At 45.3% G+C, this 115,343-nt stretch carries 106 protein-coding genes, 1 tRNA gene and 1 riboswitch; of the genes, 35 read left to right on the top strand and 72 right to left on the bottom strand.

Translation table 11 applies throughout. The features are described 5' to 3' along the window. Positions 1-191 precede the first annotated feature (191 nt). Both A8140_RS06075 and A8140_RS06070 read right to left on the bottom strand, forming a co-directional pair. Positions 192-3,353 carry an efflux RND transporter permease subunit gene (locus tag A8140_RS06075; protein ID WP_005528898.1) on the bottom strand — a complete coding sequence of 1,054 codons (3,162 nt, stop codon included), beginning with the start codon at positions 3,351-3,353 and terminating at the stop codon, positions 192-194. 2 nt (positions 3,354-3,355) lie between these two features. Next, a complete protein-coding gene (locus tag A8140_RS06070) occupies positions 3,356-4,492 on the bottom strand; it encodes an efflux RND transporter periplasmic adaptor subunit (protein WP_005528900.1) in 1,137 nt (378 codons plus the stop codon). A 767-nt stretch (positions 4,493-5,259) separates the two neighbouring features. Between A8140_RS06070 and A8140_RS06065 the strand changes: the two genes are divergently transcribed. Then, positions 5,260-5,946, top strand: a complete 687-nt coding sequence (locus tag A8140_RS06065; RefSeq protein ID WP_005528902.1) for a Crp/Fnr family transcriptional regulator — start codon at positions 5,260-5,262, stop codon at positions 5,944-5,946. 76 nt (positions 5,947-6,022) lie between these two features. Here A8140_RS06065 and A8140_RS06060 read toward each other — a convergent pair whose 3' ends face one another. Further along, a complete protein-coding gene (locus tag A8140_RS06060; protein WP_005426222.1) occupies positions 6,023-6,358 on the bottom strand; it encodes a zinc ribbon domain-containing protein YjdM in 336 nt (111 codons plus the stop codon). Positions 6,359-7,061: 703 nt separating this feature from the next. Between A8140_RS06060 and A8140_RS06055 the strand changes: the two genes are divergently transcribed. From A8140_RS06055 to A8140_RS06045, 3 genes are all read left to right on the top strand, one after another. Further along, positions 7,062-8,180 carry a hypothetical protein gene (locus A8140_RS06055; RefSeq protein ID WP_005528906.1) on the top strand — a complete coding sequence of 373 codons (1,119 nt, stop codon included), beginning with the start codon at positions 7,062-7,064 and terminating at the stop codon, positions 8,178-8,180. Between the two features lie 66 nt (positions 8,181-8,246). Further along, positions 8,247-11,939, top strand: a complete 3,693-nt coding sequence (locus tag A8140_RS06050) for an RHS repeat domain-containing protein (protein WP_005528908.1) — start codon at positions 8,247-8,249, stop codon at positions 11,937-11,939. Next, the gene (locus A8140_RS06045; RefSeq protein WP_005528914.1) at positions 11,929-13,059 is read left to right on the top strand and encodes an RHS repeat-associated core domain-containing protein; all 1,131 of its coding nucleotides are present in this window, start codon (positions 11,929-11,931) and stop codon (positions 13,057-13,059) included. The genes A8140_RS06050 and A8140_RS06045 overlap by 11 nt, the downstream gene beginning before the upstream one ends. Positions 13,060-13,132: 73 nt before the next feature. Here the strand turns inward: A8140_RS06045 and A8140_RS06040 are convergent, their stop codons facing one another. Continuing rightward, on the bottom strand, positions 13,133-13,885 hold the full coding sequence (locus tag A8140_RS06040; protein ID WP_005528916.1) for a carbon-nitrogen hydrolase family protein: 753 nt from the start codon (positions 13,883-13,885) through the stop codon (positions 13,133-13,135). A gap of 232 nt (positions 13,886-14,117) precedes the next feature. Here A8140_RS06040 and A8140_RS06035 point away from each other — a divergent pair, with 232 nt between their 5' ends. Both A8140_RS06035 and A8140_RS06030 read left to right on the top strand, forming a co-directional pair. After that, positions 14,118-14,915, top strand: coding sequence for a class I SAM-dependent methyltransferase (locus A8140_RS06035; RefSeq protein ID WP_005528918.1), 798 nt, complete (start codon positions 14,118-14,120; stop codon positions 14,913-14,915). Positions 14,916-15,032: 117 nt separating this feature from the next. Then, on the top strand, positions 15,033-15,404 hold the full coding sequence (locus A8140_RS06030; RefSeq protein WP_005528920.1) for a zf-TFIIB domain-containing protein: 372 nt from the start codon (positions 15,033-15,035) through the stop codon (positions 15,402-15,404). A 63-nt stretch (positions 15,405-15,467) separates the two neighbouring features. Here the strand turns inward: A8140_RS06030 and vopD are convergent, their stop codons facing one another. The 12 genes from vopD to sctW are packed head-to-tail and all read right to left on the bottom strand — an operon-like array spanning position 15,468 to position 25,122. Continuing rightward, positions 15,468-16,472, bottom strand: coding sequence for a type III secretion system translocon subunit VopD (gene vopD / locus A8140_RS06025; RefSeq protein ID WP_005528922.1), 1,005 nt, complete (start codon positions 16,470-16,472; stop codon positions 15,468-15,470). A gap of 9 nt (positions 16,473-16,481) precedes the next feature. Continuing rightward, positions 16,482-17,681, bottom strand: a complete 1,200-nt coding sequence (sctE, locus tag A8140_RS06020; protein ID WP_005528924.1) for a type III secretion system translocon subunit SseC family protein — start codon at positions 17,679-17,681, stop codon at positions 16,482-16,484. 3 nt (positions 17,682-17,684) lie between these two features. Continuing rightward, a complete protein-coding gene (gene vcrH / locus A8140_RS06015) occupies positions 17,685-18,176 on the bottom strand; it encodes a SycD/LcrH family type III secretion system chaperone VcrH (RefSeq protein ID WP_005528925.1) in 492 nt (163 codons plus the stop codon). A gap of 12 nt (positions 18,177-18,188) precedes the next feature. Beyond that, entirely contained in the window at positions 18,189-20,000 is a 1,812-nt protein-coding gene (locus A8140_RS06010; RefSeq protein ID WP_005528927.1) for a virulence-associated V antigen, read from the bottom strand. Between the two features lie 10 nt (positions 20,001-20,010). After that, entirely contained in the window at positions 20,011-20,301 is a 291-nt protein-coding gene (locus A8140_RS06005; protein ID WP_005528929.1) for an LcrG family type III secretion system chaperone, read from the bottom strand. Between the two features lie 60 nt (positions 20,302-20,361). After that, positions 20,362-20,775 carry an LcrR family type III secretion system chaperone gene (locus tag A8140_RS06000; RefSeq protein ID WP_005528931.1) on the bottom strand — a complete coding sequence of 138 codons (414 nt, stop codon included), beginning with the start codon at positions 20,773-20,775 and terminating at the stop codon, positions 20,362-20,364. Further along, positions 20,775-22,901 (bottom strand): SctV family type III secretion system export apparatus subunit VcrD, encoded by a 2,127-nt coding sequence (gene vcrD / locus A8140_RS05995; RefSeq protein WP_086011845.1) that lies wholly within the window; start codon positions 22,899-22,901, stop codon positions 20,775-20,777. The genes A8140_RS06000 and vcrD overlap by 1 nt, the downstream gene beginning before the upstream one ends. Further along, the gene (gene vscY / locus A8140_RS05990; protein WP_005426237.1) at positions 22,885-23,223 is read right to left on the bottom strand and encodes a type III secretion system chaperone VscY; all 339 of its coding nucleotides are present in this window, start codon (positions 23,221-23,223) and stop codon (positions 22,885-22,887) included. The genes vcrD and vscY overlap by 17 nt, the downstream gene beginning before the upstream one ends. Positions 23,224-23,228: 5 nt before the next feature. Then, entirely contained in the window at positions 23,229-23,606 is a 378-nt protein-coding gene (gene vscX, locus A8140_RS05985; RefSeq protein WP_005528934.1) for a type III secretion system protein VscX, read from the bottom strand. After that, on the bottom strand, positions 23,603-23,977 hold the full coding sequence (gene sycN, locus A8140_RS05980) for a type III secretion chaperone SycN (RefSeq protein WP_005426085.1): 375 nt from the start codon (positions 23,975-23,977) through the stop codon (positions 23,603-23,605). The genes vscX and sycN overlap by 4 nt, the downstream gene beginning before the upstream one ends. After that, positions 23,964-24,248: a TyeA family type III secretion system gatekeeper subunit gene (locus A8140_RS05975; RefSeq protein ID WP_005426113.1), complete on the bottom strand. Its 285-nt coding sequence runs from the start codon at positions 24,246-24,248 to the stop codon at positions 23,964-23,966. Before A8140_RS05975 ends, sycN begins: the two co-directional genes overlap by 14 nt. Further along, positions 24,229-25,122, bottom strand: coding sequence for a type III secretion system gatekeeper subunit SctW (gene sctW, locus A8140_RS05970; protein ID WP_005528936.1), 894 nt, complete (start codon positions 25,120-25,122; stop codon positions 24,229-24,231). The genes A8140_RS05975 and sctW overlap by 20 nt, the downstream gene beginning before the upstream one ends. A 186-nt stretch (positions 25,123-25,308) precedes the next feature. Here sctW and vscN point away from each other — a divergent pair, with 186 nt between their 5' ends. Genes vscN through sctU form a run of 8 tightly spaced genes read left to right on the top strand, consistent with a single transcriptional unit; the run spans position 25,309 to position 32,145 of the window. After that, the gene (gene vscN / locus A8140_RS05965; protein ID WP_005528939.1) at positions 25,309-26,631 is read left to right on the top strand and encodes a SctN family type III secretion system ATPase VscN; all 1,323 of its coding nucleotides are present in this window, start codon (positions 25,309-25,311) and stop codon (positions 26,629-26,631) included. Then, positions 26,628-27,089, top strand: a complete 462-nt coding sequence (gene sctO / locus A8140_RS05960) for a type III secretion system stalk subunit SctO (RefSeq protein WP_005528941.1) — start codon at positions 26,628-26,630, stop codon at positions 27,087-27,089. Before vscN ends, sctO begins: the two co-directional genes overlap by 4 nt. A 9-nt stretch (positions 27,090-27,098) precedes the next feature. Further along, entirely contained in the window at positions 27,099-28,406 is a 1,308-nt protein-coding gene (locus A8140_RS05955) for a type III secretion system needle length determinant (protein ID WP_005528943.1), read from the top strand. Continuing rightward, positions 28,406-29,371 (top strand): type III secretion system cytoplasmic ring protein SctQ, encoded by a 966-nt coding sequence (gene sctQ / locus A8140_RS05950; RefSeq protein ID WP_005426297.1) that lies wholly within the window; start codon positions 28,406-28,408, stop codon positions 29,369-29,371. The genes A8140_RS05955 and sctQ overlap by 1 nt, the downstream gene beginning before the upstream one ends. After that, positions 29,368-30,018 carry a SctR family type III secretion system export apparatus subunit VscR gene (vscR, locus tag A8140_RS05945; RefSeq protein WP_005426130.1) on the top strand — a complete coding sequence of 217 codons (651 nt, stop codon included), beginning with the start codon at positions 29,368-29,370 and terminating at the stop codon, positions 30,016-30,018. Before sctQ ends, vscR begins: the two co-directional genes overlap by 4 nt. 13 nt (positions 30,019-30,031) lie before the next feature. After that, the gene (gene vscS, locus A8140_RS05940) at positions 30,032-30,298 is read left to right on the top strand and encodes a SctS family type III secretion system export apparatus subunit VscS (RefSeq protein WP_005426136.1); all 267 of its coding nucleotides are present in this window, start codon (positions 30,032-30,034) and stop codon (positions 30,296-30,298) included. Continuing rightward, positions 30,295-31,077, top strand: coding sequence for a type III secretion system export apparatus subunit SctT (sctT, locus tag A8140_RS05935; RefSeq protein ID WP_032999902.1), 783 nt, complete (start codon positions 30,295-30,297; stop codon positions 31,075-31,077). The genes vscS and sctT overlap by 4 nt, the downstream gene beginning before the upstream one ends. A gap of 18 nt (positions 31,078-31,095) precedes the next feature. After that, complete coding sequence (gene sctU / locus A8140_RS05930) at positions 31,096-32,145, top strand: type III secretion system export apparatus subunit SctU (protein ID WP_005426254.1); 1,050 nt, start codon at positions 31,096-31,098, stop codon at positions 32,143-32,145. A 117-nt stretch (positions 32,146-32,262) separates the two neighbouring features. Here sctU and A8140_RS05925 read toward each other — a convergent pair whose 3' ends face one another. After that, the gene (locus tag A8140_RS05925; protein ID WP_005528948.1) at positions 32,263-33,180 is read right to left on the bottom strand and encodes a LysR family transcriptional regulator; all 918 of its coding nucleotides are present in this window, start codon (positions 33,178-33,180) and stop codon (positions 32,263-32,265) included. A gap of 110 nt (positions 33,181-33,290) precedes the next feature. Between A8140_RS05925 and A8140_RS05920 the strand changes: the two genes are divergently transcribed. Next, positions 33,291-34,217 (top strand): alpha/beta hydrolase, encoded by a 927-nt coding sequence (locus A8140_RS05920; RefSeq protein WP_005528950.1) that lies wholly within the window; start codon positions 33,291-33,293, stop codon positions 34,215-34,217. An 87-nt stretch (positions 34,218-34,304) separates the two neighbouring features. Here the strand turns inward: A8140_RS05920 and A8140_RS05915 are convergent, their stop codons facing one another. The 18 genes from A8140_RS05915 to A8140_RS05830 form a co-directional block, all read right to left on the bottom strand. Then, complete coding sequence (locus tag A8140_RS05915) at positions 34,305-35,468, bottom strand: VopS family T3SS effector adenosine monophosphate-protein transferase (protein ID WP_005528952.1); 1,164 nt, start codon at positions 35,466-35,468, stop codon at positions 34,305-34,307. Between the two features lie 3 nt (positions 35,469-35,471). After that, positions 35,472-35,909, bottom strand: a complete 438-nt coding sequence (locus A8140_RS05910) for a CesT family type III secretion system chaperone (RefSeq protein WP_005528954.1) — start codon at positions 35,907-35,909, stop codon at positions 35,472-35,474. 283 nt (positions 35,910-36,192) lie between these two features. Then, on the bottom strand, positions 36,193-39,096 hold the full coding sequence (locus A8140_RS05905; protein ID WP_005528956.1) for an ADP-ribosyltransferase: 2,904 nt from the start codon (positions 39,094-39,096) through the stop codon (positions 36,193-36,195). Positions 39,097-39,099: 3 nt separating this feature from the next. Further along, a complete protein-coding gene (locus A8140_RS05900; RefSeq protein ID WP_005426189.1) occupies positions 39,100-39,495 on the bottom strand; it encodes a hypothetical protein in 396 nt (131 codons plus the stop codon). Between the two features lie 226 nt (positions 39,496-39,721). Next, positions 39,722-40,357: an HrpE/YscL family type III secretion apparatus protein gene (locus A8140_RS05895; RefSeq protein ID WP_005426171.1), complete on the bottom strand. Its 636-nt coding sequence runs from the start codon at positions 40,355-40,357 to the stop codon at positions 39,722-39,724. Continuing rightward, positions 40,336-41,001: a SctK family type III secretion system sorting platform protein VscK gene (gene vscK / locus A8140_RS05890; RefSeq protein WP_005528958.1), complete on the bottom strand. Its 666-nt coding sequence runs from the start codon at positions 40,999-41,001 to the stop codon at positions 40,336-40,338. Before vscK ends, A8140_RS05895 begins: the two co-directional genes overlap by 22 nt. Continuing rightward, positions 40,994-41,725, bottom strand: coding sequence for a type III secretion system inner membrane ring lipoprotein SctJ (gene sctJ, locus A8140_RS05885; protein ID WP_005528960.1), 732 nt, complete (start codon positions 41,723-41,725; stop codon positions 40,994-40,996). Before sctJ ends, vscK begins: the two co-directional genes overlap by 8 nt. A gap of 32 nt (positions 41,726-41,757) precedes the next feature. After that, a complete protein-coding gene (gene sctI / locus A8140_RS05880; RefSeq protein ID WP_005426285.1) occupies positions 41,758-42,102 on the bottom strand; it encodes a type III secretion system inner rod subunit SctI in 345 nt (114 codons plus the stop codon). An 8-nt stretch (positions 42,103-42,110) separates the two neighbouring features. After that, positions 42,111-42,773 (bottom strand): YopR family T3SS polymerization control protein, encoded by a 663-nt coding sequence (locus A8140_RS05875; RefSeq protein WP_005528962.1) that lies wholly within the window; start codon positions 42,771-42,773, stop codon positions 42,111-42,113. Beyond that, the gene (locus A8140_RS05870; RefSeq protein ID WP_005426289.1) at positions 42,773-43,129 is read right to left on the bottom strand and encodes a YscG family type III secretion system chaperone; all 357 of its coding nucleotides are present in this window, start codon (positions 43,127-43,129) and stop codon (positions 42,773-42,775) included. The genes A8140_RS05875 and A8140_RS05870 overlap by 1 nt, the downstream gene beginning before the upstream one ends. A 3-nt stretch (positions 43,130-43,132) precedes the next feature. After that, complete coding sequence (sctF, locus tag A8140_RS05865) at positions 43,133-43,381, bottom strand: type III secretion system needle filament subunit SctF (protein ID WP_005528964.1); 249 nt, start codon at positions 43,379-43,381, stop codon at positions 43,133-43,135. Positions 43,382-43,397: 16 nt separating this feature from the next. Beyond that, on the bottom strand, positions 43,398-43,604 hold the full coding sequence (locus A8140_RS05860) for an EscE/YscE/SsaE family type III secretion system needle protein co-chaperone (RefSeq protein WP_005426287.1): 207 nt from the start codon (positions 43,602-43,604) through the stop codon (positions 43,398-43,400). Beyond that, the gene (gene sctD / locus A8140_RS05855) at positions 43,591-44,892 is read right to left on the bottom strand and encodes a type III secretion system inner membrane ring subunit SctD (protein ID WP_005528966.1); all 1,302 of its coding nucleotides are present in this window, start codon (positions 44,890-44,892) and stop codon (positions 43,591-43,593) included. The genes A8140_RS05860 and sctD overlap by 14 nt, the downstream gene beginning before the upstream one ends. Before the next feature lie 5 nt (positions 44,893-44,897). After that, positions 44,898-46,769 (bottom strand): type III secretion system outer membrane ring subunit SctC, encoded by a 1,872-nt coding sequence (gene sctC, locus A8140_RS05850; RefSeq protein ID WP_005528968.1) that lies wholly within the window; start codon positions 46,767-46,769, stop codon positions 44,898-44,900. Then, positions 46,769-47,197 carry a YscB family type III secretion system chaperone gene (locus A8140_RS05845; RefSeq protein WP_005528970.1) on the bottom strand — a complete coding sequence of 143 codons (429 nt, stop codon included), beginning with the start codon at positions 47,195-47,197 and terminating at the stop codon, positions 46,769-46,771. Before A8140_RS05845 ends, sctC begins: the two co-directional genes overlap by 1 nt. A gap of 12 nt (positions 47,198-47,209) precedes the next feature. Next, on the bottom strand, positions 47,210-48,190 hold the full coding sequence (locus A8140_RS05840) for a T3SS regulon anti-activator ExsD domain-containing protein (protein WP_032999905.1): 981 nt from the start codon (positions 48,188-48,190) through the stop codon (positions 47,210-47,212). 143 nt (positions 48,191-48,333) lie between these two features. Next, entirely contained in the window at positions 48,334-49,194 is an 861-nt protein-coding gene (locus A8140_RS05835; protein WP_005528973.1) for an AraC family transcriptional regulator, read from the bottom strand. A gap of 598 nt (positions 49,195-49,792) precedes the next feature. Then, on the bottom strand, positions 49,793-50,200 hold the full coding sequence (locus A8140_RS05830) for a YscW family type III secretion system pilotin (RefSeq protein ID WP_005537109.1): 408 nt from the start codon (positions 50,198-50,200) through the stop codon (positions 49,793-49,795). Positions 50,201-50,556: 356 nt separating this feature from the next. On the opposite strand from A8140_RS05830, the gene A8140_RS05825 reads away from it, so the two are divergent. After that, entirely contained in the window at positions 50,557-51,003 is a 447-nt protein-coding gene (locus A8140_RS05825) for a CesT family type III secretion system chaperone (protein WP_005537110.1), read from the top strand. A gap of 7 nt (positions 51,004-51,010) precedes the next feature. Continuing rightward, a complete protein-coding gene (exsE2, locus tag A8140_RS05820) occupies positions 51,011-51,310 on the top strand; it encodes a T3SS regulon translocated regulator ExsE2 (protein ID WP_005537111.1) in 300 nt (99 codons plus the stop codon). Positions 51,311-51,365: 55 nt separating this feature from the next. On the opposite strand, the gene A8140_RS25085 is transcribed toward exsE2, so the two are convergent. Beyond that, positions 51,366-51,524 carry a hypothetical protein gene (locus tag A8140_RS25085; RefSeq protein WP_157722005.1) on the bottom strand — a complete coding sequence of 53 codons (159 nt, stop codon included), beginning with the start codon at positions 51,522-51,524 and terminating at the stop codon, positions 51,366-51,368. A 385-nt stretch (positions 51,525-51,909) separates the two neighbouring features. Between A8140_RS25085 and A8140_RS05810 the strand changes: the two genes are divergently transcribed. After that, complete coding sequence (locus tag A8140_RS05810) at positions 51,910-52,872, top strand: DUF3987 domain-containing protein (protein ID WP_038862816.1); 963 nt, start codon at positions 51,910-51,912, stop codon at positions 52,870-52,872. A gap of 130 nt (positions 52,873-53,002) precedes the next feature. On the opposite strand, the gene A8140_RS05805 is transcribed toward A8140_RS05810, so the two are convergent. Both A8140_RS05805 and A8140_RS05800 read right to left on the bottom strand, forming a co-directional pair. Continuing rightward, positions 53,003-54,688, bottom strand: coding sequence for a UvrD-helicase domain-containing protein (locus A8140_RS05805; protein ID WP_005534677.1), 1,686 nt, complete (start codon positions 54,686-54,688; stop codon positions 53,003-53,005). Continuing rightward, positions 54,688-56,745: an ATP-dependent nuclease gene (locus A8140_RS05800; protein WP_005534678.1), complete on the bottom strand. Its 2,058-nt coding sequence runs from the start codon at positions 56,743-56,745 to the stop codon at positions 54,688-54,690. Before A8140_RS05800 ends, A8140_RS05805 begins: the two co-directional genes overlap by 1 nt. Before the next feature lie 288 nt (positions 56,746-57,033). On the opposite strand from A8140_RS05800, the gene A8140_RS05795 reads away from it, so the two are divergent. From A8140_RS05795 to A8140_RS05785, 3 genes are all read left to right on the top strand, one after another. Beyond that, on the top strand, positions 57,034-57,255 hold the full coding sequence (locus A8140_RS05795) for a hypothetical protein (RefSeq protein ID WP_005534679.1): 222 nt from the start codon (positions 57,034-57,036) through the stop codon (positions 57,253-57,255). 115 nt (positions 57,256-57,370) lie between these two features. Then, entirely contained in the window at positions 57,371-57,844 is a 474-nt protein-coding gene (locus A8140_RS05790) for a hypothetical protein (RefSeq protein ID WP_005534680.1), read from the top strand. A gap of 399 nt (positions 57,845-58,243) precedes the next feature. Next, positions 58,244-61,096, top strand: a complete 2,853-nt coding sequence (locus tag A8140_RS05785; RefSeq protein ID WP_005534681.1) for an NACHT N-terminal Helical domain 1-containing protein — start codon at positions 58,244-58,246, stop codon at positions 61,094-61,096. A 791-nt stretch (positions 61,097-61,887) separates the two neighbouring features. Here A8140_RS05785 and A8140_RS05775 read toward each other — a convergent pair. The 3 genes from A8140_RS05775 to A8140_RS05765 form a co-directional block, all read right to left on the bottom strand. Continuing rightward, positions 61,888-61,975, bottom strand: a tRNA-Ser gene (locus tag A8140_RS05775). A gap of 144 nt (positions 61,976-62,119) precedes the next feature. After that, positions 62,120-62,569 (bottom strand): L-alanine exporter AlaE, encoded by a 450-nt coding sequence (locus A8140_RS05770; protein ID WP_005534684.1) that lies wholly within the window; start codon positions 62,567-62,569, stop codon positions 62,120-62,122. A 438-nt stretch (positions 62,570-63,007) separates the two neighbouring features. After that, positions 63,008-65,428 carry a hybrid sensor histidine kinase/response regulator gene (locus A8140_RS05765; RefSeq protein ID WP_005534686.1) on the bottom strand — a complete coding sequence of 807 codons (2,421 nt, stop codon included), beginning with the start codon at positions 65,426-65,428 and terminating at the stop codon, positions 63,008-63,010. A gap of 53 nt (positions 65,429-65,481) precedes the next feature. Between A8140_RS05765 and A8140_RS05760 the strand changes: the two genes are divergently transcribed. Then, complete coding sequence (locus A8140_RS05760; protein ID WP_005534688.1) at positions 65,482-66,093, top strand: YecA/YgfB family protein; 612 nt, start codon at positions 65,482-65,484, stop codon at positions 66,091-66,093. Between the two features lie 67 nt (positions 66,094-66,160). On the opposite strand, the gene A8140_RS05755 is transcribed toward A8140_RS05760, so the two are convergent. From A8140_RS05755 to aspS, 21 genes are all read right to left on the bottom strand, one after another. Further along, complete coding sequence (locus A8140_RS05755) at positions 66,161-67,327, bottom strand: glutathionylspermidine synthase family protein (RefSeq protein ID WP_005534690.1); 1,167 nt, start codon at positions 67,325-67,327, stop codon at positions 66,161-66,163. Positions 67,328-67,332: 5 nt separating this feature from the next. Continuing rightward, positions 67,333-67,902 carry a DUF1190 domain-containing protein gene (locus tag A8140_RS05750; protein WP_005534692.1) on the bottom strand — a complete coding sequence of 190 codons (570 nt, stop codon included), beginning with the start codon at positions 67,900-67,902 and terminating at the stop codon, positions 67,333-67,335. 8 nt (positions 67,903-67,910) lie between these two features. Beyond that, complete coding sequence (locus A8140_RS05745; RefSeq protein WP_005534694.1) at positions 67,911-68,327, bottom strand: DUF350 domain-containing protein; 417 nt, start codon at positions 68,325-68,327, stop codon at positions 67,911-67,913. After that, entirely contained in the window at positions 68,327-69,370 is a 1,044-nt protein-coding gene (locus A8140_RS05740) for a potassium channel family protein (RefSeq protein WP_005534696.1), read from the bottom strand. Before A8140_RS05740 ends, A8140_RS05745 begins: the two co-directional genes overlap by 1 nt. Positions 69,371-69,514: 144 nt before the next feature. Beyond that, on the bottom strand, positions 69,515-70,558 hold the full coding sequence (gene nadA, locus A8140_RS05735) for a quinolinate synthase NadA (protein WP_005534698.1): 1,044 nt from the start codon (positions 70,556-70,558) through the stop codon (positions 69,515-69,517). Between the two features lie 314 nt (positions 70,559-70,872). Then, positions 70,873-71,628: a tol-pal system protein YbgF gene (gene ybgF / locus A8140_RS05730; protein ID WP_005534699.1), complete on the bottom strand. Its 756-nt coding sequence runs from the start codon at positions 71,626-71,628 to the stop codon at positions 70,873-70,875. A 15-nt stretch (positions 71,629-71,643) separates the two neighbouring features. After that, positions 71,644-72,165 (bottom strand): peptidoglycan-associated lipoprotein Pal, encoded by a 522-nt coding sequence (pal, locus tag A8140_RS05725; protein ID WP_005426291.1) that lies wholly within the window; start codon positions 72,163-72,165, stop codon positions 71,644-71,646. Between the two features lie 31 nt (positions 72,166-72,196). Further along, positions 72,197-73,549, bottom strand: a complete 1,353-nt coding sequence (gene tolB, locus A8140_RS05720; RefSeq protein WP_005534701.1) for a Tol-Pal system beta propeller repeat protein TolB — start codon at positions 73,547-73,549, stop codon at positions 72,197-72,199. A 10-nt stretch (positions 73,550-73,559) separates the two neighbouring features. After that, positions 73,560-74,588: a cell envelope integrity protein TolA gene (gene tolA / locus A8140_RS05715; RefSeq protein WP_005534703.1), complete on the bottom strand. Its 1,029-nt coding sequence runs from the start codon at positions 74,586-74,588 to the stop codon at positions 73,560-73,562. Positions 74,589-74,601: 13 nt separating this feature from the next. Further along, positions 74,602-75,045 (bottom strand): ExbD/TolR family protein, encoded by a 444-nt coding sequence (locus tag A8140_RS05710; protein WP_005534704.1) that lies wholly within the window; start codon positions 75,043-75,045, stop codon positions 74,602-74,604. Positions 75,046-75,048: 3 nt separating this feature from the next. Then, the gene (tolQ, locus tag A8140_RS05705; RefSeq protein ID WP_005534706.1) at positions 75,049-75,747 is read right to left on the bottom strand and encodes a protein TolQ; all 699 of its coding nucleotides are present in this window, start codon (positions 75,745-75,747) and stop codon (positions 75,049-75,051) included. After that, positions 75,737-76,156: a tol-pal system-associated acyl-CoA thioesterase gene (gene ybgC / locus A8140_RS05700; protein ID WP_005426200.1), complete on the bottom strand. Its 420-nt coding sequence runs from the start codon at positions 76,154-76,156 to the stop codon at positions 75,737-75,739. The genes tolQ and ybgC overlap by 11 nt, the downstream gene beginning before the upstream one ends. Positions 76,157-76,327: 171 nt before the next feature. Beyond that, on the bottom strand, positions 76,328-76,630 hold the full coding sequence (gene ybgE / locus A8140_RS05695) for a cyd operon protein YbgE (protein ID WP_005426209.1): 303 nt from the start codon (positions 76,628-76,630) through the stop codon (positions 76,328-76,330). Beyond that, the gene (gene cydX, locus A8140_RS05690) at positions 76,623-76,730 is read right to left on the bottom strand and encodes a cytochrome bd-I oxidase subunit CydX (protein ID WP_000270284.1); all 108 of its coding nucleotides are present in this window, start codon (positions 76,728-76,730) and stop codon (positions 76,623-76,625) included. Before cydX ends, ybgE begins: the two co-directional genes overlap by 8 nt. 12 nt (positions 76,731-76,742) lie before the next feature. Continuing rightward, positions 76,743-77,879 carry a cytochrome d ubiquinol oxidase subunit II gene (gene cydB, locus A8140_RS05685; protein WP_005532768.1) on the bottom strand — a complete coding sequence of 379 codons (1,137 nt, stop codon included), beginning with the start codon at positions 77,877-77,879 and terminating at the stop codon, positions 76,743-76,745. Positions 77,880-77,895: 16 nt separating this feature from the next. Next, complete coding sequence (gene cydA, locus A8140_RS05680) at positions 77,896-79,482, bottom strand: cytochrome ubiquinol oxidase subunit I (protein WP_005532771.1); 1,587 nt, start codon at positions 79,480-79,482, stop codon at positions 77,896-77,898. 461 nt (positions 79,483-79,943) lie between these two features. Further along, positions 79,944-80,948, bottom strand: coding sequence for a Holliday junction branch migration DNA helicase RuvB (gene ruvB, locus A8140_RS05675; RefSeq protein WP_005426235.1), 1,005 nt, complete (start codon positions 80,946-80,948; stop codon positions 79,944-79,946). A gap of 21 nt (positions 80,949-80,969) precedes the next feature. Further along, positions 80,970-81,584 (bottom strand): Holliday junction branch migration protein RuvA, encoded by a 615-nt coding sequence (gene ruvA / locus A8140_RS05670; protein ID WP_005532773.1) that lies wholly within the window; start codon positions 81,582-81,584, stop codon positions 80,970-80,972. 78 nt (positions 81,585-81,662) lie between these two features. Next, entirely contained in the window at positions 81,663-83,114 is a 1,452-nt protein-coding gene (locus A8140_RS05665; RefSeq protein ID WP_005532775.1) for a methyl-accepting chemotaxis protein, read from the bottom strand. Between the two features lie 122 nt (positions 83,115-83,236). Next, positions 83,237-83,758 carry a crossover junction endodeoxyribonuclease RuvC gene (gene ruvC, locus A8140_RS05660; protein ID WP_005426231.1) on the bottom strand — a complete coding sequence of 174 codons (522 nt, stop codon included), beginning with the start codon at positions 83,756-83,758 and terminating at the stop codon, positions 83,237-83,239. A gap of 100 nt (positions 83,759-83,858) precedes the next feature. Next, on the bottom strand, positions 83,859-85,637 hold the full coding sequence (gene aspS / locus A8140_RS05655) for an aspartate--tRNA ligase (RefSeq protein ID WP_005426152.1): 1,779 nt from the start codon (positions 85,635-85,637) through the stop codon (positions 83,859-83,861). A 272-nt stretch (positions 85,638-85,909) separates the two neighbouring features. Here aspS and A8140_RS05650 point away from each other — a divergent pair, with 272 nt between their 5' ends. From A8140_RS05650 to A8140_RS05620, 6 genes are all read left to right on the top strand, one after another. Then, positions 85,910-86,776 (top strand): DUF72 domain-containing protein, encoded by an 867-nt coding sequence (locus A8140_RS05650; RefSeq protein ID WP_033000240.1) that lies wholly within the window; start codon positions 85,910-85,912, stop codon positions 86,774-86,776. A 104-nt stretch (positions 86,777-86,880) separates the two neighbouring features. After that, the gene (gene cmoA, locus A8140_RS05645; protein WP_005426299.1) at positions 86,881-87,618 is read left to right on the top strand and encodes a carboxy-S-adenosyl-L-methionine synthase CmoA; all 738 of its coding nucleotides are present in this window, start codon (positions 86,881-86,883) and stop codon (positions 87,616-87,618) included. A gap of 185 nt (positions 87,619-87,803) precedes the next feature. Further along, on the top strand, positions 87,804-88,775 hold the full coding sequence (gene cmoB, locus A8140_RS05640) for a tRNA 5-methoxyuridine(34)/uridine 5-oxyacetic acid(34) synthase CmoB (RefSeq protein ID WP_005426262.1): 972 nt from the start codon (positions 87,804-87,806) through the stop codon (positions 88,773-88,775). Between the two features lie 221 nt (positions 88,776-88,996). Continuing rightward, positions 88,997-89,743 (top strand): ATP-dependent zinc protease family protein, encoded by a 747-nt coding sequence (locus A8140_RS05630; RefSeq protein ID WP_005532781.1) that lies wholly within the window; start codon positions 88,997-88,999, stop codon positions 89,741-89,743. An 11-nt stretch (positions 89,744-89,754) separates the two neighbouring features. After that, the gene (locus A8140_RS05625) at positions 89,755-91,260 is read left to right on the top strand and encodes an inactive transglutaminase family protein (protein ID WP_005532783.1); all 1,506 of its coding nucleotides are present in this window, start codon (positions 89,755-89,757) and stop codon (positions 91,258-91,260) included. Between the two features lie 3 nt (positions 91,261-91,263). Continuing rightward, a complete protein-coding gene (locus tag A8140_RS05620) occupies positions 91,264-92,232 on the top strand; it encodes an alpha-L-glutamate ligase-like protein (protein WP_005532786.1) in 969 nt (322 codons plus the stop codon). Between the two features lie 146 nt (positions 92,233-92,378). Here A8140_RS05620 and A8140_RS05615 read toward each other — a convergent pair whose 3' ends face one another. The 5 genes from A8140_RS05615 to cmoM all read right to left on the bottom strand — a co-directional run bounded on the left by A8140_RS05615 (position 92,379) and on the right by cmoM (position 101,498). Beyond that, positions 92,379-93,665: a sphingomyelin phosphodiesterase gene (locus A8140_RS05615; RefSeq protein WP_087490647.1), complete on the bottom strand. Its 1,287-nt coding sequence runs from the start codon at positions 93,663-93,665 to the stop codon at positions 92,379-92,381. Positions 93,666-94,194: 529 nt separating this feature from the next. Further along, positions 94,195-98,658 (bottom strand): chromosome partition protein MukB, encoded by a 4,464-nt coding sequence (mukB, locus tag A8140_RS05610; RefSeq protein WP_005532793.1) that lies wholly within the window; start codon positions 98,656-98,658, stop codon positions 94,195-94,197. 2 nt (positions 98,659-98,660) lie between these two features. Next, positions 98,661-99,386, bottom strand: a complete 726-nt coding sequence (mukE, locus tag A8140_RS05605; RefSeq protein WP_005532796.1) for a chromosome partition protein MukE — start codon at positions 99,384-99,386, stop codon at positions 98,661-98,663. Continuing rightward, positions 99,367-100,704, bottom strand: coding sequence for a chromosome partition protein MukF (gene mukF / locus A8140_RS05600; protein ID WP_005532798.1), 1,338 nt, complete (start codon positions 100,702-100,704; stop codon positions 99,367-99,369). Before mukF ends, mukE begins: the two co-directional genes overlap by 20 nt. A gap of 2 nt (positions 100,705-100,706) precedes the next feature. Continuing rightward, the gene (gene cmoM / locus A8140_RS05595) at positions 100,707-101,498 is read right to left on the bottom strand and encodes a tRNA uridine 5-oxyacetic acid(34) methyltransferase CmoM (protein ID WP_005532800.1); all 792 of its coding nucleotides are present in this window, start codon (positions 101,496-101,498) and stop codon (positions 100,707-100,709) included. A gap of 114 nt (positions 101,499-101,612) precedes the next feature. Here cmoM and elyC point away from each other — a divergent pair, with 114 nt between their 5' ends. Continuing rightward, positions 101,613-102,419, top strand: coding sequence for an envelope biogenesis factor ElyC (elyC, locus tag A8140_RS05590; protein WP_005532802.1), 807 nt, complete (start codon positions 101,613-101,615; stop codon positions 102,417-102,419). A 106-nt stretch (positions 102,420-102,525) separates the two neighbouring features. Here the strand turns inward: elyC and torR are convergent, their stop codons facing one another. Then, positions 102,526-103,239, bottom strand: coding sequence for a two-component system response regulator TorR (torR, locus tag A8140_RS05585; protein ID WP_005426192.1), 714 nt, complete (start codon positions 103,237-103,239; stop codon positions 102,526-102,528). 233 nt (positions 103,240-103,472) lie between these two features. On the opposite strand from torR, the gene torD reads away from it, so the two are divergent. The 5 genes from torD to A8140_RS05560 all read left to right on the top strand — a co-directional run bounded on the left by torD (position 103,473) and on the right by A8140_RS05560 (position 107,771). Beyond that, complete coding sequence (gene torD / locus A8140_RS05580; protein ID WP_005532804.1) at positions 103,473-104,120, top strand: molecular chaperone TorD; 648 nt, start codon at positions 103,473-103,475, stop codon at positions 104,118-104,120. Positions 104,121-104,563: 443 nt separating this feature from the next. Then, entirely contained in the window at positions 104,564-105,568 is a 1,005-nt protein-coding gene (purR, locus tag A8140_RS05575) for an HTH-type transcriptional repressor PurR (RefSeq protein ID WP_005532805.1), read from the top strand. Between the two features lie 279 nt (positions 105,569-105,847). Continuing rightward, a riboswitch (cyclic di-GMP riboswitch) is annotated at positions 105,848-105,937 on the top strand. Positions 105,938-106,053: 116 nt separating this feature from the next. Further along, entirely contained in the window at positions 106,054-106,644 is a 591-nt protein-coding gene (locus A8140_RS05570; protein WP_005532808.1) for a TfoX/Sxy family DNA transformation protein, read from the top strand. A 120-nt stretch (positions 106,645-106,764) separates the two neighbouring features. Then, positions 106,765-107,454, top strand: a complete 690-nt coding sequence (locus A8140_RS05565; RefSeq protein ID WP_005532811.1) for a TVP38/TMEM64 family protein — start codon at positions 106,765-106,767, stop codon at positions 107,452-107,454. Beyond that, positions 107,454-107,771, top strand: coding sequence for a putative signal transducing protein (locus A8140_RS05560; RefSeq protein ID WP_005532814.1), 318 nt, complete (start codon positions 107,454-107,456; stop codon positions 107,769-107,771). Before A8140_RS05565 ends, A8140_RS05560 begins: the two co-directional genes overlap by 1 nt. 37 nt (positions 107,772-107,808) lie before the next feature. Here the strand turns inward: A8140_RS05560 and A8140_RS05555 are convergent, their stop codons facing one another. The 4 genes from A8140_RS05555 to topA form a co-directional block, all read right to left on the bottom strand. Then, on the bottom strand, positions 107,809-108,612 hold the full coding sequence (locus A8140_RS05555; RefSeq protein WP_005532816.1) for an alpha/beta fold hydrolase: 804 nt from the start codon (positions 108,610-108,612) through the stop codon (positions 107,809-107,811). A gap of 123 nt (positions 108,613-108,735) precedes the next feature. Next, on the bottom strand, positions 108,736-110,193 hold the full coding sequence (glgA, locus tag A8140_RS05550; RefSeq protein ID WP_005532817.1) for a glycogen synthase GlgA: 1,458 nt from the start codon (positions 110,191-110,193) through the stop codon (positions 108,736-108,738). Beyond that, positions 110,183-111,400: a glucose-1-phosphate adenylyltransferase gene (gene glgC / locus A8140_RS05545; protein WP_005532819.1), complete on the bottom strand. Its 1,218-nt coding sequence runs from the start codon at positions 111,398-111,400 to the stop codon at positions 110,183-110,185. Before glgC ends, glgA begins: the two co-directional genes overlap by 11 nt. Before the next feature lie 534 nt (positions 111,401-111,934). Further along, positions 111,935-114,565: a type I DNA topoisomerase gene (topA, locus tag A8140_RS05540; RefSeq protein ID WP_038863258.1), complete on the bottom strand. Its 2,631-nt coding sequence runs from the start codon at positions 114,563-114,565 to the stop codon at positions 111,935-111,937. Positions 114,566-115,049: 484 nt separating this feature from the next. Here topA and A8140_RS05535 point away from each other — a divergent pair, with 484 nt between their 5' ends. Beyond that, positions 115,050-115,298 carry a YciN family protein gene (locus A8140_RS05535; RefSeq protein ID WP_005426324.1) on the top strand — a complete coding sequence of 83 codons (249 nt, stop codon included), beginning with the start codon at positions 115,050-115,052 and terminating at the stop codon, positions 115,296-115,298. The last annotated feature ends 45 nt before the right edge of the window (positions 115,299-115,343 follow it).

Raw genomic sequence — 115,343 nt, 5'->3', positions numbered from 1 at the left:
TAACCGAGAAAGCAACACCCCGTCATTCCGACGAGCCTAGGCGAGATCAGGAATCAAATTGCCACACGCTCTAGGCTAAATATTTCACCTCAAACACAAACTATCCAATTGAATCCAAAAATAAAGGACGCCGAAGCGCCCTTTTCTTGTACTTATTAGTAATAGTATAACTTAGTCTTTAGCGCTATGTCCTACTCTTGGCTTGCCGTTGGTTGTGAAGTAGATTCCACTTGCTCTTTTTGAGCCTCTTTTCTTGCGCGGCGGTCGAACAAACGCTCAACCACAACGAAGAACACAGGCACAAAGAAGATACCAAGCAAGGTCGCACTTACCATACCGCCAAGTACGCCCGTACCTACCGCGTTCTGACCCGCAGAGCCTACACCCGCACTGATCGCTAGCGGCACTACACCCAGACCAAACGCAAGCGAGGTCATGATGATAGGACGAAGACGAACACGTACCGCGTGCAGCGTTGCTTCAATCAAGCCCGCGCCTTTCTCGTAGTATTCCTTCGCAAATTCGACGATAAGGATCGCGTTCTTCGTTGCCAGACCAACAGTGGTCAACAAACTAACTTGGAAGAATACGTCGTTATCCATACCGCGAGTCATTACTGCAAGTACCGCACCTAATAAACCTAAAGGCACTACAAGCACGACCGCAAGTGGTACTGACCAGCTCTCGTATAGTGCCGCTAGTACAAGGAAGACAACCAGAATCGATAGAGCGTAAAGCATTGGCGCTTGGTTACCAGACAAACGTTCCTCATAAGAGATGCCGTTCCAGGTCACCTTAAAGCCAGGAGGCAGTTTTTCTGCCATAGCTTCGATTTCTGCCATTGCTTCACCGGTGCTGACGCCAGGAGCCGCGCCACCTTGGATGTTCATCGCAGGTAGACCGTTAAAGCGTTGCAATAGTGGAGAGCCGTAAGTCCACTCACCCGTTGCGAATACCGAGAATGGCACCATTTCACCTTGTGAGTTACGCACGTACCATGAGTCGAAATCTTTCGGCTGCATACGGTGTTCTGCGTCACCCTGCACCATTACCCTCTTCACGCGTCCGCGGTCAATGTAATCGTTAACATATGCCCCACCCCATGCCGAAGCTAGGATTTGATTTACATCGTTAATGCTCACACCAAGCGCACGCAATTTCACGTGATCGATATGAACTTGGTACATCGGTGCATCTGCCTGTCCGTTTGGACGCACGCCCACCAGTTTCGGGTTTTGTGCTGCCATACCTAGGATTTGGTATTGAGCCGCTACAAGCGCTTCATGACCGTTTCCGGTAGAGTCTTGAAGGTAGAAGTTAAAGCCGGTCACGTTGCCCAACTCTTGAATCGCGGGTGGTGTAAACGCAAGCACCATTGCTTCTTTAATCGTTGAGAAGTAACCCATCGCACGACCTGCTAGCGAAGCCGCATCCGAACCTGGAGCTTCACGTTCTGACCAATCTTTCAGACCGATAAACGCCATACCCATGTTCTGACCTTGACCCGCGAAGCTGAAGCCCGCAACCGAGAACACTGACGCGACGTTGTCTTTCTCTTCTTCTAGGAAGTAGTTACGGACTTTTTCTAGGGTCTTTTCAGTTTGCTCTTGAGTCGAGTTCGGTGGCAAAGTTGCCATTGAGACCACAGTACCTTGATCTTCATCCGGTAGGAAAGACGTTGGTAGGTTTATAAACAACCAACCTGCGCCCACGCTCATTGTAACGAACACTAACAGCATACGACCAGTGCGTTTGAGTATTTTCGCTACGCTCTCTTCGTAACTCGCCGTCGCCGCATCAAACTTACGGTTGAACCAGCCAAAGAAGCCTTTCTTATCCGAAAATTCCGCATCGCCCTTTTTTAGCAAGCTCGCACAAAGTGCCGGAGTAAGAATGATTGCCACCAATACCGATAGCGCCATCGCCGCTACGATAGTGATAGAGAACTGACGGTAAATAACGCCAGTTGAGCCAGACATAAACGCCATTGGTACGAATACCGCAGACAGCGTCAAACCAACCCCCGCTAGCGCACCAGTGATCTGTCCCATCGACTTCTTCGTCGCTTCTTTTGGATCAAGACCGTCTTCGTGCATTACGCGTTCGACGTTCTCTACCACAACGATCGCATCGTCCACCAGCAAACCAATTGCCAGAACCATCGCAAACATGGTTAAGGTGTTAACACTAAAGCCAGTCGCGTAAAGAATCGCGAACGTACCTAGCAATACCACAGGAACCGCAATCGTTGGGATGATCGTCGCACGGAAGTTCTGCAAAAACAGGTACATTATCAAGAATACCAACACGATAGCTTCAAGCAATGTCTTGATTACTTCTTTGATCGACGCGTCTACGAATGGCGTGGTCTCAAACGGGTAAGCGATCTTCAAACCGTCTGGGAAAGTCGTACTCAGCAGACCAAGACGCTCTTTTACTGCTTCTGCCGTTTCTAACGCGTTCGCACCAGCACCCAACGAGATACCAAGGCCCGCCGCCGGGAAGCCGTTGTACTGAACTTTGACATCATAGCTTTCTGCACCGCGCTCAACACGCGCCACGTCTTTCAGGTAAACGTTCGAACCATTCGCTTCTGATTTCAAAATGATGTTTCTGAATTCAGCCACGCTGGTTAAGCGGCTTGCAGAAGAAATGGTCGCGTTAAGCAATTGGCCTTTCTGCGCAGGCGCTCCCCCCAACTGACCAGAAGAAACCTGTGCGTTTTGTTCACGAATAGCGTTCGCGACGTCGATTGCTGTTAGGTTGAACTGAGTCAGTTTTAATGGGTCCAGCCAAACACGCATTGCATATTGAGAACCAAACGCTTGCACTTGACCTACGCCCGTTACACGGCTGATCGGATCTTGAATATTGGTAACAACAAAGTCACCGATGTCGTTTTCTGAGAAGTCTGGGTCTTCAGAGTAAACCGCCACCACCATAAAGAATGCGCTGTTGGATTTGTTGACGATGATACCTTGGCTTTGTACTTCCATTGGAAGCGACGTCATCGCCAATTGCAGTTTGTTCTGCACCTGAACTTGTGCGATATCTGGATCCGCTTCGCTATCAAACGTCAGCGTAATGGTCGCGTTACCAAACGCATCACTACTTGAGTTTAAATAACGTAGGTAATCCAGCCCCGTCATTTTTTGCTCGATAACCTGAGTCACTGAGTCTTCTACGGTTTTCGCAGAAGCACCAGGGTAACGGGCATTGATTGAGATCGTAGTCGGTGAAATCGTCGGGTATTGAGAAACCGGCAAGTTGAACAGGGACATCACGCCTGCCAACATGGTCAGAATCGCAAGTACCCATGCAAATACCGGACGATCGATAAAGAATCGTGCCATGATTATACCTGCTCACCCGATTGAATGGTCACTGAGTTACCCGGTTGGATCATCTGTAAGCCAGTCGTGATGACTTTATCACCCACTTTTAAGCCTTCTGTGATGCGCCATTGGTTACCGATAGACTCAGCCGTCGCCACTGGAGTAATAGACACCTTATTGTCTGCACCAACAGTCATGACTGAAGCTTTGCCTGTTGCGTCACGCGTTACTATGTTTTGTGGTATAAGGATCGCCACAGGATCCACACCGACTGTTACCGTTGCACGCACAAACATACCCGGCAGCAATAAGCCATCTGGGTTCGCGAATTCTGCACGTAGTGTTACGCTTCCCGTGCTTTCATTTACTTTAACCTCAGTAAACTTCATTGTACCTTTGTAAGCATAAGTCGAGCCATCTTCCAGTGTTAGCGTTACTTGAGCGGACTCGTCTTTTTGCAAGTGGCCTTGTGACATCGCGGCTTTTAAACGAAGTAGCTGAGCAGAAGATTGCACGATATCAACATTGATTGGGTCTAGCTGCTGGATGGTCGTTAGCGTCGCCGCTTGGTTTGCCGTTACCAGCGCACCTGCCGTTACGTTAGATTTGCTGATCACACCGCTGATTGGCGCTTTAACTTGTGCGTAAGACAGATTGATCTTGGCCGTGTTGAGCCTCGCTTTCGCTACCAACACTTGCGCTTTCGCTTCTTTGTAAGCCGCTTCTGCTTCATCGAGATCTTGTTGACTGATCGATTTCTTAGTGATCAACGCACGATAACGACGAACTGTTGAGTACGTTGACTCTTCAGATGCTTGAGCGCGGATCAGTTCCGCTTCTGCGCTTAGTAGGTCTGCTTGGAACGTAGAATCGTCGATCTGGTAAAGCGATTGACCTTGCTCAACCACACCACCCTCTTCAAAATTACGTTCAGAAATAATACCCGTTACCTGAGGGCGAACTTCTGCTTCTTTAAACGCTCGGCTGCGACCTGGCAGTTCTACTGTTAGCGCTTGGCGAACAGGTTTAACCGTCATTACTGTCACTTCAGGTGTCGGCGCTGGACCACCTTGCGCTTGTCCTTCTTGGCTCTGTTCACACCCGACCAATAATAGGCTCGACGCTATCAAGAGCGATAGCGTGGTTCTAAGTGTCATGAAAATTCTCTCTTCCTATCTAAAAACTTGTCTTAATAAAAGTAGGCATCGATGCTGGCTTAATAGTTGCTGCCTAACAGTTGTTTACTATCAGGCTGCCTCTTCGAACAGCACTGGTAATTATAAATGCAACATGAATAGCCCAAATAACAGACAGAATCTGAGAGGAAAACTGTTAAGTTAGAGCAAATTAATTTTGATTCAATAGAACTAATTATGTTGACTCTAATCCTCTTTGTATCGGAGGCTTTAAGTTCAAACTAATTAAGTAGCCCATAAAAACCGATGATCAGTTCATGGGTTTGAGCCACAAAGCCTACTTTTATCTTTGTCTTTTATGTTTCGCGCATTCTAAAAAGAACAAACACTGAATACCTGACTGATATTGCTAATTAGCTATGAACCATGAGTTTTTGCTAAAAAATGAATGTTGGCTAGTGAATAACAGCCAGTGAATATGGACCTAATAGTTAAGATGCAATCTAATTACACTTTAGTTAACTAGAAAGTAAGAGACTGTTGTTCGGGTAAGGGTAAGAGTAAGCTTTTAGAAATAATGACTCTTAAGCAAAAATGGCGACGGAAACAAAAAGAACGACCAGACCGAGCAAGGCAATCCATCTAAATACGTGGCTAATACCGTCCATAACTATTCTCCTTTATCAGGTTGGATAAGTTGGCACTTCACTCAATAATGATTATCATTTGTATCTTATACCCCAAGTCCGTATTTGCTGCTTGATAATTATCAAGCTAAGGAAAACAGCGTGCCCGCCTCTATAATTTCACTCCTTAACGAAGACGAAAGAACGCAACTATTTTCAAAACGCTCTCCTTTACATTGTGATGTTGGGTATCCACTGTTTGAGCGCGGGGAACCTGCAGAAAATATGTATCTAGTAGAGAGAGGAAAAGTTTCACTATTCCGTTTGATGCCAAACGGCGACGAAAAGCTGTTTCGGGTTTTTACCGCAGGGGAAATGATTGCGGAAATGGCGATGTTTATGTCCCCAAGAACCTATCCAATGAATGCTCGCGTCGATCAGGATACGGAGTTGTCTGTGTTCCACTACCAAGATGTGCTGACGGTGTTTACGCGATCTCCGCAAACTTCATTAAAAGTGATGAACTACATGACCAATCGTATCCACCAGCTGATGGATACCGTGAATATTTTGACGCAAGTAAACGCAAACCAAAGACTGGTGATGAAGCTAGCTGACTTCCATCGTGCTCAATCGAGAAGAGAAGGGAAAATCACGTTACCCGTGACAAAAAAGCTGCTTGCAACACAGTTAGGTATGACGCCAGAGACGCTTTCTAGAGCGTTCAAAAAACTGAAAAACGATGGTTTTATTACTGAGTGTGAAAGTCATATTATATTCCTAGACATACCTGCTATGTGTAAAGCGGCGGAGTTAGCATCAGCAATATTTCAGCGAGATTTAACTTAAACGCTATGAAATAAAAAACAGCTCCTAGGTAGCTGTTTTTTTTATTATTTCTATAAGCGATATTAACGCTCAGGTCTTATGCTTTCTTCACAAATTGCGCCGTCACCATCATCTCGCCAGCGCCATCAACTTTACAATCTAACTGATGATCTTTGCCGTCTTTAATGCGACGAATCACCGCTTTGGTGCCGATCTTAAGTACCAGTGAACTGCCTTTTACTTTTAAGTCTTTCGCTAACGTGACCTTATCACCTTCTTGCAGCAACGTGCCGTTGGCATCTTTCACATTTACGGCATCTTCGTCTGCCGCCTGAGTAGGATTCCACTCGTAAGCACACTCCGGGCAAACAAGATGGTCTTGGTCTGGGTAAACGTATTCTGAGTTACAATTTGGGCAAGGAGGTAGAGACATAAGTAATTACGAGCTAATGAATTTGCCGTTATGGTAAAGGGAATTGCTCACCTTATCGAGTAGATTTGTCAAAAAACGCCAGCCCAGCTTATTCTCGATATCCCCGTACTGGAATGGTTAATCTTTTCCAATAACTTAGCACACACCTTGCTCTTCCGCTGTTCGCACTTGCTGCTTTTTTTATCTAATTAGCACAGCAAAAGTTTTTGCTCTCGTAACTTTCGTCAAAATACTATTTCTCTGTTCAACAATCCGCTGTCCAAAAAATAAAAACACTCATAAACACGGGGGCGTTACGCTCACATATCAAACAAATTAAATGATATTTAAATCACTAAAAATACATTAAATTTCGGCTGACAACAAATATCCAAACGCAAATTTATAAAAAGAGCTGAATTTAATTACATTGATATCAAAAAACGATGAATAAGTTTTGAATAAATATAAATAAAAGCAAAACTAAAAGCTCAAGATGTTGATTTTTAAGGAATTTTTTACCAAGACGCATCTTAAAGCTTACCCAAACCAACCTTTTTGCAAACGCTTCCCCCTCCCCCTATTCTGAGCCCGACGTTGTGCTAACAAGAGAGTCAAACCTCTAATTAAGTTAGAACTAAAGTCAAAAAATAAATAACAAAAAAATCAATAAAACCAAAAGTGGAATCTAAAAATTAAGGTTCCAAACCATGAGGGAATATTTATGGGCAACTTAAAGCAGAAGGCACTTATCACACTGCCATTAACACTACTTTCCGCATCAACATTCGCAGCAATTAATAGCAGCTATGAGGTTTCGTCGATCACACTCAGCGCTGACCACAATGAAAGCCTTGGTGCGCCAATGCCTTTTTATGCGAATGGGAAAATGCAATCGAAGCTGAATGTCACCGTTGCATTCGCTGACCGATACGGTCAACCGGTGACGGTTAGCAACGACGAAGTAAAGAATTCGATTTCGTTTTACCTAAAGAGCAATGATGTTCAACTAGGCAGAGACAAAGACTGTCGCTATGGCCGTGACTGTTGGGGCTACACATACAACGAGAATGACTACGCACACCAAATTAGTGGCATGTATCGCGGTGCTGAAAGCCTTCCTAACTCGCGCGTTCTTTCAACGGCATCAAACAAGCTGACAGCTTGGGTATACGGCAACGAAATCGCTCAATATCGCCAAGTTTGTGCACAAATCGAGTTCGAGGGTGGCAACGTCTACGACAGCTGTACCTACCCATACGATGAAAGTGCTCTCTACCAAGGTTTGCAACCTATAGAGTACAGCGCTTCTAAGTTTGAAGACATTGGTACGGGTGAAAGAGTTTGGCAAGACGACGGTGACGGCTTCTACTTTGAAAAGGCAGAAATTCGAAACTTCTATATCACACCAACAGACACTTCCATCACCATGACCAAAGTAGCCGTGGATAACTGGGAAGAGTCGAGCAACGACAAGGTCTTTTTACGAGACGAATGGCTTGGCTGTTATGACGATTGTCCAAACGGATTCCGCTCAGTAAAAGGCTACATCTTTGAGCCAGGCCGAGAGCGCACAGTCTCAGACGAATACGTATGGAACAGCGCAGCTGGCCAAAGTCGCACAGCAACGTGGCGCGTTAACCAAAAGCTGCGTTCTGTGACGCTAAGTCAGCTGCTTTTCTCTGGTAACACATCAATCAATGACTCTCAAAAAGAATACCGCTTCACCGCTTATGACCAGTACGGAAACAAAGCGCGTCTTAAACTGACTTACCCTCAAAGCCAATTTAGCGGCGGTGGTCAGAAGTGGGATTACACCAAATGGAACCTAGTTAACCAATAATTTCTCGGCCTTAGAAAAATGTTAGCCCACACTCGCTGGGCTAACTTTCGCCTTAAAGGAGGCACTATGTCTAATTGGACTTCAAATGCGTTTAACTTTGATAGTTTTTGTTCAGGGGGCGTAGACCAAAGAACAAGAAGCTACTCCTATCAAATTCTTCTCGGTTCCTTAGTCGGCAACTGGCTAAAAGGCCCTAACCTTGATATCGCTCTGCAATTTTCTCCCTACTCGACAGATAACTTAGGCTTCGGCAAAGGTTGGAAGTTAAACATTCCAAGATACGATCTAAAAAATAAGCAACTGCATCTTGCGAATGGACAGTCTTACCGAGCTGAATTAGGTGCAAACTACAAACTTGATCTCCGCTACAAGAAGCTGCTCGATTTCTCCGTAAAAGGCGATGCCAGCGGTTATGAAATTACTTATCGAAATGGTCGTAAAGACATCTTAGATGACCACGGTAACCTAATTAAAATCATTCAAAGTGATGGGCATGCTTTGCATTTTTCTTGGTTAAACATCGGCTCAGAAAAACGCCTAAACAAAGTCTGGGATGACCGTACATCTGAGAGCCAACCACTTTTGCTTATCGTCCACGTGAATCCGGGCAGAGTGAATATTTTCACCAACATTGGCAGTGCACACGAAGCGTATTTCAGCCTTATTTTGAACAATAATAACCTTGTTCAATGTAACCTATCTGAAAATGCGGGTAGCTATGACTTTGGCTACAAAACGATAGGGGCTTATAACCTGATTCAGAGTGTCACCCACCCTTGTGGGATGCTTGAGCAACTTGCTTATGAAGCAAATGGGATCAGAGTCAACATCAACACTTACCTCCCAGCGGTGACTTCTCATCGTGTACTGACTCGAAACTCTCCCATTATTACGACGGAGTATGACCGCGTAAATTCCGATAGCCGCAACTTTATGGGCTACGGCGTTCAGGGCGGCAGTTTAGGTGAAGGTATCGATAACCTTCTTGAACGTGGGTTCGAATACGCATACCAAGTACAAAAAGTGGAAGGTGGGACGATTAAGACCATTCAAACCTACAACCAATTCCACTTGCTGGTTAAAGAAGAACGTCTGGTAAACAATGAACTTGTTCATCTCAAGACGCTTGGCTATCCAGCGCGTAACAATGAGAATTTTGCCAACCAGCCAGCTCAGTATGCCTTAATCAACAAAGAAGAGCAGAAGTGGTCATCGGGTGAAGATAGCCACCTACAAACTCGTCATTGGGATTACGATCAATGCGGCAACATGTTGTCTTTCAAAGATGAAAACAACATCACTGAGTTTTATGAATATTACTCGTCAAAAGGGGAGTCTGGCTGCCCTGCTTCGCCTTCTGGCATGGTGAACTTTGTGAAGTCTCGCACCCTAAGTAATGGTTCTGAAGAACGTAAGATCTCCTATGAGTACGGTGAAACGACTGGTTTCAACAACCAAAAGGATGTCGTACTGCGCTTAGAAAATGCTCATGACCGCTACCAAAGCCATTACAGCTACCACGAGGATAAAAACAAGGCGTTTTCTCTAGGTCGTTTAGCATCAATCAAGAACGATATCATGCATGCAGATGGTACCTTCTCAAAAACCTCAAGCTATCAGTACACCTTAGGCAATGAGACGGTCGAAGAGCATGAAGAACTGGTTTGCCACGACAACACCAAAACTAACGTCGTTGTCGGCCATTATTTTGATATCGGCGAAATAGCTCATCACGTGGACGCAGATGGTGTTCGCTGTAGCTTTGAATATGACTCGCTACGTCGTACTAAAACCGAACGTATTGATGGTAGTGCAGCACGCTCATACCAATATCTTGTCGACACAACTCAAGCTAGACAAACTTTGGTGCTGACAGACTGTAAAGGCAACTTATGCGAACAGAGTTGGGATGGCCAAGGCAGAGAGTTAGAAGCGAAACTAGGCAACACAACCACTTGGAAGAAAGAGTACGACGCGCTCGGTCGCCTAGAAAGCAAGAGCTCATTTGATGATCTTCCCGATAAAAATGCACGCTCGATTTCTGTCACTCAAACCGAAAGGTATGAATACGACGATTGGGGTCAGGTTAAAGCCACTACGCTGCCGAATGGCAATCGTCAAATTGCGTTTAACAACCTTGCAAGCCGTCAAAAAACACAAGGCATTGAGGGCTTAGCGTTAACAGTAAGCAATTTAAACAGTTGGGGATTGGAAGATAGGAAGCAACAGGGTGATCGTGTTTGGCATTATGAATACGACGCTTGGGGTCGACTGAAAAAAGAAACCGATCCTGCGAGTCAATCGAAAAGCTATCAATACGATAAGTTTGATCGTGCGATTCATATTACTCAAGCTAACAATGTGGCTCAGCAGATCACCTACGCAGCGCATACTGATCAAACACAAGTCACCAAACTAGAGATCGGTTCGCAGATCGTTGGTCAGCGTGACGTCGACGGGTTGGGACGACCTCTTGAGCTTCGTCGAGGGGCGAGCAATCGAGCTTCTTTAGCTTGGACGTACGCAGATAGCAGTAATATTCCAGAAACGGAAACCAGCTTGTCTGCGCCAACAAGACGCTTTACTCGTGATGATCAATTAGGCGTTCTCAACGAGAAAGAATCCGGCGATCAGTTAACGACATACCAATACGATCCCGTTTCTGGCCTACCAACGGGCAGCCAAGATAACAACGGCAGTCGCAGCACGATCACGTATTCCTCAACAGGCCTTCCTGAGTTTGAACAGCATGATGGAAGTATCCGCCAATATGCTTACTCAAAAGGCGGCGTGATTTCTTCCATTCAAGGTGCTCGTGATAGCCGTCAGTTTGGCTACGATGAGCTTGGTCGATTGGTCAAACTAAGTACGGATAATGCCACTGTCGAATACGAATACGATCAGTTTGATCGCGTTACTGAAGAGCGTTTGACGTCCGGCAATCAAACACAAATCACCGAGATTGAATGGGATGAATACAGTCGCGAAATCAATCGCGCGGTGGCACTCAACGATGTTTATATCTTTGAGCAGTCTCAAGACTATAACGAACTTGGTTTGCTTCGCTCTCGCGAAAAAGAATGTGCGACGCAGGGCAAGGTAACGGAGACGTACACCTATGATTCACTCTCGCAGCTAAAGCGCGTCGATTTCTCAGGTAATGGTCCGCTCAGTGATTGGGGGCAGCCTATCGTATTCCTTGAATGGAGCCACGATGACCTAGGCAATATGTTGACTCAACGCTGCGCAACCAGCGAGTCCCAAGACTTCGCGAATTATTACTACGAAGCGGATGATCCAACACAGTTAACACGTATCACTCACACGCACCCTCAACTTCCTAGTCAAACCGTACTGAAATATGACCAGAACGGAAACATGATTCAGGATGCCGAAGGTCGAGAGCTTCGTTACGACCACTTCGACAAACTCACTAGCGTGCTGTCCGGCAATACAGAATGGCAATACTCATACGACAGTAATGATCGCCTAATCCGACAACATTCTGGCTCCGAAAGTCGTCAGTTTGAGTATTTGTGGAGTGACCTCGCGTCTATCGAAGAAAATGGCAGCGTCACTCACTACATCTACGATGATGGCGTGCCGAAATGGTCAGAGCAAGGTTCTGTTGTCTCTATGCTAGCAACCGATCAAAACGGTTCTGTCATCGCTTCCAACACAGCTGGTCAAACTGGCTCGATGTACCGCTACTCTCCATATGGACAACGCGAACAGGTGGGAAATACCAATGAGCAATAAAGATTCTGTATTCATTACTCCGCTTAATCGACGTGAGTTTCTGATTAAAATCGGCCAAACCAGTGCAGTGGCTGGTGGCATTTCATTACTGCCAACGTCTGTACGTCTTGCAATGGCACAATCGATGACTGTCTCCTCTTCGCACTTGGGCTTTAACGGCGAATGGTTGGATCCAGTACTTGAGGGTTATCACCTAGGTCAAGGTTATCGTGTCTATCAGCCGAAGTTGATGCGCTTTAACGCTCCAGACAGTCTGGCGCCATTTAGCGAGGGCGTGCACAACGCTTACGTATACTGTCACAACGACCCAATTAACTTTACTGACCCAAGTGGCCACTTGAACATCAGTAAAATCTTGTTTGGTGCGTTCGGTATCATTGCGGGGATTGTCGGGATTGCGCTTGCGGCCCCAACCGGAGGCTCAAGCTTGGTTCTTGCTGCTGGTATCATCGGCGGCATTGCAGGCATGACCAGTGGTGCGCTCCAGCTTGCGTCAGGCATCATTGATGACGGCGACATCTCACGTAAGCTGGATATCGCCACCATTCCATTTGACATTATTGGCGTGGTCAGTGGCGGCTATTCGGCTTTCAAATCAGTTCAAAATATTCGTTGGATAAGGGCTGGTGGAGCATTCGATGATCTAACTCAGCCAGGGCTTGGTTCTCGACTATGGAATAAGATTCGCCCATCCGGCGAGTACAACCTTGAATGGGCTCGAAAAGCGAACCCTGCAATGAGAATCGGTAGTTCAGAAGGTCAAGTTATTGCAACAAAAATGGTACAAGGCGGCAAAACCATGACTTATACGCCGCCCCCGATTCACGGCGGCTTTACTAAGGTTCTTCTTGGTCAAGTAAAAGTTGGGGCTCATGGCTACACCATCTACCAAGGCATCATGACCGCTCGTTCTATCGGCAGTCTTGGTTGGTCAGTGGTAAAAACCATTCCGGGAAGATTAGATAGCGGGAAGTCATCAGCAGAGAGTATGGTGACGGAAGGAAGAAGTGCAAACCCTGAAGCAAGAAAGACCCAGTTGTATTCTCTGGAGGAAACTCGCCAACGCGTCAAATACGGGAATGACGTGCAAAGAATGATTCGTCAATTACCTTTGTCGTAACGTACGATATGAAAAGCCAGTGTGAAAACTCTGGCTTTTTCTTCTTAATAAGCTTTCTCAAAGTTGAATAAGCCTAATTGCATGGCGTCAGTTCGTCAGTGCCTGCCGTTCCTTTGTTCAAATCCAAGATACAGACTGACTCTTTATCATAGGGCATTGTGTATATACATTGGCCGGAATCATCATAAATTTGACTCCCTCCCATTCCTCTTGAATATGGGTCATTCAAGGCATGAGGCCAATTGCATTGCACGACGAAGGCGCCCGCTTCTTTTGCAATAAGAGATGCTCGCTCGTAGTAGCCCTGCGTTTGCTGCTCTTGTGATTTTTTACCAATGTAACTAGGCCAAAGGATCAAACTGGCTTGTTCTTGTACCTCAGATAAAAACCATTCGATGTCATCAACCTCTCGACAAATGACACTCGTTATTGATAATTGCGCCAAGTTAAGCAGTTCACGTCTTTCGCCTCTTCCAAAGAACTTGGTCTCACTTTCCGTTAGCCCTACTTTATTCCGTTGCGCCACGACGTCACCATTAACATCGATACATAGGTAGCTGTTAAATATACGCTCGCCTTCCGTTAACGGAGCACCAATAAAAAGCGTGGTCTTGTAATCGAAAGCAAGCTTGCATAGCGCCTGAATCGCGTGACAAATAGTTTGTGGTTCCGATTCCTGTTTGATGTTGCGGTGGAAGCCGCTAAAGCTCAGTTCAGGGAAAACCAGAGCATCTAACGCCCTCATATTCTCAACATGAGACACGATTGTTTTTAGATTTTCTCGGACCGTCCAACCCATCCTCATCTGAACTACACCAATCTTCACTCTTAGCCACCTCCTTGACCTTTCACATTTATAGGATTGTGCGGTTATCGTCTCACTTAGACGTGCCAACCCTTTCAATTCAAATAACTTTTTAATACCTTTTAACACACTAAAATAAGCAACAAGTTGCTAAACAAATTAATTTACTCAAAAGCGTGACATACGGCAAAGATGGAACTGTTCTCGAGCGAATTCGAAAACAAGTTGATATCTTGTTAAGGACTTAATATTTATGGATGAACTGATTGCTCAATATACTGGAGCAGATGAAAACTCTCGACTTACCCGTCAGAATATTACGAAGATAGAGTTTGATACCACAATGCACCTACTCGCCCCCTATTTAAAGTCAGGTGCCGATGTCTGTGAACTTGGAGCAGCAACAGGTCGCTATTCTCTTAGCTTTGCAAAGATGGGTTGTAGCGTGACCTCGGTAGAACTGGTTCCAGACCAAGTCGAGATCTTGAAAAAGAATGCAGAAAGAAAAGACTTAACCATAGATATCCATCTAGGCAGTGCTTGTCATGTCCCTTTCATTGAATCCGGTTCACAAGATATTTGCGTAATACTTGGTCCTCTGTATCATTTGAAAACCAAGAGTGAACGCGATCAAGCAATAAGTGAAGCAAAGCGCATCCTAAAACCAAATGGAATCTTAGCGGTAGCCTATATTTCTAGATTTTTCGTCGCTGGACTATTCGCACAAAAGTTTCCTCACCTCGTAACTCCATCGATTTTATCTGAGCTTTATACAAATGGCACAGTCACAGCCTCTGAGGCAGATCGTTTTTTCAGAGTTGGCTACTTTGCCTCTCCTGAAGAAATTGAACATTTGTTGCGCTCGCACACTTTCAACATACTCGACCATGCCGCTACCGATGGGTTTGGTCGCTATATCTCAGAAGGCATTAATAGCTTTACGCTTTCGCAATATCAAACATGGTTGGAATACCACTTAAATACATGCCGACAAAGTAGCTTATTAGGCTCAAGCAATCATGGACTCGTCATTGCTAAAAAAACAATCTAAACAACTAAAAAAGATTCAAAACGTATGGCACGAGAGATGTCGTATTTTGATTTGTCGTCAAAGAGAGCTGGGAGTACTCGGCTCACTTCTCTTCAGAAAATAAAAAGGAAAAACAAAATGCAATGCCCAAAATGCAATTCTGACTTTGAACAACTGCAAACTCCGCTAGGCGATGTTGAACGCTGCACTGAATGTAAAGGCTTATGGATCGATGCCTACGAAGTGGAAGCGATGAAGCCGTTAGCTGATGTGATTGATTCAGGTGACGAAGAAATCGGAAAAGCCTTCAATGCGATTGATCGTATCGATTGCCCTGTATGCCCAAACAATCAACTGCTTCGATTGGTCGATCCAAAACAGCCTCATATCTGGTTTGAAAGCTGTCCTACGTGTAAAGGTCGCTTCTATGACGCTGGTGAATTTAAAGATCTAGCGACACTCGACCTATCCGATTTTTTCAAGAAATTTGGCTTGGTTGAGCGCGTGTAATTTATTTCTTCTTTCCATAAAAAAGGCGCTGTATTCCCAGCGCCTTGATGATTAATTGCAAATCTACACAGTCGGAGCGGACGCACGCCACGCTTGAGTTTGACTATCAGCGATAGAGCGGAAAAGCTCACGTAGCTCTTTTAACAAGCCCTCTTGGAAACCAATGTATTCGTCTGCCCTTTGTTTATCTGATTGGGCACGAGCTGCTAATACTTCATCCTCTTTGCTTCGAGCTTGAGCTTCCGTTTGCTCTACGCTTGCTGCTGAGTTCCCCATTTGACCTAGAGCTTGAAGTACAGCGTTTCTCGCTTGATTGGACCCCGCCATCTTTTCAAATTTACGTCCAGTACTGGTTAAAGAGATCGACGTATCAGAGATATTTTCTTTAGCGGCTGCATATGCTTTTCTCACTTGATCCTGATATTTCGTCGACATATTACCACTAGCCATTAGCTCTTCAGCTTGCTCAAAGCCTGCTTTTTGAGTCTGCAAAACCTTGTTATGAGCGACTTCAGAACTAAGTTCTCGACCTGTTCTATAAGAACCAATCGCACCAACGATTGCTGTTGCTCCTGCAAGAACACCTGATACGATAGCCATTGCGAGCATAGCCTTTGCCGCACTATTTAATTCTTCAGCTTGGCTCTTGATACTAGCTACATTTGCCTCGACCGCAATTTCACGTTGCTGTACTTGCTGGTCACGGGTTAATTTGGATACTTCATACAGCAAAGCGATAAGGGACAGTGACTGAGAAATAGCCTCTGACGAGGACTTAGCTACGTCTTTGCCTGCCAACGCGTTTTCTGTTATTTGCATTAACAGGTTTGTTGTTGAGGCCAACTCATCCATCAATTTTGCTACCGCGATAGCTTGGTCTCCAATAGCTGGCGCTTTTGGGCCATCCAATTGGTAGTGTTTCGCATTCGCCACGTTGCTTTCAGCACTAGCGCGGATTGCAGCTGCTTCGACTTTGGTTTCAGGGGTTTTCTCAGTATGACTGGTTCTGTTAAGTTCGCCCAAACCATGAAGAGCTGCGTGTCCAGTATTACTAATATTTTCTATCATAATTATTCCTTAAACATTTGTAGGGCGGTTCGTCAGCGTTTTCATTGTTTCGCCTTTAGCTAGGACCATTTGCATGATGACGTTCATTAGTTCTTGGAAACCTTCCATCAACTTGGAAATTTCTTGTTTCAGTTTGTCAAGCACCGCTTGGCTCAGTGTCATCTCAGCCCTTAACTCTGTAATGTCCGCCTGAATGTTGGTCAAACGCGCGTTGTTTGTCCCGTGAACACTATCCGTGGCAGCTTTACCGACATTGACAGTGATGTCGGCACCCTCAGCACCAAAACGGATCGCTTTTGCAGTTGTCGTTGCCGCTTTCGACCCCCAATCAGCAAACTTTGTGATACTGGTGGATGCTTTTGTGGCGATATCAGTGACTTTCTGTGCAATTTGACTTGCACTCTTAGCAGCCAACTTGGCAACCCCCGCCGCGGCAGTGCCACCAAATGTGACAACAGCACCGATGACAGCAGTCGCAATCTCAAACGCCATGACGACTTTACTCAGCACATCGACATTAATTCCGGCCTCTTTCATCGCCTCCTGTACAGCGGGCTCTTGCAAAGTCATGTTGACAGCACCCAATACACCGCCCGCGATCATTAACGCGCCAGCAACAGCACCGATCCCAGTTGCGACCATAATTGAGCCAACAACAATAGAGGCTACAGCGCTGACCCAGCCGAAAATCTTAGAAGCTAAGCCCGACTTTTGTGCTTCTTTCGCCGCGGCCTCAGATTCTTTGATCTTCTCCTGGTTTTCTGCCATCTCAAGTTTATGTTTTTCTTGAGCTACTTTGACTTCCTGCATTTTAAGCTTGTTTTGAGCACTCTTAATTTTGTCTGCGATAGCAGCCAGCTCAATCTCGAAGTCGTCCACTGAGCCTGCGATTATTCTCACGGCTAGTGATCCAGTGCTGTCAGCAACAGCATGTAAGCCACCAGCTATCGAGTCTACAATTTTTTGTAGCTGTGCAATGGCCTTCAACGTCAGGTCATTCACCTTATCGCTGACAGCGGCATTCGGTGCATCAAGCTGAACTTTTACCTTACCGGTGTTCAATGCTTCAGCACCTTTACCTTGTACGTTTTCAAAGGTTACTGACGGCGATGCGTGAGCAGCGGTCTTGCCAACCTTGTTTAACGTAGTTTCGTCAGAATCAAGCGTAAATACCTGATTCTGAATGCGGTCAAGTGCAATAGAACTCATATTCTAGTTACTCCTTTTGTTTCTCACCGCTTCTAACATGATGCCTGCTCGTTGATGCAAGTCTGCATACTCTGATTTACCAGCAGACATCTCCTTCGCGCTGTAAAACCCACTCTCTGCTTCCGTCAGTTGCTCAAGTTTGAGATGACATTCTGCAGAGTGGAAAGGTGGGCGTGGATCATTAATGTCCATAAGCGCAGCGTAGCTGTAGGCATCAAGCGCCTGCAGGTACTCACCTAGTTCCTGACGAGCCGCACCCAAACCAATGAAAAATCGCGCTTGATAGTGATCAAGCATGCTAAGCAGCTGAAATACCTTTGCGGCCTGCTCTATTTTGCCTGACTGGAAAAAGTTGTACCCAACCGCGTAAATGTGCTCAATGGTATCTGCCGATACATCGTGCAGCATTTTTAGCGTGCCTCCCTCTTCCAGAAATGAAAGGAGTTCTTCTGCTCGCATTTGAGATAGGTCAGTTGGCGCGTTTTGTGTAGTCATGGTTATTTATCCTTAAAGGGCTCGTAGGATTTCTTGTAAAATACTGTGGTACTTCTGAACAAATTTGTTCATCGCCTCAACGGTTGCATTGTATTGAGAGCTGATATCACTGAGCTCGGTCGTTTTTAGTTGAACTGTATCGTTTTTAACCTTGGACTGATCACTTACTGAATTAGAAAAACTTGCCAATTGATCGCCCTCAAAACTATCTGCTGCTACTGATACGCCCTGCTTTGTCAGAAAGTCTTTGTGGTTTTCGAACTTATTATTTGTCAGATATGCATACTCAGGTGAGGCCTTAAAAGATGCTTCACTGTCGTAGCCAAAGTCACTTGCTTGGAAACTCGTATTCCCTGGTTCATATTTTTCTTTTGCACTTTGTTTTGAGTGTATCTTCGACTGTATGGCACCAAAAATTCTTAACTCCATCGTTAAGTTTTCCAGTTCACCTTTCAGAATGTTACGCTTCTCAAGACGGTCGACTCGGCGCTCGTTTAGAGCAAACAAGACGCGTTCATCAAAGCGGTCACCGATACTCGATTCAATCACCGACAGTAGATCACGAGCGGTCAATGCGTGCTCAGCATTCACTTCTTTACTGCTAATTTCCTCTGGTGTGATTTTGCCCAAGCGATCATTGAGTTTTTCTAGGTTCTCCATCATTTTTTGATGACGTGCAATGAAATCCGTCCCGATGTCTTGGCCTGCGACTATTTTGTCGAAAAGGAGTCGGATATCTTGTGCGGTGTTTTGTTTAATCCGCTCAAGTTGCTCCGGTGTTGTTTGAGTGACCTGAACATCAAGCAAGCCGTTATAGAACGCATCGATCTGAGTGTTGATAAGCGCAATGGCTATATTGGAGAACAAACTCGATAATGTGATCGCACTAGGATCCGATTTTATTCTCGCGATCTCGGCATCAAGGATGGTTTGCAGTTGAGTAACACCACCTGCGCCGTAAGCATTTTCAAACTGTCCTTTTACTTGTGTCGCTAAGCTATTTAGCGCATCAGTAAGTTCCTGCTTAGACATGCCTGGAATCCAAGCAATCTTGTTCGCCAAGGCCTGTGCATCAGCGGTGCTGATGGTGATCCCAATGCTATTGAAAGAGGCAACAAGTTGAGCGGTAACAGCAGCTCTAAAGCTTTCTTCTGTTAAGAAGTAGTCTGAATTCTTAATCTCATTAAGGTTGACCGAACCAAGATTAGTAACGGCATTTCGCAAGAACGGAATAGCACTCTCACGTACCTCACTTGTACTCATCTGCACTGCCAATGCATTTACAAACGAGCTAATCTCCACCGTTGCTGCTTTAAGAGCGCTCGTATCTAAAGCTTCAATCTGCAGTGCTTGGTTACTCTGGCCCCCTAAGCGGAAATTAGCGACAAAGTCGGTCGGAAGCGAGCTGTCGACCCTATCTTTTAGCAGTGTACTAAACCAAGATTGGAATTGATGCGCGAGCGTAGTATTAACGCCCGTTTCCACTTCTTTGGGTGCGATCTGACCATTCAACGCTTGGTTTTGCAGTGACCGCATCCAATGCGCAGTGGTCTCAGTGGCAGCAGTCCCAGTAAAGGCATCTTGCTTCTTTAAAAGTGTACCCAATGAATCTGCATAAAGATCCAAGCTTTCTTGTTCCGTACGCCCAACGACCATGGGTAATTGGCGAATCAATGACTCTAATTGATTCGGGTCGATATGGGCATCGCTTAGAATGGGAGAAAGGGTCTTAACCAAACTCTGCTGGAATGCGATCTGAGAATCACGATTGGCTGTTGTATTGAGAACTCCGGTGATGGAGTTCATGGTTGTCATATCCGTCATGTAAAAACCTCTAGATCACCATGCCACGCATCATGGTCGGTCGCTTGCGCCTAGTGCCTTTGGTGCTCGCGGCTTGTGGCTGATGCTGTTGTTGTCTGCGGCGTTGTACTTCTTCAAGCAGCTCATGCTCTGCTTGTTTCATCAATTGAGGCGAAGCATTTAACCCATCGAGCAGAATGTTGCCTGCTACCGGACCAACGCCTAATCCTTCGAGTAGTTCATTGAATACGTCAGTCCTGTCTTCTGCATTACGAATAGCAAGTTCCGCATTTTCAATGGTTTCAGTAAAGGGTTGCTTCATCTTGGGTCCTATCTTAAAGCGAAGCATCTCTGGGATGCTGTCAGTAACAGTCGAGAGTTTTTACTTTTTTCTCTTTTTAAGTGGGCGGTAATCACTGAGGCGCAAGAAGTACCAATCTTCTTGTTCACCGTGGCTCGCACCGCAGGCTCGTAAGTAGAATTGTGCTAACCGCTGGCTGCTCATGTTGCTACCTCGCAATACATCAACGTTGCCACGAATAGCCCAGTCGGGCGGGTACAAGCGGATGGCATGTTCTGCGAGCATAAATAGCGCGGAGAAAGGGTTGCTTAGGCCTTGGTTTGGGCTGATTCTTCGCAGTAATACGATGATGATTTCGCCCTCTTCGACACGGAAGACCAGCTCCATCCCATCACATTCATAACGATGACCAAGTAAGATAGTACTTTTCTGCCAAAAGTAGGGCGTCACTTCGATACCTGACGCCACTAGAGACTGAATGAGAAGGCATTCCATCACATACCTACCCTGCCAAGCGGTTGAATATTGATTTGTTGCGTCAGCTCTTGGAACGACAACACCGGCAACTCGTAGTATTCAGATTCAATCAGTTTGCGTACGTAACGACGCACGTCCATCGACACCACCAGCACAGGCTTATTTGGCATGCGGCTTAAATCACCAATGGTTTGCTTAACGTCGCTGACAAATTGCTGAGTGACAGAAGGGTCAAGCGCCAAGTAACTGCCCGCAGAAGTCTGACGAATGCCGTTACGGATCGTATCCTCCAAACTCTGATCCAACAGATAGGCTGGCAGCATGTTTTGACCGCTGGCGTACTTGTAACAGATATAGCGTTTCAAGCTTGAACGGATATATTCCGTCAGCTGTACCACGTCTTTCTCTTTCTGGCCCCACTCAACCATGGCTTCTAAAATCACTCGTAAATTACGAATAGAAATGTCTTCAGAAACCAAACGCTGCAGGATTTCCGTCATCTTTTGCAAAGGCACAATACGTTGCGCTTCTTTTACTAGCTCGGAATAACTGCCTTCCATTTGCTCAAGCAGATAGCGGGTCTCTTGAATACCGATGAAGTCTTGCGCGTACTCTTTCAAAACGTGAGACAAGTGATAAGTCAGAATGCGATCGGGGGTTAAAAAGCCCACGTGACTGTTTTGCAGTTTTTCGTGATGACTTTGATCGACCCAAATGCTCGTAATACCCGGCAGAAAGTCGTCGTCTTTTTCGTAAGGTACGCCCAGTAAATCAATCTGTTCATTACCTTCGGTCACCAACAGTTTTTCGCTTTCAATTCGTCCGCGAGCTACTGGCACTTCTTGCAATTGAATCAAGTACTCGCCGTTACTCATTCCTTCGTTGAAGCGTAAGTGAATACCGGGGAACGGCACACCGAGATCGAGATAAAGCGCGCGTCTGACTCGTGCAAGCTCATCGTTCAGAGCCACGGCTTCTAAACTCTCTTGTAAGCGAGAATCTAAGTCGATGAGCAGCGGTACTGTCATAGCAAACTCTTCTTGCTCACCCAGCTTGCCTTTGCTGTTGCGAGATGGCGTCGGTTTATTAGGCTTAGCCGCTGGCGAACCAGCTCCTTGGGCGACGAAGCTAGGCAAGTCAGAACTGTCGGATTCGCTTTGTTTTTTCTGTTGGTAAAACAAGAAGAAGCCGCCACCGCCAACAATCGCGGCAAGAATCAGGAAGGTAACCTTCGGGAAGCCCGGAATAAGAGCAAACAAGATAAGCAGAACGCCACCAACCAACAAAGCTCTTGGCTGAGCAGTCACCTGACCACCAATATCTGAGCCTAAGTCAGAAGAGTCCTCGTTTGAAACACGGGTAACGATGATGCCGGCCGTGATAGCGATAAACAGTGCTGGGATCTGCGAAACCAGACCATCTCCGACGGTCAGGATCGCAAACAGCTCAAGTGCCTCAGAGGCAGACATGCCCTTCTGAGTCACACCGATGGTGACACCACCGAGAATGTTTACCACGATGATAATCAGGCCCGCGATTGAGTCGCCTTTCACGAACTTCATCGCACCATCCATCGAGCCATACATTTGGCTTTCTTTTTCTATCAATGAACGGCGGTGACGCGCCTCATGAACATCAATAACTCCAGCGCGCATATCGCCGTCGATACTCATCTGCTTACCCGGCATCGCATCAAGAGAGAATCGAGCGCTGACTTCCGCAACCCTTTCAGAGCCTTTGGTGATCACCATAAATTGAACAATGGTGATGATCAGGAAAACAACAATACCGACCACCAAGTTACCGCCGACCACGAAGTTACCAAAGGTGTATACGATCTGACCTGCGTCGCCTTGCAGCAGGATAAGGCGCGTTGTCGTAATAGAAAGTGACAAGCGAAACAAAGTAGTGATCAAAAGCACGGCAGGGAATGCAGAGAATTCTAGCGGTGTGGTGATGTAGATAGCCAACATCAATAAGACGACCGCAATACTCATGTTGGTACCGATCAAAACGTCCACTAGTGCCGTAGGTAGAGGCAAGATCATCATAAAGACGATCGCAAGTAGCATCACGGCAAGCATGATGTCTTTACGCTGTCCGGCTTTGTTTAGAATATCGATCAACTTATTCATTTGATTCACTATTTAGAGATTGTAGATAACGTCGATGTGCGTGGCGGGCACCTTCAACATCCTGTTGTTTCCAGCGAGCTTGGCTTAGGCAAAACCACAAACCGGCTTTATTTGAATGTTCGGTTTTCAATAAGCTTTCACACAGCTCGATTGAACGTGTGTATCGACCTGAATTCAGGCATGCTACTGCTAATGTTTGACGAGCTTCTTGATGCTGAGGTTCGATTTCTAGCAGTGCATCAAGCAAGGTAATCGCTTGTTCCGGCTTTTGATATTGAACTTGGAGTGCAGCGTGGATAAGCAACAGCTCCACGTCTTTCGTTTGCAACATGGGGCTTAAACCTGAATCAGTAGATTCAACGCCATGGTGAGATAACGTTGGTCTAATTGGGTGCTTTGCAGTGTTTCCAGTGCCTGATTGAGCGCATGCGAACCATTTTTCTGCGCCAATTCCTGAAGCCGCTGCTGAGTGGTATCAAACTGTTGACGGTATTTGTCTGGGCGAAGTAGCTCCGAATGCGTCAACTTTGGCTTGGCCAGTGACATCAAGTACTGCTCAGAGGGACGAAGCTCGTACAGCTTCTCTAGGTGCGTCGCGACGGCTTGACCATCAGGCAACAGTTGAAAACGCTGTGGGAAGTCGTTTTCAACTTGCTCAAGCGAAACGTGAGTAAAGCCTTCAATACCAACGTTTAACGTACTAATACGACTCATGAATCCGCCACATCTTTATGTAAACGAACCAGTAGAGCGAACGCTTGCTCGATGGTTGGCAAGGTCACTTCATCCCCTTCAATTTGTGCAGAGAAGACCAGTGTCTGTTCATCCAGTAACCCGGTCTTAATAAGGAATGGCCAACCTTGACCTGCATGGCAAAAACTCAACGCCTTTTTAATCGGCTCATTCGACTGGTGCCAAGGCAGCGGTTTCGCCAGCATAAGAAACAGGCAGTCCTGATGCTTCTCGATATGCAGAGTGCCGCTTTGTTCAAAGCTCAGTTGAACGCGTCCTGCGGACGAGAAGTCCACCGCTTCAAGCCCCATCCCTCGGCAAAAATCATCCACTGACGCATCAATCCAGTTCATCGTCCCACATTTCCTCTTCTTCTAAATCAATCGCTTCATCAAGCGCTTTTTGCACAGCTTGTATTAGGTTTTGTCGCTGTTCTTCATCGTTAAATACATCAATTGGAATATGGCGAATCAGTTTGTGCAGTTCCCTAAAAAAGCTGATTTTGCGCTCCGTGGACGCCAACTCCATGGCGTTCACTAGGTTCCATATCTCGGCACTTCCCACCCAACGCTGCTCAACCAAAGCGATGACGTCTGACATCAAATCAGTAACTTGATAAGCCATAGTTTGCCTGCTGAGGTTTGAACATATGGTAGAGGTTGCTAACTTGGTCTTGAAGCGTATTCAACGTCTTAAGTTTTTGCATATCGGACATCAGAAGCTGAAGCTTAACGGAGTCAATATTGCTACCTTGAACGCTCAAATCTGCGCTCATGCCCTGCAACATAAAGTCGACCGCCGTGGAGACCTCTTTTGCACCAAAACGCTCAACCACATCCTTGTATGCTGAGCCTAATCCTTGGTAGCTGTGTACCGTGTCGCGATAGAAACCACGTAATTGGTGCAAACTGCTAAAGCCCTGCTCTTGGCTGAATTCATCCGCGAAGCTTGAAACTCGAATTTCAGTATCAATCTGAGCCCAAGAGTCCGGGTTCTGCTCAAAGGTCAGAATGGCTTGGTCTATCAGCGCCAATAAGTTCTTACTTTCTGGATTGGCTCCGAGGAACTTTTTCACTGCTTGTAGCGCGAGGTACTGATGGCTCTTCTCTTCAGAGAATCCGTTGAGGTACGCCTGTAACTGAGCAATCGTTGATAAGTTGCCGCTTGCCATTTTAGTAGCAAGGTCTTTGATCTTTTGGTTCTTCTCAAGATCAGGCACTTTTCTTAGGTAATCAGAAACCAGCTCATGCGCTTCATTCACGCGAATACTGCCGTCTTTCACTTTGCGTTTAGTGAGATCTTTTTCTGCTTTTTCTGAACCTAATGCCGTCAGCTCTTCCATTGCATCAAACAACGACTGAGTTGCATTGTGTACGCGGACAGTTTCACCCCGATAATTACCATTGACTGAGGCTCCCGTGCGGGAAGACTCAAGGTTACTTCCAATTGGCGCGTCAAATTTGTTGCCCGTTAAAATTTGGCTATTGATAGTGCTCATTGATTTGCACTCCTTCCTACAATATGAGCGAATTATAGGAATTGCATTTTTAATCGGCTGTCAAAATCAGACGTGTTTTTTTAGGGCGTTTTAAGTTTTCTAAAAACTCCCGACCAATAGTCACTATAAATACGGCGCCATCCTTTCTATTCTCCCAGCATCAGTTATTGCGCATGTTTTCTTAAATTGAACGACTTCTCATACATCACCGAAACTCAACAATCGGCCATCAAGCAAACACGTTTGATCCAAATCCGCGGTCGCGTGACTCAAGTGACTGGCACCATCATCAAAGCCGTTGTGCCTGGTGTTCGTGTCGGCGAGCTTTGTGAGCTACGAAATCCCGATCAAACTTTGTCGCTGCTTGCGGAAGTGGTGGGTTTTCAGCAACACCATGCGTTGCTTACCCCACTTGGCAACATGTTTGGTATTTCCTCCAATACCGAAGTGAGCCCGCTTGGAAAAATGCACGAAGTCGGCGTTGGCGATCATCTTTTAGGGAAAATTCTCGATGGCCTGGGCCGCCCATTCGATGGCTCTCAGAGCACTGAACCGAGCGCTTGGTATCCGGTTTATCGTGATGCGCCGCCACCAATGCAGAGAAAACTGATTGAAAAGCCGATTTCGATGGGTGTGCGTTCTATCGACGGATTGCTCACCTGTGGTGAAGGACAAAGGATGGGTATTTTTGCTGCGGCTGGCGGTGGTAAAAGTACCCTACTCGCCAAGCTTATTCGCTCTGCCGATGTCGATGTAACCGTGCTTGCCCTCATCGGTGAAAGGGGCCGTGAAGTAAGAGAATTTATCGAACACGACCTTGGCGAAGAAGGCATGGCAAGGTCAGTACTTGTTGTCGCAACCTCAGACCGACCAGCAATGGAACGTGCCAAAGCGGCGTTCGTCGCGACTTCCATCGCGGAGTACTTCCGCGACCAAGGTAAGCGTGTTCTGCTGCTGATGGATTCGGTGACGCGTTTTGCCCGAGCTCAACGTGAAATCGGCTTGGCAGCTGGCGAGCCACCAACACGACGAGGCTATCCGCCTTCTGTTTTTTCCGCACTACCAAAACTGATGGAACGTGCAGGTCAATCAGACAAAGGCTCCATCACCGCGCTGTATACCGTACTTGTGGAAGGTGACGATATGACTGAGCCAGTGGCCGATGAGACCCGTTCGATACTCGATGGTCACATCATTCTTTCTCGCAAACTGGCGGCGATGAACCACTATCCAGCCATTGATGTGCTTCGTTCAGCCAGTCGTGTGATGAACCAAATCGTCGATAAAACTCATCAAGCGTCCGCGGCTCACATGCGTGAAATGCTGGCCAAATATGAAGAAGTCGAACTGCTGATAAAAATTGGTGAGTACCAACACGGCGCCGACAGTCGCGCGGATATGGCCATCGCACAGGGAGATGATATCCGAGCGTTCTTACGCCAAGGCACGCACGAGCCGAGTGAACTCGAAGAGACCGTCACACAGCTGCGTGGGCTTGCAGGCTTATGATCGAGCAATTGCTAGAGATAAAAAAAATTCGTGCCGACCGTGCCGATCGCGCGGTTCAGCAACAAGAGTATCGAGTCAATAACGCACGAGCCTCACTCCGAAAGGCGGAACAGTCTGTCGTTGATTATCGTCAATGGCGCGAAGAGGAAGAAGAACGGCGCTTTGCAAAAGCCAAACAGAAAACCGTCGTTCTAAAAGAACTTGAAATATTGCGGCAAGAAATCGCGCTGTTAAGGGAAAGAGAAGCCGATTTAAAACAACGAGCCGCAGAAGAAAAAAAGGCATTAGAACAAGAGAACCAGCGACTCAAGGAAAGAAAGCAAGAAGCTCTGGCCGCCCATAAAACCAAAGAAAAATTCATTCAATTAAACGAACAAGAAATCGCTGAGCAAGCACGCCAAGTGCAGTATCAAGAAGAGCTCGAACAAGAAGAGTTCCGCAGCGTTGTTGTTTCATAGAAGGTAAAGATGCGAGTCAAAAACGATCATCCAAACACAACTGAACGTCCGCAACAGGTTCAACAGAGGCCGGTCAACCAAGTCTCAGAAGAGCTTGAATCTCGCTTTAATAATGCGCTTAAGCCAACGCAAGCAGAAAGCGAACATGAGTCAGAGACCTCTCGTTTATTCGCTGCTGTATTGAACGCAGACAAGCTCGATGGCATGAAGCACAAAGGCAAGGTCAGCAGTGCTATTCCTGAGGCGGGGAAAGAGCAGCTCGAAGGTGGCCAAGAGCACCCAGAAAAGCCAAGTCACGATCTCTCAGAAAGAGAGCCCCTGCAGGTATTGGACAACAAAGATAAAAACGAAGAGAGCCATAGCGAGACGTCAGAGCGCGCTGCGAAAGAGCCACATTCAGATACCGCTAAACCCCTCAAGCCTCACTCTCTAATCGAGCAGTCGGTAGGAAGTAAAGAAACGGATAAATCACAGCCGTTGGGTTCTAACTCTGCGGCAGAAAAAGACTCGAACAATAAGCAAGTCAGCACGGCACCATTAGATAATGGTTCGTCTCGTGATCCTAAAATACCGATGACCAGCTTGCCTAACGCTCTAAAGGATCAGGTATTACCGATTCAGACTGACCAAGCCAATCTGCATAACAAAACCAATCTACGGAACAAAACTGAGCCATCAACCGTGCAGAGTGTGCTGCAAGGCCAACTACATAAGTTAGATGCAGCAGCTCATAAACTCGACCCTGCGGCAAAAGACGCAGCTACTATTGTGGACTCGAAAATTGTCGACTCGAAAGCCGCATTGTCCGCGCTTGAAGAGAAGGTTAAAGCAGTGAAACACATCGAACCGCGTCATCCGAGTTCAGAGTCGGACGCTAAGCTTCACCCGACGGCCAACCTAAGCCAATCAACAGCGCAAGGCGACATCATACTGAGAAATGTAGAGACACACGCGCCCCAGAACAGAGCTCAAGACGTAAACGAATTGATTAATAAGTTAGTCGACAAGATCTACGTGTCTCTTCCTTCAGCAAACGAGAAAGAAGTTCGCCTGCTTCTGAATGAAGGCCAATTAAAAGGTGGCGAGATCTCCATCAAGCAAGACAGTTCTGGCTACAGCGTGCTGATTAAGCAAGAGCACGCTCTTTCGCTGATCAACCAAACGGCTAAGCAAGAGTTGACCGAGCGTCTGCAACGTTTAGGCATCGACCAACCGATTCGAATTGCAGTCAGCGAACAGATGAACCAACAACAAGACCAACAACGCTCGCGACAACAACGCAGCATTTACGATGAATGGAAGCCTGAGGACGAATGATGATATTAGATTTCCCAAAGGTCGAGCCTTCAAGCATCGCGCTCAGTAATCAACTGTGCGCAAAACAGTGTCACTTTCAAGATAGTCAGAGCAATAGCTTATCGGTCACGCTTGGCCAAAAGCCGGAGTTTTCTGGCTATCGTTTAACGCTACTCATTGGCGGACAAACCATTCAAATCGATTTCAGCGGTGCGCAATTACAGCAATGGTTGCACGGCATTCTTGACTCGACGGCATTTGAATCACTGCCAAACTCTTTGCAATTGGCGTTGCTCAGTAGCCAAATTGAGCCCTACACCGACATGATTAAGCGCTTATTTGGACAACTTCCGGTATTGAGCAAGCTGCAAGTTCATGAGCAGCCCGCATCAGAAGAAAACGTGTTGATGCTCACCATCAATCGTGATGATGTCTCTCTTAGCCTGTGGGTCCACGAAGGTCGGGATGTGTTGATTGACACTCTGCCACAAGCGCCCTCTTACCTGAGCCAAAACATCGCACTGCCCTTCTGGTTGAGCTTTGGCAAAACACGTTTGGCACTCAGTCAATTTGAGCAACTTGAACTTGGCGATGTGGTGTTTTTCGACGATTGCTACATCGCGCAACACCAAGTGCTGCTTCAGGTCTCCAATCACAACCTTTGGCGATGCCAACTCGACAATACGACACTCCATATCCAAGAAAAAGAAACCAATATGAACGATATCAACAGCTCTGAAGCACTGACCGACCACCAGCAATTGCCAATTGAACTGACTTTCGATGTTGGTCAGCAAACCATTACTTTAGAACAGCTTAACGCGCTGCAACCGGGTTTTACCTTTGAGCTTAACCAGCCAATTTCTAACCCAGTCACTATGCGAGCAAACGGCAAAATCATTGGTGAATGCGAACTAGTGAACATTAATGAACGCTTGGGTGTCCGCGTTCTCGAACTGTTTGGCGGCAGTCAGGAGCCAGCATGATCCAGTTACCTGATGAACTGAACCTCATCGTTACACTCGCCCTTCTTGCTTTGATTCCTTTCATTGCAATGATGGCGACCTCCTTCGTTAAACTGGCCGTGGTTTTCTCTCTGCTAAGAAACGCATTAGGTGTACAGCAGATTCCACCCAATATGGCCTTGTACGGATTGGCGATCATTCTGTCGATCTTCATCATGGCACCAGTGGGTTTTGAAACCTATGACTACGTGACGCAGCATGAAATATCCCTAGAAGATTCCGAGAGTATCGAAGGACTGATTGAGAGCGGATTGCAGCCGTATCGTGAGTTCTTGAAAAAGCACATCCGTGAAACTGAATCGGTGTTTTTTACCGATGCAGCAAGAACCTTGTGGCCACAAAAGTACGTCGACCGTTTGGAGTCAGACAGCTTATTGCTGTTGCTCCCCGCCTTTACCGTGAGTGAGCTAACGAGAGCGTTTGAGATTGGCTTCCTGTTGTACCTGCCATTCATCGCTATCGATCTGATCGTATCCAACATCTTGCTGGCCATGGGCATGATGATGGTCTCGCCAATGACCATCTCACTGCCATTCAAACTACTGCTCTTTGTGTTGCTAGACGGTTGGACTAAGTTGACCCATGGCCTAGTGCTCAGCTACGGATAATGAGGAGAGAAGCATGAATCCGGCTGAAATCATCCACTTTACCACTCAGGCTCTAACGCTTGTTCTGTTCTTGTCGCTGCCGCCGATCTTGGTTGCGGCACTGGTCGGTACCTTGGTCTCTCTCGTCCAAGCGCTAACACAAGTACAGGAGCAGACGTTAGGCTTTGTCGTCAAACTGATCGCCGTCATCATAACCTTATTTGTTACCACTCAATGGCTGGGCGCCGAACTGCATTCATTTGCTACCTTGACCTTGGATAAAATCCCGCAAATACGATGAGTTACGATGATTTGCACCAGGCCCTGTTCCTATACAGCTTGACGCTCCCTAGGTTAATGGCTTGCTTTATATTTTTGCCGATTTTAAATAAACAAACGCTCGGTGGCACCTTGGTAAGAAATGGTGTTTTGTGTTCGCTTGCGCTGTTTATCTTCCCAATGATTAACCAACAAGACCTGCCTGCAGAAACGGACGGGATTTGGTTGATGGTCATCTTAGGCAAAGAGGTACTATTGGGTATGCTGATTGGCTTTGTTGCAGCAATCCCTTTTTGGGCTATTGAGGCGGCAGGGTTTCTAGTGGATAACCAACGTGGTGCTGCGATGGCAAGTATGTTTAACCCCACTCTCGGCTCCCAGTCAACGCCAACGGCTGTGCTATTGACTCAAACCCTGATCACCTTGTTCTTCTCCGGTGGTGGCTTTGTCGCTTTTATTTATGCGCTGTTTAACAGCTATTCGTCGTGGCCTGTGATTAGTTTTTTCCCAACCGTCACTGAGGAATGGGGGCGCTTTTTCTACGCTCAGTTCGAGCAACTTATGTGGCTTGGCGTTTTGATGTCTGCGCCTTTGGTTTTAGCCATGTTCCTTGCCGAGTTTGGACTCGCGCTGATTAGCCGATTCGCCCCACAGCTGAACGTTTTCTCTTTAGCTATGCCGATCAAAAGTGCCATTGCCAGCGTGCTATTGATTGTTTATTTGGCATTGATGATGGACCACTTTCAAGCCCTTTTCTCTGACATCGTACTGTTCAGAGAACAGCTCAATACCATTTGGTAATAACAGACAGGAAGAGCAATGAGCGGAGAAAAAACAGAACTCCCCACCCCGAAAAAACTTCGGGATGCCCGGCAAAAAGGGCAAGTCGCCAAAAGTCAGGAAGTCGTCTCATCGGCGTTAATCCTAGCCCTAATTGCCGTCTTATTTGCCTTTGCTGACTACTATATGTCGCACATCTCTGCCCTACTTTTGTTGCCGAGTGAGTTGGCTTATCAAGGGTTTCAGGATGCGTTGCTTGACGTAGCCATCGCCATCGCCAAAGAAATGGTTTACTTGCTGGCACCGATCCTGATCGTGGCGGCATTGATCGCCATCATGTCGAACATGGGGCAATTCGGCTTGCTGTTTAGTGGTGAATCCGTCAAACCAGATATCAAAAAGATCAACCCTGTCGAAGGGGCAAAACGAATTTTCTCGCTAAAGAGCATCATTGAGTTTATTAAGTCGATTCTTAAAGTGTCGCTCCTTTCCTGCATTATTTGGGTCACGCTGCGGGGCAACTTAAACACGCTACTGCAAATCCCGACATGCGGATTAGAGTGTGTACCGACCATCACCGGCGTATTGGTGAAACAACTCATGATCATCTCTTCCGTCGGCTTTATTGTGATTGCAGCTGCCGATTACGCGTACCAAAAGTTCGACCACACCAAGCAACTGAAGATGACTAAAGACGAGGTCAAACGCGAATATAAAGAGATGGAAGGCAGCCCGGAAATCAAGAGTAAGCGTCGTCAGTTGCACCAAGAGCTGCAAGCTTCGAACCAAAGAGATAACGTTAAACGTTCGAATGTGTTGGTCACGAACCCAACCCACATCGCGATTGGTTTGTACTACAAAAAGGGCGAAACGCCGCTGCCTGTGATAACCCTCAAAGAAACCGATGCAATGGCAAAACGTATGATCGCGATAGCCCACGAAGAAGGCATCCCTGTGATGCAAAAAGTACCACTCGCACGTGCTCTTTATGCCGATGGTCAGTTAAACCAGTACATTCCAGGCGATCTTATTGAAGCCACCGCTGAGATCCTGCGTTGGGTTGCGTCTCTTGAGCAGTCAGAGGAATAGCGAGTATAACTCGCTCACAATCATGTGAGTCATACTCAGAGAGCACACAGTACAAAAAAGAACTGTGTGCAAACAAAGTAGAATGGAATCGATAGATCTAAGCGGTTCAGAAAGCGATTAGGCATCTTCTGAAGAGTTAAGATTTCTAAGCTGTCGTTCAATGAAATCGGTACACATTTTGACATTGAGCGGAGGCGTTTTTGCGTAATTATGAACAGCATAAATAGGAATTTTGGGAAGCGTATACCCAGGGAAAATGTTCTCTAATTCTCCTTTGCGTCTGAGGCTTTCGAACATAAATTCAGGAATTAATGCCATACCGGCTCCCGCTTTGACCATAGAGATAACCGAATGGACCGAATCATTAAAGCGATTCGCTTCCAGCGACACTTCTATTCGCTCACTACTGGACGAGTGTTGTAAAGTATATCGAATAGATTTCCCCTCCCAGATATTCGCCACATAATCGCAGGCGAGCAAATGAGACGGATCCTTAATAAGTTTCGCGATGCTGAGATCATGATTCTGAATATATGAAGGGCTTGCACAAAGCACTTTCTTTAAACTACCTATCCTTCTTTGTCTGTACTCACTTGATGGCAGCTCACCGACATGAATCGCGAGATCAGCCGCCGTTTCAAATAAGTCCACGCTGCCGTCATTGGCTAGAATCGTAGGAACCAATTCAGAGTAGATACTGACTAAATGCCCCACTGCCGGTGATACCACTGGCTCGATCAATGCGTGGGGTGAACTAATCTTAACCATTCCTTTTGGCTCAACTTGGCTGATCCTTGCAATATCCCATGCCTCATCAACAAGCTCGCTAATCTTTTTACACCGTTCAAAAAACTCTATTCCCATAGGCGTAAGCAATTGTTGGCGAGTGGAGCGTTTGAGTAACAAAACACCTAACGCCTCCTCCAAAGCTCTCAAATGTTGACTAACAACGGATTTACCCACCTCTAATTCGCGTGCAGCCGCAGTAATAGATCCCGTCTCCACAACTCTCGTGAAGATGATCATATGACGCATATACTTGTTCATAGTTTATAAAAATTAAACAGTCCGTACTAAATTACCCATCTTTTTCACCCTAATGAAATCATTAATAATGTCCTAAAGCAACCAAAGAGGACGAAATAATGAACAAAACAAGCACAAGCTCAATTGCACAATACTTCTCACGAGAGATAGCAGATGAACAATACAATCCGACGTTATGGACCAATAGATTACCCACGGATGATTTGTTACCGAAACACATAGAATTTACCAGCCAACAAAGTGATCGTTATCGAACAAACCTGGAAACAGGACTTACCGAAATGGCATATGGAGAAGGCGAGTTTTCTGGAAAAATAGATATCTATAAGCCAAAGGGGATTGCCAAAGATGCGCCTATGGTTATCTACATTCATGGCGGGTGGTGGCAATGGTTTTCAAAAGAACAATTTGGGTTTATCGCGAAGCCTTTCAATCAAAATGGCTTTACGGTTTACATGCCAAGTTACCGAATGGCTCAAGACTGGACAAACGGTGCGCCAATGGAGTCCATCCTTAAGCAGATGCAGCTTGCCGTTAAAGAAATCTTATCACTCGCAGTCGAAAATAATTCTCCCGCAGTCTACCTCGTGGGCCACTCGGCTGGCGGCCAACTTGTATCCATGCTCCATAAAACAGATTGGGAACAATTTGGAGTAGAAGCAGAAGGCAAACAGAAACTCAAAGATGTTTTTTCAATCGCTGGCCTTTTTGATATTCGACCACTTGTGAACAGCTTCGTGAACGATAACATTCAGATGACCAATGAATCATCGGAGAAGGTGAGTCCACTGCTTAATGATTTTCCTTCAGAAGAGAAACTGGCGCCGTTGCACTTGATTGTTCCAGAGCTGGACACGCCTGAGTTCTTCCGACAAACAAAGGAATACCACGCCAACGTGCTTGATGCTAAGCAAGAGTGTCGCATTTACCTCGCTCGAAAAAGAGACCACCTTGATGTAATCGAGAACCTCATTAACGACAACGATGACGTACTCAACTATATGCTTGAGAATATGAAAAACTAAAGGTCGCTAATTTACTCAGTTTCCAATAAAGGCCGACAGGCTTATAAAAAAGAGCGACGAAAGTCGCTCTTTTTATTTTTGGGATACTTACTTAATACCGTGTAAGTTGTTTTCAGCAGTCGTGGCAAGAGGGGTAAATGAATCATTCCTTAATTCAGCGATGGCATATAAAGTACGGCCCATACGTCCATTACCATCAGTAAAGCCATGGTAACCAATAACACTTGCAAACAGGTTTTTGCCTAAATCTTTATCTGCTACTGGGTTCTCTTTCAAGAATACTTCAACGTGTTGCTTAAGCATGCTCTCACCGCCGATACTTGAAGGTAACGTGCTCTCTGAAATACTTGGTCCTCGATAATCTCTATCAATATTTGGAACCAATCTAGCATGAAGTTCTTTTAGATTTTCCATGTTTAACAGATCTTTACCATTCGTTGCATACTCCTTCAAAAGTGCAGCCATATTCTCAGCATCATTCCCTTCCGAGTTCGACGCGTTAACGATCCACGCCGTTGCACGTTCGACATTATCTGTTGTACCGGTTTTATTAAATTTCGTTTCCGCTAAAGCTTCAGAAAAGATATCAGCACTCAAGTCCTTGTTTGCCAGAGCTTCTATATGCGTTTGCGCCGCTTTTAAGTTCTTAACTTCAGCGGCAAGAATAATATCCAGTCCAGAAGCAACCTTCGGATTATTCTTTACTCCCATAGCACCACCACCGAAAGCTTTCACGACACGACTAGCTAACGCTTTCGTCGCATCCTCACCAATTTGTGTATTTAAGCTTTTGGCAGGCTCCGTATCAAGTAGTAACTCAGACATAGCAAGATCAGCTAATTTGTTAAGCTCGCCACCATAAGATTGAATAGTTTGAGCATCTAGTCGACTAAAAGCATTCAATACATCGACTGGCGTTTTTAAACTAGCATCTTTAAAAAACATCTGGCCATGCTCTACTGAAGAGCTAGATTTCAAACGTTCAGCTTGTCCAAGCGCATTGTCGAATACCGATTTTGTCATAGCTTTCGCTACTGAGTCTGTGTTGCCTCCTTCTCTAAGTAGCTTACCCGTTGCTTCAAAGAATCGAGCGACTGCACTATTGCTTGGGTTTGAACGAACAAACTGCTGAGTATCTGCATCGATCTTATACTCCTTGCCACCAACATTGAGTTTGCCTTCTTTGAGAATATCATTTCGCACTTCCGGAAGTGCTGCTTGAAGTGCGCTTACGTTTCCAAAACTAATCATTATTTATACCCTTAATGTGGCAAATTGAGCCGCATCTATTGTCTGTGTTTGTCTCTGTTCTTGCGCCGCTTGCTCCTGCGGGCTTGCTGACAGCTTTAACCAATCAACAAATTGAGCAATCGACGTTTCAAAATATGTCTCGGTTAACATCGTTTGATGAATGTGAATAAAACCAATGTAGCCAGCATCTTCATCCCAACATACATAGGGTTCATCTTTTGTTAATGCTGCTTTCATGTGTTTAAAATAAACATCCGGATGTGGTTTCTCACCGGAAATTAAGCCAATAAGCGTTAGCTTCTCTTCATTTGAGCGAAGTGTAATCGCTACTTCGTTATCAATAATTAATTGGCAACAGCCCTCTTCATCAAATTCCAGCGTTTCTATTTGGCAACGCTTTGCAAAGTCATTTAGAAGCGTCGATATAAATCCGTTGACCATCTGATTTACATTCCTATTTTGTATTTATTAGTAATTCCACCTCTGCGGTTTAAATAAGCGCAGAGTGTTGGCTGATGGAGTTATTATGCTGAATACAGATGGGGGAATATGCTAGATATAGTCGGTTTTTTTTCATTTTAAGCCGCTTATGATAAGACACATGATGAGAATAGAAAAAAGCTCAGCATGGTATGCTGAGCTTTACTGTTTCAGTCTAAAGTAAGCTAAAGCTGATGAGAGACCTCGAGTTGAATAAACTTACTTAAATGTTTGATCTTCTTGGCTAAACAAAGCCACCAGAGTACATTGGTTTAAAGGCTTCTGTTGCCGCTTTATCCGCATTCGCGGTATTGACGCTTGGTGCACTGGACTCTCGGCGCAGTACCACAACCTTGGTTTGCTCTTCCATGTTCGAGGGATTTTTCTTGATATGCTCAATCAAGTCAGCAAGTTCTGCCTCTCCTTTTGGATCGCTTTGACCACTTAAGCCCGCTTTCTCCATCTCTGGCGTCGTTACGCGTGTGGTTACATGGGGTTGACGGCGCCTCGTAGCCACTTCTGCATCGTAAATTCGCTTTTTCATCGCCGTATTAGCTGAAGGCGGGTAACCTGTCTCCAAGTGTAAGGTATAGCTTTGTTCCACAGTAAAAGACGTCCCTGCAGGAACCAAGACTTCTCTTTCACCTTCTGCATTACTGATGGGTTCAATATTTACCCCAATTTCTGGCGCCGGGTTGATAACCAAAAGCGCACCTTTCGCCATGTAACTTTGTGCCACGTCTGGTGCACGCGTTGTACTCATAAAGCCAGGAAACTGAAAACCGGTTCCCTTCTCTAACGCCGCATCGGCAACACTGGTGTGACAGCCATGCCAGACTTTACCGGAGTATCGTTCAAACATTGGAGAGTCTATCGCAGCCTGTAACATATCCACGTTCTGGCGATACTCTTTCTTCGCCTGCGCTCGTTCAGCGGAACTGGTGTATTGATTACGTTTTAGGAACGATTGAAGACGCATCTCCATTTCACTCTCGTTCTTTGGTGGAGCAAAATCGCCGTAGCCTGGGTTGATAATATTTGCGCCATTCCCTGTATAGAATCGAGTCGTCGCCAGCAGCATCGCGTTAATCAGCGTCGCTTGGTTATTTGCATCATCACCAATGGCTTCTAATACCGCTTGTTGGCGTTCAGCTGGTGTGGCTTTGCTACTCGCGACATCCTGTAAAAAGCCCAACGCATCTTGATGATCGGGTTTGTTTTTTAGCACCAACTGAGCATCAAGCATGTTCGACTTATCTACCGTGCGAAAGGTTTCCCACACGTCATTACGCTCACCGTAACGAAAAACATTACTTAGCGATCCTTCCTGTGAAGATTCCGCCAACAAAGACGCAGCATTACTGAGAAGCTGTTGGTATTGCGCAGGAGACTGACCCTCCAACCAGTTGCCTAATGCTTTCGCTTTGACACCATCGATAAATGGTTGCCCTGACGGTTTTCGCTCAGGCAATTCCGGCATGGTTCGCTGCTCGGTATTGTATAACTTCAGGTCATTCATATTTTGCGGAGCGTAGTGAATTTTCTCTGAAGCTAGGCCAAAGGTATCGTCTGCTTCTTGATCACTCTGCGCTGCCTGCGCCAGTACATCAAGATACTCACTCCCTGCATATTGTGATGGGTAGCCTTTCCCTTGAGTCACAGATTGATCGAACTCCTCAACACTCATTTTCACCGGTTCAATCGCGGGTAGATGAATCTCTTGTCCATTTAGTGTGATTGTCTTGGCTTCCATACCGGGTAAGTCGATGTCTTGGGTTATCAGCCCCTCGTAAGCACCAAGCCAATTGCCCGTCTCACGTGCTTGCCACGCCATCATGCCATCACTGTCAACTGTCGCAGCGCCGTGGTCATTGTGCTCCATTGCATAAGCATCCAGTGCTCCCATGATCTCTGTAAAACTGTGATCACGCGGCTGAATCATCCACCCCAACAGCAAGGCTCGAAAGGCTTGCGCTTCAGAAGCAGGCATTTTGAGAAGGCGTGCCACTTCGTACATAAAAGAGGTGGTACTGGATGGCCCCGCAAACATAGGTAACTTCTTATCCATGTTTTGTTGGCGCCAGTTGACCGAGGTTGGTTTATCGTCGCCAATCGTGGTTAACGTTTTGTCATTGATAACGAAACCACCATAGCCGGACTCATGTTCTGGACGCTCTTTTAAAGCAACGGCGTCATTGTGATAAGCCGCAGGCTTCATAGCCTCCTGCATTCCTTGAAACTTGAATCCGGTCCCTTTGTGAGGGTCGCCATTTTGACGACTGCCGATAAAGTCATTGCCGGTTTTGTTGCCGAGCGCTTCACTTGTATTCCAATCGGCATACTTAAGCCATGCCCAACCGTGGGGCTGGGTTGTGGTCGGCGTCGAGATCTCTGGCTGCGCCCCTGCACCATGTAAGTGGAAAATGTTCAGCCTTTGGTTTGCTTCCTTGGCATTCAACAGCGGCTGATTCACGGCATCGCCCATCAGCTTAAGTCGTGAAGGATCACGAAATACCCTCAAATGGCTATAAGCTAATGTGGTCAGTACCCGAGCATTGGCCTTAGGGTCATTGAGTACGCTGTTGAGCTGTTCTGCCCACTTAACATCATCATTACTCCAGCCGTCCAGGAAACCGATACCAGCGTCTTCATTTGTCTTTGCTACTGGCACTGAAGGATCTTTCGCTTGAGCGATCGCTACGTTTTCTAGGATCCGACGCAAAAACGATTGAGACATGTACTCAACGGCAGGGCTCTGCAGCAGGTCATTGCCCAAATGGTTAAACTCAAATGCTTGGTTGGCTTCTGCAATCTTTTCCACCGACTGAGCGACTATCTGGTTTTTCAACGCGTCAGAGGTTGTTGGAAACTGCGCATTTACCTTGTCTCGGACTAAATTTTCAATGCTACCTTCATACTGGGCAGCACGCATGATGGCGTGATTAAACTCTTCCTCGGCCTGACGCAATGGGGGCATCGAGACTGGTTGCGTATTCAGCGGCGCTTGATTGCCGACTAAGGAAACGGAGACCGATGAAACCTGACTTAAAGAGGTATTAGCCGCGGTGCTTGCCGCGCTTAGTGTCTGCTGTGAGGACAGCAAAGCCGCGGTGCTTGCCGCGCCGTCTGTTCTAATCGTTGTTTGCATCGATCACCCCGCAGTGGATTCAGTGATCGCATCAAACAAGGCACTGCGTAAACTGAGTGCATTTTGCCAAAAGACATTGAGATCGCTATTCACCACAGACTCATCCGGCAATGCAAAGTTGAGTACAACAGTGGCGTTGTCAGCGGCTAACGAGAACGACGCAATGCCGACAACATCGGGGTGAGAATTCAGCGCCAGCAGTTTGGAAGGTGATATTCCCCCCTCAGGCTGCTTGGCTGGTGACAAAGGGAACATGACCACCATGCGGTTTTCATAATTGAAAATCGTGGCGTAATGCATGCCATCTTCGCCAACTAAGTTGCATTGACCATTCAAAAGCTGCCATTGCCCGCCAGATAAGTCGGATAGCCAGTTGTTTATGATTTCTTCTTTGTTCATTGCGAGGACCCCTTTTCGTATTGAGTAATCAAAACGATAAGCGTAAGGGCATTCGCCATATATCACTTTTGGTCAGAAGTTTTTAGGGCGCCTTTTATCGGCTAGCGCTCACGGCTTTCAGTTGAATGCTAGTGAGAGGAAATTGATGCTGAATCTAGAAATAGCCAGCCACTGAAAATAAAAAAGCCCAGCATGGCTGGACTTTCGGAGAGCAAAAATAAACGCGTTAGGGCTGTATCTGCTGGCGTTCGCTCAATTGCTTGGTAATAGCTTGCTTGAGCGCTTGCAGCTGACCGTCGATACTCGCATCGATAATACCGACCTCGGTCTCCAGTATGCAGCCGCCGTTCTTTAAACGCGCATCGGCAATGACTTCAACGTACCCCACTTCAGGGAAATCACTAAGTATGGAGGAAACCTTCTCCCGCACCTCAGTAACCTGCTCTGGATGCACATGCAGAATCACTTGCTTTTGGTTACTGACAAGCTGGAGCGCCTCTCTCACGACACTTGCAGTGGTATCCACATCATCAAAGCTGTTGATGATCTTTCTGACGGCATCGAGCACAACGCCTGTCATTTTTTGCTCGACCTGCAAATAGTACTCGTTGCATCGAGCAAGTGTTGCCAGCATGGTTTCGGCGTTCTCGATCTTCGCTTGATCGATGCCGTCCTGATAACCTCGCTGCCTTTCTAGCTCATAGGCTTCGTCCGCTTTCGCAATGATACTTTCTGCTTTTGAGTGCGCCGCCTCAACCAAATGCTGCGAATCTAAGTAACTCACATAGTCTTTTGCTTTGAGCACTTTTAAGCCCGGCGCCAATTGCAAGTTGTCGGTTTTTATTTCAACAAATGAAACCATTGAGGAATTACCTGTTTTGCGATTTTCTTGATAAGTCGATATGCGAGATCACGATGCGCGTCATCCAACCAATCTGCATTGCGATCCGTCAGCGTCAGTTGACGATCGAGCTTAAATTGCCATCGTTGCACTAGCTCTGATGGTGACTTTGCCAGTAAGAACGTGACCCATAAATAACCCAGCTCTCGGGCTGTCTCTTCGAAGCTTTTTTCATCGAGGCTGGTTGGCAGTGGCTTTTGCCAACCGCTGGGCCAGTTGGAAATCATCATCGGTCCTTGTTGGATCAAAAAACGCGTTTCATCCACCCCAAAGACCTGATTAAGACACTGTTTAGGTTGCTTTAGCACCACTTGGCGCATCGCTTGGCAATGCATGATTCCGCCAATCATCAACAGCAGCCGATTTGTTGCCTCTACAGGCAGTAAAGCCAGACTGTTGTATGGATGATTAAAAGCATGATCCGTAATTGGCGACAACGACCAGTCTTCAATACACCACTGATTGATGGCCGCTTGGTTTCTCCAGCCTTGGAGTTTTAACAACCAAGGCTGTTCTTCCATTACCCAACTTTCGTCAATATAACTGCAAGGGCAATAGTTAAACTGATGCTGAATTTGGGAAACTGGCGTTTCGGAATTAACCACGTTTCACGTTCCTGCGGCACCAAGCAAACGTTGCTGCGTTAGAGCCAATGATCAGCAGTACCAAGAAAACAAGGATAGCAATCAGATGGCTTGCGGTGTCTTTGGTCACTTGAATCGACAGAATGCTTTCGAATTGATTACCTTGAGACGTCACGCGAACTTCCGAAGATGGCACCATCACCACGCTAATACGATCGTAGTTCAACCCTTCGATACTGTTGTTTACTAACAGCTTAATCTGAGGGACATAAGAGTCCAACGCGACATCCGCGGCATGCTTGATAAACACAGATGCCGATGCTGGCGTTGGGCGCTCACCAGGACGAAGATTTTGGTCTTCAAGTACCACGTGAACGCGAGCGACCAACACCCCATCAATTTGTGACAATGTAGACGACAGCTCTTGCGATTTCGCGTAAATAAGTCTCGCTCGCTCGGCAAGCGGAGACGAAATCAGATCGTCTTTCGGGAAGACTTCTTTAAGTGTCGAGAACTGCTCTTTTGGGTAGCCTTTGCGCTTAAGCGCATCAACCGCAAACGCAATTTGTGCGTTATCTACCATCAGCTTGACGGTGTTGTCTTTATCCGGTTCTTTGGTGGCGACGACGCCTTCAGAAAGTAGGATTGACAACATTTCGTTGCCTTCTTTCTGGCTCACACCGGTGTAAAGTTCGGTCTGACAACCCACCAAAAATAGAACCAGTAACATGCTTACTGCACGCATTGTTTTTCTTGTGATGACTGACTTCATTGTGACTACTGTGCCTTTAACAGTGTTTCTACGTTTTGCGTCGTTTTACCTACCGTCTTGGCGATCAGTTCCTCTTGAAAGGTAATTCGAGTCAACGCCCATTGCATTTGCAAAAGCTGAGCAGGATCGTCACCCACCATTTTCATACTGTCGGTTAAACTGCTTTTTGCGTTATCGATGGTATTTTTCAGTTCGCTTATGTTTTCTAACAAACCACCTTCTAAACCATTGTTTCCTTCCGGGGCCAACATCGCTTGCTCGAAACGTTCGCTAAGCCCATCCTGAGCTTGCGCATCTTGCACTTGCTCTAGATTCGTCTGCATGACTTCGGTGTACTGCGTATTGATCATCTGCGTTCCTATGAGAGGTCTAGTTTGTGGCTGTAAGTCAGCATGTTTTTGACCATCGAATTGATTTGTATAACAAAGCTCAACTCTTCCCGAACCATGTCTAACAATGGATCTTGATCAGGAATGTCTTTCAACTCAGCCCAGCTATGCCAAAGTGCTTGTTCTTTTTGCGCCCCCAGAGGGAAATGCTCAGACAGCAGCACTTTTAGCTCCTCACGGTCTTTTGGAGGATCGGCGAGCAAACGTCCAGAAAAGCTGCCCAGTAACTCTTGTTCGAGTGAAGCCAGTAGTTCTGGTGACGCTTTATCGGTGCCTTTTACGCTTCTTTCCTGGCTAAGTGCATACCACAACGCCTCTTTCTGCTCGCTTGGAGAAGTAAGCGCTCCATCAAGTGAGCGGCTAAGTGCCGTTGAGCTAAAGTTTCCGGAACTCTTGAGCGCTTCATACCACTCTTTAATTACCGTCACTTTGGCCTCAGACTGAGAGACGATGTCCGTGCTTTTTTGCACTGGCGATGCACTCTTGTTTGATGAATTGCTTTCTGATGCACTGTAGTCTGACGCACTTTCACTCATCAGACGGCTCATCTTATTTGCCTCGTGCGGATCAACTCTAGCTGGCTGCTGAACCTGACTGAGAGCATAGTTGAGCGAGTTGTTTTCAACCTTCATTAAAGGTTCCTGATATCCTGAGAGAAGCTCGTTGCAAAGGCTTGGCTTTCTTCACTGCCTTTTGAAGCCATCGCCAGCCAAGATTCCGCTTTGCTCGCTAACCCTGCTTTACCCGCCGCCAAAGCCGCTAAGCAGACTAAGTCAGGAGAGTTCACGCACACAGGTTCAAGCAGGCGATGCGCCTCTTCGTAGCGACCACGATTCATCAAACTCATAGAACGAATCATTGCCACAACTTCTTCGGTATCCCCTTGGGATTCGAGGCAAGACGCAATTGTCTCTGCCTCTTCGTGGCGATGCATACCGGTTGCCATCAAAGCCGTTTCGGCCAGCAGCAAACGCATGTCTTTTTCCATAACTTACACCTTCTGCAGAATCGACTGCATCACATCCTTGATAGCACGAGTCGTGGTCGCGTTGATGTTGTAAATCACCGACCATTTGTTGATAGTGTGCTGCAATTCAGCCAACTTTGATGGGTCATCAGCGTTCGTTTCTAGGTTTTTGATCGCTTCGTTCACGGCTTCATTCGCCGCTTTTGCTTGTTCTTCTAGTTTCGCTTTAACATCATCGAGATAAACACTGTTACTCGCATCGTAAAATGACATAGGTATCGCCTCTTGGTTATTTATTGCATTCGACAGTTTCAATCACAGCTAGGGCCGCTTGGTAGGCTTCATGCTGTTTGAGTAGCAACTGATATTCATGGGGGGCACAGCCAAGATCGAGCTGGCGCTTAACTGCAGATTGCGCTTGCTTGAACTTGAGGACAATGGCCTCTTTCTGTTCCTGCCCAGAGTCGCTTTGTAGTAGTTGTTCAAGATTTGTCATTGGTATTTCCACCTTCATACCCTAGATCGATCGTGATCACTCGCCCGCCTTTCACCAGCTCTATTCCTGATGGGGTGACGCTAGAAATGCGATACCCTTGAGGGGTGCGAGCCCCAACCATGTAACGAACATTGTCCGTAAGAATCACATAAGGGACTTGGCCGAAATTCACGCTACGAAACGGAAAATCGATGTTGGTTCCCTTGCTTACTTTAGGAATGGACTTCAAAACCAAATAAGGTTTCTCGCCATACTGCTCACGGAAATCCCTCGTAACGCCATAGAAGCGAGTGGTCTCGATATCGTCCAACTCACCGCGTACTTCAATACGATCGCCACTTGTTACTAACTGAACTTTCTTTAGTAACTCTGCTTTTTCAAGCAAGGCTTTGAGCGTATCCATATAGGCGCCCGCTCTTTGCAGCTCAACCTTCCAAGCGACCAACCCCGGGACATCGCGTTCTAATATCTGCTCGACTTGGCTCCAACGGCTCGCATCATCAATGTACCCCGTTAAGAGCAGCGTGCCTGTCTCTTCACCATTCTCAACTTTGACTTGGTGATAACCGAGGTTACGCAAGATAAAGCGCACGCCGCGACGAATCTCTTCCATGGTTCGCAGGTCACTTTTGTAGTTGATCCCTAGCGCGTCAATTCTTCCCAACAGTTGCAGTTTTGCGGTTCTATCCTCGACGTACCCTTCCAGTACTGCCTGCCTTGCCGTGGCATTCCATTCAACTCGCACATCATCGAGTTTCAATTCGCTCAGAATATTGCGCACTAAAACGATGGGCTCCGCTTCCGTAATGGCATCGCTGTCGCTGGCTCGAATTTGGCTATACCAAACACCGGCAAATATCACGCTTGGGATCAAGCTGCACATTAAGCCGATCAAAACTGTTCTCTTCCAACCTGATGACGCTTTATGGCTGACCGGTGCCGCTTGTTTATCCGCGGCTTCCGTCGTGATATCGATCGCCAAGTCATCTTCAAGATGCCCTACCGCAAACGTTAATCGGCCAACCGAAACCAAGGCGTTGCGTGATAATTCAATCCCATTAGCGTCAACGGTAACGCTCTCGTTATTGATCGAAACCTCATCACAATCACGCAGTAAGACGGTATCGCCATCGCATACCAATACAAGGTGACTCGCCTTGATGTCCGAATCGGTCAACACAAGGTCGGCGGTAAAGTCATCGCTCCCCAACACCAATGAATCATTGGGTAAGGTCACCTCTACTCCGGCATGAACACCAGAGAGAATACGAAATTTCCATTGCTGCATTGAGGCTATTGCTCCTCTAATGGTCGAACGCAATGATTCTCTGAGCCATCACACTCTTTGATTTGCACTCGCCATCCTTTTTGCCCTGAAGGCAGCTCGCATTGTGATAACAGCGAAGATTTGCCCTGTGACAATAGATCTTGCTGATGACGCTCCGCTTGCACTTGAGATGTACAGCTGTAGAGCGCGAGTGCCGATTTCAGCTCTGAACTGTTATTTGAAATATTGTTCAAGGTGCCGAGCTTCGGTCTTAAGTCATACTCATTCCCGATAAGCACGTTGTCACCAATGCCATCGACAACAATTCTCGGCTCAATAATGAACATGCGCACCGTTCTTCTGGTGGTATCAGTGGTACTTCTAAACAAGGCACCAAGGTAGGGGATGTCCCCTAGCAAAGGCACTTTACGCAACTGATGACTCACTTCATCACGGTACACACCACCGATGAGTAGGCTCTGCCCTTGTTTCACCGTCGCCAACGTGCTGATCTCTGTCTTGCGGATGGATGGCACATCATCAACACCGCCATCTGGAATTTGCGCACCATCTTCAAGATGCAAGCTCAGGTTGATTTCGGGTCTTTCAACAAATCGATCTCCGACAATACGTGGGACGATTCGCAGTAAGGTGCCGTAGGTCACTTCTTCAAGTGCCGCCGTTTCTCTACCAATCAACTTGACGTAGAACGTGCTGCTGTTGTTCAAGACCGCCTCAACGTTTTCTTGAGTTAGCAAAGTCGGTCGAGACACGACTTGAGCACTACCTTGAGATTCCAACAAACGAATTTGAGCCAACAAGTAGTTTAAATTGGTCGCATCTAGCAGTGACTTAAAGGTCTGCCCGCTGCCTAGCGTTACATCACCACCATCAACGTCACCTGTGGTTTTGATGTCTAAAATACTGTTGTTACCGACCTCAATACCCGCTCGCCAATCCACACCCAGTTGGCTCAAATCGTTCGCACTGATATCGACAATCGAGAGTGCCACTTCGATTCGCGACTGTGGCTGATCCAACTGAGCGACCAACTTACGGTACAAAGGCAAACGTGCTTGCGTATCACGCACTATGATGGCGTTTAAACCTGGCTCTGCTTCAACCGACGCACCGCCGTGTACAGAAACATTCTTCTTCGTGGATGCAGCCGTATTGATGTCCGTTTCTTCACTCTCTTTGGTTGCCTTGATCTGAGTTTGAACACCCGACAATACTCGGCTCAATACCGATGCAATGCCTGGCACCGTCACCGCTTGATCGCGATAAGTGATTTCTCTGTCCGTAGCCGAGGCGTATTTCAAAGGAATAATCTCAACAAACAGCTCATCCGTAGAGTTCGACTTTTGAACCAATCGGCTTTCCAGCGCTTCGGCCGTTTGCACAACCAAATCCACGTATCTAGGTGGGCCCGCTAAATAAACTAGCCCTTTGTTCTCTGCTGCACGCCAACCGTAGCGAGAATCCCAAATCCCTGTCGATATCAGAGTACTGCGCAGCTCACGGGCCGTCAGAAGTTCAAGCTGTAGCAGTCGTGAACGGGTTTCCGTCGCTTTGTACACATGCAACACCGCGCCATCGAAATACCACATCAGGTTGTAGACCTGTGCTAGATAATCAAGAAACTCGGCTGGGTCTTCTGGCGTAAATCGACCACTGACTCGATCGTTGACTTTGTCACTGACCGACACAGAAACACGATAGTTAGCGCCAAAGTTATTCAATAGTTCTTTTAAAGAATCGTTGTCCGCATAGTAACGAAACGGCTGTTCAGGCCAATCCAACTCTGAAGCGTGTAAAGGCAATGCAGCCAACAAAATCAAAGTACATGCAACAGACCAAACAAGTCGGCGTAGTTGTTTTTTTAAAACGGCAAGCATTATGGAATCCAAATACTGTGGCTGACGGTATGATTAACGCGTTGATGCTCTAACACACCACTAAACTGCTCGACCAAATTCACATGTTGGGAGAGCTGAGCGCATAATGCTTCTGCGGTTGCGCTTTCCATATTCATCTTTCCTTGCACAATCAACTGTTCGTTATCATTCACCGTCAATGTGCTGCACGTATCTCGCAGTGTCTTCAAAGAGAGCTGCATACAATGCTTAAGTGCCTGCTCTTTTTGGTAATCGAGGTGCTGTTCAAACTGAAATGGGAGCACGGTTTCCCACAAGACCCATGATGAATGCTGCCGAATGTTAAGCAGCATCTGGTCAACTTCGATATCGTAGGAACCATTATTTGAGGAAATAAAGTCCCCAACCCCAAGCGTTGCCGCGAGAGATTTCATCATTTGATCTAACATATTTAGCTCTATTTAAATCTGGCTGAGATAGTTACAAGCTTGACCGCAACGGTTACTCTGAATATCAAAATAGTAGTGATCCACATTGCCAACGGTGTGCATGTCTTGAAACCACTGCCAAATCTTAGCAACCGCATTTAAGTCGCTGTACACATTATCGCAAGCGTCCCACACGTCGTTTAGGTCAGGTGCTTGTACTCGAGCTTCGTCACACCAGACTTTCCATTCAGAGATAAATTTATCTGATGTTTCGCCGTACTGAGACAGACCTTTGAGCTTCTCAAGCGTTGGCCTCCACTCTTCCACCATAGCTCGGTGAGATTCGACGGCCTGATTTTGCTGTTCATTAAGAACATCAAGCTGCTCATGCAGTTCACTCTGCTGGCTCTGGATCAGTGCTAACTGCTGCTCTGCATAAATCGCACTGTTCTCTTCTGTCGACAGTCTTAACCAGTAGTCTTTCTGAATACTCAGCTGATTAATCAACTGCTCCAGCTTTATGGTGTCATGCAACCCCGTCTGATCTGTCTTTCGGTTCACCCACTCATTCAGGGTTAAATACATCGACAGGATAAGTGTTTTAGGGGACGCCAAATTGAAGCGAAACCCTAATCGACTGTTAATGTAATCCAGCCTTTGCTCAAAAGAGCTCAACACATGATTGTCACTCAGTTGTCCACCCACCTCGAGAAAGAGGCGCACGGCAAACCGGTCTAAAGAGGTACCAAACCTTTGATAGGTTTTCACCACTTGGCTTGCACATAAGCAATCAACGACATTGCGGTCAAGCAAACGTTGGAGTAAAGACAATTGTTCTGAACTCAGAACCTCTTCACTAAGCAGTTGTCGGTGATTGACACTAACAACATTCGGCACTTGCGATGATTGGGTTAAACCTTCGTATCTTGCGCCTCTCTGCAATACAGTGACCTTCCTTTGCGTCACAATGTTGTTAGGAAAAAGCGAACGGCGTCGCCAATGCAGCTTTTTCATTGGTGTTGTTCTCCGCATCTACTTCGAACAATCCAGAAAGAAGTAGAGGTAATAGTTTTGTTCGTTGTTACGCTGAGCATAATAGAGTTTACGCCAGTTGATGCCTTTCAAAATTAGTCAGAAAATTTTAGTCGTCAGACATTTCACTTAGCAATAGCGACTTGTTCATCCCCAGAACGTACACGACTTGGTGTCGTTCCAAAGCGGCGTCGGTAACTTTGCGTAAAATAAGATTGGCTAGAAAAGCCCGCTTCCATTGCGACGTCGACAATGCTCATTTTGCTAGTAAGCAATAACTTATGGGCATGCAGCAAACGGCGCTCACTGATCCACGCTCTAGGAGAAACGCCATAGTGCTCATTAAAGAGCTCTTTAAACGTCGTCAGGCTCGCGCCAAACTCATGAGCGTAGTCGGTCAGCTTCCACTCCTTCAGGTAATGGAGTTCCATAAAGCGACGCAGTCGGTCTGAGGTTTTGTTGGTCAGCTGTGATAATAACGCATACAGGTTCTCACCTTGCTCACCGTGGAGCAATAAGATGAGCATTTCCTCGTATTTTAAGCGCATGATGGTGTCAGGATAAGACTGCTCTTCTAGCGTCTTCATCCCTGATAAGGTCTGCTCTATCAACAAATTGAAAGTAAACGGGAACAATCCAGACTGAACGTTCTCAACTTTTGGTAGCGACATCAGTAAATCACTGTGCTTTTGCAAAAATTGACTGACAAGTTCATTGTCGAATTCGATCACTGACGCCGTATATTGGCCATCTATTGGCGTGTACTCTAGTAAGTAATCCCCTTGAGAGAGAAACACACCACAACCAGCGACGACATCTAATGTGCAATCCCCCGTCTGAACTCGCAATTGCCCATTGTGAACGACAACAATGTGAGACTGGCGAGAATGAAAAACTTCATCGTATTTTTCATAGTAACAAGTACTATGGATTTTTCGCGATAGCGAGTTGACCCTTTCTGTGTTTAGTTGGCCTAACACATCCATTTTCTACCCTTCATAATCCTAATTTCTCTAATCGAAAAAAGAGAAATGCCAAAGCCTGATCCCGCCTATACAAAACGTACGTGCGGTGTTTAATCAGAACGATGTCAATTAAAGAAGCAAAGAAAAGAGCATAGGTGCAATAGCACGACCATACTCCCCGAATAAATTACAAATAGCTCAAAAACTACCGGTGGTAGCAAAAAATAATCTTGGAAAAACGTCTCGATATTTTTTTGTTATATTCTCGAGAAATTAATAAGCTTTTGCTAAAGTTCAACTTATAACTAGTGATACTCAAGCAACCGAAACTTTTATTATATTAGAATAAATGAAAGTACTAATATTTAAGCCTACTCTCACCTATATTGGTATTTCCATAAAAAATGGAGTGTTTATTTTTAAACCACTTTATCTAGTCAACTTCATAGAAGCGGGGGATATAAACATAAAAATTGCAGTGAGTGCAACTGATATTCATATAAAGAAGCACTGAGTCGATGACTTGACCCCATTTATAGTTAGGTTTTTATCTCCAGATTATTCGCTTCATTCAACTTAAATTTTTATTAAAATAGAAAAAATGAAAACGATTACTTTTCTAGTTATTATTGTAAGCTTCTAGTTTTAAATCCTTATGCACTCTGCCTTGCGTAAAAATATAGTCCTCTTCTTTGCTGGCTCTGATTTCCCCTTGAGAACGTAACACTGCGCGGATCTTCATTTCACCCTTACCTGCTTGTATGGGCGCAATAACAAAAGAGTACTGTACAGGCAGCTGAACCCCCTGGTATGTCTGCTTTGCGACTGTAATACACCGTTCTGTGGTTACTTGGCACACATCAACATCAACCGATGTACTCACGGGCGCAATATACTCATCAAAAGCCACCCACCCATACAGCACAGCTTGGGCAGAGCTCGCAAAGCCGCCGTTTAAGGAATTGTTGTGAGTGCAAGCATTCAAAAACAACAAGCTTAGCAACCCAATAAGTGTTCTAGATTTCACTGCGTACTCTATCTACTTATCTTTTTATTAAAATAACAATCGCAATTCTGGTACAGAAATATACAAAAGATCAACCTGTATTTTATAAACCAACAAAAAAATAAATTCTCATAAATAAGAAACCACTAATTAACCTTAATTTACTTTGCCATAAAATTTGACATTAGTTCCAAGCACATAATTAAACATTATATAAGCAGGATTTATATGAACCTATGATATAAGCAACCTGACCAATGATTTCTTTATTGGCCCAATAGAAAAGCGTTTATATAAAAAAATCCAACCAATTTTGATAAACATCGAAATGCACTTGCCATAACTTCACCCTTAAAATTCTAAAAAGGATGACTTCTATGTCTGCGCGCCAAATCGTAGATGAGGTTTTACTTAAATTTGCTCATCAAATAGGGTTACCTAAATTACAGTTGATTGAAGACGAATTGGGTTTAGCTTTTGATGACAACTTAAGAGTTCATGTGATTTTTCACCCAACGACAGGGATGCTTCAATTAGAAGCTGAGATCGTCGATCTACAAATTGTTAATTCTGACCTTTACCGTTCTTTTATCGCATTCAACTACCATTGGTCTGAGCATCAATTGTTTTTTAGCTTAGATAACCACAGGCACAAGCTTTGTTTAAATAGACTGCTTCATGCAGAGTCACTCGACTACGAACTGTTTGAAGATGCACTGGCTGAGCTGCTCACACAGAGCGAATCTTGGGAAGACTTGTTATCCGCCCACATCGCCATGGAAGCTTTGCCATCTCAGCTTCAGAGCTCGGATTTAAGAGTTTAGGTGATCTATGTCCAATGACATCCAACCAACACAAAATCACTTATCTATCGATTGGATCGAGAGCAACAGCCGGACTGAGTCTGTACAGAAGGGAAACTTTCTAGGCAGAACCGTGGCGCAGATAAATCCAAACGAGCGAGAGCAAAACCGCACTAACTCTAAACTAGAGCTAGGCGAGACGCTTTCTATGCTTGCCAATACTGAGCTCTCCAACGCGATTTTAAACTTTGAAAAAGACTCGAACGCAGCACAAAGCCTGTTGAGTAGAAAGGTTCAAGTGATCGCGACCAATAGGCCGATGAGCTGAGTTCGACCCTCACCTTGTAAGAAACGCAAAGCCCCGAGATTTCGGGGCTTTTAACTTAGAGCATAACCTGAACTTTGTCGTTGATTACTTTAATTCCTTCATTTAGTAACTGCTCTTTTTGTCCATTTACATCCACCACATTTCCAGAAACACCCACAACACGATTTGTCCATTGGGAGTTTGAGAAATCGTCTGATACTGCTGCTTTCAGCATCGAAATAATGGCTTGCGTTGCGTTTGCGTGACCATAGAATTCCTCAGACAGCTGTTTGTATGTTGTTAGGGTTCCTGTGGGACATTTTCTTTTAAGTAAGCAAGTAGTTGAGGCCAATTGGCCTTATGATTTCGTTTGCCTCTTGATCGACTTTTTGAAGGTATCGCGGTTTTAAAATGAATCGTGCCTAACCCTGGTGGTTTAGTGGGGTAATATACGATTTCCCTCGCTAGACCACCTTCTTTCGAAGAGACATTTAATGGGACGCTTACCAACTCATTCCACTTAGTGGCAGGCACCAAAAGGGGTTATGGTTAAAAGCACTACAAACTTGCTGGGTGATAAGTCGCACTGCGTTGATATACGCGCGGATGGAGGTCTCTTGATGCTAGCGCCTTCTCAAGCCAAAAACAAAAACGATGGTGTTCTTCAATCCTACCTACACACTAACAATGTGCATCTGGAGAACTGTGCTATGTTAAATCAATCTGTATGTGCAAAACTTGCCACTGATGCGCGACCAGTAGTACAACAGGAAAAAAATACTGGTTCAACGCTTCCTAAGACGACGCAAATCACAACACATATCACAGCTTTTTTTAGTGAAGCGATTTCACGCTGTGTGAGCAATCTAGTGATGACAAATCAAGGCTCACGTAATGAAGAACTAAACCGACAAGCCTTTAAAATGGGGCAATTCGTTGGCGCTGGCATTATTTCATACCAAGAAGCGCATGCAATGCTTTTAATGGTCATGCCTGACATTCCGGAAGGAAAGTATGTCGATAAACCGCTTCTAGATGATGAAAAGGAAGTGGTCAAAAGAGTGAACGATGCCTTTTTACGCGCGGGAACCATTGGTTTTGACGACAAGGGGCGTTCACACGTTTTGAGCTTTCATCCCCAAGCGCAGCAATATTGGGCTGAATGGGTTCAAGAACAACATGCAAAGATCATTACTGTGGAAGCCGACATGCAACCCGTGCTAGGTAAACATGTTGGGTTATGTGCTCGTCTAGCTTTGGTGTTACATATGTTTGAAGGTAACCTAGATACAGACTTAATTCTTGATTCAACCTTGGAAAAAGCAATTCGTTTTGTTGAGTTTCTAGAAACTCATCAATACCGCATTTTCGGATCTTGCGAAAAGACAATTTTGCATGATCTTTCTAAGCTATTTCTTAGCAAGCTCGACGGCTTACCAAATCTCTTCTCGTTGAGCGACGTGAGCGATATTGTACTAGAAAACCTATGTGACCGCGGCTACCTCCTACGCACACAAAACAAGAGTAAACAAGATCGTCCAACGATCTTATATTTCAAGCACCCTGAATACTGCGGTGTTTAATTACTAAAAGAAGCCCTCGTTTGGAGGGCTTCTTTATATCGGTAATATCGGTATCGTTTGAGAGAGCGCCACTAAAGCTAAAAAGTACCTTTTAACTTATCTCCTCTCTCGCACCTAGCCGTTAGCATTTCTACTCAGTATGGTTTATTCGCTGAAACTTACATTTATGTAAGAGAACCTTGTAAACAGAAGAAAGCGCACTCCAGCTTGAAGGTCGATTGTCACGCCATTGCGAATAGCTACGGTTTGCTCTGAGCATCGAGTATGTAATATTGATACTTTTTCTTGCTCTAGATAGTGCGACATAAATCGCGCAATTGTCTTCAAATGTCTGAGACTTGTAATTCCAAAAAGCTTGGTCTTCAAGTCCCACAAAGTAAACGTAGTCATACTCTAACCCCTTACACTTATGAATATTCATAATGTGAATCGTATTTGGGGAGTTAAATAGAACGACAGAGTCTTTCACCCCCTCGACTTGGGCGTAAGTCTGGCGTAGACGGGTTTCAAGAGTATTCCATGTTTTTTGATAGAATCCTACTGAACGATATTGTTTCCACCTTCCTTTTATCTTGCCTAAATCGAGGAAATGTACGAAATCCACAACGTACGATATAAGTTCGTCGATGGTGGTTTGCTCATTCAATTGCTCTCGTTTCTGGGCTATGTATTGTGAAATGGTAGATACAATCTCATGTTCCTTTTTATCGCCAATTTCGACCCTATTTAGGCTCAAAGCAACACCATAGATTTCCATTGTATTTTTCAGGCTTGGGGAAAAAAGTGCTTTCAAAAATTGAGAAAAAATCAATCCTAAAGGCTCTTTGAATGCATCTTGTAATTCATTCATATCAGCATGTTCGATTCCTAGCCTAGCTAACTCACCACTTATTCTCTCTGTGTACAACGCTGACTGCTGCTTCGTTAGTATACAAATATCCTTGTTGTTTACTCCCCCATCTATAAGAGCTTTTATACTCTGGGATACGAGCTTGGCTTCCTGAACTTCATTAGAGAAAATACTTACAGAGCAGTTTGGAGAAGAAACATCAGAACTTTCAACCTCCTCAGTCGGATTCTTTATATAATCAATGAAGACGTCTAGAACCCTACCAATTTCGTCTGAGGCTCTGTAATTTTTTAACAAATACTTCTGTTCAGCCGAAAAATCATTTAGAAAATCATCAAACACCGTTTCTCGGGCGTCAGCCCAAAGCATAATACTTTGATTAATATCACCCACACTCAAAAGCTTGCTGGGCGTCCCTTGGAATAGAAGCTTTAGAAGCTCATACTGTTTATTTGTTGTATCTTGAAATTCATCAACAAAAACATGTGAGTATGAGTTTGAGAACATAGCCCTTACATCCTCTCTTTCTTTAAGAATGATAATTGCCATATCAATCAATCGTTCCATAAGGATCTTAGAGTTATTTTTTGCCTCACTTTCTTTGAAAACAATATCATATCCATCATGGGGACGCTGAGATAAAGGAAGTATATTTTTAAACCGATCAACTACACTCTTACAAAAAGCGTGAAACGTAAAAGAGTCAAATCGAGAAGATGCCTCTCCGCACCTTTTCCCAATTCTTACTTTGATGTTAGCTTGAGCTTCAGTTTTGAATGTCAATGAAAGTATTCTCTTTGGCCAAGGGCATATCCCAGTAACCAATAGGTAGTTAGCTTTTTGAGCCAACAGCTCTGTTTTCCCGGCTCCCGCACACGCCAAAACCGAAACTGATTGATCGCAAGTGATGATATCCATCAACTCCTGAGTTGGCTCTATACCTTTGGTTGGTTTCCATTCGTTCATTACTCAACAACCTGCTCGGAGCACTCAATAACTCTCTCAATCAGCCTCCTAAGCTCGGGGGGCATCCTACGTATTATTTCAGCAGAGCTATACGTAGCTTCCAATTTCGAGAACATCCTTACATGAGATGCTGGCTTGCTTTTGTTTGAAAGAAATCTATACCTATACCAAAGGAAATTTCTCTCCCAGTCTTCACCGAAATCATACCTTATACCGCTATTGCCTTGCTTTAAGACCGCCTTGATGAGTGAGGCTTGCCTAGCTTCCTGCTCTTCTTCAGATTCATCTTCACCTCCCTCCATAGGACCTCGCTCTCCGTAAGCTAAGTCGGGGGTGCAAAAGATTTCTGGGAAAGCACAAATCATCGAATAATCAATATCTAAAGGGCTAGAGAAGAACACATTGCTCTCTTCCAACTCCTCTACAAGGCTGACGTCTTCCTCTTCATCATCTTCATCGTTCTCTACAAATGTCATCAAGTAAAGATTCGGATCTTCGTCTGAGTCCCATTTAGGGATATTTTCTATCATCTCCTCATGAAGGTAAGGTGTATCATTGTCATTAGTAACTAGTTGTTCGACCGCATATTTAATACGCCCAAAGCCGCCACCATTTCTGTCAATATCGAAATCAAGCAGCGTTATGTAAGGGATCTGTAGCGACTCCAACAAGCGCCAGAAGTGGTTTACATGCCGACCACCTAATGGAACTATGGATATAGAACGACCATCAGAATGTTGACCGAAGTGTTCCAGCAGTTTGGGAAGTATTACTTGCTCGCTATCTCCTTCTCCCAAAACAACCAACTTCGAGAAATATATTTCAGGATAAGCCTTAACTGCCTCGCTAACATATTTGGCCTGTTCATCCCCAGACTCCGGCATACTTAAGGCTTGGACTCGTGTACTACACGTATCGTTTTCTAACCTAAAGTGTCTAATTTGACGAGGTTCAACCCTTCCTACTAACGATGCCGAATGTGTCGACACAATAGACTGACAAGACTCACTTGAACCATAATCTCTGACCAGACTCATGACTCTTCCCAAGTAATGTGGTGAGAGATGATTCTCTGGCTCTTCAAGAATCATAAGACTGAAAACTGGCAATCGGAGTTTCTCAGGATCGAAATAAGATTCTTCACCGTCACTGATTGCTTTACGCATTGCTTTATCTAAGTCAAACAGTGCTTTCGTCAATGCAAAATATACTAGTGATTTCTGCCCATCACTAAGCCTGCTTGTATCAACCTTGTTCTTTGTCGCATCAGGCATAAACTGAAGTTGCAAGAGCTTAAGTATTTCATCAATGTCTCCAACCGGGAAATCAAGAATAGCTTCCTTTAAATGCTGCCCTCTATATATGTCACTCCAAGTTTCATTGATAGCCTGCTTTATTTGAATTAGAGCATTGTTTTCTGTAGCTAACTCATTCAACTCTTGAGCTTTTTCTTCAAATTCACCCTTTTCTTCTTCTGACCACTTTATCGCCTTTAAAAGCCTACCTAGAATGGCTTTTGATGAGAACTTTAGCTGTGTAAGAGGATCTCTGTTAGCTGGTACGTAATTGACCTGAATTGCATTTCTCTGAGTTGTAAGTAAACGTTCTTTGACGTCATCTATAGGCTCATCCATATCACTATCAATAACCCAAATGGATTCTTCAACATCCCCTAATGGATTGTAATCAAAGGACAGACTTGCTTCCAAACGAACGCGAAATATGATCGATCCATCTTCGCCTGAGGCTGTTAGACCATTCAATAAAGGTGGTATCGAGATTGGATCTTCGGTGTTACCTAAGTCAAACCAAGCCTCAATAAATAAATCTCTAGCCGTATCGGGTTTGTCCCCGCTAGGTAAATGAAAATCCGAAGGGGATAAACCTCTCAAAGAATGGTCAATTGAAAACAACTTATTTAGCGCCTCAAGAGCCGTACTCTTGCCTGTGCCATTATGACCAATGAAAATAGTTACATCATCCTCAAACTCAATCGTCTGGGGATGTCCTGATGAGATACTCTTATAGCCGGATATCTTGAGTTTTTTTAACAACATTTACGCACCAATAACTTTTCGAAACTATCACCTGTATCAATGTGTATAATTGCATAAAAAAGCTCAAAAAAAATCCACCTATTGCCAATTTCTACTTTTAACGCTTTCAAAAGGTTGCTACTTAATCAAAAAGAGAACCAATTGGATAACTAGCCAAAAGGGTGTCAAGAACACAACATTTCTACTTAATCTTATTAGCTTTTCTGTAAGTTCGATTTTTCATTTAAGTTTTCGCGTCAAAGGGCAGGACTGAATAAAGGCGGCATCGTCGGCAGTGAGGGAGCTGTTTTGTCGAACGACCTTAGCTTGCGTTCTACTCAGATCCATAAGATCGCGTTTGGACTTTCTAAGGGTTGGCTCAACAGAGTTAAGTTTAAGATTATTGCGACGGAGCAAAACCTTCCTGACTATGTAAAACAAGCCAAGAAAGAGCAGGGCGCCAATGGTGATCACGCTTATGGTGTTATCGCCCAAGAGCCAGCGACTTATATATTGCGTATCGAAACATAACACGATCTTGGTCTCCTTTTGAGTTAGCCCAATATTACCGACAATAAGAGTTAACTCCGACACACCATCAGGCCATGCTAATTTAGATAAAACTTATAAGTAAAAGATAGATAACATGGGCGCTCCACATGGAAACACAAACAATAAAAAGTATAACCGCACATTTGCTCCCCTTACTTATAAACTTTGTCTGATGGGAGCCCGCGATCAAGACTTAGCTGATTTTTTCGAAGTCCATCGGGATACAATATTCCACTGGGTCAGCTTGTATCCTGAATTCGCCGATACTCGTAAAAAGGGGAAGATGCAAGCGGATGCTGAAGTTGCCTACCAATTGTTTAAGCGAGCAACAGGAACATCTGTGCGAAAAGAGAAAGTGCTGAGTTCAGGCGCAGTAGTGGCTTACCAGGAAGAACTGCCGCCAGACGTTCGTGCAATGGAGTTCTGGTTGAAATGCCGAGACCGCAATAACTGGAATCCTAAACAACAAGTTGAAGTGTCTGGAGATGCAAGTAACCCTTTGGCATTTTTACTAGCTGATATAGCCCAAGAATCGGAAAACGCCTCCCCTCTTCCACAAATTGTTTAAAAACACACCAGATTTAACATAATAATAATCTGCACCAAACGAAGTGAACAAATTTAAAATGTCCCTCGAAACGCCCGTTTTCATACGTTAAGGCCAAAAACATAACTGAATAAATACTGCATAAATGGTGAATAGAACGACTCAAACCAAAAGCGTGGCTTAGCTGCTTTTTTAACTAACTTTTCAGCTTGAACTGTAATAGCGTTGTTAATCGATCTTTCTCTTCTCCAATTGAGTCACTTCGCTTTGGACTTCAGCGCCCTCATGAACAATTAATTTTTGCATGCTATCTCACACTATCAACCTTGTTAAATTTATTGCTATCTAAGAAAATCGATAAAGAACGAATTTTCAATGTCTTAAGTGTAAGTTTTAATAATTTTTTGAGAACCAACGTCCATGCCTATTTTTGAAGGGTTTCTAGCTCTATCTTCTGTTCTATGTAAAACAGGCTTCCAGATTATTGCAGGCCAAAACATACTAGCTCAACAGGCGTCAGCAGAGCTTATTGACCTCATAAGAAAAAAAATTCCCAATTCTAGACAAGCCGGTCGTCTAAATAGACTACTCGAGGGAGTAGCAGATGAGGCAGCAGAATGCCTTCAAACACTTTCCGAAAGTGAAGAGTTCAAACTACCTGAAAATGAGAAATTAGCGACAATTCATGCCGTCCAACTCACAATTGAAAAAGCAGAGCTCAACTTCGATAAAGTAATCAAGGTTAATATGAGTGCAGAAGCTTTGGAAAAACAGATCCTTAGCTCTGGAAAAGTTGAGTACGACAGCTTAACAAGCTCATCCCAACAGTACTTTGATATTTTGTTGCGCGACAGCTGTGCTATCACCGTCGAAATTGTCAAAGGCATGCCAAACATCAATGTACTCATCAGCTCAGAGTTACTCAGAAGAACCGATGAATTCTTGGATAAGTTTAAGGACCTACTGTCTGAACTTTCAACAAAAACAGTATCAATTGATCAAAAGGATAAGGATTTCGAAACTAGGTACTTGAGATCTATAGCGACAAAACTTAATTCCTATAGCTTATTTGGACTGGATGTTGATGCTTCGCTAAAAAAGCTTGATCTAGACATTTCCTATATCAGTCTGACAGGTTCACCTTCCTACGAGTGTGAACTTGAGAGCACACAAATTGAGCACATTCTTTCTCAAGCAAATGCTGCAATCATTTCAGGTAGTCCGGGCTCAGGTAAAACGACACTGCTACATTGGTTGGCTCTCAATGCATCAAAACACACATTTGAAGGCGAGCTCGATAGATGGAATGGATTTATTCCATTTATAATACCTTTAAGAAAATACAGTAAAAATGAACTCCCTAAACTATCTGACTTTGTAGAATTTGCGTCACGTCTACTTGTTGACACGATGCCAGAAGGTTGGGTAGACCGAGTATTAAGCACTGGAAAAGCTATGATTCTAATCGATGGATTAGATGAAGTAAGTCGCGAAAAACGGGCTGAAGTCCAGAATTGGATAGACGAACTCCTTTCTGTATACACAGACTGTTTCTTTATCGTAACTTCCCGTCCAAATGCACTCGATGAGGATTGGCTCTACTACGCGGAACTAGCTCATGTCGAGCTTCAGCCTATGACGCCAGACAATATAGCCAAGTTTATTGATAACTGGCATCTAGCCGTAGCACAAGTATCAAACAAAAATCACACCGAAGCAGAGCTCAGTAACTTTAAGAAAAGACTAAAAGTCCAAATCAATGAAAATTCGAGACTTAGAAATATGGCATCGTCTCCACTACTCTGTGCGATGCTGTGTGCCTTAAACATTGATAGAAATGCGATGCTACCGCAGGAGAAAGGGGAGCTCTACAGGGTGGTCATGGAAGTTCTACTAGAGCGGAGAGATAGTGAGCGAAAAATAGAAGCTAATGAAGGTATAGTACTAACAAGAGCACAAAAAGAACTCCTTCTACAAAATCTAGCTTATTGGATGCTTATTAATAGAAAACAAACAGCGTCCTTTGAAGAGGCTGAAGACTGCTTTCGAAGAACAATGAAAAGTATGCCAAACGTCAAAGGAACAGAAAAGGAAGTAACTCAGTACCTACTAGCACGAAGCGCTGTCATTAGAGAAACGTCTGTTGGCTACATTGATTTTGTGCATAAAACCTTCTCCGAATACTTAGCGGCCAAGCACCTAGTAGAGGAAGACTGTATTAGCATGATAGCTGATAATGCCCATAATGAAGATTGGAAAGAAGTAGTTGTTATGGCTAGTATGCATACGAGCAGAAAAGATAGTAATGCTCTTATATCTAAGCTAATTCAAACTGGGGATTCTCACCCTCAGCACAAATATACACTTCATTTATTAGCTGTTGTAGCAAAAGAAACGACCATAACGCTAGATAAGGATGTCGCAGATCAAGTTGATAAAATCGTAGCTTCACTTCTTCCACCTAGGGACAAAGAGGCAGCCCTCTCCATCTCTTCTGCTGGTGAATTTGCTGCACCTTACTTAAGATTCAACGAAAAGCACTCAACAAAACAACAAAAACTATCTATCGAAACGCTGGTATTGATAAATGGCGATTCCGCGATTGAAGCGTTATCAAGCTATTCCAAATCATCAAGCCATTTCATTCATCAAGAATTGATTGAACAATGGGCGTACTTTGAAGAAGATAAATATGCCGAAAGAGTGGTCAGTCAAATTAAGAAGATAGACTCTCTCATATGGCCAGTTAAAACATCTTTAAAGGGAGTTGAAAGTTTAAGGAATGTTAAGCACTTACATCTAAACGATCTTTGGATAGATGATCATGAATACGAAAGGTTATCTGCTTTGAATCTAAAGAGATTACAGATTTCACATTGTACAGACTTATATAACCTGAATTTTCTTGCTGGCTACACAGAACTTTGTAATCTGGAGATAACTGAGTGCCATAATCTATCGTGCGTATCAGCCCTCACTAAGCTAGCCAATATCGAACTGCTAACGCTTAGTGATTGCACATCGATTAAAGAGCTGCCTAATTTACAACAGTTATCCAAATTATCGGCTCTAAACATTGAGGGCAACTCTGAGATAAAGAGCCTGCTGTTTTTGGAAAAACATCCATCTATAGTACATCTAAACATTGATAACTGTATTGGAATTACCACCCTACAGCCGCTATCACAATGCAAAAAGCTAACTGACATTCAGACAGATAACCTATCTCTTTCTGAAACATTACCTGACCATATGGCTGACCATATTTGGTAGGCCTCTTAGCTCAACAGATAAGTCATAGGGCTTAAGAAGGTAGGGGGGGCGGTCTACAACACAACACACCCTCCCTAGTGCCTAACTTGGACAATCGATAACCTGAAGTCAATGCTAATACCCGAATCATTTCATGTTCAAGTAAAGCTCTTTTCGGGCGCTTAATTGACTTTTTCACCTTCAGCCTAAACCATTCTGCTTCATGGTTTAATTCAAGGCGATTAAAGCAAGAAGACAACAACCTTAGTTTCTTTTTCAATGTAGTCTCACTACAAGTTTGACTGGTTTTCCAGTTCTCAATATGCTCCTTCCTGATTTTTTCTGTAGTTATCTTTGAATCAAGAAGGCTCAAAAATGACAACCAGCAATTTCGATATTCCAGTTGGCTTTTAGGCGCTAAATCAACCAACCTAGGCTATATCTCTAGTGAGCTAATTCTAGTTTTGCATTTAGCACTCGCACCTCTGAACTCTTCAAATACAAACTCAACCTCCTCTATAGTCGGAGATTCAATTGATCTGAGGCTTTGAGCTAAAGTAGAGGCCATCGCGATTGCTTGTAGGTAATCACGCGTTTTAAGGCTAGTTTTTATCTGCTGATACCCATCTTGGTTAGCAATGTTCCAACGAAAGGTATAGATGCCGGTCCGGCTGCGTACCAGATAAGTACATTCGCGAGTGGATTGAGATTTAGGGAATTGTTTTAAGGCCATTGTGCTCTCTATTGTACCTATGGCAGCTCAATAAGCCTTAAAAACGAGAAAAGGCCTGATAAATCAGACCTCTAGAATGTGGCGGTGAGTGAGAGATTCGAACTCTCGATACGTTGCCGTATACACACTTTCCAGGCGTGCTCCTTCAGCCACTCGGACAACTCACCGAATCAAATTTTGGTTGGTATCGTTAACCAACGAGGCGCTAATTTAATGATTATGTGCCCGATGGTCAAGGCTAAACACGAAAAAAAGCGCCCTTTTGCGTTTGTTTGCTCACTATCTAGCTAAATTGCATAAAACAGGGGCAATTATGCTTCTTGATAGTAGCCAGGTACTCGGAACCAACGGCGGCATTGGTCAAGGAAATATCCGTAAAGTACACCCATACCGCAAGATACAACCGCGTTACTCGCTACTGCTGTGATAATTTGGTCAGTCGATGCGCCTACGGCAAACAAAATGCCCGCGTAGACTGGAGATTGGAACAATACGTACGCCACCAAATCAGAGACGTTCTTCATGAAAGAGGAAGGTGAAAGCTTGTTGCCTTGGCGTAATACCCAGTCACGGAACATGCCATAAGGCCATGCAATTGCGATATTGACTGGAATAGACAGCGTGCGTGATGCCAAAGACTGCTCGAACATCATACCCGAGATCAAAATCTCAATGATCATGCCTGTGATAAAACAAAAAACCACCATAGCAAAAGTATCCGCTGCGGCGTTACGAATACAAAATGGTCCACGAGACTTCATTTACAACCTCTAAAATCAAACACTATTAAAAACGACATCTATAAAATGATTTACTGCATTTAAAACCAAATAGCAGTTAATGGCGCTATTAAAACACAACATTTTCAGTTTATGCTTCCGTTTTAAATTCTTGGATGTAAATTAATAACCAACTTTAAGCCCAAAAGTAGCAGCTTTCACCAAAACCAGTAAAAACCACCTTAAAACGACTAAAATTAGGTTTAAAAACGTAATTTACTTACTAAAAAACGACTTAGCACACGAAATACGCAGAAAACCAGTGATATATCTGGTAAGTGAATTTCAAAAAGATCGGCTTATGCTACTTGGAGGTCGATTTTCAGAGTAAATGCGAAGTTTGTGGGGTTAGAGAAATGGGCTTGAACAAAGGAAGTTGCTCGAACCTCGGTTCAAGCGACTTCCTTTTTATGTGTGAAGTTATTGATCTGCCAATAATATGGTGAGCTGATCGATGTCTTCTTGCTCAGGAGATAAGGCTTTGAGTAAGTGGCTTTCAATACGCTCGATAACGCTGCTTAGCTCTTCTGTCATGCTCGGTTGCACACTACCGAGAATATAAGACAGCGTCGTTAGCGCTTGAGTGAGGTTGCCATCATCTAACGCTAGATAAAAGTTCAAAAGTAACGCATCTACATCGTGCGGTGTTACTGGTTTATTCCCCTGCTTATCTTGATATTGATAGAGGATAGAAGCATGGCGATACAAAGCATCATCCAATTCTGATTCAACAATAGGTTTTGCAATAATGTGGTTGGCACCAACATCCAGCATCCGCTCTTGTGTCTCTTTGAATACATCGGCCGTACACCCGAAGATCAACACAGATTTTGCGGGTGTATCCATAGAGCGAATCACCGCGATTGCACCTACCCCATCGAGCACCGGCATGTGGTTGTCCATTAATACCAAATCAAACTTCTGACTGGACACCTGCTCTACGGCTTGTTTGCCATTCTCGACACAAACACAAGCGAAACCCTTCGAGCGTAAGAAAGTCTCCATGATGATGGTGTTGGTGCGGTTATCTTCAACGATCAACGCACGTAAACCTTGGCAATCAAGTTTGTGTGTGCTGGTAGGCTCCAATATCCCCGCTTCACAAGGGTTTAGTTCAAGTTCGACCACAAACTTAGTGCCGATGCATTCTTGACTCTGCACGGTAATGCTACCGCCCATGTGCTCGGAAATCTGCTTAACAATCGCGAGTCCAAGGCCTGTGCCGCCATATCGGCGCGTGGTCGAAGACTCCGCCTGCTCAAACGGCCTAAAGATGCGTTCCTGAGCGTCAGGGCTAATGCCGATGCCAGTGTCTTTTACGCTAATGCGCAAGCGCGTTTGCTGCCCCTCGACATACTCTGTCAGTTCTACCTCTACATAGCCTCGGTCGGTGAACTTGACTGCATTATTGAGCAGATTGAACAAAACTTGGCGCAGTCGCGCTTTATCGTTGTTGTACCAACGCCCCTCTGGCACATTGGAAATCACGCGAAATTGCAGGCCCTTCTCAGTACACAAGGTGTGATAGACACTGTTTGTACTGCCCAGAATCGAATCAATTGGGAAGGGCGTGTTATCAATCTCGATGTGCCCCTGCTCAATCTTCGAGTAATCCAAGATTTCGTTTAGTAACGTCATCATGTGATCGCCTGAATCGTACAGGGTGTTGAGGTGTTTTCTCTGCTCGTCGGTTAACTGGGTTTTCAGCAGGATTTGCGCCGTTCCCAACACACCATTCATCGGCGTTCGAATTTCATGAGATAACGTCGCCAAAAATGCCGTTTTCGCATTGGTGGAAGCCTGTGCTTTGATGCGCTCTTGCTCTAGGTAGACGGTTTTCTCATTGAATTTGGTGATCAGGTGTCCGATCTCATCTTCACTATCGTAGGTAATGTCGATGATGCCACCAGTTTTGGAGTCATCAACTTTTTGCGCGATGCGGACGATGGGTTCCACAATGTATCTATTCAGCAGGTAGTAGCCCACCAGCACACAGATCAATAAGAAAGGGATGATGCCCCGCTCTACACTCATCACTTGATCAAATACTTGTTCTGCAACTTGAACCTCTGCATTCACGACGTCCATTTGCCATTGGAAAGCTCCGAATTCAAGCTGACTGATGTAAATGTCTTTGGTGAGATGAAAGTTATGCTCAATCACGACTTGTCCATCCGCATCACGGATCACCACGCCTAAAGAGTATTGGTTGGTGTGCTCGCGAATGAATTGGAATAGCGCTTCGAGGGATAAATCGACCGTGGCGACACCAGCGAAAACGCCCTCATTGTAGTAAGGCGCCGAGGCCGTGATCATCTGAACTTGGGTAAAGGTGTCGATATAAACGCCAGACCAACTTACATAACCAGCGGGCTTATTCGCCACAGATTGATACCATGGCTCGTTGTCGTAACCACCGGACTCGGGGTTATTGTAAGAATGGATTTGATCTAAGCTGCCGTGCTCGTTCTTATTGAAGAATAAACTTGTGTATTGCCAGCGCTCATCCTCGAGTGTCGGCTTTGGCCATAAACCGCCACTGACGATGATGTCATCACTCACAGCAAGCAACTGGGGAATGGTACCTTGCAGTGAAATGTCGGCTGTTGGTGTTTGCCCTAACCCAACCAAGCTGTTCAGCAATCCAACGGAGTTAGTCAGTGGCCCCTCGATTTGAGATGCGAGTAATTGAGTGCGTAAATTCAAATTACGTTCGAGCTTTTCTCGCACTGGCGGTTCGACAACGAGGTACACGACAGAGCCAATGGTCGCGATAAAGAAACATAAATAAAGCGTTAGAGCGAGAATGCTTTTTTTTCTGAGTGACGAACGAATTTCCATATATGTAGACGAATCATTCCCTAATATCGATTTATCGCTGATTGATTGGTAATATGAGCGCAACCAACCAGCCCATTAACAAATGGTATTCGATTTTGAAACTACAAGACATCCTTTCTCTTCCAGAACTTGATGGAAAACTACTAAACCTAGCGAAAACTCAAGGCTTTGTAACGTCGATGGCGTGTGCGCCAAACGTTCTAAACCCTCAAGAGTGGCTGCCGTTCTTATGGGGTGGTGAAGAAACCGCACCCTTCTCTGATGGCGAACAACTAGAGCAGTACATTGATGAGATTGTTCAAATGTGGAACCAAACTCGCCCTGCTCTTCTAGAAGGTGCGTGGCAATGGCCAAAAGGTTGTGAACTGGATGATCAAGATATCGTTTCAGCGAACACGCGTGATTTCTGTGAAGGGGTACTTCAAGGCTGGCAAATCACTCGTGATGACTGGGAAAACTTGATGCCTGCAGATAGCGAAGACAGCGCTCTACTGGGTGGTGTTCTGCTTTCTCTTACTATGCTTTACGATCCAGAAACAACGATCGCGACACTTGCAGAGCAAGGCATGGAAGGTTTAGAGCAGTTTGAAGAGATCTTCAATGCGATGCCAATGATGCTCGGTGGCCTGACTCAGCGCGGTGTTATGCTAGCAGAAGAAGAGTAAGACGCTTTGCTCACCTAAAGCAGACTGCATTTGATGAAAAGCTCTCCACGTTGGAGAGCTTTTTTGATCAATCGAGAATAACGTGGGGAATATAGCGCGCCATATCTTGCGTGACTAAACTGCTGTCTTCTCGAATGGAAATGCCGGCGGCTTTGTCATTGACTAACCAGCTGCCAATCAAAGTATGGCTCTGACCAAATTTCGGTAGCGGATGATATTTCTGGACGATGTTTTGGCCCGATTCGTACGGCCCAGGAGTTTTCACTAAACGCTGTCCATTTTTGACGATCTCTATGTTTGCGCCTTCGCGAGAAAAAAGAGGCTTAATGACATAGTCTTTCAAACTGCTCGCTTTTGGATCGTTCGCAAAATACGCAGGCAGGAGATTAGGATGATTTGGAAAACGCTCCCAAAGCAGCGGTAATAGCGCTTTGTTAGACAGAATCGACTTCCACATCGGCTCTAACCAGTTCACACTCGATGTTGCAAGATACTGGCTGTATTGCTCTTCGAACATGAATTCCCATGGGTAGAGTTTGAACATCCAGCGAATCGCTCGGTCATCGGCATCAACAAACTGCCCTTCTTCTGTCACACCAATATCTTCGACAAAAACAAACGCCGTAGCTAAACCAGCTTCACGGGCGCAATCTTCCAGATATTGCACTGTGCCTTTGTCTTCTTCGGTGTATTTGCAGCAACTGAAATGCAACGTCTGCCCCGGTTGCAATTTAGCGATCTCGGCGAAGCGCTCAATGAGGAAATCTTGCAGAATATTAAACTGATCCGCACTTTGGTGGATGCGGCCTTTGTTAACCACATCTTCTAACCATACCCACTGCCAAAAGCCTGTTTCAAACAGAGAGGTAGGGGTATCTGCATTGTTCTCTAGAAGTTTTGCTGGTGATGAACCGTTGTAAGCAAAATCCATTCTTGAATAGAGGGATGGCTCTCTGCGTTGCCAAGAGGAAGCCACTTGGGACCACATGGCTTCAGGAATGGCACATTGCGTCAGTAATCGCTCACTTCGTACGACCTCGTCCACGATTTCAAGACACATTTGATGAAGCTCCTCGGTTGGGTCTTCGATGTCTTGTTCGATTTGGGAAAGAGAGAATTGATAGTAAGCACTCTCATCCCAGTAGGGTTGGTCGTACATGGAATGGAAACCAAAACCAAACTGGCGTGCTAAATCACGCCAGTTTTTTCTTTCTTGTATTTCTCGTCGAAACATCGCTGTTAACCGCCACGACTCACTGATACTGCTTTACCGAATCCGCCTCGCGACATGGCACGGCCAATCGTACCGCCACCTCGCTTGTTTAGGTTACTCGTCGCCACCTTTGTCGGTTGATTGCGGTAAGAGCCGTAGAACTGCCCTGCGCCGTTGTAATACTTGGATTTGTAGCGATACATCGGCTCTGAATAGTAGCTTTTGTTGTAACCACTTAAACCGCTGACTGCACGGCTGAAGAAGTATCCTCCCATAAACGGGACATAAGAACGGTGACGCGAGCTGTAATAACAATCGTCCTCGTAGAAATCGTCTTCACACTCGTACTCATTGTTATAGCGCGGTGCGTTTTCTTCTGCTCTCGCTATAGCTTCTTGATACGCGATTTCACACTGTTCGCTGAACTCTGGCGCATCCGATTTACACTCATCCGCATCGGTGTAGATGTAACCTTCCGTTTTCGATTCGTGCGTTGCCAGAAAGAAGATGCCACCAAAAGCAACGAATGGAATTATTCGTCCAACTTTAAAGCTTTTGTCCATGGAAGAACGTTTGACGTTAGAACTGCGTTTCATCGCTCCTCCTAGTACGTCATGCAAGCCGCGTTGAGCACGCCGACAGAGACAGAGACGGCCGCTAGCACGATGCCTGCTGGCACTTCATCATTCTCAATGCGCTCTGAGACTTTTGGCAAAAGAATGAAACGTACTATACCAAATGCAATGATTTGCGCGAGCATGGCCACAACGCCCCACACCATGAAATCGACGATATTCAGTGAGTTAGTCGCCGCACCTGCAATTGCTAAGCAATAACCAAGGAACGCACCACTTAACGCAACCGCAGCTGCGGTGTTTTTCTCTTTTTTGATAAGGTGCCATTCATCGTATGGCGTCAGTTTGACGTAGATGAATTTGAACGCCAGTACGAAGATAATCGAAACGGAAAAATAGATAAGAAAGTTAGGAAAACCTGCCAACAGGTCGGCAATCATGTGCATTATTTGTCCTTGTTCATGTCAGTCCAAGCGAAATCATCAATTCGCTCATCGGCAATATAAAACAGTTTAGTGCTCGGTGGTACTTGAGCGCTGAGCTCTGGGTTAAGCTCAATGCCACTGCCAAGATCGAAAGCGATCAAGGTCGCTTGGTGGTGCTTCTTAATGAACCCAAAGATCGTATCGACCGTCGTCGTTGGTTGATCTTCAGGGTAAATCACAGAGTACTGAGTCATACCACGTGTCGAAGCCAACAGCTCTTGATGGAGTGCACTTGAGCCCGGGTCCACCGCTGCTTTAGCAAGCATCTCTGCCCCTACAGCTGGGATACATTCCGCTCTCGGGCAGTGCTGGCTCAACAATCGGCCCAAAGCATCGTCTTTGAAGTAAGCGAGCAAGTGTGCATCAGGATTCACAGACGCACAATACAAGGCGGCTGAGAGGGTGATGTCATCGGTAAGATTATCAACAATGATACAGTTCGCTTCGGTGATGTTGGCATTCTTCATCTCCTGCGCATCGGTATAGCTGTTAACCTTGATAAAACCAATCTCACCCGGCAATGGGTTTTCAATGTCTGAACGGCTGCACAAAACGATTGGACGCTTGCCATGTTCTTCATGTTGCAACATACGGATCAGATGCATGGTACGCGCGCCATTCCAACCCAGTAATACGATATGGTTTTCCACTCTTACTCTCCGTTTGCCCAATATTCCCGCTCGCCAATAGTCGATCGCGCCTCCTGCCACTCGTCCCAAAATGGCGGCAAATAAGCTCAGACCACCAGGGATGATAAACAACACGACTACCCACTTGCCCATATCGGTGACGGGTGAATGATCGCCATAGCCCACTGTAGAGGCGGTGACCATTAGGTAGTAAATGAAGTTCGAGAAGTTATCGGTTAGTGCGTGCTCCCCCGCGAGGGCCAGCAACAACCATGAAATGGCGACATATGCGGCACTAATGACAAGAAGGTTTCGGTTGCTCAATTTGAAAAGATGGGTACTTAGCCACTTTTTCAGTACTAGCCATACAGCCATAAGTTTCCGATTCCTTTCTGATTGCTATAACTAAATACTAACTCATTGATTGTAAAAAACAAAAAAACCAGCCATATTCGGCTGGTTTTTGAGATTTATCGTAGCAAACTTTGGTCTAAGAACTGACTAAGCGTTGCCTTTCAACTACATGTTAAGCTGCTCTGCGAAATCTAGCATGCGGTTCAGTGAGACCAGAGATTTCACACGTAATGCTTCATCAACGAAGATTTCGTGCTCTGCACCACCTTCTCTCAATGCTTTTTCAATCGCTTTAAGGCCGTTCATTGCCATCCAAGGACAGTGTGCGCAGCTGCGACACGTTGCACCCGCACCTGCCGTTGGAGCTTCAATCAGCTCTTTTTCTGGAACTAGCTGCTGCATCTTGAAGAAGATGCCTTTGTCTGTAGCCACGATCATTTGTTGATGAGGTAGCTCTTTAGCCGCTTTGATTAGCTGACTTGTAGACCCCACAGCATCGGCTAATTCCACTACACTCGCTGGCGATTCTGGGTGTACTAGAATAGCGGCATCCGGATACACGTTCTTCATCTTACGTAATGCATCCGCAGAGAACTCATCGTGAACTACACACTCAGCATGCCATAACAACATGTCTGCGCCTGTCTTTTTCGCAATGTAAGAACCTAGATGGCGGTCTGGCCCCCAAATGATTGGCTTATCTTCTGCGTCTAAGTGCTCAACAATATCAAGAGCGATGCTTGATGTGACCACCCAATCAGCACGAGCTTTTACCGCTGCCGACGTGTTTGCGTATACCACGACCGTATGGTCAGGGTGTGCATCACAGAAATCACTGAACTCATCTGCTGGGCAGCCGAGGTCAAGAGAACATTCTGCCTCTAGCGTTGGCATCAGAATGCGTTTTTCAGGCGTAAGAATCTTTGCAGATTCGCCCATAAAACGAACACCACCAATAATCAGTGTGCTTGCTGGGTGACGGTTGCCAAATTTCGCCATTTCAAGCGAATCACCAACAAAACCGCCGGTCTCTTCAGCCAAAGCTTGAATCTCTGGATCGGTGTAGTAGTGCGCGATAAGTACCGCGTCTTCCTCTTTAAGCAGCTTTTTGATTCGCTCGATGTAATCGGCTTCTTCTTCTTGGCTTAATGGGATTGGTTTTGGAGGGAATGGGTAAACTGTCTCGATTTTATCTAGTATGTGGCTCATTGCTCTTGCTCTACGCAACTTCCTTTAATCCGGGTATTGTAACCTTGTTGATTTTCAAAAACCAACCCGTAACCGGAATTTATAGCAGTCTAGCCGTATATCTTTGTTGTAAGTAACAATTCTAACTGTAGAGAATGAACGCTTGTTACATCTCAGCTCAGCAATACAGAGACAAGTATTGAGGGGGATTGAGGCATAGGGAGATAAAGAGTAGAGATTGAAAGAGATATAGAGATTGAAAGAGATAGGGACACAGAAAACAAAAAGGGAGCCTCTGCTCCCTTTGATATTGTCTTGCTACCGATTAGGCGTGATTACTTCAGCTTAGAGCTTGCAATTTTCGCCGAGGCACTGCCCGGGTACTCATCAACAACTTGCTGATAGTATTTCTTCGCCTTTGCGTCATTATTGTTACGCTCTGCGATATCGCCTAGCTTAACCAATGCGTCCGCACGCTTGTTGGAATCTTTGTAAGAAACCACAGCAGCAAAGCTTTTCACGGCCTCTTTGTCCTGTTTCTTAGCGAAGTACAACTGACCTAGCCAGTAATGCGAGTTCGCTGAGTAAGTTGAATCAGGATAGTCCTTTTGGAACTGTTTGAATGCAGCGATCGCGCCAGTGTAGTCGCGTTTCTTGAGGATCAAGTCCACCGCATCTTGGTAAGCCGTTTGCTCATCGGCGTTCGATGAGTACTTACCACCCGTTTCCGCTGGTTTGGTTTCTTTTACTGGCGCGGCTTTCATTTCGCCACGCACTCGATCTAACTCAACGAACAACTCTCGCTGACGTTTGAGCATTTGCTGCATCTCGTAGCTGTTGCGCTCTAACTGACCACGTAGATCACTGATCTCTTGTGACATTTGGTCAATTTGCTCTTGCATTTGAAGCTGAACGCGATTGCGATTTTGCAGCAAGCGCTCTAAACGCTCGATGTCGCTTTCTGAAGAAGATCGAGTAGATACTGATGATGTGCTGTTGAGATCTGATACTGGAGCTGGTGCAGCGAACGCGAAGTTCGCTGCACTTGCCAGTAACGTAAGCGTAACAGCGCGCTTAGTGTTACTGAACATGAGGTTTACCTCGAATTAGTATACTAGAACCGCACGACGGTTCTTAGCGTAAACTTCTTCAGATTGACCTAGAAGAAGTGGCTTCTCTTCACCGTAGCTAACGATAGAGATTTGGTCAGCTTGAACGCCTAGTGCTTGTAGGTAGTTCGATACTGCTTCAGCACGACGCTCGCCAAGTGCGATGTTGTACTCAGGCGTACCACGCTCATCCGCGTGACCTTCAATCGTTACTTTAAGAGCAGGGTTCTTGCTTAGGTAAGAAGCGTGAGCTGCTAGCATTTCTTCGTAATCGCCCGCAATTGTTGAGTTATCAAATGCGAAGTAGATAGTTTGAGTTTCACGTAGCGCTTGCTCTTTTAGCTCTTGCTCCGTTAGCTGACCATTTGGATCGATCGGCGTTACTACTGTTGTTTCTGAAGCACCAGTGTTTGTTTCTGCACCAGTGTTAGAAGCAGCGTCATCACTTGAACTACATGCTGTCATAGCCATCACAGGAATCGCGATTAGTAGCCCTTTTAGAACCTTGTTCAGTTGCATCTTATTTTCCTTTATTAATCAATTTTTCTTACTACAAAAACGGTGACCATGCGGGAGCTCTTACACGCCCATTTGTTGCCGGTAATCTAGCTTTAAATCGACCATCAATTGACACCATCGATAGTACGTTTTTCTTGTTGTAAATCGAGCTATAGATAACCATGCCACCATTTGGGGCAATGCTCGGAGACTCATCAAGCAATGTTTTTGTTAGAACCTGAAGAGCGCCTGTTTCCAAATCTTGTTTAGCCAAGTTGAAACCCGAATCACTGCGATTCACCATAACTAGGAATCGACCATCAGGGGTGATTTGACCACCTAAGTTTTGGCTGCCTTGCCAAGTCAAGCGGTTAGTAGAACCGCTGCCCAAATCTACTTGATAAATCTGAGGTTTACCACCCCTGTCAGATGTGAAAATCAGTGATTTACCATCAGGGTGCCAGAACGGTTCTGTATTATTTGATCTGCCACGCGTAATTTGTGTCAGCTTGCGAGTTTTCAGATCCAAAGTGTATACCTGAAGCGAGCCAGTCTTAGAAAGTACCAGTGCTAACTGGCTGCCATCTGGAGAGAATCTTGGCGCACCATTGTGACGAGGGTATGAAGTAATCTTCTCGCGCTCGCCGGTATAGATGTTCATGATGAAGATTTCAGCTTGGCCATTTTGGAAGCTAACATAAGCCAGCTTTTGACCATCTGGAGACCATGCAGGAGACATCAGTGGCTGCTTAGAACGCAGTACTAAACGCTCGTTGTAACCATCGTAATCTGCAACACGAAGTTGGTAAGGGAAGTTATCTTTATCGTTCACTACCACGTAGGCAATACGCGTCATAAACGCACCACGTTCACCCGTCAACTGCTCGTAAACCAAGTCAGAGATGCGGTGTGCGTATTCACGCATGCGTGGGCCTTCAACTGTTGCAACCTTGTTGAACAGCACGTGATCTTTAGAAAGGACCAGTTCACCATCACCACCCAATGCTTTGCTCTTACCACCAGTTAGCTGGCCGCGCACTACATCAACTAATTGGTAGTTAACTACGTAGTTACCCTGCTCGTTCTTTTTGACTGAGCCAGTAAGCAACGCGTCCACACCTAGGCCAGTCCACGCGTCAAAGTTCACCTCTGATTCGTTGAATGGCGTTTGAGGCATTTTGCTGGTTGGTACCGGGCTGAATTTACCGCTGCGTTGCAAGTCAGAAGCAATCACAGCAGAAATATCGGTAGGAAGCGGTTCACTGCCTTCCCATTTGAATGGAACAACAGCAATTGGTCGTGCTGAATCAATACCATCGGTAATCACCAGCTCCAATGCAGCGTGAGCTACACTCGTCAGACTGCCAAGCAGTACAAACATTCCTAGTAAAAGACGTTTAATCACGGCTTATCCCTTATTGTTGTAGTGCGACCGTAAGGTTAATATCCTTCAGTCTTTGGTTAACTGTTGAATCGGTAGACATTGGAAAACTTGGCACTTGTGCGATTGCACTCTTTGCAGCTGCACATACTCTAGAGTCTCCAGAAAGAACACTCACCGATGAGACTATCATGTCTGCCCCTGTCGGAATCAGCTTAATGTTAACTCTACACTCCTTTCCCAATAGGTAGTCGTCCTTTAGCAATTTGCTCTGAATAAGCTGAGTATAGATTGAGCTGTAACGAGAAACTTCGTCAGCAACAAATTGCCCTTGTGCCTGTTGGTTTGCACTCGACTCACTCTCTAGACCGGCAAAGATGTCATCCAGTGCCGCTTCTTGTTCTTTACGCTCACGCTCTATTCGCTCAAGACGCTCTTTTTCTTTACGCGCTTTCTCTGCGGCCTCTTTGGCTGCCTTTTCTTTCGCGATGCGTTCTTGTTCGGCTTTTGCTGCGGCTTCGCGTTCACGTTTCGCTTTGTCTTCCGCTTCTTTCGCGGCTTTCTCACGCGCTACACGTTCCTGCTCTGCCTTACGTACTGCCTCTTCTTTGGCTTTACGCTGTTTCTCGGCTTTTGCCGCTTGCTCTTTCGCTTTGCGAGTAAGTTCTTCTTCGGCCTTACGTTCTTGTTCTTTCTTCTTGCGAGCAGCTTCGGCTTCACGAGCGGCTTTGGCGTCTTTTGCCTGCTGCTCTTTTAGCTTACGAATCTGTTCTTCTTCAGCTTTACGGTTTTTCTCAAGCTGCTCAGCTTCACGTCTCAGTTTATCCAGACGGTCTTGCTCTTTCTTCGCGGCTTTTTCGCGTTGCTGACGAATCTCGTTCGCTTGTTTCTGAACAAGTTTTGGATCAATCACCACGGCCTGAACCATCTGCCCTGTCGGCTCTGGTTTCGACATTGTGAAATCCGTACCCCAAAGCAAAGCAACGACTAACAGCGCATGCAAACCAACCGATATCGCTATCGGCTTGGTGTATTCTTTGCGTTTATTCTTGTTGTCTTTCATAGATGTACGATGTCTATTCCTTGATATCGGTCATCAGACCCACTTTTGGGATGCCTGCTCGACTTAACTCGTCAAGCAAAAGTACAACGTCAGCGTATGGCGTTGCCGCATCACCACCGACTGCAACAGGTGAATCAGGCTTGATTTCACGCTCAGCTTTCACTCGCACAATCACGTCTTGTAGTGACAGACCGCGTTGAACCTCTTCATCATTCACGCTCAGGCCTAAATTGCCGTCACGATCGATTTCGATAATGATGAAGCTGCTATCAGTATCACCAGCCAGATCTTGCATGGATTCAGCCGTCGACGTTTGTGGTAGATTCACATCCACGCCTTGAGTCACAAATGGAGCGGTCGCCATGAAAATGATCAACAGAACAAGCATCACGTCGATGTAAGGTACGACGTTGATCTCTGCGGTCAGTTTACGCTTTTTAGGTTGGTAACCCGCCATGACTTATTCCTTACTTGCGCTGTCTCGACCCGCCATCGCTTGACGGTGCAGGATGCTGTGGAATTCTTCAGAGAAAGTGGCGTATGTGTGTTCTAGCTTACTTACTTTGTTACTTAGACGGTTGTAAGCCATTACCGCAGGGATTGCCGCGAATAGGCCCATCGCTGTCGCAATCAGTGCTTCTGCGATACCCGGCGCTACCATTGAAAGCGTTGCTTGCTTTACTTCACCTAAAGCGATGAACGCGTGCATGATGCCCCAAACGGTACCAAACAGACCAATGTATGGACTGATAGAACCGACCGTTGCAAGAAATGGTAGGCTGGTTTCAAGCTCATCAACTTCACGAGCAACGGCGACGCGCATTGCACGGCCAGTACCTTCCATGATGTAAGCGGGTGAGTTTACGTTGCTCTTACGTAGGCGTGCAAACTCGGTAAAACCTGCGTAGAAGATTTCTTCTGTGCCCGTGATGTCGTCTTTGCGGCCTTTCACTTTTTGATAAAGCTGTGAAAGATCCGTGCCCGACCAAAATTTGTCTTCAAATGACTCTGCATCTTTTGATGCTTGAGATAAGACTTTGCTGCGCTTAATGATCATAGCCCATGATGCGATTGACATGCCTAGCAGTGTCAACATCACAAGCTTTACCAACAGACTGGCCTGAAGAAAGAGATCTAAAATGGAAATATCAGCAGTCACTATTTGTTAGCTCCGAATTGATAAATGATGGAATCGCAATTGGCTTCATTTTCTTATTATCGATACATGCTACCTTAACCATTGCCTTGCACAATGTTCTGCCTTCATCATTGACTAACTCTTGACAGAATTGCAGGGAAGCACGTTTTATTTCTGACACTCGGGTTAGAACGGTCAAATGCTCGTCCAGCCTAGCGCCTTGGTTGAAATCGATATCCATGTGTCGGACAACAAAGCCTATGTTTTGTTCCAATAACACATGTTGGGAAACGCCTTTTGCACGCAACATCTCAGTGCGCGCACGTTCAAAGAATTTCAAATAATTTGAATGATATACAACGCCGCCCGCATCCGTGTCTTCGTAATACACGGTGATCGGCCAGCGGAAGGGATTTGATGTGCCTTGCAAGGGAGTACCAGTAATTTCAATTCTTTAAAGCAATTACTATAACTGAAGCGGCAGTAATTGGTACTGAGCGAAGGGAATATTTTTGAATTTTGTAGAAAAAATAAAAGCCAGACAAACTGCCTGGCTTTTATTCGATGATTTAGTAACCGACTTTATTTCAAAGTGTAACGCTTACATGAAATACAGTGCAGTTAGATAAATTAGGATAGCGAGTGAGAAGTAAGGGCTGAACAATACTTGCCAGTACCAGCTTCTCGGTTTAAAACCCACGCCATACACCATGCTTGAGCAACAAGCCCAAATCAATGCTGGCGCGATAAACGCATTAAAGCCACCAATTTCTCGATGGTATGCGTTTGGGTCCCACATCACCAATCCAACGTGCATAAAGCCGAGGATTAAGGCCAAGACTCTCAACAGAGTCTTGTCCATTGGTGCGTGAAGTTTCGCTACCTTGTCAGCGAGATTACTCACTGTCTTTATCCATCATTTCTGAGTGCTCTAACCAAAGAGCGTTGATGATACCGAAAGCACAAGCAAGTAGTACACCTAGAATCCATGCGAAATACCACATAGTAATAGCTCCTTAGTAAAGTGAGTTTTTGTTGTCTTCGATGAACTTATCATCCAAGCGACCGAACATCTTAGAATAAGTCCAAGACGTGTAAGCCAAGATGATCGGAACCATAACAAACGCTACGACTGTCATTATGTTCAGAGTAAGCTCAGATGAAGTTGAATCCCACATTGTTAGGCTGTGGCTTGGCATTAGGTCTGATGGCATGATGAATGGGAACATCGCAATACCAGCAGTAAAGATAACGCCAGCTATACCTAGACTTGATGTTAGGAACGCAATACCACACTTCTCTAGACGAGATGCCAATACAGCTAGAAGCGGCATAGCAACACCCAATACAGGTGCAGCCCATAGTAGTGGGTAAGTTTCGAAGTTCGTCATCCACGCGCCTGCTTCACGGATAACCTCTTTGTTTAGAGGGTTAGACGCTGCTGCAGTATCGATGCCACCTACGATTACGTAGCCTTCAATGTTTTGGATCCAGAAGCCTGCTGCTACGAAAGCAACCACTGTTAGTAGGCCAGTAAGCTGAGCTACGTTACGAGCACGAGTGTGTACTTCGCCAGTTGTTTTCATTTGTAGCCAAGTTGCGCCTTGCATCAGGATCATGAACAAGCTTACTAGACCACATAGCAGAGCAAATGGGTTTAGTAGACCGAAGAATGAACCGTGGTACGTTGGCATTAGGAACTCGTTTAACTGGAATGGAACACCTTGTAGAAGGTTGCCAAACGCAACACCAAAGATAATTGGTGGAACGAAGCCACTGATTGAAATAAAGGTATCGCAAGTTTTACGCCATCTTGGATCCTCGATCTTTGCACGATACTCCAATCCCAGAGGGCGCAACCAAAGTGCTGCTAAAGTCAGAACCATCGCTAGGTAAAAACCAGAGAACGATGTTGCGTAAACTAAAGGCCACGCCGCGAACAATGCACCGCCAGCAGTGATAAGCCATACTTGGTTACCGTCCCAGTGCGGAGCGATTGTGTTAATCATCACACGACGTTGCGTCTCATTTTTACCGATTACAGGTACAAGCGCGCCTACACCCATATCGAAACCATCAGTAATCGCGAAACCAACCAGTAGGACACCGATTAAGCCCCACCAGATGAATCGTAAGATTTCGTAATCAAACATTTTGTTATCTCCTTCCTTACGCTTCTACTTGGCGACTAACTTTGTCTTCAACTGAGTCAGCGTTTTGCTCGAAGTGGTAGCGACCTGTTTTCAGGCTGCTTGGACCTTTACGAGCGAATTTCACCATTAGGTATACCTCTGCGATTAGGAACACAGTGTATAGCGCTAGGATTGCGAATAGTGAAGTCCAAATCTGACCTGCAGTCAATGCAGATGCAGCAACATGAACAGGTAGAATCTCACCTACAGCCCAAGGCTGACGACCGAATTCTGCGACGAACCAACCTGCTTCGATCGCAATCCATGGTAGTGGAATACTGAACAATGCAGCTTTAAGAATCAGAGGTTTCTGCTCGATCTTCTGACGACATGTCTGGATGAATGATGCAGCAAAAACAAACAGCATGATAAACCCACAGCCAACCATGATTCGGAACGCGCTAAACAACGGCCATACAGTTGGAATTGAGTCATCCGCAGCCGATTGGATCTGCTCTTCAGTCGCATCAACAACGTTTTCTGTATAACGTTTTAGAAGTAGACCGTAACCTAGGTCACCTTTCACTTCGTCAAACGCTGCCATGTTTGCTTCAGACTTATCACCAGCACGCAATTTCTCAAGTAACTCATAAGCGTACATACCATTACGGATACGATCTACGTGCTCATCTCGAAGATCACGCAGACCTGTTACTTGTTCATCAAACGAACGCGTTGCGATGATACCCATTACGTAAGGGATCTTGATTGCGTAATCGGTGTTCATTGTTTCTTGGTTTGGAATACCAAATAGCGTGAATGCTGCTGGCGCAGGCTCTGTGTGCCATTCTGCTTCAACTGCCGCTAGTTTCACTTTTTGAACTTCACCCAACTCGTAACCAGATTCGTCACCTAGGATGATTGTCGATAGGATTGCAGCCATACCGAAAGATGCTGCGATAGCAAATGAGCGACGAGCAAACGCCACGTCACGGCCTTTCAATAGGTAGTATGAACTGATGCCTAGAACGAACATTGCACCACACGTGTAACCTGAAGCTACTGTGTGTACAAACTTAACTTGCGCTACTGGGTTTAGAACAACGTCTGCAAAGCTTACCATTTCCATACGCATGGTTTCGAAGTTGAATTCTGCACCTACTGGGTTTTGCATCCAGCCGTTCGCGATAAGAATCCAAAGTGCAGAGAAGTTAGAACCTAGAGCAACCAACCAAGTTACCGCCAAGTGTTGACGTTTCGATAGACGATCCCACCCGAAAAAGAATAGACCAACAAAAGTTGACTCCAGGAAGAAAGCAACCAGTGCTTCGATCGCAAGTGGCGCACCGAAGATGTCACCTACATAGTGGGAATAGTAAGACCAGTTCGTACCAAACTGGAACTCCATGGTGAGGCCGGTAGCCACACCAAGTGCAAAGTTAATACCGAACAGCTTACCCCAGAACTTGGTCATGTCCTTGTAGATTTGCTTGTTCGTCATTACGTACATCGATTCCATAATGGCCAAAAGGAAGGCCATACCAAGGGTCAATGGTACGAATAGGAAGTGATACATCGCTGTCAGTGCAAACTGCAACCGCGACAGATCAACTACGTCAATCATGGTAACTCCTATGTGTCGGCTGAATGACACTCTCTACATATTGCAATCCAACCACAAGTGTTATTTACACTTGAAAAATGTTGAATAATCACAACGCATTGTTGCAAAAATGTGCTTTGTTGGTTAGTTAATTGTTAAGCATCAGCTAATATAGCTAGGGCTAATATTACTTCTAAAATCAGTTTGTTTCAAAAGGTTTATATCAGTAAATCACTTTGATATAACTCAATCAATAAGCACTTAATTTGAACAAAAACCCATCAATTTGATCTAGATCAAACGATATTTAGAAGAGATGTTAAAGGAGCGTAATCAGAAGAGGGAATTATCACTGAGCTAAGAACATAGAGTTAGCAAACGATAAATTTTTATTACCTATTTACTATAAAAAGAAATTTGATAAATGAGAAGTTGGTCAACGTTAGTCGAACGCTGAGCTCTACTTACCCAGCGTTGAAATCTTACTTTTCAATTCCGAAATGCAAATAAGCACGATCGGTGGCAATTCTACCACGCGGAGTGCGTTGCAAATAACCTTGTTGGATTAGATATGGTTCAAGAACGTCTTCGATGGTGTCTTTCTCTTCACCAATCGCCGCAGCCATGTTGTCCAAACCAACAGGCCCACCGCCAAACTTCTCCATAATCGCTAACAGCAGCTTACGGTCCATATAATCAAAACCTTCGGCATCGACATCAAGCATGTTCAATGCTTTGTCTGCCGTATCAGCACAAATATGACCGTTACCTTTTACTTCCGCATAGTCACGAACTCGGCGTAGCAATCGGTTAGCAATACGTGGCGTGCCACGAGCACGGCGAGCAACTTCTAACGCCCCTTCCGACTCCATAGATAAGCCCAAACAGTCAGCACTGCGCTGAACGATATCTTGCAGGTCTTTCACTTTGTAGTATTCAAGACGCTGAGTAATACCAAAACGGTCACGCAATGGTGATGTCAAAGAGCCTGCACGCGTCGTTGCACCGATCAAAGTGAAAGGTGGTAAATCAATTTTGATAGAGCGTGCCGCCGGACCTTCACCGATCATAATGTCTAACTGGTAGTCTTCCATCGCTGGATACAACACCTCTTCAACCATCGGGCTTAAGCGGTGGATCTCATCAATGAACAACACATCGTTTTCTTCTAAATTGGTCAACAGCGCCGCTAAGTCCCCTGCTTTCTCGAGTACAGGGCCAGAAGTGGTACGAATGTTCACTTCCATCTCATTGGCAACGATGTTCGCAAGCGTGGTTTTACCCAAACCTGGAGGACCAAAAATCAAAAGGTGGTCGAGCGCTTCATTTCGTAATTGAGCGGCTTTGATGAAAATCTCCATCTGATCACGCACGTGATCCTGACCTTGGTAATCCGCCAGCTTCTTAGGACGAATCGCACGGTCGATGACGTCTTCTTCACGAAACGAAGGATTTTCTGGCGCGATTAAACGATCGGCTTCAATCATATTGTTCCCTTGGGCTTTCCGTTACACCATTGATTTTAGTGCTTCACGGATCAGTTGCTCACTGGTCATATCCGGTTTAGCGATCTGAGAAACCACTTTCGACGCTTGAGTTGGCTTGTAGCCTAGAGCAAGAAGCGCACTGATTGCCTCTTCTTCTGCGTTGCTAGAAGCCGCAGAACCAGAGTCCGCAGGTGCTGCATCAGTAAACGGAGTAAACAGATCGCCAGCGCCCCACCCTTTCAGGCGGTCTTTCATTTCAACGACTAGGCGTTCAGCTGTCTTCTTGCCAACACCCGGTAGTTTTACAAGCGTTGAAATGTCTTCACGCTCTACGCAAGAAACGAATTGGCTCGCAGTCATACCTGAAAGGATACCCAGACCTAGCTTAGGACCAACACCGTTCGCTTTGATCACTTCACGGAAAAGCGCACGTTCTTTGACTGTGTTGAAACCGTAAAGTAATTGCGCGTCTTCACGTACAACAAAATGAGTATAAATAATGGCTTCTTCACCGACATTTGGCAATTCGTAGAAACAGCTCATTGGCATCTGAACTTCATAGCCAATGCCATTAACTTCAATTAAAACTTCAGGTGGTTGCTTTTCAAGCAGAGTGCCGCGAAGACGTCCAATCACTATAAATACTCTTTGGAAATGAATTTGCGACAGGATAATAAAGAACTGGATAGACATCCAGTCCTTTATGCGGTGGGGTTAGATTTTTGAGACAACTTGATCAAGTTGCTGTGTGAGGTTGCGTACCGCGACCACTTGCCCATTCAACTCGGTTCCGTATTGCGCGACGGTTTCGGCAATAGTTTTGGTGTTCACCACGCCGTTAGCCACTTCACTGCTAGCTTCATCTAACTCTTTTAAAGCCGTCATTTGCGTTGCCATGATGCCAGACAGACTCTGCACATCATGCGAGATGGTGGTAACTTGCTGAATAATGGTGTTCATTCGCTCTGTGCTTGACGTCACAACGCTTTGACCATGCTTCACTTCTTGTTCACTGCGATCAAGCAAGTTGCGAATTTCCACGGCCGACTGACTGCTCTTAGCCGAAAGCTCTCGTACTTGGTCCGCAACGACCGCAAAGCCTCTGCCCTGCTCACCCGCTCGCGCCGCTTCAATAGCGGCATTGAGTGCCAACAAGTTGGTTTGCTCTGCGACCGAGGTAATCAAGTCTGCCACTTTCATGATATCTTCATGGCTGGTAATGATCTGGCTGATCGCTTGGGTTGAATCCTCCAGCAATTCCGAGCTTTTCTCAGCTTGTTGATGAACCTCTTCACTCTTCTCTCGTAGCTCTTCGACAAACTTGCTGGACTCTTCTATACCCGTCGCCATGTGATGCACTTGCTGACTCATTTGCTCGGCTGCACTCGCTTGGGATTCACTGTTTACATTAAGGGCATTCACTTGAGCGTCCAATTGCGATGACTGCTCATCCAGTACTTGCGAGACTTGTTTCAACTCACTTGAATTTTGATTAGCTTGCTCAAGCACCTCTGCTAAACGTAGCTCTCCTTCTGTTGCCTTCTGGGCCACCAACTCACTTTCTGCTTTGGCTTTCTCTGCACTTTCAATCGCGATGTCTCGCTGCTTGGCGGTAAAGGCTTGTGCAATACAAATCACCACCAGCGGTAACACGGTGCCTGACCATATTTCCACACGCTGGGCAGATTCAGACAACACAAGTTGAGGAAAATCAAAACCAGACACATGCTGATACGTCATTACCGCAGAAAGCACTATCACTAGCGCGCTCCAAGAGATCGCCATGATACGAGTGCCAGATAAAAAGAAAGCGACGACTAACAAAGGTACCCAGTAAGTTTGGGTTGAATCGACCACACCACCACTTTGATAGATGATGTTAAGCGCATGCACAGACATGCCTACAAAACCCAAATTGAGCGACAATGCTGGTTGCTTGAACCATTTCAGGCTGAAGGCGGATATCAGTTCGAGTGCGATTAAGAATATTGAGGTGAAAATTAAGCTTTCATGTCCATGTTTGGACCATTTGATCAGGCTGTAGATCCCGACGAGAAAAGCGATGAGGTTAAATAGAGAGAGGATGTCGGCTTGACGTTGTTGTGTTCTCGTCCATTGAGTTTGGCGCGGCATAAATGCACTGCGCCACAGCGTGGCTGGATTCATGTTCAATCTTCCTTGATTGATTTCTTATTAGACCTCTGACCACTATAGTTTTGTAACATTTTCTCAACAAACTTAATCCTTAAATCTGTCTGATATGTCTCATTTTTAATACGAGAACACGCCTAACGGTAACGACCTTTTCTTGCACTGGTAGCTTTGCCTGCGAGCGCCACTAGTGTCTTATTGGTGTTAGCGTGACAAATGGCAACACCCAACGCATCGGCAGCATCGGCTTGAGGCTTGGCTGGCAATTTAAGCATGTGTTGAACCATATGTTGAACCTGAACTTTGTCTGCACCACCTGTGCCCGTTACCGCTTGTTTTATAAGACGTGCCGCGTACTCATGCACCGGAAGATCCGCATTCACAGCCGCCACAATTGCGCTACCACGCGCCTGCCCTAGCTTTAGTGCAGAATCGGCATTCTTAGCCATAAACACTTGTTCGATGGCAAATACATCTGGTTGAAACTGGGTGATGATTTCCGTTACGCCTGCGTAGATTTGCTTGAGACGACCTGGCAGCTCTTTTTCAGAAGTGCGAATACAGCCGCTGCCTAGATATTGCAGATGACGCCCTTGCTGGCGAATCACGCCGTAACCAGTAATACGAGAGCCTGGGTCAATGCCCAAAATAATTGACATGAAGAGTCCTAATCAATAACTCACTGTAAGTATGAGAATAGTTGCCATTAAAACAAAAACTCCCGCAGATGCGGGAGTTTTTTCTTTAATTGTTGTGCGCTTATTCTGCGTCTTTTTCTTTCGCAACTGTTACTGCAATTGCTAGCTCTTCTAGAGCCGCTGGGTTTGCAAGGCTTGGTGCGTCTGTTAGTAGACACGCCGCCGCAGTTGTTTTAGGGAACGCGATAACATCACGGATGTTCTCTGTACCACATAGTAGCATCACTAGACGGTCTAGACCGAATGCAAGACCAGCGTGTGGAGGCGTACCGAATTTCAGAGCGTCCAGTAGGAAGCCGAATTTCAGTTGTTGCTCTTCTGCATTGATACCTAGGATATCGAATACTGCTGCTTGCATTTCTGCGTTGTGGATACGTACAGAACCACCGCCTACTTCGTAGCCGTTTAGAACCATGTCGTATGCGTTTGAGTTCGCGGCTGCTGGGTTCGCTTTTAGCTCTTCCGCAGTCACACCTAAAGGTGATGTGAATGGGTGGTGCATTGCGTGTAGGTTGCCTTCGTCGTCTTCTTCGAACATTGGGAAGTCAACAACCCAAAGTGGAGCCCAAGTGCCTTCTTTAGTTAGACCTAGGTCTTTACCAAGTTTAAGACGAAGTGCGCCTAGTGCTTCAGCAACGATGTTAGCTTTGTCTGCGCCAAATAGGATGATGTCGCCAGATTCCGCTTGAGTGCGATCTAGAATGCCGTTGATCACGTCTTCGTTTAGGAATTTAGCTACAGGAGATTGGATACCTTCCATGCCTGCTGCACGGTCGTTAACCTTCATCCATGCTAGACCTTTCGCACCGTAGATACCTACGAATTCTGCGTAGCCGTCGATTTGCTTACGAGTAAGCTCAGCACCACCTGGAACACGGATAACTGCAACGCGACCTTTCTCGTCGTTTGCTGGACCAGAGAATACTTTGAACTCAACGTCTTTTACTAGGTCAGCAACGTCTACTAGCTCTAGCGGGTTACGTAGGTCTGGCTTATCAGAACCGAAACGACGAATCGCTTCGCTGAACGGCATTACTGGGAATTCACCTAGGTCAACGTTCAGTAGCTCTTGCCACATTTCACGGACCATTTTCTCAGTCGTTGCACGAACTTGGTCAGCCGTCATGAATGACGTTTCGATATCGATCTGAGTGAATTCTGGTTGACGGTCAGCACGCAAGTCTTCATCACGGAAACACTTAACGATTTGGTAGTAACGGTCAAAACCAGACATCATTAGAAGCTGTTTGAATAGCTGTGGAGACTGAGGAAGCGCGTAGAAGCTACCTTTGTGAACACGGCTAGGTACTAGGTAGTCACGAGCGCCTTCTGGTGTCGCTTTTGTTAGTACTGGTGTTTCGATGTCTAGGAAGCCGTTGTCATCTAGGAAACGACGAACAAAGCTAGACGCTTTAGCACGTAGCTTGATGCGGTCGCTCATTTCTGGACGACGTAGATCTAGGTAACGGTACTTCAGACGTTGCTCTTCAGAGTTCTTTTGGTTGAAGTCTAGAGGCAGAACGTCAGAGCGGTTGATGATCTCAAGACCTTTTGCAAGGATCTCAACTTCACCTGTTGCCATGTCTTTGTTTACTTGGCTTTCTGGACGAACGCGAACTTCACCAGTTAGCTTGATACAGAATTCATTACGAAGTGTGTTAGCCACTTCATACGCATCTGCCATATCTGGATCAACAACTACCTGAACGATACCTTCGCGATCTCGCATATCGATAAAAATAAGACCGCCTAAATCACGACGACGGTTAACCCAGCCGCAAAGTTCTACAGTTTGTCCTGCAAGGGACTTGTTCAGGTGACCACAGTAATGGGTACGCATAATGAAATTCCCAATCTCTCAAATATTGTTAACTACGCTCTGTCAGCCTCATTGCCGAGCAGAGTAAAGATCCATTTATACGCTGAAAGCCTGTGAAAATCGACTACTCAACATACAATTAAGTGTGTTTTATCATTCATTGGTGGTTTTTAGTACAAAAAATGTTCAAAAGCGCACCAAAGCGAAAAAATTGGTGGGGATTATAGCGTGAAATTACCCATTTCAGCAAAACTCTCGTAAAGTGGGCTCAGGAAAAAACGTAAAGCAGAGATATGGATAATTTACCCCTTCGACTTGGATTGACCATGTGGTCGCACAACCAGTGGCAACAAAGCTTTTATGGCAGTGGCACCAAACCCGCAGAGCGACTCGAAAAGTACGCGCAGGTGTTCCACACTGTAGAAGGCAACACCACCTTTTACGCCACACCGACGCTCAACACGGTGCAAAACTGGAAAGCCGCGACTCACGACGATTTCAAATTCACCTTTAAGTTGCCAAAAGCCATTACTCACGAGCAGATGCTCAGAGGTTGCGACGAGCAATTACGTGACTTTATGAAGGTAATGGAACCGCTTCATGAACGTGTTGGGCAATGGACGATTCAGCTCCCTGCTGCATTTGGTCCAGAACACCTTGATAGATTGAAGAAGTTCTGTGCCAGCTTTCCGCCGAATTTCCCCCTTGGGGTGGAAGTTCGTCATATGGCTCTCTTCTCCAAAGGTGAAGAAGAGCGAGCGTTGAATCAATGGCTGTTAGAGAGCGGCATTGACCGCATTATCATGGACAGCCGCCCTGTATTCGCCGCGCAGCCTACGACTGAAGCGGTAATCGATGCCCACCAGAAAAAGCCTCGCGTTCCGGTGCATGCAATCGCAACCGCCAAGCACCCGATGATCCGTTTCATCGGTCACCCAGACATGGACGACAACCTGCGCTTTTTCGAACCTTGGTTGAAGAAACTGCCGATGTGGATTGAACAAGGCATTCAACCGTACTTGATGATTCACACCCCAGATAACATCTTAGCGCCAGAACTGGCTGAAAAGCTGTATAAGCAGCTACAACTTAAGCTCTCATTGCCAAACTTGTCTGTATTTCCTGCCAACGATGGCAACTCGCAAATACAAATGTTTTAGGTAAGCTTATAATTAAGCAAATGACAGAGGCGCGAATTTCCCATAAAATACGCGCCTTTTTTGATGCCTGAAGTTTCAGGCGGCTTGTATGCAGAGATTTGGTTATGAACCCTAAGAGCAATCCAGATACTATTTTTTCGGCTCCAATCGATAAAATTGGGGATTTCACGTTCGATGAACGCGTAGCGGAAGTTTTCCCTGACATGATTCAACGATCGGTGCCGGGTTACAGCAACATCATTTCTGCAATTGGTATGCTGGCAGAGCGTTTTGTTAAACCTCACTCAAACATCTACGACCTAGGTTGTTCTTTGGGAGCTGCTACGCTGTCTATGCGTCGTCATATCAAACAAGAAGGTTGTCAAATCATTGCAGTGGACAACTCTCCTGCGATGGTGGAGCGCTGTAAGCTTCACGTCAACGCGTACCGCAGTGATACGCCAGTTGATGTAGTAGAAGCGGACATTCGTAATATCGAAATCGAAAACGCATCTGTTGTGGTGCTGAACTTTACGCTTCAATTCCTCTCTCCAGAAGATCGCTATGCGCTACTGGAGAAAATCTACGCGGGTCTGCGCCCGGGCGGTATTTTGATTCTGTCTGAAAAGTTCGTGTTTGAAGATGAAGTATCCAACGAGCTGTTGATTGACCTTCACCACGATTTTAAACGTGCGAACGGCTACAGCGAACTAGAAATCAGCCAAAAACGCAGCGCGATTGAAAACGTGATGCGTCCTGATTCAAAGAAAGATCATAAAGAGCGTTTCGCAGAAATTGGGTTCTCAAGCTACGACGTTTGGTTCCAGTGCTTTAACTTCGGTTCGATGTTTGCGATTAAATAAGCTTCGCGACACAGTTCGCTCTCATTAGGACGTCATCCTCAAGAGCGAGGAACGAGCGAGTTGGGGATCTCTTATCAAAAACGATAAAAACCGTGATTCCCTATCACGTTCGTCCCTCACTGTAGAGAATGACACATTTAACTTTTACCCAGGGTCTGCTGACTCCATAAACTCAGTGAAAAACTATGTTTAATTTTGCTAATTTTTATCAGTTAATCGCTCAAGACACTCGTCTTCAGCCGTGGCTAAACGTATTACCTCAACAGTTAACAGATTGGCAAAATGCTGAGCACGGTGACTTTGGTCGCTGGCTGAAAGCGCTGAACAAGATCCCACAAGGTGCACCAAACCAAGTGGACATCAAAAACTCAGTGACCATCAGCAACGATACGCCTTTCCATGAAGGTGAGCTGAAAAAGCTAGAAAGCCTACTACGTACATTCCACCCATGGCGTAAAGGTCCATACACAGTACACGGTATTCATATCGATACCGAGTGGCGCAGTGACTGGAAATGGGATCGCGTGCTTCCTCACATCTCGCCACTGAAAAATCGCAGCGTATTAGATGTGGGTTGTGGCAACGGCTACCACATGTGGCGCATGCTAGGTGAAGGTGCACGCCTAACGGTTGGTATCGACCCTTCTCATCTGTTCCTAATTCAGTTCGAAGCGATTCGTAAGTTAATGGGCGATGACCAACGCGCTCACCTTCTTCCATTAGGGATTGAACAGCTACCTAAGCTAGAAGCGTTCGACACCGTATTCAGCATGGGCGTGCTTTACCACCGTCGCTCTCCACTGGATCACTTGGTGCAGCTAAAAGATCAGTTGGTATCAGGCGGTGAGCTTGTTCTTGAGACACTCGTTATCGAAGGCGATGAGAACGCGGTATTAGTGCCGACGTCTCGTTACGCGCAAATGCGTAATGTGTACTTCTTCCCTTCAGCGAAAGCGCTGAAAGTGTGGCTAGAACTGGTTGGCTTTAAAGATGTGCGCATCGTAGATGAAAACGTAACGACGGTTGGTGAGCAGCGCACGACCGATTGGATGACACATAACTCGCTGCCGGATTACCTTGATCCAAACGACCCGAGCAAAACGGTAGAAGGCTACCCTGCCCCTCGTCGAGCGGTACTTGTAGCAACCAAGCCATAATTAACTGAGATTTCTGACATTGTCTTAACTCACTCCCTTCGTTAAGACATTAACCTCTATTCAAATCTAATTAAGGATGCGTATTGCGTCCTTAATTTTTTGGCTTTTCGTCACTATTCCTCACTCTGTAAGAGACTGCCGCAGATTCTTGCTTGTGAGCGATTGTCGATAACGCTAAACTCTTAAAAAACAAACAACTTACTCCAATCTCAAGGTTTTCAATGTTTATACGATTGACTCCGGTTGTTGCCATCGCCTTACTATCTGGATGTACTTTAACCAAAGGCGAACAGTACCACCAAGAAACGTTAGCTGCTATTCAGGCTTCTGAAACGAATTTCAATACTCGCGTTACCAACTTAGAGCTTCAACTTAGTAACCAGTCGGATTACATCGAGAATCTGGAAGACCAAGTGGATAAGTTAAATGGCGATCTTAGCACCTTCCGCAAAGAAGCAATGGACGAAGTCAGGAAGCCAAAAGAACCTATCATTGTTCAAGCGCCTGCTCCTGTTCAAGCCACTCCTACCCATGACATTGTCCTTGGCTCAATTGAGCGAGTGACGATCGATTCAATCAAACAAACTTTCGATGCTCGCGTCGATACTGGCGCAGCGACTTCTTCACTAAATGCAGTCGATATTGAAGAGTTCGAACGAAATGGCAAAAACTGGGTGCGTTTCCACCTTGCTGACAATACCAAGTCAGAAGAAGAGAAAGATATTTGGATTGAAGCGCCAATTATTCGCTACGTGAAAATCCGTCAAGCAACCAATGAAGAACTAGAGCGTCGAGCTGTTGTTGAACTTTGGGTACACGTTGGAAAAATTCATGAAAAAGCGCAATTTACGTTGGCAGATCGCTCTCAAATGAACCATCCTGTGTTACTAGGAAGAGAATTTATGCGCGACATCGCACTCGTCGATGTAAGCCGTAAATATATTCAAACGGAAGAAGAGAAAAAATAAAAAGGTAGATTATGACGTCCAGAATACCATTTTACCTGTCAATCATCCTTTTGGTGGTTGCAGGCATCGCCTTGAGTGTTTTCAGACATCAGAATTACGGCGTTCCTTGGACTCCAGGTGAAACACGTCAAGTTTGGGATGTTGAAGCCCGTATTGAATTCAATGCAAACGGCGGTGAAGTAAAAGCTTCTCTTGCTGCCCCTCATACACAAAAAGGCTACACCTTAATCGGTGAGTCTGCGTCGTCTCCAGGTTACGGTGTTTCTTACGTAAACTCTGATTCAGGCCGCCGTGCTGAATGGTCAATTCGTCAGGCAACTGGCGCACAAACTATTTACTACAAAGCACAATTCTTGGTTGATCCTCAAGCCAAGGTAGACGAACTACCACCATCAGGTGAAATCACCAAACCTACCCTTTCGGCTCCACAACAAGCGGCTGCAAACGCGTTGATTGAGCGTGCGATGAGCCGTTCGGCAGACAACGAAACTTTCGCTCGTGAGCTGATCAAAACACTCAACGATCCAGACAGCCAAAACGCGGCACTAATTCTAAACGACTTTGACCGCACTGATGCACTGCATAAAATCTTGCTTACTGCAGGTGTACAAAGCAAAACCGTTGGTGTTATCGAGCTAGAAGATGGTCGTCGTCGTCAAACGATTCAACCTATGGTTCAAGTTTGGTCTGGTGAAAAGTGGGTTCTGTTCTCACCAAATTCAGAGCAAGCGGCAGCACAACCTAACCTTCTGGTTTGGGATGAATCAAACGTTTCTCTACTTGACCTAGTGGGCGGTAAAAACAGCCAAGTTCACTTCTCAATGATCAAGCAAGAACTCACGCCGCAAGAAGCGACAGACAACAAAGTGGAAGCTGACGGTCTATTGAACCTATCGATTCACAGCTTGCCGCTTGAAGAGCAAGCGATGTTCAAGACCATCATGCTGATTCCAATTGGTGCTCTGATTGTCGTGTTCCTGCGCGTTATCATCGGTCTTAAGACATCCGGTACCTTCATGCCTGTTCTGATTGCGGTTGCCTTTGTACAAACGCAACTTGTGACTGGTATCGTTGGCTTCCTATTGATTGTCGGTACGGGTCTGATCATCCGAAGTTACTTATCGAGGCTGAACTTACTTCTGGTAGCAAGGATATCCGCGGTTATCATCACGGTAATCATGATCATCTCTGTGTTCACGGTTGTGGCATTCAAGATTGGTCTGACTGAAGGTCTAACGATTACCTTCTTCCCAATGATCATCTTGTCATGGACTATCGAACGTATGTCGATTCTATGGGAAGAGGAAGGTGCGAAAGAAGTCGCGCTTCAAGGTGGCGGTTCACTGCTAACAGCGGTACTGGTTTACTTAGCAATGACTAACACGTACATCCAGCACCTAACGTTTAACTTTATCGGCCTACAGCTTATTGTACTGGCAGGTATTCTACTACTAGGTACATACACGGGTTACCGTCTAACTGAGCTGCGCCGCTTTAAACCACTAGCGGAGGACTAAACGATGTTTGAACGTTTTACTTCGCCATCAAAGCTTCGCCATAAAGGCATTATGGGAATGAACAAGCGTAACCACAGCTACATTGGTCGCTACAATGATCGTTCCAAATACCCATTGGTGGATGACAAGCTAAAAACCAAGATCATTGCTGAAGCAGCAGGCGCGACTGTGCCTGCTCTTATCGGTGTGATTGCTAGCCAAGCTGAAGTGAAAAAGATCCACAAAATGGTCGAAGACTGGCCTGGTTTTGTAATCAAACCAGCACAAGGCAGTGGTGGTAAAGGTATCTTGGTTATCACTTCGCACAAAGATGGCGTCTACACCAAGCCATCAGGTGCTACCTGTAACAAAGAAGAAGTCGAGCGTCACATCAGTAACGCACTAGCGGGTCTTTTCTCGCTTGGTGGTAAGAATGATGTGGCTGTGGTTGAGAACTTGATTAAGTTTGATGACTGCTTCGACGGCTTCAGTTACGAAGGTGTGCCAGACGTACGTATTATTGTATTCAAGGGCTACCCCGTGATGGCGATGATGCGCTGTTCTACGGCAGCATCCGATGGCAAGGCGAACCTTCACCAAGGTGCGGTTGGCGTTGGTATCGACATCGCGACAGGCAAAGCCATTCGTGCGGTACAGTTTGACCAACCCATCACTCACCACCCAGATACTGGGAAAGACTTGTCGACACTGCAAGTGCCTCATTGGGAGCGTTTGCTAGAGCTAGCGTCCAGTGCTTGGGAAATGACAGGCTTGGGCTACATGGGTACCGACATGGTATTGGACAAAGAAGAAGGCCCGATGGTGCTTGAGCTGAATGCACGTCCTGGTTTAGCAATCCAAATTGCTAACGGTGCTGGCCTTCTACCTCGCTTGAAGCACATTGAAAACCTTGGCATGCCAGCCGAGTATCCAAAACCGAAAGAGCGCGTTGCCTACGCAGCCGAACAATTCGGTGTGAAATCTCAGTTCTGATGTCCTCGCTAGCAACCATGATCATGGTTGCTAGCCTAGTCTTGGTTGTATTTTGACGTAAGAATTGACCATTTGATATGGTTAAATACCTCTCCAGTAACAATCTCTCCTACCCCGTGTAAGCGTTAGAGGTTTAAATTGAGCAATCAGTGAACATAAAAAGTGCCACTAACCGCTAGGTGATCGGAGAGATCCCATATTCCCCACATATTAGTATCAAAAGTACGTAAGACCTCTATTGAAGCTTTGCTTGAAGCAACGGCTCCATTATCAACATACAGAAGATAATCTAACCGCTCACGCTCAGATACATCACCACCAGCCAAATTTATATTTACTACTGGATCATAGCTGTACTCTAGGGGGCCACTCAGCGTCGGCTCTAATAAATTTAAGGAATCAAGCAGCATAGAGAAGTCCAGTGGGAACTTATGTTTGGCAATATTGAAATCCCCCCCTAGAATGATTGGCTCATCGTCAGGTATATTTAACTGCTCTAGAAAGGCTTTTATTTCATATATCTGCAATATTCTAACATCTCTATGTTTTTGCGAGTTCCAAGATCCTAAATGAAGATTAAGAAAATGAAAGTTGCGTCCATCTTTTAATATTTTAGTGTATAAAACACCTTTATCAGCAGCACAGTCGGTACCGATACAGTTATCAAAAATATGCTGAGATTGAGCTATTATTGGAAATTTGCTAAATGTAACTACGCCACCATCATAGGTATTGCTTCCCCCACCATCAAGCTTTTCACTCCTATATTCAAAGTGTTCACGCATAGTAGCGTAAATTTCGTTCTCATTTTCTCGACGAAACACTTCTTGCATAAATACTACATCATATTCCTTAGTCTCATTTACAATCTTACCATCTCTAAGATTCATATTAGATCCGATATAAGGCAACATCCAAACATTATAAGTTAGTATTCTTATATTATTTTTACTGTAAGGCTCAATAACTTTTTTTCTATCTACAACAAAAGTCACATCATCGTAGCCTCCAGTATAGCTAGCTTTATAGTAGTATTGAAATTCACCCTTAGATGAGGAATAAATATTCCTATCAGATTTAAAACCACTTACATGAGTAGTCTCAGGATCAGTAAGAGTAAAAGACATATTTGAACCAAGTAAATTACCATCTAACTTCAACGCCAATGTCAGATGTTCATACCCTAAAAATATAAAGAAATAATAACTTTTTCCTGATTCTATATTACTATACCGACTTAGCTTAGAAACCTTAAAATATTGATATGGTTCTATAACATCAATTCCACCACCACTTATTATATTAGAATCTCCTGAAGAGAAAACATTAATTACCTCATCAGTATTATTTAAAACATAGATATTGCTATCTGCTCTAGAATAGCTCATTAAAAATAGATTAATTAAGAAAGTTATTATTATTTTCCTAGCCATAAACTACACTCTAAAATATATAATTTAATTAATTTTAAAAGTTCACCCTGGTGAGGGGTGCGAATGATTTTTTAGCCTATCCTTTTTCTATATTGATTAACTAATAGCTAGAAAATTTTCAACATTTATATAGAAAAATAGATAATAGCATGAGTTTGTTAAATATTTCCTCTTCTTATTAAGAGAACACTGTAAGATAAAATGGTTATTTAATTAGCTAAAAAGTCACCACTAGACAAGAAAAGATTACGTCTCATTTATCCTTCAACTCTCTTGATAGAAATGACTAGACTATTGATTATTTTGAATAGAATCAAGGTACAAACGTTTCAAGTAATACCAGTAGCTATAATTAGTCGTTAGCTTCAACACATCGGAATTTACTAGAAAGAACCTGAACGATTAAGATTATCTGTGATTTGGTATGAGCCTGAGTATAAATTTAATAAATCTAGGCCAAGATTTAAAAGTAGCACAAACAAAAACGCCCGCAATCATTGCGGGCGTTTTGCTTTATTAGATTCGGAGTTTACGATTCAAACTCTTCAATCATCTCTTGCGCTTCAGTCTTAGGCTTATCCGTTTGACCAAAACCACGCAGACCAACTACGTGTACATGCTCGTGGTCTTTAAACACCTTACGCACGAGTTTGTAGGTCGTGCCTTTCTCTGGGCTGATGTTTTCTGGTGCCGCGATAAGAAGCTGCATATCCAGACGGTCACACAATTCGAACAATGTCGCGATAGACTTAGCATCCAGACGTGCTGCTTCATCCAAGAAGAGCAAACGACAAGGCACAATATCTTTGCTACGCAGACGACGAGACTCTTCTTCCCAGCTTTGCACTACCATCAGTAGGATTGACTGACCGGTACCGATCGCTTCACCTGTTGATAGCGCGCCAGACTCAGCTTGTAGCCAACCATCTGTACCACGGTTCACTTCTACACTTAGCTCTAGGTAGTTACGGTAATCCAGTAGCTCTTCACCCAGAACCTGAGGAGAGCGTTGACCCATATCGATATGTGGGTTCACGCGTTGGAACAGTTTCGCCATTGCTTCAGAGAAGGTAAAACGAGTCGATTCAAACAGATCTTTATGCTGCTCTTGCTGTGTCGCTAGACCGTTCAGTAGCACTTCGTGACTTTCGCGGATCTTCACGTTTAGACGTACGCCCTTCACCTGACCGAACGAGATGTTCGACAAACCTTGGTTCAGCATACGGATACGGTTTTGCTCACGCTGAATCGTCTTCTTGATGATGCTCGCTACCGACTCAGAGCTGATCGCTAGGCGGTTTTCACGTTGGGTTAGCTCTTCTGTTAGACGCGCTAGCTCTACTTCCATCTCTTCGATTGCTTCCACTGGATCATCAGTACGGATGATATCCTGACGAATACGCTCACGAAGGTGTTGGTAAACCGCGATGTAGAACAGAACTTTACGCTCTGGACGTGCGTTGTCTTCTGACAGACGCAGCGCATCACGTAGGTCGTCATTGTTCGCAACCGCTAGACGCAGCGCACCCAATGATTTATCCGACATCGAACGCAGTTCATCCGCAGACATGTAAGCCAGTTCACGCTTGTGTAGGCGACGCTCAACATCGTTCTCGCGCGCCAGACGAAGTACCGAGCACCAGCCGGCTTTCGCTGCAACCACGAAGGTACGCAGCTCAACGTATTCTTTCTGAACTTTCTTCAGACGTTTCGCCAAGCCTTTCATCTCTAGTTCAGTAGAGGTGATCGTGCGCTCGTATTCGCTCTTACGGCTACGAGACGTGTGTAGACGCTCATGCAGTTCATCACGACGACGCATTGCACGTTCTTCTGCACCTTCGTCCGCGTTAACGCCAAACTCTTGAAGTTCTTGTTTGAACTCTTGAACCGTTTCCAGTTTCGCTTGGTGCGAACTCTTCAGAGAAGCCAATACTTGGTTGTATTGGTTCATTTGACCTTGCGATTGCTTCAACTCTTCACGAGAGCATGTACGCATTTGTTCAGCTTGAACCAATTTCGCTTTTAGCTGCTCGCTCAGTTCGCTGCTCTTGTTCAATAAGTCTACTGAATCTGAGTAAGCGAAGTAGTGGCGACGTTCAACAAGATCTGAGAGTGCAAAGATTTGCTTCTTAAGATCTTGTAGCTGTTCGTCTGCCGCTTTGTATTCCGCTTCCAGCGCATCGAATTGCTCTGGATCGGCATCTAGGGCAACCGCCACTTTTTCCAATTCCGCCACAGCTTTCGCGTGGTTGGTTAGGAAAGCTTTTGCTTCTGAAAGCTGAGCGATTTTCTCTTCCAACTCATCAAAGCGTGCCTGCAGCGACTCATCTTCAATCAACGCCATGTTTGGCGCTAGCTTGTCTAGAGAAGACAACGCTTGCTTGCTGGTTTGCAGTTGAGAACGTTGCTGTTGCTCTTTTGCATCCAAATCAGCCAGTACGCGAGCGATTTGGTTACGCTTGTCACGAATGGTTGCCAGCGCTTGCTCTGGGTCAGCTTCGAATGCTACTTGAATGTGGCTTGCCACAAACTGGTTGAACGCTTGGTAAAGACGCTGCATTTTTTGCGAATCGAATGCTGCTTTCGCGTGCTTCTCAACCACTTCTTCACGTTCGTTACGAAGTAACTCTAAACGCTGCTCACGTGCCGCACGACCAAACAGTGGGATTTCAGGCAAGCGAGAGTAACGCATTTGGCGATCGTTCATGCGAACGCAAACCGCGCCTTCTAGCTCTTCCGCGTCGAATGAGCTGTCATCAAAGGCATCGATGTCACCTTCAATGATGTACAAGTCTTCTGGACAGTCGTCTAGCTCTACTAATTTCTCTTCGATACCAGACAGATCAGAAACAACGATAGCGTGACGAGCCGGACCGTACATCGCACTAAAGTAAGGCGCGTCATCAATTGTGATGTCATCGTAGATCTCAGACAGCAATACGCCGCCCAGTGTATCTGCCAAACCTTTCAGACGAGGGTCGTTTGAACCACCAGGAGAAGCAAGACGCTCAATCTCAGAGTCAAGTTGGCTGCGACGCTCTGCTAGTTTGTCTTTCGCCAGAGAAAGGGTCTTCTCTTGCTCAAGCACCACTTGCATTTGGCTCATGACTGACTGGCTATCTTCTAGCTCAGCGCCACTTTGCTCACGCAGTTTTTCTAGCGCATCGTTCGCGGCAATCCATGTTGGAGCAATGGCTTCTAGCTTGTTGATTTCCGCTGCTGCATCTTGCTCTAGACGACGCTGTTCGCTGCGTTGCTCACGCACGTCTTCTTGCGTCATTTCTAGCGAGTCAATTTGCATCGCGTGACGCTCACGTTCTTGTTCAAACGTGATTTCGTCAGTCAGTTCAACATGGAACTGCTTCTGGTATTCGTTGACTAGCTCGCGCGCTTGACGTTGCTGGTTAAGGCTACGCTCAAGGTCACGGTGCTGTGCACGCCATTGCTGTTCGTTTTGCGCAACTTGCTGAGATTCACGCGCTTTCGCAATTGCGGTTTTCGCATGTTCAGACGCGTCTCTGCGCTCAACTTGACCAACGATGCTTTGTACCAGTTTAAGTGCAGTTTCGAATTGCTCTGCTGCTGCAGAAGACATGTCCAACTTGTGCTTAACCGATAGCAACGCGTTGGTGCTTTCTGATTCTTTGCTTTTGAGTTCAGAGACAAGCGCTTGTGCCGATTCTGCCGTTAGGCTGTCATTGTCAAGTAATTGTTTCGCTTTTTCCAGCGCTTGAACCGCTTGTTGGTATTGAAGCGCGCGAGTTTGCTGAACGTCGAGTGCTTGTTGGTAGTCTGCCAGTTGCGTCTTAAGGCTATCCACCTCTTCTTCCGCAACGGTCGCCTGCTCTTCCACCATCATCACGCGTTCTTGCGCTTCTTCCACTACCATCATCTGTTCTTCAAGACGCTCACTCAGCTCTTCAAGATCTTCTTGGTAGCGTTCGATCTTCTCTTGCTGACGCAGTGCGTTTTGTACCAGTTGCAAGTTGTCCGAAGCCGCTTGGTAGTCTTGCTCTAATGCCGCTTCCGACTCAACTAACAGTTCTAGTTCTTCTTGAACGCGGTTAAGCAGGTTGTTTTGCTCAACAAGAGTTTCACGAGAACCGAACAGCTCTGAACGCAATGACAGTGTTTTATCTAGCTTATTACGACGGTCGTTCGCGTGACGCATGTAGTCCGCCGCCACGTAGTTAGTCGACTCTGTGATCAAGTGTTTGAACAAGTCACGGTCTGCTTGCGTGGTTTTGATCGCTTCTAGCGTCATGCGGTTTTCGCGCAGTGCCGATTCCATATCTTGGAACGCTTTCTTCACGCCGCCGTTTTGTGGCAGAAGGTAGTCACGTAGCGAGCGTGTAATCGCACTTGAGATACCACCGTAAAGCGATGCTTCGATCAGGCGGTAGAACTTAGAGCGGTCACCAGAGTTACGCAGTTTCTTCGGAATCACACCGAATTCGAACATCTGTGAGTGGTAATCCACGATAGAAGAGAAGGCTTTGAATTGAACACCTTCAAATTCTGCGATCGATTCTTTTACTTCGTTGATTTGACGTACACGAGCTTGAGTCGCTGATACGCTTTCAATCAAGATATCCGTTGGTTTCACATGGCTTGGAAGACCTTGGATAACAAACGGTTTGATGTCTACTTTCTTATCACGACCCGCAACTTGCTGCAGTTTTACTGCGAACAATAGGCGTTGGTTACGTGAGTTCACCACGTCTAGCGCCGCATAACACGCGCCCGGCTGTAGCTTACCGTACAAACCTTTATCGCGAGACGATTGGCTGCTTCCTGCTTCCGTCGTGTTACGGAAGTGCAGTAGCGTTTGGTCAGGAATCAATGCGGTGATGAACGCCGCCATTGTGGTTGATTTACCGGCACCGTTACCACCTGATAGCGTGGTGACCAGACCATCGATGTCAAACGTACGGGCAAAGAAGCCGTTCCAGTTGACCATGGTCAGCGATTGGTATTTACCGCGTTCAATCATGCTCATGCTTCACCCTCTTCTGTTGTTTCTTCTTGGGCTTGGTCGTCTTGATCTTCTTCAGACAATAGGCTGCCTTGGCTTGGTTCTTTGGTGTGCACTACCGCTTCACCATCACGGATCAGGCGTAGCTGCGCTTCACGCATATCATCGCCAACACGTACATCGGCACCAAAACGGAATACCGCTTCACTGATGCTGAATTTACCGGTTTCACCGATGTTGATGATCATGCCTAGGCGGCGCAGACGACGAAGTGACGTACGTACTTTTTCAAACAGCTTTTCTTTATCAAGGTCTGAACCAGTCGCACGGTTCGTTACTAGCTTCATCAGCTTATTTTCATCTGCTAGTGCAAGCAGTTCGTCGTACAGCTCTTGGTTAGTGAAGATACCTTCGTGCGCAAGACGCTCTGGGCTTAGGTAAAGGAAACACAGTACCTTACCCACCAGCATATCCAGCTCAGAAAGCACACTGCGGCCAATCAGAGACGTTGAACGAGGACGAAGGTAGAAGAAACCTTCTGGCGCTTTCACCAGTTCGGTGTTGTAGCGTTGGTAGAAAGAAGAAAGCTCAAGTTCGAAATCCGACAACAACGCGTGGTTATCTAGATCTTCACTTGAGATATGACGCCCTGCTCGAAGCATGCTATCTAGCGCTGGGAACAGAGGGTTAGAAATTGCTTTTGCCAGATTCTCTGACATGTATTCATTAGTATCGGTCGATGACATTCGCTTGTACCTTTGCCCCAAATTCGTTGATTGCTTTCCAGTCTGGCTGAACAGCTTGGTAGTCGGATTCTGAATAACCCAGACGTACCGCCTGATCAACGACAATGCGAGCTAAATCAAAGTGATGAGTGTATGGGTGCTGTGCAAGGTAATCTCGCAGTACCACGCTCAGATCAATTGGTGCGTCTTGGTCTTTATGCGCTTTCAGCATGTCACCAATTCGCTCCGCCAACTCATCATTGACTTGTTGAAACTCTTCGTATTCCACTTCCATCGGAACTTGACCTGTTACCTCGTCATCACGCAGTACTAGGGCTTCATCACGAAGGTCAGAAAGCCTTTCCGCATCTGCATAAGTCAGATACCAAGGCGAATCAAAGTAGTCTTTCACGGACTGGCGTAGACGCGAGCTAAACGCACGGTTCTTATCCATATCGATCGCGGTACGGATAAACTTGTGCACGTGTCGGTCGTAACCAATCCAAAGGTCGATCGCTTGCTGGCCCCAGCTTGTGATTCGGTCCAGCTTCATTTGCAGACCAAACAAGGCTTCTTCGATAAACTCAAGCTCAGGATCGCCGTAAACAATTTCTTGGATGTCTAGGATCTGAGTTTGCAGTTCATCACTGGCAGCTTGCAGCGTATCTTGAAGTTCACGCAACGTGCTGGATGTTTCTGACAGAAGTGCTTCACAGTTGTTGATCGCTTCACGCCAGTCTTTGTTAAGCAGGTCAGCAATCTGTTGTTTCACAGATTGTTGTTGCTCATCCATCACACGTTGGTTGAGGTCAATTTGATCGAAGATTTCGCCTACAGAATATTTCAAAATCCCGTAAACGTTTTTCTTCCAGTGGCCCGGAGTGCCACCCTTTTGTGCCGCTTCAATCGCTTTCGCCATTTCATCCGCTACCATGGATAGCTGGATAGAAAGACGCAGTTTCGAGAACTCACGATGGCGCACGTAGTAGTCGGTTATCCCTATCGCTAATGGCGACAAGCGGTAAATGCTCGCTCCGTCAGTAATTTCACTGACAAAACGGCTAATGAGGCGCTGCTTAACCATCTCGTTGATGGCATTGTTCGCACGGAAAGCCGAAGCTTCACCCGTCTCATCAAAAAGTCGAGTGACGATGGCAAATGCGTCGTGCAATTCACCTTCACCCAATTCTTCATCGAACCTTTCATTACTTAGTACTGCGATAGCAATCAAAAATGCCAGTCGCTCAGTGGTCAGGTTCAACGAGAAATCGTGCTGCTTTACCCAGCCAACCAACTCATCGATTGGTTGCTCTGCAGCATTGAGAGTCATCTCACTCATCGTTATTCCTGTTTATCGTTCTTCTTAGCCCACACATGAATATAGCGGCCTAATGAGAGGTATGGCTCTTGTCGACAAAGTTGTTTTTCTAGCGCCAACACATCTTCAAACTCGTAATCGCCCATGTATTCCATATTGCCTATGTAATCACTGAATGAACGAATACCAGATTTTCCACAAATACTAAAACCAGAATCTTCTATCCATTGATAGACCTCTTCGGGTTTTAGGCCTTTTTGTGGCTGTAGTTTAAATCTTTTTCGGTGAGGCATGCCGTCTAAAACATGAGGAATGTTGCCACAAACCACATTTTTATAGACTAAGCCGTGGTGGTTATAGAACATAACCGAAGCGATGCCCCCCGGCTTGACCTGTTCCAAAACGGTTTCGAGTGCGGTTTTCGGGTCTACCAACCACTCCATGACAGCATGGAACATGACAAGGTCCACCTGCGCTTCCATGTGATCACCAATGGATTGGACAGGCGAATGAATCAGGCGATACTGCTCAAGCAAACCGTTTTTTTCAATATCCTGTTTCGCTAGTTGCAGCATTTCCGAAGATAGATCACATAAAGCGACATGATGTCCGAGCTTAGCAAGCTTTTGCGACATTTGTGCTAAACCACCACCAGCATCAAGGACTTGTAGAGCTTGATGGTCGGCGCCTAATTCACTTAGAATCTGTAGAAAATCTTCCCACACAATGATTTGACGGATCTCCCCTTTATCGGAGCCGTAAATATTTTTTGCAAATTTGTGGGCGATATCGTCGAAATTGCGGTCTTCTGTCACTTCTGCTGGGTTATCATATCGGATTGTGCCGCTATTCTGTCACAAGGAAAGCAGGAATAAAGAGGGTCAACCTCATTTTTATAATCAATTGATGTTTTTTCGGACTATTTTCGTATGTTTGAGCTGAAAAAAGTAATGTCTGCCTTGCTTATGCCACTTCCGGCATTGTTAATCATAGGCTTGTTAGGTCTTGCTCTCATTAGTTTTACCACAAAACGTAAAACTGGCTGCTTTGTCGTTCTATTCTCTTTCGTCGGCATTTTTCTTGTTGCCTTTCAACCTGTTTCAACCAAGCTGTTAATGCCTCTTGAGCGCGAGTACAAAGCGTTTTTACCTGTTTCTGGTACTGTTGACTATGTCATGGTGCTCGGTAACGGCCATGTGGTGGACAATGAGATCCCACCCACTTCTCAATTAAGTCGCACATCACTGATGCGACTCACCGAAGGCATTCGTATTTTGCGTATGTACCCAGGTGCAAAACTCATTCTGTCTGGCTACGCTGGCGGCTCTGAAATAAGCCATGCTCGTATGATGGCGAACGTTGCGCTTTCTCTTGGTGTAGCCAAATCCGATATCATTTTGTTGGAAGACGCGAAAGACACCTGGGAAGAAGCACGCCAAGCGGCAGCCTTCGTAAAACAAAAAGATATTGTGTTAGTGACTTCTGCTAGCCACATGAAACGTGCTTTGTATGAGTTCAACGCTGCGGGTATTAAACCAATCCCAGCACCAACGAACTTTATGGCGATTGATGACATCGAGCAGCCATGGCAGAAATACGCACCAAAAGCACGCTACCTAGAGCAAACCGAACTCTACTGGTATGAATACCTTGGTGGGTTATGGCAAAAGCTGCGCGACAACGTCGGTCAAACACCAATGGTTGAAATGGAAGATCCTGAAATATTGCAGCCATAGAAACAGCGTTTAATAGCTAGCAAGCATCTTACGCCAGATTGCGCTACAAAAATGACAGACACAAAAAAGGAGAGCCAGTGCTCTCCTTTTTCTTTACTGCGATGATTTAGTCACCAGCGAACATGTAGCCTTCACCGTGAACCGTCACAAAGATTTGTGGGTTCTTAGGGTCAAACTCCATCTTAGCTCGCATGCGGCGAATCAAAACGTCGATAGTACGATCGTTTGGCGCATCCACTCGGTGGCTGATCATATTCAAAATACGCTCACGGCTAAGTACCTGATTTGGGTACGAAGACAATGCAACTAACAGCTCATATTCTGCTTTCGTTAGTTTCACTGGCTCACCATTGCGGCTTAGAGCACGACGTTGAATATCAAACGTCCACTCACCGAAGCGCACAATGTGTTCTTCATTAGTGTCGCTGGCTGCTTTTTGAGAACCGTTGCGAGCCGCAGAGATGCGCCATAGCAAGTTCTTAACGCGAACCAGTAATTCCCTTAGTTCAAAAGGCTTTGTCACATAATCGTCTGCGCCCATTTCTAGGCCAACGATTTTGTCAATGCTATCCGTGCGTCCTGTCACTAATATGATGCCGATATCTGATTGGCTGCGTAATTCACGCGTAAGCATCAGGCCGTCTTCGCCGGGCAAGTTAATATCCAGCATAATTAAATCTACATCGCCACCTTGCAGCACTTCACGCATCTCTGCGCCACTTTCTGCTTCACTGACTTTGTAGCCTTCGTTTTGGAAATAGCCCGCAAGCTTACTACGAGTTACAACATCATCTTCTACGACTAATACGTGATAGCTCATTTACACCACTTTCTGTCTTTTTTATTATCCAAGACGTATTCTATTCATAACTAGTAACATTTCTAGTCGTGGAACCATTAAAATGCAAGATTTTGCGATTTTATTGATTCAAAGCAAGTTTATTTACGGCCATACATAACTACGAATATTTTCCCACAAAGCATAACAATTATAGTTACTGCTATTCATCTTAATTGTTTACACTTAAGGGAGAATCATTCAGGAGCAAAAAAATGCAAGAAGTGAAAGCTTTTAACGAAAAACGCGCCGAGATCTATTGGTGGTTTTCTAGTCTGTTCGCAAAAGAGCTGACAGAAAATGAATTGGAAGCCTACCACAGTGTTGAAATTCGAAGCTTTTTAGCCGGCCTTGGTGAAAATGAATCACTGAAACCAGCCGTTGATACCCTTGTTGATGCACTCAACCGCCAACAAGATCGTGAAGACGCTCAGCTAGAATTAGCTGCAGACTTCTGCGAACTTTTCCTTAAAACAGAAAAACACGGCGCACTGCCTTACGCCTCTATGTACATCGGTAAATCTGGCCTGCTAAATGATAAACCAGCAGAAGAGATGGAAAAGCTGATGGCTGATTTTGGCGTGCAGGTAGACGAAAACCTTAAAGAACCAGCAGACCACTTAGCGGTAGAGCTGGATTTCTTAGGCAACATGATCATTCGCTCAAACGAACTAGAGCAAGAAAAGCATATGGAAGAAGCGTTCGAGAAACAGAACGAATTCATCCAGCAGCACCTTATGACTTGGTTGCCTCAGTTTGCTGCTAAATGTAAGCAATTCGATGAATTTGGCTTCTATGTTAGCGTTGCGCAACTATTAATTGCATTCTGTAAACTGGACAGCACCTACCTTCTTGGTGAATAATTGCCGCCTATTTTAGGGAGCCTGCTATTTAGGCTCCCTATTTTATTCGTTTATTTTTAATCTGGCTCATAGAAACCCAACAAATTTAGCCGTTAAAATGTGACCTCAAAGGCACAAAACAACCGCTGAAAATATTGCCAGTCTGCCCACATCAGTCTAAAATGTGAGCGCAAACGATTAAATATGATTTATATGTAAACCGCTGAAATATAGCGGTTTTCGTGTTTTCTTAACATGATTGCTGACCTATTTCTCATTTATGTAAGACAGGAATAGGCGTTTCAGCAACAAATGTTGCTACAAACATTTTTATACCGATTTCGGAACAACCGCTGCCAAATATCTCAGCAATGCCCTTTCTGCAGTTGCTCGGTTTGCGCAAGACCCTAAACGTATGGTTGTCTTCACTACGGTATTCAGTAGCTCGATACAGGACATCATTTATGGCCACTATTAAAGACGTTGCTCGCTTAGCCGGCGTTTCTACCACAACAGTTTCGCACGTAATTAACAAAACTCGCTTTGTTGCAGAGACCACTCAAGAAAAAGTAATGAAAGCAGTGGATGAGCTCAATTACGCGCCAAGTGCTGTTGCTCGTAGTTTGAAATGCAACTCTACTCGTACTATCGGTATGTTAGTTACTCAATCAACCAACCTATTCTTCTCTGAAGTGATCGATGGTGTTGAAAGCTACTGTTACCGTCAAGGTTACACACTGATCTTATGTAACACTGGTGGTATCTACGAGAAACAACGTGACTACATCCGCATGCTTGCTGAGAAACGCGTAGACGGCATCCTAGTAATGTGTTCTGACTTGACGGAAGAGCTAAAAGAGATGCTTGATCGCCATTCAGACATTCCTAAAGTGGTAATGGACTGGGGCCCAGAAAGCTCACAGGCAGATAAGATCATTGATAACTCAGAAGAAGGCGGTTACATCGCGACGAAATACCTGATCGACAACGGTCATACTGACATCGCATGTTTGAGTGGCCACTTTGAAAAGGCAGCGTGCCAAGAGCGTATCGCAGGCTACCGTCGTGCAATGGCTGAAGCAAATCTTGCAATAAACGAAGATTGGGTTCTTGAAGGTAACTTCGAGTGTGATACAGCAGTACTTGCTGCAGACAACATCACTGCAATGGAAAAACGCCCAACTGCTGTATTCTGCTTTAACGATACAATGGCGTTAGGGTTGATGAGCCGTCTACAACAAAATGGCATCAAAGTACCAGATGACATCTCCGTTATCGGCTACGACAACATTGAGCTTGCTGAGTACTTCTCACCGCCGCTAACAACGATCCACCAACCGAAACGTCGTGTGGGTAAAAACGCGTTTGAAATTCTACTAGAGCGCATCAAAGACAAAGAGCACGAAAAGCGTGTGTTTGAGATGCAGCCAGAGATCGTAGTTCGCAATACAGTTAAGAAATTGAACTAATTTCACCTCAATTTTTATAAAGCGCTCTTCGGGGCGCTTTTTTATTGCGTAAAATAACTTTTTTGAAACATTCGACATCGCTTATACAATCAAAAGCTAAGATAAGTTGCTGTTTTAACTCACTTGTAGCCCATTTCCTACATCAAGCTTTAGTATGGCAATTAAGCAGTCCAAAATATGAAACTAAACACACCAAAATAGCACTATTAACTGAACCAAGATCACACTTTGGTACTTGAAACGTGATGTTAATTCAATATACGAAGTATTCTCAAATGGTCACGCACAGGGCAAACCATTCGAAAGGGTGGGACGCAAAGCCTCCGGCCTGAACCATCGAATTAGATGGAAGGTAGCGGGGTTACCGATGGCAAATATGCATTAAGTGAGTTTACCCTTTAATGACATTGTGTCTGCATGCATTTGCTAATCTCTCGGACCTGATTTTTGGTGGCGTAATATTAATTACACCGAGATAACACACCATGGATAAACCGATACTCAAAGACTCAATGAAGCTGTTTGAGGCACTTGGTAATATCAAGTCGCGCTCAATGTTTGGCGGCTTCGGGCTCTTCGCTGATGAAACGATGTTTGCGCTAGTCGTAAACAACCAACTTCACATTCGAGCTGACCGACAAACATCTTCTGACTTCGAGACTCAAGGACTAAAACCGTACGTCTACAAAAAACGTGGTTTCCCAGTTGTTACGAAATACTATGCGATTTCTAATGATCTATGGGATTCAACCGATCGCTTGATTGAAGTTGCAAAGCAATCTCTAGAGACCGCTAAGCAAGAGAAAAAGCAACAAGCGAGCACCAAACCTAACCGATTGAAAGACCTTCCGAACCTTCGCCTAGCAACTGAACGTATGTTGAAGAAAGCAGGCATTGACTCTGTCGAGCAGCTAGAAGAAGAAGGTGCCTTAAACGCTTACAAAGCAATCCAAGATACGCATGCCTCAACGGTAAGCCTTGAGTTGTTGTGGGCACTAGAGGGCGCAATCAACGGTACACATTGGAGCGTCGTACCTCAGTCTCGCCGAGAAGAATTGATGAGTGCTCTCCCGTAGCGCGTTCATATCAGTATGACATTGAGTAAAAGCCGCAGTTTTCACGCTGCGGTTTTTTTTTGAAATTTTTTCTTATTCCATTCTGTCTTATTATTTAAGAAGCCAAACGGAGCAATTGATATGAATAAGAAAATGATTTTAGGACTGATCCTAGTCGCGACCATCCTCTTTTTAGGTGTAAATTTTGGCCAATACCTAACCCTAGAAAATGCAAAAGCACAACAAGAGGCGTTAAATAGCTTTATTGACCAAAACTTCATATACGCCGCCGCGACCTATTTCTTTGCTTATATCGCCATCACTGCGTTTTCGATTCCAGGCGCAGCTGTCGTTACCCTGCTCGGTGCTGCTTTGTTTGGTTTTTGGACTAGCTTATTGTTGGTTTCTTTTGCCAGCACCATCGGCGCTACGATTGCTTTCTTGAGTAGCCGTTACCTATTGAGAGAATGGGTACAAAGCAAATTTGGGAGTAAACTGAGTGCGATTAACCAAGGCGTTGAAAAAGATGGTGCCTTTTACCTGTTTTCTCTGCGCTTGATTCCTGTTTTTCCGTTTTTCCTTATCAACTTATTGATGGGGTTAACACCGATGACCATTGCGCGTTTTTACTTAACCAGCCAAATCGGTATGCTGCCAGGCACTGCCGTGTACTTAAACGCTGGTACTCAACTCGCCACCATTGATAGCCTATCAGGTATTGTGTCGCCGACCGTATTAGCGTCATTTGCGTTACTTGGTTTGTTCCCAATCATCGCAAAATGGGTTATGAATAAAGTTCGCCCTGCTCAAGTACAAAACGGAAACGCTTAATGAAAATATACGTCGCCAAGAATCCTGCTGAAGCTCATATCGTTTGCGAGCTTCTAAAAACCGAACAGATAGCTTGTGAAGTAAGAGGCGAGGGAATGTTTGGCTTGAAAGGCGAACTGCCATTTGGCGATGATACAGACCCGTATGTTTGGCTTTTACATCCAGAGCAAGAGTTGAAAGCGTCAGCCATTGTTGAAGATTATCGACAACAAGCGGACCGAACTTATCAAGATTGGCGATGCCCACAATGTTCAGAACAAAATGAAGGTCAGTTTGGGGCATGCTGGCAATGTGGATATCAAATAGGGGAGCCATAATGGCTCCCCTACTCTTTGGGTCTGACTGAAAAATCTATTAAGCCGCAAGACTTTGCTGCTTAATGAACTCGATAGAATGCTGATTAAAGTCGTCTGGTCTTTCCACATTACACACGTGGCCACAATCAGGAATTTCGCGCAAGACGCTGAGCTTATGTACCGCAACCATCTCTTTGACAGGTTTAATAAACATATAATCTCTGTCCCCCATCAAGTATAGGGTTGGGATTGGAAGCTCACGATCTTTAAAATATCGCATCAACGGGTTCACATCTGCAGCCAAAATAAACCAACGTTTGAATTCTTTCTGGCACAGCTTCTTTGCTTCGCGAATAAATAAATGTCGCGATTCACGTTGGTTCTTCTGTGGCATCACAATGTAAGCAAATAACTTATACAGCCACATGTATGGCAGGATGTGCTTACCGAAGTTACCAAGTCTCACTAGGATTTGAGAGCGTGTATTCAAACGTGTCACCGCCCCGCCAAGAACCATAGAGCGTACGCGTTCTGAAGCCAGCTCGGCAAGGTTACGAACAATGATGGTCCCCAGAGACATACCGACAAAGTGCGCGGACTGAATCTTAAGGTGATCTAGGACTTTTAAAATATCTTGGGTGACTGCCGTAAAGGTATAACGGCTTGTCATCAACTCTTTAAGCAGTTGATTGGATTTTCCGTGTCCTCGAAGATCAATCAGCAATAAGTTGAAGTGCTGCTTATAAGCCTTGATCTGTTTAAACCATATCGAAGAACTGCCACCAGCACCATGAACGAAAACGACCCACTCTTTACTAGTAGGGTGTAAATAGGTTTTGTGGAATAAAAGTGGCTGAGTCATGTATCAGTATGAAAAACATTCTTTTTGGACAGGAATAAATAAATCCTAACACACTCTATTAGGACAAGAGTAATAAAGGCACCTAATTCGGTGCCTTTCGTTACACTTTCTAAAAATTTTGCGTCAATTTAACGCAGCTCTATACAGTTGCAAATACTCTTCAGCCGTTTTGCGCCAGCAAAAGTCTTTTTGCATAGCATGCAGTTGTACTCGCCTTACTTCGTTCACATTTTGTGCATACAGCAATAATGCTCGTAGCATGGTAAGCAACAATCCTTGTGGCGTCGGCTCATAAAAAACAAAACCCGTTGCGTCTGTTGGATCTACGTCGTAGTCATTCACGCTATCTTTTAAGCCCCCCACCCCACGAACGATAGGCAAAGTGCCATAGGCCATGCTGTAGATTTGGTTCAAACCACAAGGCTCAAACTCAGAAGGCATTAAGAAGAAATCTGAGCCGGCCTCAACCAAGTGCGCGAGCTCGTTGTCATAAGCTTCAACAAAAACAAACTTATCCGAAAACTGTGCGGCAACATCTCGTAACTGCGCAGCCAGAATAGGATCGCCAGTGCCAACCACAACAAGCTGAACATCGTGTTTTAGAAAATCAGCCAATGCCGGCAACAGATAATGAACCCCTTTTTGCTGTGTCAGGCGGCACACCATACCAAACATGGCACAATCGGACGCTTCAAGACCCAGTTGTTCTTGCAGCGCCCTCTTACATGCGTTTTTACCACGAACCATACTTTGTCGATTCGCTTTGTAGTTTAGCGGTAAATTCGAATCGGTTTCTGGGTTCCAAGTGCCGTAATCGCAGCCATTAAGAATACCAATCAAATCTCCAGCACGTTGCTGAAATTCCCACGCCATACCATGGCTTCCCAGCTCAGTTTTAAGCTCTTCTGCATAAGTTGGACTGACCGCATTTATTTTATCTGCGTTCATCACCCCCGCTTTAAGCATGGTGATGTGCGTAGCGCTTACCGCTGCGTCTGGTACATTTCGGGAATGAAATTCAGGAAGACACTGAACATCGTCATAGCTAAATACCCCTTTGAATACCGCATTATGGATAGAGATAACGCTGCGAGTATTCGCAAATAAAGCGTCGTGACCGTAACGATGTTTTAACAAGAATGGGACTAACCCAGTATGCCAATCATTGGCATGTACAATATCTGGTTGAAAACCAAGCTTAGGTAACATATCAAGGCAAGCAGCGCTGAAAAAAGCAAAGCGCTCGCCGTTGTCGGTATAAGCCTGGTTATTTTCCGCATACATGGAAGGACGATTGAAATACGGAGGGCAATCAATCAAGTAAACTGGATTGTCGCCGAGCGTTAGCTTTAGGACACGGTAAGCGTTATGAGGCCAACTCGTTAGCTCTGTCTCAAGAACGGTTTCCGCCTCTGATAACTGCTCAATGCCGGTATAGGCTGGTATAGAAATTCGTACATCTTGCTGAAGATTTTGAAGGGCTTCCGGCAGTGCCTTGGCTACATCAGCCAAGCCGCCACTCTTGATCAGTCCTTCGACTTCAGACGCTACAAACAGAACAGACAAATTGTTAGTAGCCAACACGTGCTCCTTTTGGAATTACAACAATGCCATCATCTGACACATGGTAGTGTTTCTTATCTTCTTGTAGATTTACACCAATTTGCGTACCCGGTGCAATATCCGCATCTTTATCTACAATCACGCGACGAAGTACACAACCTTCTCCAACTTTCACGTCACCAAGCAAAATACATTGGCTAATGTCACACGCAGAAGCGATGTTGCTGCGGAAGCCAAGTACCGATTTTTCGATACGAGAGCCACGCACGTAGCTGCCGTTACATACTAAGCTGTCAATGATTTGAACTCGACCATTGTCAGAGTCCGTAAATGTCGCAGGTGGCAATGGTGGGTAGTAAGTGTGCAGTGGCCATTTTCGGTTGTATAGCGAGAACGCTGCGTCTTTCTCAAGCAGATCCATGTGAGCTTGCCAGTACGCGTCAATCGTACCCACATCGCGCCAGTAAACTTCTTCTTTCTCGCCAGTAATGCGGTTAGTACTGAAGTCGTAAACGAACACATCACCACGTGGGAACATCTTTGGAATGATGTCTTTACCAAAATCGTGAGAAGAAGCTTCATTGTCGGCATCTTCAATCAACTCAGCAAACAGCGTCTGAGCTTCAAATACGTAGTTCCCCATCGAAACCAGCGCATGTTCTGGGTCGCCAGGAATAGATTTCGGGTTTGCAGGTTTCTCTTCAAAGCCGATCATACGACCTTCTTTATCGACTTCAATAACACCAAATTGAGAAGCTTCAGATAACGGCATTCTAAGCGCTGAAACCGTTAGTGACGCTTCTTTCTCTTGGTGGAAAGCCAACATCTGTTTGATGTCCATTTTATAAATATGGTCTGAGCCAAAGATACAAACTTGATCCGGTTCCGCCAATTCCATAAAACGTAGGTTTTGGTAAATAGCATCCGCTGTACCTTCGTACCAACGCTTACCTGTACGCATTTGCGCAGGAATTGGGTCGATAAAACGGTCGGTAATGCCGTTGATGTTCCACCCCTTTTTCAAGTGGTGGAATAGAGATTGAGATTTGAATTGAGTAAGAACGTAAATGCGCATGAGATCCGCATTCACAAAGTTATTCAGAGCGAAATCAATAAGTCGGTAGCTCCCGCCAAAAGGGACCGAAGGTTTACTGCGGGATTCCGTTAAAGGTCTCAAGCGAGAGCCTTCACCGCCAGCAAGAATCATTCCCAAAACACCAGCCATTCGTTGTTCTCCATATATAGTTATAGCTTGGAACTTGTACTCGCTTGATATGAGCAGAACTCGGGGAGTCAAGCGAATACGTTAATACATTCGCACTGACAAGTTTCTTTGAACCCTCACAGCACGAACTAAAAAAGCTATTGCACATCCTCGTACGCCAGCACCTTAGTTATTCTTTATTTTTGGCGCTAAATAACAGCATACAGATACATTATTTGTGTAATAAGTTATCGGACTGGAACTAAATTACAATTTAAAATATGCCATTCTGTGTCATATACAGATGTTGCTTACTCAATACGGTATCTTGATCACACATCAGAGTGCAAACGATTACATTGTGAAAACAATTTACAAACCGATTAACTACACAAGTGCAGTTTTGCGACAGGATACGATGAAACTATGACCGTTCGATGAAAACAAAATGGAGAAAACTTGGAGGGAAAAGCATTGGTGAAATGAATGATTTATAAAATAGCAGATAAAAAATAAGGCAGCGAATTCGCTGCCTTATCCATTTAAACTTGATGTTTAAGCTTTTGCTTTTTTGCGCTTATCTGTGATTTCCCACTTACCGTCAACAAAAAACGCAGTCCAACCACTTGGTTTGCCATTGTCTTCAGTACGCACGTAGTTTTCTTTGCTCTTACGGCTAAAGCGAACCACTGCAGGGCGACCATCTGGATCCGCTGCTGGCGCTGTCGTTAGGTACTTAAACTTCTCCGGAAGACGTTCTTCGAAGCGAGCAAGTTCAGACACCAACGGAGCACGAGTTTCACGTGATTTAGGGAAGTTGCTTGCTGCCATAAATAGGCCAGAAGCACCATCACGCAGAACAAAGTAAGCGTCCGAGTTTTCACATGGCAGTTCGGGGAAATGGACTGGGTCTTCCTTCGGTGGCGCAACTTCGCCATTCTTCAGAATCTTACGAGTGTTCTTACACGTCTCACTCGTACAGTCCATGTATTTACCGAAGCGACCGTTTTTAAGCACCATGTCAGAACCACACTTGTCACACTCAACAACTGGGCCATCGTAGCCTTTCACTTTGAACTCGCCGTGTTCAACGATGTAGCCTTCACAGTTCGGGTTGTTACCACAAACGTGCATCTTACGCTTATCGTCGATCAGGTATGCATCCATCGCTGTTTCACAGATAGGACAACGCTTCTTCGCACGCAGTGCTGCAGTTTCCACATCTTCTTCTAGAACATTGATAATGCCATCTTCGTCACCTAAGTTAATCGTTGTCTTACAACGCTCTTTAGGTGGTAATGCGTAACCAGAACAGCCAAGGAACACACCAGTAGACGCAGTACGAATACCCATTGGACGGCTACAAGTCGGACACTCAATATCTGTCATCACAATGTGATTCAGCTTCATGCCGCCTTCGTTTTCGTCCTGTTCCGCTTTCTCAAGATCGCCAGTGAAGTCTGTGAAGAAGTTGTCTAGGACATCTTTCCACATCACATCGCCTTCTGCGATTTGGTCAAGCTTCTGTTCCATACGAGCCGTGAAGTCGTAGTTCATTAGGTCGTTAAAGCTGTCATCTAGGCGGTCAGTAACGATCTCACCCATCTTCTCTGCATAGAAACGACGCTGTTCAACTTTCACGTAACCGCGATCTTGGATCGTAGAGATGATTGAAGCGTAAGTTGAAGGACGACCAATGCCGCGCTTCTCAAGCTCTTTAACCAATGCCGCTTCTGTAAAACGTGCGGGTGGCTTAGTAAAGTGCTGTTTAGGCTCTAATGACTCTAAGTCTAGCTTTTCGCCTAGCTGAACAGCTGGAAGAATCGTATCTTCGTTTTTACCCATTGGGCGTTGTACGCGAGTCCAACCGTCAAACTTAAGGATACGGCCTTTCGCTTTTAGCGTGTATTCTGCCGCTTTCACACTGATTGTCGTTGAATCGTATTCTGCTGGCGTCATTTGACAAGCAACGAACTGATTCCAGATCAATGAGTAAAGTTTGTGTGCGTCCGCATCAACACCTTGTAGATCTTCTGATTTCACAGAAACATCGGAAGGACGAATCGCTTCGTGCGCTTCTTGTGCGCCCTCTTTGCTACCGTATCTTAACGGGTTAGCAGGAAGATACTTATCACCATACTCAGAGCCGATGAATCCACGAACCGCATCTACAGCTTCCGCACTCAAGTTAGTTGAGTCGGTACGCATATAGGTGATGTAACCCGCTTCATACAAACGTTGAGCGAGCATCATTGTCTTCTTAACGCCGTAGCCAAGACGAGTACTTGCCGCTTGTTGCAGTGTTGAAGTGATGTAAGGAGCAGACGGCTTACTCTTTGTTGGACGGTCTTCACGCTTACAAACTTCGTAGCTCGCTTTTTCCAGTACCGAAAGCGCTGCTTTGGTCTCTGCCTCGTTGACTGGCTTAAACGCAACGCCATCTTTTTGTGCAACGAGCAATTTGAATGCAGTCTTATCTTTGGTGTGCGTATTCGCATTGATATCCCAGAACTCTTCTGGAATGAAAGCGTTGATTTCACGCTCACGCTCAACCAATAGCTTCACCGCTACTGATTGCACGCGACCTGCTGAAAGACCACGCGCAACTTTCTTCCATAGCAATGGAGAAACCATGAAGCCTACTACTCGGTCCATGAATCGACGTGCTTGCTGTGCGTTAACACCATCCATGTTTAGCTCGCCAGGTGTCTGGAAAGCTTGTTGGATAGCATTCTTAGTGATCTCATTAAACACTACGCGCTTGTATCGCTCTTCATCGCCACCGATGATCTCACGAAGGTGCCATGCGATTGCTTCCCCCTCGCGGTCCAAATCGGTTGCGAGGTAAACGTAATCAGCGTCTTTGGCTAATTTTTGCAGTTCGCTTACGACTTTTTCTTTGCCTGGAAGGATTTGGTAATTCGCATCCCAGTCATGATATGGGTTAATCCCCATTTTTTTGATTAGCGCTTTGCGGTCTTTTTCTTTTTTGACACGCGCTTTCTCTTCCGGGCTCATTCCTTTTGTAGAAATGGCAGCGGCTTTTTTCTCACCAGTGCTTTGACCGGCCGTAGGCAGATCACGCACGTGACCAACACTAGACTTAACAATAAAGTCTTTACCAAGATATTTATTTATCGTCTTAGCCTTGGCTGGTGACTCCACTATAACGAGCGATTTACCCATAACTGACTCTAACGTCCTTCATAATAATGCGGGTAACTGCCCCCTAAGGAAGCTACCCGCATAATGTTCTATTTCATTGCTTCTTTTTTACTATTGTGCGAGATGAAAAGAAGATCAACTGCTTTTTTGAAATTCAGATCCGATTGGTTGACAATTCATCGCCTTTGCACTTTGACGAGGCAGGGTTCTGAAAAAGGTCTTGAGCGGCATATACTAAGCAGGCAAAGATTCCTCTCGCTAGTCGAATTCAATAAATTTTGTCTCACATCACAAAATATTTTTTCTTTCGCTATCAGAACGTAACCTTAGATTAGACCGTAAAATAGCCACTGCATGTATATACCAATAACGCCTACTATTCCCTCTATATAGATGTATATCGCTATAAAAGCGTAAACACGCAATCAGAGATTTAGGCATGCAAACCCATGACAATTGTGGGTATACTGCGCTCACTTAAGTTTCATTGAATGACGAGAGCGTTATGTCTGATAGAAAATACATTGAAGAATTCGACCTTCTTTTAATCGCAAACCAAATCATCCAAGAGCACGATGACTACATCGATGGTATGCGTGCGACGAGCGTAGAAGAAAAAGACGATGTATTGGTATTTAAAGGTGAGTACTTCCTCGATGAAAAAGGTCTACCGACCACTAATACAACAGCAGTATTCAATATGTTCAAATACCTAGCGCATCACCTTTCAAAAGAGTTCACATTGAACAAGTAAGCGCTGCAAATTCAATAAAAAAGCCAGAGTTCTCACTCTGGCTTT

The sequence above is a fragment of the Vibrio campbellii CAIM 519 = NBRC 15631 = ATCC 25920 genome (assembly GCF_002163755.1).
GTDB lineage: Bacteria > Pseudomonadota > Gammaproteobacteria > Enterobacterales > Vibrionaceae > Vibrio > Vibrio campbellii.
This window is presented reverse-complemented; position numbering and strand designations above follow the sequence as displayed.

Bases quoted from the DNA above. Each gene is read 5' to 3' on its own strand.
- sctC (WP_005528968.1), bottom strand. From the start codon at position 46,769: ATGCTTGCCGTTTTAAAAAAACAACTACGCCGACTTGTTTGGTCTGTT.
- A8140_RS06010 (WP_005528927.1), bottom strand. From the start codon at position 20,000: ATGACGGATATGACAACCATGAACTCCATCACCGGAGTTCTCAATACA.
- vscY (WP_005426237.1), bottom strand. From the start codon at position 23,223: ATGTTGCAAACGAAAGACGTGGAGCTGTTGCTTATCCACGCTGCACTC.
- A8140_RS06070 (WP_005528900.1), bottom strand. From the start codon at position 4,492: ATGACACTTAGAACCACGCTATCGCTCTTGATAGCGTCGAGCCTATTA.
- A8140_RS05975 (WP_005426113.1), bottom strand. From the start codon at position 24,248: ATGGCTTATCAAGTTACTGATTTGATGTCAGACGTCATCGCTTTGGTT.
- sctO (WP_005528941.1), top strand. From the start codon at position 26,628: ATGATCGAGCAATTGCTAGAGATAAAAAAAATTCGTGCCGACCGTGCC.
- A8140_RS05570 (WP_005532808.1), top strand. From the start codon at position 106,054: ATGGATAAACCGATACTCAAAGACTCAATGAAGCTGTTTGAGGCACTT.
- A8140_RS05875 (WP_005528962.1), bottom strand. From the start codon at position 42,773: ATGAAGGTTGAAAACAACTCGCTCAACTATGCTCTCAGTCAGGTTCAG.
- nadA (WP_005534698.1), bottom strand. From the start codon at position 70,558: ATGAGCCACATACTAGATAAAATCGAGACAGTTTACCCATTCCCTCCA.
- A8140_RS05615 (WP_087490647.1), bottom strand. From the start codon at position 93,665: ATGGCTAGGAAAATAATAATAACTTTCTTAATTAATCTATTTTTAATG.
- A8140_RS06045 (WP_005528914.1), top strand. From the start codon at position 11,929: ATGAGCAATAAAGATTCTGTATTCATTACTCCGCTTAATCGACGTGAG.
- vcrH (WP_005528925.1), bottom strand. From the start codon at position 18,176: ATGACTACACAAAACGCGCCAACTGACCTATCTCAAATGCGAGCAGAA.
- cmoA (WP_005426299.1), top strand. From the start codon at position 86,881: ATGAACCCTAAGAGCAATCCAGATACTATTTTTTCGGCTCCAATCGAT.
- sycN (WP_005426085.1), bottom strand. From the start codon at position 23,977: ATGAACTGGATTGATGCGTCAGTGGATGATTTTTGCCGAGGGATGGGG.
- vscR (WP_005426130.1), top strand. From the start codon at position 29,368: ATGATCCAGTTACCTGATGAACTGAACCTCATCGTTACACTCGCCCTT.
- vscS (WP_005426136.1), top strand. From the start codon at position 30,032: ATGAATCCGGCTGAAATCATCCACTTTACCACTCAGGCTCTAACGCTT.
- topA (WP_038863258.1), bottom strand. From the start codon at position 114,565: ATGGGTAAATCGCTCGTTATAGTGGAGTCACCAGCCAAGGCTAAGACG.
- A8140_RS05760 (WP_005534688.1), top strand. From the start codon at position 65,482: ATGAGCGCAACCAACCAGCCCATTAACAAATGGTATTCGATTTTGAAA.
- cmoB (WP_005426262.1), top strand. From the start codon at position 87,804: ATGTTTAATTTTGCTAATTTTTATCAGTTAATCGCTCAAGACACTCGT.
- A8140_RS05785 (WP_005534681.1), top strand. From the start codon at position 58,244: ATGCCTATTTTTGAAGGGTTTCTAGCTCTATCTTCTGTTCTATGTAAA.
- sctW (WP_005528936.1), bottom strand. From the start codon at position 25,122: ATGAGCACTATCAATAGCCAAATTTTAACGGGCAACAAATTTGACGCG.
- cydX (WP_000270284.1), bottom strand. From the start codon at position 76,730: ATGTGGTATTTCGCATGGATTCTAGGTGTACTACTTGCTTGTGCTTTC.
- cydA (WP_005532771.1), bottom strand. From the start codon at position 79,482: ATGATTGACGTAGTTGATCTGTCGCGGTTGCAGTTTGCACTGACAGCG.
- sctD (WP_005528966.1), bottom strand. From the start codon at position 44,892: ATGCAGCAATGGAAATTTCGTATTCTCTCTGGTGTTCATGCCGGAGTA.
- A8140_RS06000 (WP_005528931.1), bottom strand. From the start codon at position 20,775: ATGGAATGCCTTCTCATTCAGTCTCTAGTGGCGTCAGGTATCGAAGTG.
- mukE (WP_005532796.1), bottom strand. From the start codon at position 99,386: ATGTCATCGACCGATACTAATGAATACATGTCAGAGAATCTGGCAAAA.
- vscX (WP_005528934.1), bottom strand. From the start codon at position 23,606: ATGAGTCGTATTAGTACGTTAAACGTTGGTATTGAAGGCTTTACTCAC.
- sctJ (WP_005528960.1), bottom strand. From the start codon at position 41,725: ATGCGTGCAGTAAGCATGTTACTGGTTCTATTTTTGGTGGGTTGTCAG.
- elyC (WP_005532802.1), top strand. From the start codon at position 101,613: ATGTTTGAGCTGAAAAAAGTAATGTCTGCCTTGCTTATGCCACTTCCG.
- A8140_RS05810 (WP_038862816.1), top strand. From the start codon at position 51,910: ATGCTAGCGCCTTCTCAAGCCAAAAACAAAAACGATGGTGTTCTTCAA.
- cydB (WP_005532768.1), bottom strand. From the start codon at position 77,879: ATGTTTGATTACGAAATCTTACGATTCATCTGGTGGGGCTTAATCGGT.
- glgC (WP_005532819.1), bottom strand. From the start codon at position 111,400: ATGGCTGGTGTTTTGGGAATGATTCTTGCTGGCGGTGAAGGCTCTCGC.
- A8140_RS05900 (WP_005426189.1), bottom strand. From the start codon at position 39,495: ATGAACAAAGAAGAAATCATAAACAACTGGCTATCCGACTTATCTGGC.
- sctT (WP_032999902.1), top strand. From the start codon at position 30,295: ATGAGTTACGATGATTTGCACCAGGCCCTGTTCCTATACAGCTTGACG.
- A8140_RS05620 (WP_005532786.1), top strand. From the start codon at position 91,264: ATGTTTGAACGTTTTACTTCGCCATCAAAGCTTCGCCATAAAGGCATT.
- A8140_RS05555 (WP_005532816.1), bottom strand. From the start codon at position 108,612: ATGACTCAGCCACTTTTATTCCACAAAACCTATTTACACCCTACTAGT.
- A8140_RS05800 (WP_005534678.1), bottom strand. From the start codon at position 56,745: ATGTTGTTAAAAAAACTCAAGATATCCGGCTATAAGAGTATCTCATCA.
- A8140_RS05770 (WP_005534684.1), bottom strand. From the start codon at position 62,569: ATGAAGTCTCGTGGACCATTTTGTATTCGTAACGCCGCAGCGGATACT.
- A8140_RS05630 (WP_005532781.1), top strand. From the start codon at position 88,997: ATGTTTATACGATTGACTCCGGTTGTTGCCATCGCCTTACTATCTGGA.
- purR (WP_005532805.1), top strand. From the start codon at position 104,564: ATGGCCACTATTAAAGACGTTGCTCGCTTAGCCGGCGTTTCTACCACA.
- A8140_RS05745 (WP_005534694.1), bottom strand. From the start codon at position 68,327: ATGCACATGATTGCCGACCTGTTGGCAGGTTTTCCTAACTTTCTTATC.
- A8140_RS06035 (WP_005528918.1), top strand. From the start codon at position 14,118: ATGGATGAACTGATTGCTCAATATACTGGAGCAGATGAAAACTCTCGA.
- A8140_RS05790 (WP_005534680.1), top strand. From the start codon at position 57,371: ATGGGCGCTCCACATGGAAACACAAACAATAAAAAGTATAACCGCACA.
- pal (WP_005426291.1), bottom strand. From the start codon at position 72,165: ATGCAACTGAACAAGGTTCTAAAAGGGCTACTAATCGCGATTCCTGTG.
- A8140_RS05925 (WP_005528948.1), bottom strand. From the start codon at position 33,180: ATGCGTCATATGATCATCTTCACGAGAGTTGTGGAGACGGGATCTATT.
- A8140_RS05650 (WP_033000240.1), top strand. From the start codon at position 85,910: ATGGATAATTTACCCCTTCGACTTGGATTGACCATGTGGTCGCACAAC.
- A8140_RS06005 (WP_005528929.1), bottom strand. From the start codon at position 20,301: ATGAAGCAACCCTTTACTGAAACCATTGAAAATGCGGAACTTGCTATT.
- torD (WP_005532804.1), top strand. From the start codon at position 103,473: ATGCAAGAAGTGAAAGCTTTTAACGAAAAACGCGCCGAGATCTATTGG.
- A8140_RS05740 (WP_005534696.1), bottom strand. From the start codon at position 69,370: ATGGCTGTATGGCTAGTACTGAAAAAGTGGCTAAGTACCCATCTTTTC.
- tolA (WP_005534703.1), bottom strand. From the start codon at position 74,588: ATGAAAGACAACAAGAATAAACGCAAAGAATACACCAAGCCGATAGCG.
- A8140_RS05665 (WP_005532775.1), bottom strand. From the start codon at position 83,114: ATGAATCCAGCCACGCTGTGGCGCAGTGCATTTATGCCGCGCCAAACT.
- vopD (WP_005528922.1), bottom strand. From the start codon at position 16,472: ATGATAGAAAATATTAGTAATACTGGACACGCAGCTCTTCATGGTTTG.
- A8140_RS05955 (WP_005528943.1), top strand. From the start codon at position 27,099: ATGCGAGTCAAAAACGATCATCCAAACACAACTGAACGTCCGCAACAG.
- A8140_RS05920 (WP_005528950.1), top strand. From the start codon at position 33,291: ATGAACAAAACAAGCACAAGCTCAATTGCACAATACTTCTCACGAGAG.
- A8140_RS05860 (WP_005426287.1), bottom strand. From the start codon at position 43,604: ATGACAAATCTTGAACAACTACTACAAAGCGACTCTGGGCAGGAACAG.
- A8140_RS05895 (WP_005426171.1), bottom strand. From the start codon at position 40,357: ATGGTTTCATTTGTTGAAATAAAAACCGACAACTTGCAATTGGCGCCG.
- A8140_RS06075 (WP_005528898.1), bottom strand. From the start codon at position 3,353: ATGGCACGATTCTTTATCGATCGTCCGGTATTTGCATGGGTACTTGCG.
- A8140_RS05625 (WP_005532783.1), top strand. From the start codon at position 89,755: ATGACGTCCAGAATACCATTTTACCTGTCAATCATCCTTTTGGTGGTT.
- A8140_RS05910 (WP_005528954.1), bottom strand. From the start codon at position 35,909: ATGGTCAACGGATTTATATCGACGCTTCTAAATGACTTTGCAAAGCGT.
- torR (WP_005426192.1), bottom strand. From the start codon at position 103,239: ATGAGCTATCACGTATTAGTCGTAGAAGATGATGTTGTAACTCGTAGT.
- A8140_RS05755 (WP_005534690.1), bottom strand. From the start codon at position 67,327: ATGTTTCGACGAGAAATACAAGAAAGAAAAAACTGGCGTGATTTAGCA.
- A8140_RS05535 (WP_005426324.1), top strand. From the start codon at position 115,050: ATGTCTGATAGAAAATACATTGAAGAATTCGACCTTCTTTTAATCGCA.
- A8140_RS05825 (WP_005537110.1), top strand. From the start codon at position 50,557: ATGTCTGCGCGCCAAATCGTAGATGAGGTTTTACTTAAATTTGCTCAT.
- sctF (WP_005528964.1), bottom strand. From the start codon at position 43,381: ATGTCATTTTACGATGCGAGTAACAGTGTTTATCTCGATGATGTTAAA.
- A8140_RS05710 (WP_005534704.1), bottom strand. From the start codon at position 75,045: ATGGCGGGTTACCAACCTAAAAAGCGTAAACTGACCGCAGAGATCAAC.
- A8140_RS05915 (WP_005528952.1), bottom strand. From the start codon at position 35,468: ATGATTAGTTTTGGAAACGTAAGCGCACTTCAAGCAGCACTTCCGGAA.
- A8140_RS05765 (WP_005534686.1), bottom strand. From the start codon at position 65,428: ATGGAAATTCGTTCGTCACTCAGAAAAAAAAGCATTCTCGCTCTAACG.
- A8140_RS05840 (WP_032999905.1), bottom strand. From the start codon at position 48,190: ATGAAAAAGCTGCATTGGCGACGCCGTTCGCTTTTTCCTAACAACATT.
- A8140_RS06060 (WP_005426222.1), bottom strand. From the start codon at position 6,358: ATGTCTCTACCTCCTTGCCCAAATTGTAACTCAGAATACGTTTACCCA.
- ybgF (WP_005534699.1), bottom strand. From the start codon at position 71,628: ATGTTCAGTAACACTAAGCGCGCTGTTACGCTTACGTTACTGGCAAGT.
- ruvB (WP_005426235.1), bottom strand. From the start codon at position 80,948: ATGATTGAAGCCGATCGTTTAATCGCGCCAGAAAATCCTTCGTTTCGT.
- A8140_RS05905 (WP_005528956.1), bottom strand. From the start codon at position 39,096: ATGCAAACAACGATTAGAACAGACGGCGCGGCAAGCACCGCGGCTTTG.
- sctE (WP_005528924.1), bottom strand. From the start codon at position 17,681: ATGAGTTCTATTGCACTTGACCGCATTCAGAATCAGGTATTTACGCTT.
- A8140_RS05870 (WP_005426289.1), bottom strand. From the start codon at position 43,129: ATGGAAAAAGACATGCGTTTGCTGCTGGCCGAAACGGCTTTGATGGCA.
- ruvC (WP_005426231.1), bottom strand. From the start codon at position 83,758: ATGTCAATTATTTTGGGCATTGACCCAGGCTCTCGTATTACTGGTTAC.
- A8140_RS06030 (WP_005528920.1), top strand. From the start codon at position 15,033: ATGCAATGCCCAAAATGCAATTCTGACTTTGAACAACTGCAAACTCCG.
- mukF (WP_005532798.1), bottom strand. From the start codon at position 100,704: ATGAGTGAGATGACTCTCAATGCTGCAGAGCAACCAATCGATGAGTTG.
- exsE2 (WP_005537111.1), top strand. From the start codon at position 51,011: ATGTCCAATGACATCCAACCAACACAAAATCACTTATCTATCGATTGG.
- A8140_RS25085 (WP_157722005.1), bottom strand. From the start codon at position 51,524: ATGCTGAAAGCAGCAGTATCAGACGATTTCTCAAACTCCCAATGGACA.
- A8140_RS05560 (WP_005532814.1), top strand. From the start codon at position 107,454: ATGAAAATATACGTCGCCAAGAATCCTGCTGAAGCTCATATCGTTTGC.
- sctI (WP_005426285.1), bottom strand. From the start codon at position 42,102: ATGATCAATACGCAGTACACCGAAGTCATGCAGACGAATCTAGAGCAA.
- A8140_RS05565 (WP_005532811.1), top strand. From the start codon at position 106,765: ATGAATAAGAAAATGATTTTAGGACTGATCCTAGTCGCGACCATCCTC.
- A8140_RS06055 (WP_005528906.1), top strand. From the start codon at position 7,062: ATGGGCAACTTAAAGCAGAAGGCACTTATCACACTGCCATTAACACTA.
- A8140_RS05835 (WP_005528973.1), bottom strand. From the start codon at position 49,194: ATGGATGTGTTAGGCCAACTAAACACAGAAAGGGTCAACTCGCTATCG.
- sctU (WP_005426254.1), top strand. From the start codon at position 31,096: ATGAGCGGAGAAAAAACAGAACTCCCCACCCCGAAAAAACTTCGGGAT.
- aspS (WP_005426152.1), bottom strand. From the start codon at position 85,637: ATGCGTACCCATTACTGTGGTCACCTGAACAAGTCCCTTGCAGGACAA.
- A8140_RS05750 (WP_005534692.1), bottom strand. From the start codon at position 67,902: ATGAAACGCAGTTCTAACGTCAAACGTTCTTCCATGGACAAAAGCTTT.
- A8140_RS05845 (WP_005528970.1), bottom strand. From the start codon at position 47,197: ATGTTAGATCAAATGATGAAATCTCTCGCGGCAACGCTTGGGGTTGGG.
- sctQ (WP_005426297.1), top strand. From the start codon at position 28,406: ATGATATTAGATTTCCCAAAGGTCGAGCCTTCAAGCATCGCGCTCAGT.
- A8140_RS05805 (WP_005534677.1), bottom strand. From the start codon at position 54,688: ATGAACGAATGGAAACCAACCAAAGGTATAGAGCCAACTCAGGAGTTG.
- A8140_RS06050 (WP_005528908.1), top strand. From the start codon at position 8,247: ATGTCTAATTGGACTTCAAATGCGTTTAACTTTGATAGTTTTTGTTCA.
- mukB (WP_005532793.1), bottom strand. From the start codon at position 98,658: ATGATTGAACGCGGTAAATACCAATCGCTGACCATGGTCAACTGGAAC.